The sequence below is a fragment of the Janthinobacterium leeuwenhoeki genome, from assembly GCF_051380795.1.
In the GTDB taxonomy this organism is placed as follows: domain Bacteria; phylum Pseudomonadota; class Gammaproteobacteria; order Burkholderiales; family Burkholderiaceae_D; genus Janthinobacterium.
Map to the genome: position 1 here is coordinate 1 of NZ_JBNYXT010000011.1, position 115343 is coordinate 115343.

Below are 115343 nucleotides of genomic sequence, written 5' to 3' on the forward strand. Positions count from 1 at the left end.
AGAGCAAGCTCCGTGCTGCCGTTCGACTTGCATGTGTAAGGCATGCCGCCAGCGTTCAATCTGAGCCAGGATCAAACTCTTCAGTTTAATCTCTGTTACTTTGCCCTTTTACAGGCACCGTCATTGCTGACGGGTCGCTCACTCAAAAAACTGACAGGCCACTACTTGCGTAGCGCCTATTTCATTATTTCTTGTGAACATTTGATATTTTAAGTTTTACAGCGACCCTAAGATCACTGCTGCACTTACATCAAATGCCCACACTTATCGACTGTTAATTGTTAAAGAACTGCTATCGGTACTGCTTTCGCGCTATCGACAAAGCGTTGTGTTTGTCAGCTGCGAAGAAGGAAGAGTATGAAGCGTTTGCAGCATTTCGTCAACCTTCTTTTTTTGCCGTTTGCTACTGCATCCGACTCCCTCTGTTTCGCTAAAACTACTGCGTCTCATCGGGGAGGCGAATCATATCAAAGACCGTCGAAGTTTGGCAAGCGCTTTTCCAGGAAAGCGTGCATGCCTTCTTTTTGTGCAGGCGTGCCGAAGGCGGCCTGGAACAAACGGCGCTCGTAAGCGACACCATCGGTCAAGGTGGTTTCAAAGGCGCGGTTGACGCAATCCTTGATCATCATGGCCACCGAGATCGGCATGGCGGCGATGGTCTTGGCGGCGGCCAAGGTTTCTTCCAGCAATTTATCGGCCGGCACCACGCGCGACACCAGGCCGATGCGTTCCGCCTCGGCAGCGTCGATGGTGCGTGCCGTCAGCAGCAAATCCATGGCTTTGGCCTTGCCGATGGCGCGCGGCAGACGCTGCGTGCCGCCCGCGCCCGGCGTGACGCCGACCTTGATTTCCGGCTGGCCGAATTTGGCGCTGTCGGCAGCGATCAGGAAATCGCACATCATGGCCAGTTCGCAACCGCCACCGAGTGCGTAGCCCGCCACCGCACCCACCACAGGTTTGCGCACGCGCAAGATATGCTCCCAGTTACGGCTGATATAACCCTGGGTAAAGGTATCGGGATAAGTGTAATCGGCCATGGCGGCGATATCGGCGCCGGCGGCAAACGCTTTTTCGCTGCCCGTGAGCACGATGCAGCCGATATTCTCGTCGGCGTCAAACTTCAGCAGGGCGTCGCCCAGCTCATTCATCATGTTGTCGTTCAAGGCGTTCAAGGCCTTCGGGCGGTTCAGGCGGATGATTGCCACTTTGTCCTGGATATCGATGATCAAGTCTTCGTATTGCATATAGTCTCCTCTGGATGAACACGGTGACAACGATTGTAGCGGCTAACGGCAGCTGCGCGGCAGGTGCGCTGCTATTATTGTGAGCCCGATCATTTTTATCGAGCAGCGTATTTTCTCCTCCTTCTTTCAGTACTGCAGCCACTACCTGCGCGGCGACGGCAGCGCCGCCAGCGTCAATTTCCGCCGCCTATGGTTCAGCAATGGCCTCAATTGCTTCGGTGCCCAGATTACCTCGCTGGCCCTGCCCCTGTGCGCGGTACTGTTGCTGCATGCCACGCCGGAGCAGATGGGCGTGCTGGTCGCCTTGCAGGCGCTGCCGTTTGCGCTCTTCGGCTTGCCCGTCGGCGTGCTGCTGGACCGGCGCAGCAAGCACCCGATCATGTTGTTCAGCGAAAGCATGTCCGGCCTGGCCCTGGCCAGCGTGGCGATTGCTTACTGGTGCGGCGTGCTGTCGATGCCGTGGTTATATATAGTGGGGTTCATCATCGGCACGGGCTTCGTCGTCGGTGGCGGCGCCGAACAGGTGTTTCTGACTTTCCTGGTGGGCCGCGACGGCTTGATCGATGCGCAATCAAAATTTGCTGCCACCGAATCGGCTTCGCGCCTGATCGGCCCCGGCCTGGCCGGCGTGCTGGTGCAAGTCCTGTCGGCGCCCGTCGCTATCCTGTGCACGGCTTGCGGCTACTTGATTTCCGTCTTCAATCTGCGCGCCATGAGCGTACGCGATCCGCGTCCCGCACCATCCGACAAACACGCCTTGCGCGACATCGCCGACGGCTTGCTGTTTGTCTGGCGCGAACCACTGCTGCGCGCGCTGGCCTGGGGCGCCGGCATCTGGCACTTCCTGTTTTACGCCAGCATGGCCTTGACGGTGCTGTTCGCCACGCGCGACCTGGGCATGAGTCCTGGCGTGCTGGGCATGACGCAGATGCTGGGCGGCGCCGGCGTCTTGCTCAGCGCCTTCATCGTCAAACCGCTGACGCACCGCTATGGCGCCGGCCGCACGATCCTGATCGGCCTGGCATCGACCTCGCTCTGCTTTGCCCTGACGCCAACGATTCCCGCCGCGCTATTTGGCAGCGCGGCAGCCAGCGCCGTCGCTTATGCCGTGCTGATGTTCTTTTTCGATTGCGGCGTGATGCTGTTTTTTATTCCCTACCTGGGCCTGCGTCAGAAAGTCACGCCCGACCCCATGCTGGGCCGCATGACCTCGACCATGCGCTTCCTGACGGTAGCGACGGCGCCGCTGGGTGCGCTGGCCGCCGGTTGGGTGGCGGAACACTTTGGCGTGCGCAATGGCCTGGCCTGCATCGCGGCAGGCAGCATCCTGTTGACGGTCGCCATGGTGTGGGGCACGCCGCTGCGTAGCGTGCGCACCTGAAGCGATGAACGGGCATACACTGCTAAAAGATTGCCTTGGCGACACGATTTATGCCAAAGCCTGGAAGGTTTGATTTATATCAAGGTTTTAATTGATGTAAATCCATAAGCTGTCTTACATCACTTGAGGAGCACGCTATGTTTAACACCATCTTATTTCCCACCGACGGCTCGCCCTTGTCCGACAAAGCCGCCGAAACCGCCCTCGCCTTCGCCCAATTGAACAAAGCCAAGCTGGTCGCCATCAGCGTGGTGCAGCCCTTCCCGTTCTCGCCGATGGCCGACGGCGGCATCGTGCTCGACGCCAGCCTGTATGAACAGCAGATGCAGGAAGCCTCGCAACGCGCCATCGACAAGATCAGCGCAGCGGCGCGCGCCGTCGGCGTGCCCTTCGAAGGCGTGGTGGCCGTGTCACCCAGCCCGCACGACGAAATCGTCAATGCGGCACAGACCTACCATTGCGACATCATCCTGATGGCCTCGCACGGCCGCAAGGGCTTGAACAAGCTGTTCGTGGGCAGCGAAACGCAAAAAGTGCTGGCGCATACCCATCTGCCAGTGATGGTCTTGCGCTAAGCCAAACCACGGACCGCCCGGCGCAGCTCGCGCTCCCTAGCGCGCCGGCGCCTGCTTCGGCAGCAACACCCACACGGCGCCGCTCTGCTTCATGCGGCCCGCATTCTCGGCCGCTTCCGCGCCAAAGCCAAAGAAGTAATCGACACGGATGGGCCCGCGTATGGCGCCGCCCGTATCCTGCGCCATCACCAGGCGCTGCATGGGAATGTCGCTATTGGCTTGCGTGGTGGACAGGAACACGGGCGCGCCCAGCGGCAGGAAGCGCGAATCGATGGCCACCGAGCGCTGCGGCGTCAACGGCACGCCCAGCGCGCCCTTTGGCCCCACTTTCGGGTCGGGCAGACGCTCTTCCTTGAAGAAGACATAGCTGGGATTGGCGTTGAACAATTCATCCTTGCGCGTGGGGTGGCCGGCGATCCACGCCTTGATGCCCTGCGCGGACGCCTGGCTCAGGGTCAGCTCACCCTTGTCGACCAGGTAGCGGCCGATCGATTTATACGGATGGCCGTTCTGATCCGCATACGCCACGCGCACGGTTTCCTGCGTATCGGTCAGCTGCACGCGCCCGGAACCCTGCACTTGCAGGAAGAACGCCTCGACTTCGTCATCCACCCACAGCAATTCCTTGCCCGTCACAGACGTGGCGCGCTCGATGTCGGCGCGGGTCGCGTACGGTATCACCTTCTTGCCGACCAGCTTGCCGCGCAAGCGCATGTTTTTCAATTCCGGATACACGCCGGACAAGTCCACCGAGACGAGGTCGTCGGGCACCTTGTACAGCGGTGTCTGGTATGGACCGCCGCGCTTGCGCGCGCCATGCAGCAAAGGTTCGTAATAACCCGTCACCAAACCGGTACTGGCGCCATCGGCCGTGATGACTTGATTGGGCACAAAGAAAGTCTCGAAGAACAGGCGGATGGCCTTGTCGCTGTCGGCATTGACCTGGCGCGCAATCGTGCACGATTCCTTCCAGTCCGGACGTTTCACCAGCACGCCGCACGAAGCCATGAACGCTGGCCAGGCGGCGCGCATGTCGTCGCGGGCCCAGCCAGGCAAGGCGGCGAACTTGGCGGGTACGAAAGTGGGCGCCGCCGCGTCAATCGTATCCTTGGCGTCGGCCGGCTTGGCCGGCACTGGCTTGACGACGGTGGGAGCGATGGCCGGCGCCTTGCCAGTCGCGGTGACCGGCTCTGCCGGCGGCGTGGTACAGGCGGAAAGCGCAAGCGCGACGGCGCCGATTGAAACGGGTAGACTACCGCGTGTCAACAGACGACGGGTAAATATTAAGCTGCGGGTAAATAACATAGGGGTGCGTATGTGGATCTTGATGATAGAGGCGCTGGTGGCGTTCTTCTTGCTGGCATTTATAGTCTGGTGGACCATGTATTCGGGTAAAAAACCCGCACCGCCGGCGCGCAAGCAGCTCAGTGAAGAACAGGACGCCACCGAAAAACTGAAATAGGGGCGCACGCCCCCGGCGTCTCCTTAATGCAGGGTACGCGGCACCGACAGCACGAACTCGGGAATCGGTGCTTCGAACTGATGGCCATCTTCGGCCACGCAAAAGTATTCGCCGTGCATCGAGCCTTGCGGCGTGCCCAGCATGGTGCCGCTGGTATATTCGAACTGCTCGCCCGGCTGCAGCAGTGGCTGGTGGCCGACGGCGCCCAGGCCGCGCACTTCTTCCACCTTGTTGTTGGCATCCGTGATGACCCAGTGGCGCGAAATCAGCTGCGCGCCAGCCGTGCCCGTGTTGACGACGCGGATCGTGTAGCTGAACACGTGCCGCCCCTGGTCCGGTGCCGATTGCTCGGGCAGATATTGCGTCTTGACCGTTACCGTAAATTCATAAGTCGCCATCGTCATTCCTATTCAGACATTGCCAGTCGTATTGTGTGTCGCGCGCGACGCATTGGCCATCGCGCGATGCGTATTCTGTGTTTCACTGTACTTCCATGAGGCATGGTAACGGCGTCAGGCGTAAAATAGCGCAAATCGCATTTTCTATCCTTTGGCTACTTCACCATGACAACATTCCGTATCGCTCCCAGCATCCTGTCCGCCGACTTTGCCCGCCTGGGCGAGGAAGTGCGCAACGTCGTTACCGCCGGCGCCGACATCATCCACTTCGACGTGATGGATAACCATTACGTGCCGAACCTGACCATCGGCCCCCTGGTGTGCGAAGCGATCCGCCCGCACGTGCAAGTTCCCATCGATGTGCATCTGATGGTCAAGCCTGTCGATCGCATTATCCCGGATTTCGCCAAGGCTGGCGCGAACATCATCACCTTTCATCCGGAAGCGTCAGATCACGTGGACCGTTCATTGCAGCTGATCCGCGACAATGGCTGCAAATCGGGCCTGGTATTCAACCCGGGCACGCCACTGCACTACCTGGAACACGTGATGGACAAGATCGACATCATCCTGATCATGTCCGTCAACCCGGGCTTCGGCGGCCAGTCCTTCATTCCGCAAGCGCTGAAGAAAATCGCCGAAGCGCGCCGCATGATCGACGAATCGGGCCGTGACATCATGCTCGAAGTCGATGGCGGCATCAAGATCGACAACATCGCCGCTGCCGCTGCCGCCGGCGCCGACACTTTTGTCGCCGGTTCGGCCATCTTCGGCAAGCCGGACTACAAGGCCGTCATCGACGCCATGCGCGCCGAGCTCGCAGCTGTAAAGGGCGCCTGATGCAAGCGGGCACGGTGAAAGACCACGTACTGGCCGGCGTGCGCGCCGCCATCATCGACCTCGATGGCACGATGCTCGACACCGTGCCCGATTTTCATGTCGCCATCAATGGCATGCGCGCCGAACTCGACCTGGCGCCCATCAGCGCCGAGGCCATCAAACTGATGGTGGGCAAGGGCTCGGAAAACCTGATACGCACCGTGCTGGCGCTCGACTTCGATGCAGCCGGCGTGGAGCAGCGTTTCGAGCAGGCGATAGAGGCTTACCAGCGCCACTACCTGGCCATCAATGGCCAGTTCAGCACCCTGTACCCGGAGGTGGAAGCGGGGTTGGCGGCAATGAAGGCGGCAGGCTTGCGCCTGGCCTGCGTCACCAACAAGCCGATCGCCTTCGCCCTGCCCCTGCTGAAACTGAAAAACCTGGATCAGTACTTCGAGATCGTCTACGGCGGCGATTCGCTGCCGAAGAAAAAACCGCACCCCATGCCGCTGCTGCAAGTGTGTGCGGACTTCGACTTGCCGCCCGCCAAAGTGGTGGCCATCGGCGACTCGTCGAATGACGCGCAAGCGGCACGGGCTGCGGGCTGCCCCGTCTTGACGGTACCGTATGGTTACAACCACGGACACTCTATACACGACACCGATTCCGATGGTATAGTAAATACGCTGCTCGCAGCGACCCATTTTATTAGCATGCACAACAGACCAGCATACTGACCCACACCACATCGTGAACACGTTTCTCATCAAAAAACACAATGTCACCCAAACCGGCTCGATTGAGGCCTGGCTTTGGCGACGCTGGCAATCCTGGCAGGCCTAAGGGCCGAGCCGTGTAAGATTGCTGTCGGCTGCAGGCGCGCATGTGCGTGCTGTCTGCACCGGCAGGTTTTTTGATAACCCACCGCAGGGTCTGTGCTTTGACAGCACCACGCACACGCGTACCCTGGCGGCATGGAGAGACACATGACCGAACTCGAATTCAAATCGCTGGCCCAGCAAGGCTACAACCGCGTCCCCCTGATCGCGGAAGCCTTCGCCGACCTGGAAACCCCGCTCACGCTGTACCTGAAACTGGCGCAAACCCAGCAAGGCGGCAAGAACACGTTCTTGCTCGAATCCGTCGTCGGCGGCGAACGCTTCGGCCGCTATTCCTTCATCGGCTTGCCCGCCACCACCGTGTTGCGCAGCTATGGCAACCGCACCGAGATCGTCAAGAACGGTGCCGTGATCGAAGAGCACGAAGGCAATCCGCTCGACTTCATCGAACAGTACCAGTCTCGCTTCAAGGTGGCCCTGCGCCCTGGCATGCCGCGTTTCTGCGGTGGCCTGGCCGGCTACTTCGGCTACGACACCGTGCGCCACATCGAGAAAAAACTGGCGGGGGGCGCGCCGAAAGACGATTTGAACCTGCCCGACATCCAGCTGATGGTGACGGAGGAACTGGCCGTCATCGACAACCTGTCCGGCAAGCTGTACCTGATCGTCTACGCCGACACGGCGCAGCCCGAATCGTTCTCAAAAGCGCGCCAGCGCCTGAAAGACTTGCGCATGATGCTGCGCCGCGGCGTCGATGCACCCGTCACCAGCGCTTCCGTGCGCACGGAAACCATCCGCGATTTTTCCAAGGAAGACTATCTGAAGGCGGTGGCCAAGGCGCACGAATACGTGATGGCCGGCGACTTGATGCAGGTGCAGATCGGCCAGCGCATCCGCAAGCCATATGTCGATTCGCCGCTGACCCTGTACCGCGCCCTGCGGTCGCTCAATCCGTCGCCGTATATGTACTTCTATAATTTCGGCGACATGCAGATCATCGGCGCCTCGCCCGAGATTTTGGTGCGCAACGAGAAGCTGGCGGACGGCGGCAAGAAAGTCACCTTGCGCCCCATCGCCGGCACCCGTCCGCGCGGCGCCACGCCAGAGCGCGACGCCGAGCTGTCGGCCGAATTGCTGGCCGATCCGAAAGAGATCGCCGAGCACGTGATGCTGATCGACCTGGCGCGCAACGACATCGGACGCATCGCCGAAACGGGCAGCGTGCACGTCACCGACCGCATGGTTATCGAAAAATACTCGCACGTGCAGCACATCGTCTCGAACGTGGAAGGCACTTTGAAGGAAGGTTTGTCGAACCTGGACGTGCTGCGCGCCACCTTCCCGGCCGGCACCCTGACGGGCGCGCCGAAAGTGCGCGCCATGGAAGTGATCGACGAGCTGGAAATCACCAAGCGCGGCATCTATGGCGGCGCCTGCGGCTACCTGTCGTTTGGTGGCGAAATGGACGTGGCGATCGCCATCCGCACGGGCGTGATCAAGGACGGCATGCTGTACGTACAGGCTGCGGCCGGCATCGTGGCCGACTCCATCCCCGAAATGGAATGGCAGGAAACCGAAAACAAGGCGCGCGCCGTATTGCGCGCCGCCGAACAAGTACAAGATGGCCTGGATGGGGAGTTTTAAGATGCTGCTGATGATCGACAACTATGACTCCTTCACCTACAACATCGTGCAGTATTTCGGTGAGCTGGGCGAAGACGTGCGGGTGTACCGTAACGATGAAATCACGATCGAACAGATCGAGGCGCTGAACCCGGACCGCATCTGCATCTCGCCCGGCCCGAAAGCGCCGGCACAGGCGGGCATTTCGGTGGAAGTGCTCAAGCACTTCGCCGGCAAGAAGCCGATATTGGGCGTATGCCTGGGCCACCAGGCCATCGGCGAGGCGTTTGGCGGCAAGGTCATCCGCGCCAAGCAAGTCATGCATGGCAAGACTTCCCTCATCGCGCATACGGGCGTGGGCGTTTTCAAAGGCTTGCCCAGCCCCTTCACAGTGATCCGCTATCACTCTTTGGCGATCGAACGCGCCTCGCTACCTTCCTGCCTGGAAGTGACAGCGTGGACGGACGACGGCGAAATCATGGGCGTGCGCCACCGGGAATACGATATCGAGGGCGTGCAGTTCCACCCCGAATCGATCCTTTCGGAGCACGGCCATGCCCTGCTGAAGAATTTTCTCGAGCGCTGATCCCATGCGCACGCCACGGCGTGCCATCAGTGTCGTCCTGCGCCATCATTGAAGAAGGAAGCATCATGCCGATCACACCACAAGAAGCCCTGCTGCGCTGCATCGAACACCGCGAAATCTTTCACGACGAAATGCTGTACCTGTTCCGCCAGATCATGTCCGGCGACATGTCGCCCACCATGATCGCAGCCCTCACCATGGGCCTGCGCGTGAAAAAGGAAACCATCGGCGAAATCGCCGCCGCCGCGCAAGTGATGCGCGAGTTTTCCACCAAGGTGCCCATGGCCGACACCACCAACCTGCTCGACATCGTCGGCACGGGCGGCGATGGCGCGCACACATTCAACATTTCTACCGCCTCGATGTTCGTGGCGGCCGCCGCCGGCGCGCGCGTCGCCAAGCATGGCGGGCGCAGCGTCTCGTCCTCGTCCGGCAGCGCCGACGTGCTGGACTCCCTGGGCGTCAACATCAACCTGCAGCCCGAGCAGATCGCCCAGTCGATCGCGCAAACGGGCATCGGCTTCATGTATGCACCGAATCACCATGCGGCCATGAAGCATGCGGCGCCCGTGCGCAAGGAGCTGGGCGTGCGCACGATTTTCAACATCCTCGGTCCGCTGACGAATCCGGCCGGCGCACCGAATATTCTGATGGGCGTGTTCCACGCCGACCTGGTCGGCATCCAGGTGCGCGTGCTGCAGCGCCTGGGCGCGCAGCATGCCATCGTCGTATATGGCCGCGACAATATGGATGAAGTGTCGCTAGGTGCCGCTACCATGGTGGGCGAACTGATCAACGGCGAAATCCGTGAATATGAAATCCATCCCGAAGACTTCGGCATGTCGATGATCGCCAGCCGCAACCTGAAGGTGGCCGATGCCGTCGAATCGAAAGCCAAGATGATGGAAGCGCTGCGCGGTGAGCCCGGTGCGGCCGCCGACATCGTCGCCCTGAACGCGGGTACGGCGCTGTATGCAGCCGGCGTTGCCAGTTCGATCGAAGATGGCCTGGCGAGTGCGCGCAGGGCCGTCAGCTCGGGCGCCGCCCTGGCGAAACTGGAACAATTCGTGCAGGTGACGCAGCAGCTGGGCACCCCGGTGCAAGCGTAAGCTTGCGCCCTCCTTTATAGAATAGCGACCATCATGTCCGACATACTCGATAAAATCCTGGCCGTGAAGGCCGATGAAGTGGCCAAGGCCAAAGCCCACCGCAGCCTGGCCAGCCTGCGCGGCGACGTGGAAAGCGATCACGCCCTGCGCGCCGGCCTGCGCGGCTTTGAAGCAAGCCTGCGCCAGCACATCGCCGCCGGCAAGCCTGGCATCATCGCCGAAGTCAAAAAAGCGTCGCCATCGAAAGGTATCATTCGCGCCGACTTCCGCCCGTTTGATATCGCCGCCAGCTATGCGGCGCATGGCGCGGCTTGCCTGTCCGTGCTGACGGACGAACAGTTCTTCCAGGGATCCGTGGAGTATCTGCAGCAGGCGCGCGCCGCCTGCGCCATCCCCGTGCTGCGCAAGGATTTCATGGTCGACATGTACCAGATCTATGAAGCGCGCGCCATGGGCGCCGACTGCATCCTGCTGATCGTCGCGGCGCTCGACCATGGCCTGATGGCCGAAATGGAAGCATGTGCCCACGAACTGGGCATGGGCGTGCTGATCGAAAGCCACGACGGCGAAGAACTGACGGCGGCGCTCAAGCTCAAGAGCGCGCTGATCGGCATCAACAACCGCAACCTGCGCACCTTCGAAACGTCGCTCGACACGACCATCAATCTCTTGCCGCGCATCCCGCAAGACAAATTGATCATCACCGAATCGGGCATCCACAGCACGGCCGACGTGCAACGCATGCGCGACGCGCACATCCACAGCTTCCTCGTGGGCGAAGCGTTCATGCGCGCGCCAGACCCCGGCGTGGAGCTGGAACGCCTGTTCAGTTAAACCATGCCAGGCTGGCAGCCATGAGACACGCGATCACCATCCTTGCCGCCGCGGTCCTGCTATCGGCCTGCCAGAATGCGCCCCCGACAGCGGCGCGCACGCCCGCAGCTACGCCCCCTCGTACGCCGGCCGCGATACAACTCGCGGCCAGCATCGACGCCTACAAGGCGCTGGTGGCGCAGCAGATCATGGCGGCCAACGGTGCATACACGTTCAGCGGGCGCCTGCCGCCCATGCTGCCGGCCATCGTCGTGCTCGACCTGAGCGTGGGACCGGACGGCGAGCTGAAAAGCGTGCATGTCCACCGTTCGCGCGACAGCGTAGCATCGGCCGCGGCGCTGGCTGCCGTGCGGCGCGTGCCAGCGCTCTTTCCGCCGGCGGGACACCTGATGCGCCGCCACGCACGGACCTTCGATTTCTCCGAAACCTTCCTGTTCAACGACCAGTACCGATTCCAGCTGCGGACCTTGTCCGGTCCTCAGTAAACGCGCAAGCATCGAGTTCGATGCGGTCGCGTCCCCGCTCCTTGGCCAGGTACAGGGCCGCATCGGCGCGCGACAACAACTGTTCCAGCCCTTCCACCACCGATGCCTGGCAAGCGACGCCTATGCTGACCGTACACGCTGGCAGTCCCGCATGGCTGGACTCGCGCAGCAAGGTGCGAATGCGTTCAGCCACGCCCAACGCATTATTTACAGGCATATCAGGCATCAGCACGACGAACTCCTCGCCGCCGAAACGCGCCACGCAATCCGATTCGCGCAAGGCGCCACCGATGACGCTGGCCACATGCGCCAGCACCTGGTCACCCACGGCGTGGCCGTAGCGGTCATTGATCGATTTGAAGTAATCGAGGTCGATGCTGAGCAGTGTCAGCGGTAAACGGCGGCGGCGCTGATTGCCAATTTCTCGCGCATAGGCATCGCCGAAGCCGCGCCGGTTCAGCACCTGCGTGAGCGGATCGTGGGTCGAGCGGCGCTCCAGTATCTGCTGCAGGCGGCGCGTCGCCACCGTCATGAAGCCCACCGTCAGCAGCAGCGCCATGAAATTGGCGACCGCCAGATAAATGCCGGCCGGCGTGCCGGCCACCGTCAGGTTCACGCTGGAGCCGCCATGCAGCAAGGCAGACACGCCGCGTGCCAGCACCACGATGGCTTGCAGCAGCATCAACGCGCCAAGGAAAAAACTCGAGAAATGGCGCTCGCCATGGCGCCATACCAGCAGCACCTGGCGCGCGTAAAACAGGAAGACCAGCAGCGAGAAGACCGCCACGCGCGCCGAGAAATCAGGGCGTACCAGCAGCCACCAGCTATTGCCGGCGATGGCCAGGACCAGTATCAGCAGATAGGCGCGGCGGCTGGGCGCCAGGCCAAAGAATTTCTCCGTGCCCAGCATCGACAGACCGATGCCGGCCACCAGCGCCGCATTGGCCGCGATTATGGACAATGCTGGCGGCAGCACTTCGCGGGTGCCAAACAGCAGCGACGCACACACAAGCAGCAGCAAGCCGGCCGCCCAATGTCCGAGGCCATGCACCTCGCGCCGGAAACTGCGATACACCGAAAACATGACGATGCTCATTGCCCCACACATCAGGGTCGTCATCAGCATGATCGTTCGAGGATCGAGGGTTTGCACGTTGGGCGCAATCTAAAAGAGACAATTCGGCAATTTTAGTTTAGTTAAAGAAAAATTAGTTCATTTACAGTAAATATGATGCTACCGGGCCGCATCGGCTGCTTAGTTGCATTTGAGGAAATGTATTCTGAGCGAAAAAACCGGCCAGTAAAGGCCGGTTCTCTGTCTTACTGTACGACAAACAGCATCATGCGGCACTAGGACGCTTCGGCCCCGTGGCTTTCTTTGGCGCCGGCAGCAATGCCAGGCTGACACCGGGAACTCGGTCGCCTTGCAAGACGGCCGCGAACGTCATCAGTTCGTCGCGGCGGAAGGCGTGGATCGCCACCTTGGCGCCGACGGCGTAACGGCCCAGCAAGGTGTCCAGGTTGGCCGGGTTACCCGTCACGCGCAAGCCATCGACGGCCACCAGCACGTCGCCCGCCGAGAGGCCGGCCAGGTGGGCGGCGCCGCCCTGGTGCACCTGCGCCAGCCTGGCGTCGATGCCGTCGCGGCCCAGGTTGACGTCCAGGCTGGCTTTTTCCGCCTTGCGCGCGTCGCTGTATTTCACGCCGAACGGCGCCAGCAGGCGCGCCAGCGGCACGTCGTCCGTGCCGCGGATGTAGCGTTCGAAGAAGGGTTTCATGCGCGTGCCGGAGATCTCATCGAACAGGGCTTCGACTTCGGCCGGCGTCACGCCACGCGCTTTGCCCTTGTAGAAATCGCGGCCATAGCGCTGCCACAAAGCCTGCATCACGTCGTCCAGCGACTTTTCGCCATTCGTCTTGGCGCGGATCGTCAGGTCGAAGGCCAGCGCGATCAGCGAACCCTTGGTGTAGTAGCTGACGATGGCGTTCGGCGCGTTTTCATCCTGGCGGTAGTACTTTCCCCAGGCGTCGAAGCTGGAATCGGCCACGCTTTGCTTGCTGCGGCCGCTGCCGCGCAAGACGCTGTTGACGGTCTTGCCCAGCAATTTGAAATAGGCCGCCTCGTCGATCAGACCCGCGCGCACCAGCATCAAGTCATCGTAATAGCTGGTGAAGCCTTCGAATAGCCACAGCAGCGGCGAGTAGCTTTCCGCCTGCAGGTTGTACGGCGCGAAGGCGGCCGGCTTGATGCGCTTGACGTTCCAGGTGTGGAAATACTCGTGGCTGCACAGCCCCAGGAATTTCAGGTAGCCGTCGCCGATCTCGGTGCTGTTTGAAGCCGTCGTCGGCAAGTCCGCGCGCGCGCAGATCAGCGCCGTCGAGGCACGGTGCTCCAGGCCGCCATAGCCATCGCCAACGGCCATGGTCATGAACACATAGCGGTCCATCGGTGCTTTTTTCGTTTTTGGCTCGAAGAAGGCGATCTGCGTTTCGCAGATGGCTTTCAGGTCGCGGCACAGACGGTCCAGGTCCAGGTTCGGCACCTTGCCGGTGACGACGACATCGTGCGGCACGCCGCAAGCAGTGAAGGTGGCCAGCGCGAAGTCGCCCATCTCCACCGGGTGATCGATCAGCTCATCGTAGTTCGCTGCCTGGTAGCTGCCGAAGCCATAGCGCTTCGCTTTGAGTTCCGGCAGGGTCGTGGCGACTCTCCAGGTCTTGCAGGCGGCATCCTTCGGCTGCACGATGTGCACCTCGTGCGCATCGGACTCCTGGCCCAGCACGCGCAGGAACACGCTGGTGCCGTTGAAGAAGCCGTGGTTCTGGTCCAGGTGCGCGGCGCGCACGGACAAATCCCAGGCATACACGTCGTATTCGACCGTCAATGGGCCCTGGCAAGGGGCAGCTTGCCACGAATGCTTGTCCAGTTTGGTCAGCGCCACGGCCTTGCCCTCGGACTCGGCGCGGATGCTGACGATATTGCGCGAAAATTCGCGGATCATGTAGCTGCCCGGAATCCACGCCGGCAAGGACAAGACCTGGCCGATGGCGGCCGGCGACTTGACGGTCAACGTCACTTTGAACATGTGGCCAGCCAAATCGGCTGCGGCGATGCTGTAGAGGATGCCGGCGGCCGGTGTGGTTTTCACTGCGGTTTTCGCCGCGGCTTTGCTTGTGGCTTTACCGCTTGCCTTGGCTCCCGCCTTGGCGGTGATTTTTTGAATCGGTGCTTTCTTCATGTTTTCCTCGTGTCTGGCTTGTCTTCCCGGGAGCGCCACTGCCCCGCCTTACAAATCGTCAGGTGTATCAATATCGCGCAAGATACCGCTGTCGTCCACTCTCACTTCGCATACGGCATGGCTGTTGACGATGCTGCGCGCGCCCTGGTCGCCATCGAGCGCCAGCAGCAGCGGCAAGTGGAAGGCACTGAAGGCGACAGGGTTGCCGCGCCGTCCCTGGAACACGGGCACGGCGATGTGCGCGCCATCGGCAATGGCTTGCGACAAGGCGGCGATTGTAGCCGCTTCCACACCAGGCATGTCGCCCAGGGCGATCAGCCAGCCCGGCGCACCGCGCACGCAATCGATGGCGCAGGTGAGCGAGGCGGCCATGCCCGTGTCGGCATCATGGCAGACGCGCACCTCGCAGCCCAGCGCGCCGAGCACGCGCGCCACCTGCGTGTCGTCGGCACGCACCACGGCCAGCACGCGCGGCAAGGCCGCCAGCATGGCTTTTGCGGCCGCCACCACCACCGGCAAGCCCGCATGCGGGCCTTCGGCCAGTGGTTGCATCAATTTGTTCCGTACGCCGGAAGGGTCAAACCTGCGTCCCCTTCCGGCTGCCAGCAAGATGCCGACCGTACTCAAAACACCACTGCCGTCATGCGGCCGCCAGGTCGAATGGCAGCTTGCGCAGACGCTTGCCCGTCAGGGAAAACAGCGCATTGGCAAAAGCGGGCGCCAATGGCGGCACGCCCGGCTCGCCCATGCCCGTCGGCGCGTCGCCCGACGGCACCAGATGCACCTCGATCACCGGCATGTCGGGCATGCGCGGCACCGGGTAGTCGCCGAAGTTCTGCTGCTCCACCACGCCATCCTTGAGCGTGATGGCCGCGCCGGGGATGGTCATGCCCAGCGCCATCAGCGCGGCGCCCTGTACTTGCGCCTCGATCGTCAAGGGGTTGACGGCCAGATTGCAATGCACGCCCGCCCATACCTGGTGCAGCCTGGGCGCGCCTTCCACCACCGATGCCGTCACCACGTAGGCGACCACGGAATTGAACGATTCATGCATGGCCACGCCCCAGGCCTGCCCCTTCGGCAGCTTCTTCCTGCCATAGCCGGACTTGGCCACGGCCAGGTCCAGCGCGGCGATGTGGCGCGTATGCCTGGCGTCGATCAGCTGCTTGCGGTAGGCGACGGGATCCATCTTCGCCACGTGCGCCGCTTCGTCGATCAGGGTTTCCATGACGAAGGCCGTGTGCGTCGAGCCGACGGAGCGCCACCACAGCACGGGCACGTTCGCCTTGGCCGTGTGCACGGACAGCTTCATCGGCAGGGTGTACGGCTCGCCCATGCCTTCGACCATGGTGCCGTCGACGCCATTTTTCACCATGAAGGCTTCGAACGGCGTGCCGGCCATGATGGACTGGCCCACGATGGTGTGGTCCCAGGCGAGAATTTTCCCTTTGGCGTCGAGGCCGATCTGCGCGCGGTGTACATGCGACGGCCGGTAGTAGCCACCCTTGATATCATCCTCGCGGCTCCACATCAGCTTCAATGCGCCGCGCTTGCCCGCCGCGCGGTATGCCTTGGCGACGTTGACGGCTTCGACCACGTAGTCGGAACTAGGCACGGCGCGCCGGCCGAAACCGCCGCCGGCCATCATCGTGTGCAGAATCACCTGCTCCGGTTTCAGGCCGGAGGTGGCGGCAATCGCTGCCTGGTCGCCCGTCTGGAATTGCGAGCCGACCCACATCGTACATTTGTCGGCCTGCAGGTCGACGACGCAGTTGAGCGGTTCCATCGGCGCGTGCGCCAGATAGGGGAACTCGTACACGGCTTCGATCTTTTTCGGCGCCTTGGCCAGCTTGCCCATGTCGGCAGGTTTGGCGACAGTGCCCGGCGTTTTCGCCAGCGCCTTGAAGGCGGCCAGCTGCTTGTCGCTGCTGACTTTTTCCACGCCGCTCGTATCCCATTCGATCGCCAGCGCGTCGCGTCCCTGCTTGGCGGGCCAGTAACCGTCGGCGATGACGGCCACACCGCTGCCGCCGCGGTCGGTCTTCACTTCCAGCACGTCCAGCACGCCCTTGATGGCCTTGGCCTTGCTGGCGTCGAATTTCGCCACCCTGGCGCCAAACACAGGCGGGCGCGCCACCATGGCCACTTTCGCGCCAGGCGGCTTGAAGTCGATGCCGAACTGCTGTTTTCCCGTGGACTTGGCGGCTGCGTCCAGGCGTTTCACGGGTTTGCCGATGATGGCAAAGTCGCGCGGGTCTTTCAGCTTGACGCTGGCGGGCACGGGTTGGCGCATGGCCGCGTCGGCAAGTTCGCCGTAAGTCGCCTTTTGTCCGCCGGGGCCGTACAGCACGCCCTTGGCGGCGCGTACCTGCTCGGGATTGACTTTCCACTGCGCGGCGGCGGCGCCTACCAGCATGGCGCGCGCCTTGGCGCCGATCTCGCGGTACTGCGTGAACGAATGGGCGATGCTGCCGGAGCCTCCCGTCATCTGCATGCCGTAGGCGGCATCCTTGTACTGCTCGCCAGCCGGCGCCAATGCGCCATGCACCAGGCGCCAGTCGGCGTCGAGTTCCTCGGCGATCAGCATGGGCAAGCTCGTTTGCACGCCCTGGCCAAATTCCAGCCGGTTCACCTGTACCGTCACCGTGTTATCGGGGGCGATGTGCAAAAAGGCGTTCGGTGCATACACGGGCTTGGCGGGCGCGGCATCGGCCGCCTGCGCCAGCTTGCCGGCGCCCGGCAGGAAAAAGCCCAGCATCAAGCCGCCGCCCGCCACCGCGCCGGCCTGCATGAAAGCGCGCCGCGACACGCCATCGGCAAGCGCCACCGGCGCCGATGCCAGCGCCGCGCCCAGGGTCACTCCGCCATGCTGCAATGCTTCCTGATTCAACCATTCGATACGCATGTCGCTCTCCTCAGGCCAGGGTCTTGGCCGCGTCCTTGATGGCCGCGCGGATCCGTTGGTAGGTGCCGCAGCGGCAGATATTGCCGCTCATGGCGCCGTCGATGTCGGCATCGCTGGGCGCCTTGTTGGTGCGCAGCAGCGCCGTGGCGCTCATCACCTGGCCGCTTTGACAGTAGCCGCATTGCGGCACGTCGTGGCGCACCCACGCCGCCTGCACCGCCTTGCCCACCTGGTCGTTTTCCATCGCTTCGATGGTGGTGATCTTTTGCACGCCGACCGAGGAAATCGGCGTGATGCACGAGCGGATAGGCTGGCCGTCGAGGTGCACCGTGCAGGCGCCGCACAGGGCCGCGCCGCAACCGAATTTGGTGCCCGTCATGTTCAGGTTATCGCGCAATGCCCACAAGATGGGCGTGGAAGGATCGGCGTCGACCTGCGTGTCGCGACCGTTGATATTCAAGGTAATCATCTGCTGCTTCCCCTTTTTTGGATTGTTATGGCGTCTACAAACAACACTTGATGATACGACAGCGGAAAAAGTGCAAAAAAAAGCGCGCCTTGCGAGGGCGCGCCGTCCAACCTTCCTGGCGACAGCCCGGATTACTTAATGGTCGAGAATTTCTGTTCCAGCGTTTTCGCATCGACTGCGCCCGGAATGCGGCTGCCGTCGGCAAAGAAGATGGCAGGCGTACCCGAGACGCGCAATTGCTGGCCCAGGGCCAGGATTTTTTCGTGCGGGTTGGCGCAAGTGGCGGCGACCGTGGCTGGCGCCTTGCCGTTCAACATCCAGTCATCCCAAGCCTTGTTGCGGTCCGGCGCGCACCACACATTGCGCGACTTGACGATGGAATCGGGCGACAGGATGTTGTACATGAAGGTGTAGACGGTGACGTTGTCGATTTCCTTCAGCGCATTCTGGCGGAAGCGCTTGCAATAGCCGCAATTCGGATCTTCGAATACGGCGATCACGCGCTTGCCATTGCCCTTGACGGTCTTCATGGCGGAATCGAGCGGCAGGTCGGAGAACTTGATGCGATTGACTTCGTCCAGGCGCACCTTGGTCAGGTCTTGCGAAGTCTTGGCGTCAAAAACGTGACCGACGAACAGGTATTGCGCGGCTTTGTCCGTGTACAGGATATCGCCGCCCGTGCGCACTTCGTACAGGCCACCGTAGGGGGTTTCCTTGACCGAGTCGACCTTGGCGCCTTCGCCCAGGCGCGGTTCGATCAGCTTTTTGATGTTCGCTTCCGTCGGCGTTTCCGCGCCGGCGCACGACATCATCAGGCCCGAGGCCAGCACCAATGCGATTCTGCTCATTTTTATCACTATCACTTCTCCACTTGAAACGCCTGGCGGAACTGGCATCTGGCCCGGCGTCGTTATCTCTTTGATAAAACGATCGCCGCAGACCAGCTGCGGCGACCTTGAATTTTCACACCTGCCATTATCCAGCGATATCTTAAGATTCGCTGATATTTACTGATGTCCCAATGCGTGCGCAATCATTTTTCGCTTCAGGGCCGGTAATTTATCCAGCAAGTTTAATCCCAAATTGCGAACCACGCGCAACGGTTCCAGATCGGCGCCGAATAATCGCGCCAGGCCATCGGTGGCCAGCTGCATCAGCAGCACGTCTTCCTTGCGCGCGCGCGCATAGCGGGCCAGCACGCGCTCGTCGCCGATACCGCGGTGCGCTTCGCGTTCGCTGATCGTCTTGACCAGTTGCGCCACGTCGGCAAAGCCCAGGTTCATGCCGTGGCCGGCCATCGGATGGACCACGTGAGCGGCGTCGCCGACCAGGGCCACGCGCGGCGCCACCATGGCGTGCGGGCGCATCAGGGTCAGCGGAAACGCGCGCACCAGTTCCGGCTGCAGCGGCGTGAGTGTACCCAGTTTGTCGTGGCAGTACACGGCCAGGCGCGCAGCCAGGGCGTCGGCCGATTCGGCCATCAAGGTGTCGGCCAGCGCATCAGGCGCCGACCAGACCAGCGAGACGCGGTCGCCCGGCAACGGCAGCAGCGCGACGATGCCTTCGCTGCCCGTAAACCACTGGTGGGCCGCGCCATGGTGCGGCTTTTCGCAGGCGAAGTTGCTGACCACGCCGCGCTGGCCATACGAGCGGTAATCGAGGCCGATGTCGCACTGGCCCCGCACCCACGATTGGGCGCCGTCCGCACCCACCACCAGCGCGCAGGTGATGGTGTCGCCGCCATCGAGGTGCACGATGGCCGAGTCGTTCGTCCATTCCAGGCGGCTGGCGCGGCCCTGCAGCACGCTGACGTTCGGCGCGAATTTCAGGGCGGCGTCCAGCGCCTGGCCCAAGTTGCGGTCTTCGATGATCCACGCCAGCGTGCCCACATGGGCGCCGTAGGCGTCGAAACCGAGTCCGCCCGCCTGCGCACCGTCGCCATTGACCAGCATGGCATCGATGGGCGCCACCCTGTCGGCCTCCAGGGCGCCCCACACCTTCAGCGACGACAGCAGCTGGTGCGCCGTGTGATTGAGCGCATACACGCGCACATCCCAGCTGGCGTCAACCGGCTTGGCGGCCGAAGCGGATGTGGGTGCGGGCGGGCTCGCAGGAGATAACAGGGTGACGCTTTGTCCTGCCTGGGCAAACGCCAGCGCCGTGGTTTTCGCGATGGCGCCGTCACCGACGATACAAACGTCGCTGTGGCTCTGCATGAAGCGCCGCATGGTGGGGGAGGAGGGACTGTTCATGCACCCATTATAGCGTTTGCCCCAATCTTTTCAGATAGTCCGGAAGTACAGGACGCGTGCCTCAGATCAAGCGGCTCCATGAAATTCAGGCAGCACGTGGTCCGCGATCTCCTGCAGGGTCTCGGCCAGCGGGCGACGGTTCTGCCGCAGTTGCAGGGCCCTGAAACCCAGGCGGTCGGCCAGCTGCGCCATCTCGTCCGGCGACAGGGTAATGCGCTGGAAATGCAGGTTCGCTTCCAGGTTGGCGCGCCTGGTCGACGACGGAATCGATGACGATCTGACCCTGCAGTCGGAAAGTGCCCAGGCCGATTTCAGGAATGGCAGTGTGTCGGGTAGTCGTATTCATGCGGCAGTCCTCTCAAGTAAATCTCGATGACCACACTATGCGCCCAAGCTTTGTTGAGAAAAATATCGCTTATATCAAATCATATTTGATTCACAGGCAAGTAAAATGGTGACTATCCAGGAAATGCGGGAAAAGTCACAGCCGGCTCTTGCATTCCCGTTTTGGTCTGCTATAATTCGCCACCTTGGCCTGGTAGCTCAGTCGGTAGAGCAGAGGATTGAAAATCCTTGTGTCGGTGGTTCGATTCCGCCCCGGGCCACCAAAAATTCGTTCACGCAACGCCCACTCATGCTAGTGGGCGTTGTCGTTTCTGGGGTGCGCAGTCCTTGGCGCGGGTTCATTTCCGGCGCAAGCGCTGCACCCCGTTGACATCCCTCACTTCAACTCGTCCTGCGCCGTACCTTGCGTCGCCCAGAGGCGCCGATAGGCCCCGTCTGGATCATGGTCACGCATTTGCTTTTGCAGGTTGAACCGTCGCCCATTGCGCGGGTCGGTCCCTCGGCCGGCAACGTACAGCCAGTTACCCTGATTGCTGTAGACGTCGTAGTCGATCAGTTGCGCTTCAAACCAGGCAGCGCCGGCGCGCCAATCGCAGCCCAGATCGTGCACCAGGTAACTGGCAACAATTTGACGCAGCCGGTTGGAGAGATAACCGGTGGCACTGAGCTCGGCCATGCCCGCATTGACAAGCGGTTCACTGGTGCGGGCTTGGCACCATGCTTCGAATCGATGCGCATCGTGACTGGGCTGGCCAAGGCTGCTCAAGCCTTGCGCCCGGTACAGCGCGACCCCATGCTGCAGGTGCAGAAAGCGAAAATAGTCGCGCCACATCAACTCAAACCAGATCCAGTAAGTGCTGTCGTTGGCGCCGTGCACTGCTTCAAACTGCCTGAGCGCGGCACATACCATGCGCGCGGATAGCGCGCCGCAGGCGAGCCATGGCGAAAACTTGGTGGAATAGTCCACGCCGGTCAAGCCATTGCGTGAGAGCTTGTAGGTGTGCGCCAGCTCACCACCGAAATACTGGCGCAGATGTTCAGCGGCGGCACTCGGGCCACCGTAAAAAGCCGGTAGCGCGTACGGGAACGACGACCGTGCGGTGGCAAGATGCGCGTCCTGGAGCACCTCCGGCACCACTGTCCAGGTTTCAGCGAGTGCTGCGAAGGCCGGCGGCAAGGGCGGAATCGTCGTCGGCCGCGCCAGCGGGGCCGACGGCGCCACCTGCTCTCGCTCTACAAGGATGCGGAAGTTGGTGAATACCTCAGGCAAGGCAGCGCACGGAAACGGCAGCGCGGCCGGATCGAGCAAGCTCGATTGCCACAGCGCTTCTACTGTCAGGCCAACAGCACGCAGTGCGGCAAGGTCGCCCTGCTCTTCTGGCGCGGCAATCTCCTCGCAATGGATGGTCGTCGCGCCGATGGAATGCGCCAGTGCCAGCAACACCTGGGCGGGGTCGCCCTCGACCTCCAGCAACTGACTACCGTACGACGCCAGCTGCGTCGCCAAGTCCGCCAGGCCCGACCGGAGAAAATGCTGGCGATGCGGGCTGGTGCGCGGCACATTCCAGCGCGTCGCGAGCGAGGCGCTGCGATGGCAATACACAAACAGCAGATGGCCGGCGCGTTGGCAGGCCTGGCGCAAAGCCGGATTATCCTCGAGCCGCAAATCATTACGGAACCAGTAAATATGCGTTTGTGCCGACCTTGCGACGGGGTCGGTATTCATGGCTGACGCTTGCTATCCTGGCGACAGCGATCTGAACAGTATTTCACCTCGTCCCAAACCTTTTCCCATTTTTTACGCCATGCAAACGGCAACTGGCATTGCTGACAGCGTTTGGTTGGAAGGTCAGATTTTTTTCGCATACGCATGTTGATCACTCTGGCTAACGTCGGACGCAGGGTGTCGCGGGAGGCAGCAAAAGCAGGCCGCAACTGGGCAACCTGACGACGCGCTCGATCGAGTATGCCCTATTTGAGCGGCGCCACAACCGGCCCGCTCGCTACCCTCATCCGACGCACCTGGCGCCGGGCAATCCCCCTCTTACCACATCAAATCATCGGGAATCTGGAACGCCGCATACGGATCGTCCTCATCCACTTCGGTGCTGGCCTGTTTCACGCGCACGACGATGGCCGGATCGCGTTCGGCGATCTTGTCGGCGATGATGCGCGGCACCAGTTCCACGGCGCCGCCCAGGCAGACGATCACCAGACGGCCCGCCACCAGATGGGCCTGCACGGCGGCCGTCACATAGATGCGCTCGATCTTGTTGTTGAACGTGAAGTTATACGGCAGGTCGCCGTTGTTGCCCTTGCTTTGGCGGTTCTTTTGCACCATTTGCGCAATCTGCGCCACGATGGCCTTCTGGTTGGCGGCCGCGTCGCGCTGGGCGTTCAGTTCGCGCGCGCGTTCCGCGTTCTTGCGCTGGGTCTCCAAGGCAGCCAGGCGCACCTCGTCGACGCTTTGCGTGCCGCTCTTGCGCTCGTCCTTTTTTTGCTTGCTCTTGTCCTGGTTGGCCAGTTTGACCTTCTTCTTGTCGACCAGGCCGGCCTTTAAAAACTGCTCTTGCAACGAGACCATAACTACTCCGTATTGAGGGTGCGCCGGCCGAGGCTGCGGCATCGGCCGGTGGAAAGACGCTAGCATAGCAAAAAACAGGGGCCCTGCCGCCGCAACATGGCTGCCCGGGCCAGCTGGCGAGCGCCTGGCGCCTGACGGTAACAAAAAGACACACTCGTGTGGAAATTTTGTTGATAAATGTCATATAGTTAGTTACGTTCTGCATATCGGCTTCGCTGCCGGTTGCATGCCCCCTTCCACTGACTGCGTCTACAAGGATTTGCCATGAAACAATTAATCGCCCTCTGCATCGCCGCCGCGTTTGCCAGTACCGCCTTTGCCGCCGCACCGGAAGCGGCCCCCGTCGCCAAGACGGCGCAACAGTCAAAAATGACCACCTGCAATGCGGACGCCGCCGGCAAGAAGGGCGATGAGCGCAAGGCTTTCATGAAGGAATGCCTGAGCGCCAAGCCGGCACCGGCCATGACGCAGCAAAACAAGATGAAAGCCTGCAATGTCGACGCCAAGGACATGAAGGGCGACGCGCGCAAGGCATTCATGAAAGAATGCCTGAGCGCACCAAAAAAATAAGCGCCGGTTCGAAGCGCCAGTGGGCGCTTCACCCCACAGCGCCAGCCGACAGGCTGGCTTTTTTTTGTTCCCACCGCCTGGAGTTCCCTCTTGCCCTATTGCCTGCCCCCTTCCACTGCCAGCCTGAAACGCTGGATGGCAAGCCCGTCGACAGCAAGGTGATCATGCCTTAGCAATGGATCAATGCATCCGTCGACAAGGCTGAACGCTGAACGCAGGCAATCATGCTTAATGATCAAGATGACATGGAGAAAGATAACGCGTAGTATTTAATCAACCTACTGCTCAGTACGGTTACACGGCATTCTGGAGAAAGGACGGCAGCGTGGCGGCGTCGAACGATCTCGCGCACTGGCGCGGCCAGGTCTTTAGCCGCCTGCTGCAGGTGGTGCTGCTGCTTGGCTTCGTGACGGCCATTCCCAGCGCCCTGTTGGCCGCCAGCGAAGCCATCTGGTCCATTGTCGCCCTCGACTTGCTGGCCATCGGCTGGGTCGGCTTCATCTGGCATTGGCGCGCCATGCCCTACCGCTGGCGCGTGTGGCAATTCCTCATCGTCGCCTACCTGGTGGGCGTGGGCCTGTTGCTGAAAATCGGCCCCATCAGCCAGATCTACATGATGCTCATGCCCGTACTGGCGGCCTTGCTGCTTGGAATGCGGCCAGCCTTGTCAACCCTGATCCTGACCTCGCTGACCATCTTTTTTCTCGGCCTGCATCCCAACGTCGCCCTGCAAATGCCGGGCACGCCCGATTCTCCCGTGCTGCGCTCGCTGATCGTGGCCCTGAACTTCTTGTTCATCGCCGCCGTGCTGACCCTGTCCTGCGCCTTCCTGCTGCGCCACCTGGAGCGCAGCAGCCAGGCCCTGTCACAGCTGAACGCCGAGCTGCGCCTGACGGCCACGGCGCTGGCCCGCCTGAACGACATGGTGATGATCGCGGAAGTGGCGGAGAATCCTTCCGCTACGCACGTCGCACCGGCCACGCGCATCATCTTCGTCAACGACGCCTTCGAGCGCAGCAGCGGCTATGCGCGCGCCGAGGTGCTGGGTCGCAGCCTGCTGTTCCAGCACGGTCCTGCCACCGATGCGGGCGAACTGGCGCGCATTGCCGCCGCCATGGCCAGCGCCCAGCCGGCACGCGCGGAATTGCTGAACTACAACAAGGCCGGCAAGGCGTACTGGGTCGAAGCGGAACTGGTGCCGTTCACGGATACAGACGGCAAGCAGACGCACTGGGTGGCCGTCGAGCGCGAAATCGACGAGCGCAAGAAATCGGAGGCGGACATCCACCGCCTGGCCTTCTACGACGTGCTGACGGGCTTGCCCAACCGGCGCCTGCTGATGGAGCGCATCGCCTATTTGCTGGCCGCAGCGCCACGCGAGCATAAAATCAGCGCGCTGATGTTCATCGACCTCGACCACTTCAAGCACATCAACGACGCGCGCGGACATGCCACCGGCGACGCGCTGCTGCGCCTGGCCGGCGAACGGCTGGCGCAACTGATGCGCAAGGCCGACACGGTGGCGCGCCTGGGTGGCGACGAATTCGTCGTGCTGCTGGCGCACCTGGCCAATGACCTGGACAACGCCGCCCGCGCGGCGGCCCAGGTGGCCGAGAAAATCCGCGCCGCCATCGCGCGCGACTTCGATATCGAGGGGCAGTCCTATCATTGCAGCGCCAGCATCGGCGTGACCCTGCTGCCGAAAACGGGCCAGCAGGCGCACGACCTGCTGCGCGAAGCGGACATCGCCATGTACCGCGCCAAGGCCGAAGGGCGCAACGGCATCGCCTTCTTTGAAGCGGCCATGCAGGCGGGCGTGGAGCGCCGCCTGACCCTGGAACGGGCGCTGGCGCGCGCCCTCGATGCCAACGAATTATGCATGCACGTGCAGCCGCAGGTCGACCGTCACGGCCGGGTGACGGGGGCCGAATTGCTGATGCGCTGGCCACAGGCGGACGGCAGCCAAATCACGCCCGGCATCTTCATCCCCATCGCCGAGGAATCGGGGCTGATCGTCAGGCTGGGCCACTGGGCCCTGCGCGAAGCGTGCCGCGCCGCCAGCCTGCTGGCGCAGGCTGGATCGCCCGTGGCGCTGTCGGTGAACGTCAGTCCGGCCCAATTCCGCCAGCCCGATTTCACCGCCCGCGTGCAGGCGGCGCTGGCCGAACACGGCACGCCGGCCGGCGCACTGATCCTGGAGTTGACGGAGGGCCTGTTAATCGACCAGCGCGACGCCTCGCTGGCGCGCATGCGCGAGCTGGCGGCACTGGGCATCCGCTTTTCCATCGACGATTTCGGCACCGGCTATTCCAGCCTCGCCTACCTGACCTCGATGCCACTGTACGAACTGAAAATCGACAAGCGCTTCATCGACGACACGCCGCACGATGCGCGCGACACGGCCATCGTGCAAGCGATACTGGCCATGGCGCGCCACCTGGGCTTGCGCGTCGTGGCCGAAGGCGTGGAAACGCAGGAGCAGGCCGACTTCCTCGTCGCCCACGATTGCGACGGTTTGCAAGGCTACCTGTATGCGCGGCCCATGCCGCACGATGACTTTGTTGCCTGGCTGGCCCGGCGTCAAGCTTAGCTTTCCGACATTTCCTGCACGAAACTCCTCCGCTAGAATACCGGCCTCATAGCCTGTACCTTCACCATCCCCTTTGATTAAAGTGATCCCCGATGCGTCTGGTTCTTCCCCTGCTGCCGCTCCTGCTGCTATCTCTGCTGCCCGCCGCCCATGCGGCCTCCTCCACCGCCGCCCCCACGCCGATCACGCTGGACCAGGCCATGGCCGATCCCGACTGGATCGGCACGCCCGTCGAAGCGGCATGGTGGGGCTGGAATGGCCAGCTCTACTACAAGCAAAAACGCCTCGGCTCGCCCCTGCGCGACACCTATCAATTGCCGGGCGCGAACGCCAGGCTCAATAGCGGCAAGCAGGTCGACGATGCGCAGCTGGCCAACCTCGACGGCCAGCAGATGGTCGTCAACCGGGCCGGCACGCGCGCCATCCTGCTGCGCAACGGCGACTTGTTCGAACGCGACCTGAAAAGCGGCGCCTTGATCCAGATCACGCGCGGCATCCCGGCCATCAGCGACCCGCAATATTCCGCCGACGGCGGTGCCGTGCAATACCGCAGCGGCACTGACTGGTTCAGCTGGAACCGGGTTGACCGTCTGAGCGCCCCCGTCGCCCTGTTGCGCGCGGCCAAGGATCCGGACGCCAAGCCGGAAGCGGACGCCCTGCGCGAGCTGCAGCTGCGCCTGATCGTCAACCTGGCGCGCCAGAAGGAAGACCGCGATGCGAACCGCGAACGCCGCCAGGAAGAGCGCCGCCGGGACAGCACGCGCGCGCCGGAACCGATCTACCTGGGCGATAAAGTCACGATTTCCGGCAGCGCCCTGTCGCCGGATGGCCGCTGGCTGCTGTTTGTCACGCAAGACAAGGCCGCCGAGAAGGGCAAGCTGGGCAAACTGGCCCGCTACGTCACGGAAACGGGCTACCCGGACGTGGATGACGAACGCACGCGCGTGGGCCGCAACATGCCGATTTCCCAAAGCCTGAAACTGGCGGACCTGCGCACGGGCCAGGTGCGCGAGATCGGTTTCGACGGCCTGCCCGGCATCGCCACCGACCCGCTGGCCAGTCTGCGCGCCGAACAGAAGCTGCCGCCGCTGAAGGGCAAGCGTGCCGTGCGCGTCGATGCCCAGCGCGACGGCATCGCCTGGACCGATGACGGTTCGCGCGTGGCCGTGCGCGTGCGCGCCATCGACAACAAGGACCGCTGGATCGCCAACGTCGACCTGGCCAACGCGGCCCTCGTGCCCGTGCACCGCATCAGCGATGCGGCCTGGGTCAACCGCCGCGCCGACGAATTCGGCTGGCTGCCCGACAACGCCACCCTGTGGTATTTGTCCGAGGAAAGCGGTTACGCCCACCTGTACACGAAAACCGGCGCCGCGCCCGCACGCGCCTTGACCAGCGGCCAGTGGGAAGTAAGCGCCGTCGAATGGAGCCGCGACGGCAAGAATGCCTATTTTATGTGCAACCGGCAGGCGCCCGGCACGTATGAAGTGTGCGCCAGCACGGCCAAAGATGGCGGCGCGCGCGAAATCACGCATTTGAAAGGCGTGGAAAACTTCGGCCTGTCGCCGGATAACGGCAAGCTGCTGCTGCGCTATTCGACCAGCTATATGCCGGCCCAACTGGCGACCATTCCAGTCTCCGGCGGCAAGGCGACTATCCTGACGGATACGCGCAGCGACGCCTTCAAGGCACGCAACTGGATCATGCCTGAATTGGTGCAAGTGCCGTCCACGCATGGCGCGGCGCCCATCTGGGCCAAGCTGTATCGCCCGGCGCAGTTGCAAACAGGCAAGCGCTACCCCATCGTCATGTTCGCGCACGGCGCCGGCTATCTGCAAAACGTGACGCAGCGCTATCCCGCCTACTTCCGCGAACAGATGTTCCACAATCTGCTGGTGGAGCAGGGTTACATCGTGCTCGACGTCGACTACCGCGCCTCGCTCGGCTACGGCAGCGCCTGGCGCACGGCCATCTACCGCCAGATGGGCCACCCGGAACTGGAAGATTTCATCGACGGCGCCAATTGGCTGGCGCAGCAACACCAGGGCGACATCCAGAACGTGGGCATCTATGGCGGCAGCTATGGCGGCTTCATGAGCCTGATGGCCCTGATGCGCGCGCCGGAAATCTTCAAGTCCGGCGCCGCCCTGCGCCCCGTAACGGACTGGACCACCTACAACCACGAGTACACGGCGAATATCCTGAACACACCCGACGTCGATCCGCAAGCGTACAAAATTTCGTCGCCGATCGAATACGCCGACAAACTGACGGGCAACCTCCTGATCGCCCACGGCATGATCGACGACAACGTGTTTTACCAGGATTCCGTGCGCCTGTCGCAGCGCCTGATCGAGCTCAAAAAGGATAACTGGGAAATGGCCAGCTACCCCATGGAGCGCCACGGCTTCGTGCAGCCGGAAGCGTGGTATGACGAGTACCGCCGCATCTATCAGTTGTTCCAGCGCACGTTGAAATAAACCTCCAATGCCCGCTTTCACGCGGGCATTTTTCATGCACGGCAGCTTGCCTTGCCGCCAGTCAATATGGAAAATGAGCAATTCCAAGGCGCTAGCCAAGGGTGAATCGGGCTTGCCATTTCCGCTGGCGTGGCCCATGATAAAGGCATGCAAACCTCAAACTATTCCACCCTTTCGCCACTGCTGCGCGCCGCCTGCGCCAGCCTTCTGCTGCTGGCCGCCAGCGCCTGCGGCAGCGCCCCCACCCAAGATGATGCGCCACCCGCCCCCGGCAATGCCGGCTTGCTGGCGCAAATCCAGGCGGAAGTGGGCGCCGCCGCCTGCGATTCCACCCAGCAATGCCAGACCATCGCCATCGGCGCCAAGGCGTGCGGCGGACCCGAGCGCTACCTGGCCTGGTCCAGCAAGGACAATGACGGCAAGAAACTCAAGGCACTGGCCCAGGCGCAAGCCGAAGCGAGCCGCAAGCAGCAGCAGGCGGACGGCATGATGTCGACTTGCTCCATCGTCACGGACCCGGGCGCCACCTGCGAAGCGGGACGCTGCGTGCTGCAAAAGAGCGGCCTGGGCGGCAGTTCAGCCATGTAATCGAGTGATACTGCAACGCGTCAGGACTGCAATTGCAAGGTCTTGACGATCTTGCTGTCCACCTTCTCGCCCGCGCCCGACATGGCACTCCGGCTTTCCTTGCGCAGCAACAATAAATGGTCACCGCTGACGCCATACTGGCGCGTCTCGTCCATCTTTTGCGTAAAACTGACGACGACAAAGGCGCGTCCGCTCACATCCACGTGGAAATGGCTGGCCAGCGGCGTACCGTCCGCAGCGATCCACACCTCGAGGCCGCCTTCGAACTTCTTCACATACTTGCGGTCTTTCTCAGGCACCTTGTCGAGCGACAAGGTAAAGCTGAGCAGGCGCGCCGGCTTGCCCTTGTAGCTATCCATTTTTTCGCCACTGAACACGGCTTCCTCGATCTCGCGCGACAGGGCGTCCGCTGCCGACACCATGGAGCGCAGCTCCGTCGCCTTCATTTCCCCCAACGCAAAGCCGATAGACGTCTTGACCTTCGGATCTTTCACCCTGGCGCGCTGCTCGGCTTCCACTTTCGCCAGCATCTCCTTACTGTAGAGCACTTGCAAGCCCGCCGGCCCGCCCTCGACAGTGACCGTGGCCTGGCCGCTATCGTCTTCCGCCGCCTTGCCCTCGCCCTCGCGGCGCCAGGTTTTCGACTCGACCTGCGCCTTGATGGGCATCTGCCCCTGCAAGCGCGCCAGCGCCGCATTCAGATCGGCCAGCCCGTCGGCCCGCGCCGTGCCGCACAACAAACTGAACAAGCCCGCCACGGCCAGGCCTTGCACTCCAATACGTCGCTGCATCGCCACATCCCTTCAGGTCATACAAAGATGCCAAAACACCATGTTTTGGCCATCTGTTGCATTTGAACACAGTCAGCTCTGGTCAGGTGGAAAGTCTTTCTGCTATAATTTGCCGCCTTGGCCTGGTAGCTCAGTCGGTAGAGCAGAGGATTGAAAATCCTTGTGTCGGTGGTTCGATTCCGCCCCGGGCCACCAAGAATTCAGTAGCACATAACAAAAAGCCAACCTTCGGGTTGGCTTTTTTGTTTCCTTTCCACAAAACCCCCGCCCCACCCCGCCACTGTGTACGCAAACGTACGGACTGCAGCCGTCCAAGAGCTCATGCTGCAAGCAGACCATATACCCATCCCGCCGCCAGCGCCCTGCGCGATACGGCAGACGGGTCCCCTGGTCATCTCTCCCTGCCATGCGAAACTCGCGCCCGACGCCGTCGAGCCGTTCCGTACATAACGGCACACTGCCAAAGGATGCATCATGAAACCTACCCTGATATTGCTCGCGCTCGCCTCTACCCTCGCCCTGACCGCTTGCCAGCGCGAAGCGCCACCCGCACCGACCGTCGTGCAAGTCGTTCCCGGCCCTGCCGGTGCGCCTGGTCCTGCCGGCGCTACGGGTGCCACGGGCGCTGAAGCCCCTGCCGGCGCGACCGGTGCCACCGGCGCCACGGGCCAGACCGGCGACAGCGGTGCTGCCGGATATGATGGTGCCAAGGGCGCCACTGGTGCACAAGGCAATGAAGGCGCCAAGGGTGACGATGGCGCCAAGGGCAAAACGGGCGACACAGGCGACACGGTGATTGTCGTTCCACAACGCTAATACCGTTAGCGCCGTGATTCACCGGGAACCTTGTTCCCCCGCAACGCCAACCCATGCGGTTGGCGTTGCGCGTATGCGCTGTACCGCACAGTAATATCGGCCATATCGGCCTACCCTGTTCTTATTACACAGGGAGATATCGCATGCTGACGATCATACTGATGCTGGCCCTGCTGGGCCTGCTTGCACTGTTTGCGCCCGGCCCCGTGCGCCGCGCCCTGCTCACGCCGCACTTGCTGGCCTTGTTCAAGCGCATCTTGCCGAGCATGTCCGACACGGAACGCGACGCGCTTGAGGCGGGCACCACGTGGTGGGATGCGGATCTGTTTTCCGGCCGGCCCGACTGGACAAAATTGCTGGCGTATGGCCGCGCCACGCTCACGGCCGAGGAACGCCATTTTCTGGAGCACGACGTCGAGCGGCTGTGCGAACTGGTCAACGACTGGGAAACGCAGCAGCAACTCGACTTGCCAGCGCAAGCGTGGGCCTACATGAAAAGCCAGGGTTTCCTCGGCATGATCATCCCGAAACAATACGGCGGCAAGCAGTTCTCCGCCTACATGCATTCGCAAGTGGTCATGAAATTGTCGAGCCGCTGCTCGGCGCTGGCGGTGAGCGTGATGGTGCCCAATTCGCTGGGGCCGGCCGAACTGCTGCTGCATTACGGCACCAACGAGCAGAAAGATTACTATCTGCCGCGATTGGCTTCCGGCACCGAGATTCCCTGCTTTGCGCTGACCAGCCCGTATGCGGGTTCCGACGCGGCCGCCATTCCCGACCTGGGCGTGGTGTGCATGGGCATGCATGAGGGGCGCGCCACTGTGGGTTTCCGCCTCAGCTGGAACAAGCGCTACATCACCCTAGCGCCCGTGGCGACCTTGCTGGGCCTGGCATTCCAGACCAGCGACCCCGAGCATCTGCTGTCCGAGCATGAAACTCCGGGCATCACTTGCGCCCTGATCCCCGCCAGCCACGACGGCGTGGTAATCGGACGCCGTCACCATCCCTTGAACGCCGCGTTCCAGAACGGCCCCACTTCCGGTGACGATGTCTTCATCCCCATCGACTGGGTCATCGGCGGCCAGGCGCAAGTGGGTAAAGGCTGGCGCATGCTGATGGAATGCCTGGCTGCCGGGCGCGCCATTTCGCTGCCCTCGTCCAGCGTCGGCATGGGCAAGATGGCCGTGCGTGGCACCGGCGCGTATGCGGCCGTGCGGCGCCAGTTCAACATGACTATCGGTAAATTTGAGGGGGTGCAGGAAGCGCTGGCCCGCATGGGCGCCAACCTGTACCTGATGGACGCGGCCCGCACCCTGGCTGCGCACGCCGTCGACCTGGGCGAGAAGCCGGCCGTCATTTCCGCCATCGTCAAATACCACGTCACGGAACGGGGACGCGCGCTCGTCAATGACGGCATGGACATTCTCGGCGGCAAGGGCATCTGCGTGGGCCCCAACAATTTCCTCGCCAGCGCCTACCAGCAAATCCCCATCGCCATCACGGTCGAAGGCGCCAACATTCTCACGCGCAGCCTGATCATCTTCGGCCAGGGCGCCATTCGCGCGCATCCGTATGTACTCAGGGAAATGGCCGCCGTCAGCGAAAGCGATGGCCGCAAAGCCCTGCGGGATTTTGACTCTGCCTTCTTTGGCCACGTGGGCTTTGTGCTGGGCAACCTGGTCAGGGGATTGTGGTACGGGCTGGGCGGCGCGCGCCTGGCGGCCGTGCCCGACGCCAGCGCACCCGCACTGGCGCCCTACTACCGCGCCCTGACGCGGCTGTCGACGGCCTTCGCCGTCATGACGGATATGTCGATGTTCGTGCTCGGTGGCGAGCTCAAGCGCCGCGAACGGCTGTCTGCCCGGCTGGGCGATGTGCTGGCGCAGCTGTACCTGGCTTCGTCCGTGCTGAAACGCTACGAAGACGATAGCCGCCCCGAAGCCGACCTGCCCTACGTGCACTGGTCGCTGCAAGATGCGCTGGTCAAGGCGCAACAGGGCTTGACGGGCGTGCTCGATAATTTCCCCGCACGCGTGCTGGCCGTGCTGCTGCGCACCTTGCTGTTCCCCTTCGGCCTGCCCCATCATCCGCCTTCCGACGAACTGGGCAGCGAGGTGGCGCAGGCCCTGCAAACGCCAGGCGCCGACCGCGAACGGCTGCTGGCCGACGGCCATGTCGCCAGCGAGGGCAGCCACGGCGGCGACCCCGTGGCCTGCGCCGAACGGGCGCTGGTCTTGCTGCCCGACGTGCTGCACATCGAAAAACGCCTGAAAGACACGCCCGCTGGCGCGTCCCTGCGGCACCTGCCGCAAAGCCTGTCCGCCATGCAGCAGTGGCTGGCAACGGCGAAGGCCGCAGGCTCGGTCAGTTGCCAGGAGCACAATACCTTGCTCGAATATGCGCGCCTGGTTGACGGCTTGATCCAGGTCGACGATTTTCCCGCCGATGCGGCGCATCAGGCTCAAGGCGGCGGCGCCGTGCACCGTCTTGATGACGAATCCGCTGGCGAGAGCCGCGCGGCCTAGGCGAGGCTGCTTTGCGGCCTATACTGAATTGAGCGGGTGCTGTGCCCGCTCTTTCCAGAAAGGAGTCGATCATGACGCGCAAATACATCGATTGCAGGGAATTCCCAAGCGACACGCATTGCTCGGTAGCCATCTCGGCCGACAGCGAGGAAGAGCTGTTGGGCATTGCTGTGGAACACGCAGTCTCGGTACACCAGCACCACGATACCCCGGAGCTGCGCCAGCAACTACGCCAGTTGTTCAAGGACGGCACGCCGCCCGAACATCTGCCCATGACCGGGCAGGCCGGCAGCAGCGCCAGCGGCGCCTCGCACACGCATTAAGTCCATGCCGCTCACGCCGGATTGACAGTTCAGGACGCCAGCTTGGCGGCGGGCGTCCTGATGTCCAGGCCCACCACGAGCGGCACGAGCGCAGCGTACACGACGATCACCGACAGCCAGACCGCACCGGGCCAGTACGCCCTCACGCCAAAGTAAATGCTGGAAAAAATCAATGGGCACAGCACGGACGCCAGGCTCACTGACGAGGCCAGCACGCCCTGGAACTGGCCTTGCCGGTCGTCGGCAACTTGACGGGTGGCCAGCGACTGCAGGGCCGGCGCGCCGATGCCGCCCAGGGCGAACACGGGCATGATGGCGAAGATCATCCAGCTGCGGGTGGCAAAAGCCATGACGACCAGCGCCAGGCAGGCGCAGGCCACCCCGGTCAGGATGGTGGCGCGCTCGCCCAGCAGTTTCACGGCCGGGCCGGGTAGAAAAGCCTGGGCCAGCGCCTGGCACACGCCAAAGGCGCCCAGCGACAGGCCGATCCACAGGCCGTTCCACTCGAACGCATCGTGTCCCCACAAGGCCCAGCACACGCCATACACTTCACCGGCCGCGCTGAAGGTAAAGAAAATGACGGTGATCGGCAGCAAGCTTTTCTCCGCGAAAACCCAACGCAGCGGGCGCAAGGGATTCAATGCCGCCAGGTCGATTTTCGCGCGCATGGGCGGGCGAGATTCGGGCAGCATAAACAACGCCAGCAGCAGGTTGCCCATATTCAGTACGGCGGCCGCAATGAACGGCAGGCGCAGCCCGTAGTCGCCCAGTGCGCCGCCCAGCACGGGACCGATGATGAAGCCGGCGCCAAACATGGCGTTCAGCAAACCGAAACGGCGCGCCCGCATCGCCTCGGGAGAAATATCAGTGATGTAAGCGGTGGCCACGGACACGTTGGCGCTCGTCAGCCCCGCGATGGCGCGCCCCAGCAACAGCATCCACAGGCTCGGTGCAAAGGCGAGAAACAGATAATTGACGGCGGCGCCAGCCAGCGACACCAGCAGGACGGGGCGCCGGCCCAGGCGGTCGCTCAGCGCTCCCAGCACGGGCGCAAAGATGAACTGCATCAGCGCGTACAAGGCCGTCATGATGCCGATATACGGTGCCACGTTGGCCGCATGCGTAACGTCCCGCAGCAGCGCCGGCAGGATGGGGAAGATCAGGCCGATGCCGACGGCGTCCAGCACGACCGTGGCAAAGATGACAGGCAGCGCTGCCACAGGAACGGATTCTTTCATATACTCAATCTAAATATGTACTCAGTATATAAATAGTACGCCCTGCCTTGCTGCGTCATCAAGCCTTATCTGTACTCAGTACGCCTGGTGTATGATCGTGGCAACATGACGATTCCTTCCGACCTCCGCTCCCGCAAACGCCTTGCCACCCGACAAGCCATTTCGAATGCCGCCACGCGTTTGTTTTTCGTGCGCGGCTTCGAGCAGGTGACGGTGGATGAAATCGCGGCGGCCGCCAGCGTGGGACGCATGACGGTGTTCAACCATTTCCCGCGCAAGGAAGACATGTTCTTCGACCGCGAGGAAGAAGGACGCGAACTGCTGCGCGCCGCCTTGCGCCAGCGCGAGCCCGCCATCCTGCCCATCGAAACCCTGCGCCTGCTGGCGCACCGGCTGGTACTGGAAGACAGTCCCTACATCACATTTTCCGCCGCCGGCCAGGGTTTCATTGCCACCATCGAGGCCAGCGACACCCTCAAAGCACGGGCGCGGGCGATACGCGACGAGCTGGCGCAAGTGGTGGCGCAAGCGCTGACCGAGTGCACGGGGCGCGCTGCAAACGATCCCCTCGCCCACCTGGCGGCCAGCCTGCTGCTGGCTACCTGGAGCACCGCCCTCATCGAAGCGCACCGCGCCTTCGCGCGGCATGGCGACGCGCGGCAGGCCAAGGCCGGCTTTCTCGCCCTGGTGGACCAGGGACATATTGGCTTGAACGCGGCCATGGCGGGCACGCCTTACGCCTGAAGTTGCCTGGCAGCGGCCTGGCACCGGCGCTGGTACCACATGTCAATCCCTTGACCCAAGGCAAGGCAATCTGGCGCCAGCCCGCCTACAATCGCCGGCTTTGCCCCTCCTCCATGCGCCACGCTCCCGAACTCCTCCTGCCTGCCGGCTCCCTGGCCAAGATGCACGCCGCCTTCGACTATGGCGCCGACGCCGTCTATGCGGGCCAGCCGCGCTATAGTTTGCGCGTGCGCAATAACGATTTTTCGACCTTGCAAGCCTTGCAGGAGGGAATTGATGGCGCGCATGCGCGCGGCAAGCAATTCTTTGTCGCCAGCAACATCTTCGCCCACAACGCCAAGCTGAAAACGTATTTGCGCGACATGGAACCGGTGATCGCCATGCGTCCCGACGCGCTGATCATGGCCGACCCGGGCCTGATCATGATGGTGCGCGACAAGTGGCCGGACATCCCCGTGCATCTGTCGGTGCAGGCGAATGCCGTCAACTGGGCCGACGTGAAGTTCTGGCACCGCATGGGTTTGACGCGCGTGATTTTGTCGCGCGAACTGTCACTCGACGAGATCGAGGAAATCCGCCAGCGCTGCCCGGAAATGGAACTCGAAGTGTTCGTCCACGGCGCCCTGTGCATCGCCTATTCGGGCCGCTGTTTGCTGTCCGGCTATTTCAACCACCGCGACCCGAACCAGGGCACGTGCACGAATTCCTGCCGCTGGGATTACAAGGTAAAAAATGCCGCGGAAGACGCCAGCGGCGACCTGGGCGGCATGCAGGTGGTGCCGCTGGAATTCCACCAGGCGCTGGCCAAGGCCGACAACAACGCGTTTTCCGCTCTGCACCAGCAGCCGCGCCACCCGCTGGCCGACCAGCCCTATTTCATTGAAGAAGCCCAGCGCCCGGGCCAGCTGCTGCCGATACTCGAAGACGAGCACGGTACCTACATCATGAACTCGAAAGACTTGCGCGCCGTCGAGCACATCGAGCGCCTGGTGAAAATCGGCGTCGACTCGCTGAAGGTCGAGGGCCGCACCAAGTCGCTGTACTACGCGGCGCGCACGGCGCAAGTCTACCGCCAGGCCATCGATGACGCCGTGGCGGGCCGCCCCTTCGACATCGGCCTGCTGGGCCAGTTGCAAGGCCTCGCCAACCGTGGCTACACGGACGGTTTCTATCAACGTCATCATACCCAGGCGCACCAGAACTACATGCGCGGCGCGTCCGAGGCGGACCGCAGCCAGTACGTGGGCGACGTGCTGGGCGTGACGGACGGCTGGGCACGGGTAGACGTCAAAAACCGCTTTGCCGTGGGCGACCGCATCGAGGCCGTGCATCCGGGCGGCAACCGCGACTTCACCATTACTCGCATGCTCAGCGATGACGGCAACGACATCCAGGTGGCGCCCGGCAGCGGTCACTTCGTGCGTATCGAACTCGACGCAGCCCTCGACAAGGCCTTGCTGGCGCGCTATTTGTAAGCGCCAGTCTGGCGGCGGCATCGGCGAACCCGTCCACAAGTGTTTGATTTGACAAGTAAGAATCTGCGCATCACCGCCTAAATAATTTGTTTAGGCTTCAACATTGCTATACGATACGGCCACCCTGCGCCCGGGGGCCTTATCGGCATCCCGTGCGTCCCTGACATGTTCACCGGAATCCCCGATGCCACCTGCCACTACCGCCCTGATCACCAATGATGCCGTCGTCCTCGGCCTGCTTGCCATGACCCTGGGGGCCGTCTTCTGGACTGCCTCCCGCGCTGACGGCTTCTGGAAAAAGTTCTATACATATATTCCTTCCTTGCTGATGTGCTACCTGATCCCGGCACTGCTCAACACCTTCGGCATCATCGACGGCAATGCCTCCGGCCTGTACGCCGTGGCGCGCGACTATCTGCTGCCCAGCGCGCTGGTCCTGCTGTGCGTAGCCATCGATTTCGGCGGCATCATCCGCCTCGGCCCCAAGGCCATCATCATGTTTCTCACCGGCACGCTGGGCGTGATGCTGGGCGCCCTCGTTTCGTTCGAAGCCCTGCGTCTGATCCACCCGGAAACGGTGGCGGGCGACACCTGGCGCGGCATGACGACTGTCGCCGGCTCGTGGATAGGCGGCGGCGCCAACCAGGCGGCCATGAAGGAAGTGTTTGAAGTGGACGCCACCCTGTTTGGCCAGTTCGTCGCCGTCGACGTGCTGGTGGCCAACGTCTGGACGGCCGTGCTGCTGTTCCTGGCAGGCCGCGCGGGCGCCTTCGACCGCTGGACAGGTGCTGATTTGACCGCCATCAATGCGCTCAAGGACAGCATCGAAAGCTACCGCACGCAGCACGCGCGCATCGCCACCCTGACCGACATCATGATCATCCTCGGCGTGGGCCTGGGCGTGACGGGCCTGTCGCACTTCCTGGCCGGCCCCATCATCAGCTGGATCAACACCCTGCCGGCCGCATGGCGCTTGCAGGATTACAGCCTGACATCGAATTTCTTCTGGATCGTCGTACTCGCCACCACCTTCGGCTTGCTGCTCAGCTTTACCCGCGCGCGCAGCCTGGAAGGCGCGGGCGCCTCGACCATCGGCTCGGCCATGCTGTACGTGCTGGTGGCCACCATCGGCATGCACATGGACCTCGGTGCCCTGCTCGACAAGCCTTTCCTGTTCCTGCTCGGCCTGATCTGGATCGCCGTGCATGGCGGCCTGATGCTGCTCGTCGCCAAGCTGATACGCGCGCCCCTGTTCTTCATGGCCGTGGGCTCGCAAGCGAACATCGGCGGCGCCGCCTCGGCCCCCGTCATCGCCAGCGCCTTCCACCCGGCCCTGGCACCCGTCGGCGTGCTGCTGGCCGTGCTCGGCTATGCGCTGGGCACCTATGGCGCCTACATCACGGGGTTGATTCTGCGCAGCATGGCGGGGTGATGCCTGTCCTGGTTTGACCAGGCGAGCCGCAACGACAACGCCAGCCTTCGGGCTGGCGTTGTCGTTTACCACGCGCATCGGCGGCAGAGTCCTCAAAAATCCCCACCATGTAGCAGAAACCCCTCAAAACCAAATTTCCGCACCATTTTTGTGCGAAATCTGCGATGATAGTTGCCCAAATAACCGATTACCTCCATGGAATTCTGATGAAATACGCATCTGCTCACGAGTATGTCCAGCATGTCGCCGCACGCAATCCAGGTCAACCCGAGTTTCTGCAAGCCGTCACCGAAGTCATGGAGAGCTTGTGGCCATTCCTGGAACAGCACCCGAAATACGCGGAACAAGGCTTGCTGGAACGCTTGATCGAGCCGGAGCGCGTGGTGATGTTCCGCGTGTCGTGGGTCGATGACCATGGGCAAGTCCAAGTCAATCGCGGCTATCGCATCCAGCACAGCATGGCCATCGGACCGTACAAGGGCGGCATCCGCTTCCACCCTTCCGTCACCTTGTCCGTGCTGAAATTCCTCGCCTTCGAACAAACGTTCAAGAATGCCCTGACCACGTTACCGATGGGCGGCGGCAAGGGCGGCGCCGATTTCGATCCGAAGGGCAAGAGCCCGGGCGAAGTGATGCGCTTCTGCCAGGCGTTTGTCGGCGAACTGTTCCGCCACGTGGGTTCGGACACGGACGTGCCGGCCGGCGACATCGGTGTGGGCGGCCGCGAAGTGGGCTATATGGCCGGCATGATGAAAAAACTCAGCAACCGCGCCGACTGCGTGTTTACCGGCAAGGGCGCCAGCTTCGGCGGCTCGCTGATGCGTCCGGAAGCGACGGGCTACGGCACCGTGTATTTTGCCGAGGAAATGCTGAAAACGCGGGGCCGCTCGTTCGAAGGCATGCGCGTCTCCGTTTCCGGCTCGGGCAACGTGGCGCAATACGCGGTGGAAAAAGCCATGGCCATGGGCGCGAAAGTCATCACCGTCTCCGATTCCAGCGGCACCGTCATCGACGAGGATGGCTTTACGCCGGAAAAGCTGGCCATCTTGATGGAGGTCAAGAACCATCTGTACGGCAGGGTCAGCGACTACGCCGAACGCACGGGCGTGCGCTTCGAAGCGGGCGTGTCGCCATGGCATGTGCCGGTCGACATCGCCCTGCCCTGCGCCACGCAAAATGAATTGAACATCGACGATGCGCGCACCTTGATCGCCAATGGCGTGCAATGCGTGGCCGAAGGGGCCAACATGCCCACCACCATCGAGGCAGCCAAGGCCTTCGAGGCGGCCGGCGTGCTGTATGCGCCGGGCAAGGCCAGCAATGCGGGCGGCGTGGCGACTTCCGGCCTGGAAATGAGCCAGAATGCGGCCCGAATTTCCTGGCCGCGCGAAGAAGTCGATGCGCGTTTGCTGCAGATCATGCAAGGCATCCACGCCGCATGCAAGCAATACGGCACGCGCGCCGATGGCACCGTCAGCTACGTGGATGGCGCCAATATCGCCGGTTTTGTCAAAGTGGCCGATGCGATGCTGGCGCAGGGGGTGATTTAATCATCGGCCAACGATGTTGTCGGATTACGGTTCTTCGAACCTAATCCGACCTACGACATTTCAGGTTTCATCAAGCTCTTGCGGCTGATGGTACGGCCCGACACCATGAACTCGCCATTCCCCCGGTAGTGCAGGGTTTCGGGCAGCTTGGGCGAGGTGGCCACGTGGGCTTTCACGCATTCGAAGATGAAGAAGCCGCCTTTCGGATTGCCCGACACCTGGGCCAGCTTGCATTCGAAGTTGGCGTAGCACTCGGCGATCAGGGGCGCGCCCACCAGCTCGGCCCGCTGCGGCGTCAGGCCGAAGGCCGTGAACTTGTCCGTGTCTTCGCCGCTGCAATTGCCGATGGCCACCACCTGGTCGACCATGTCGGCCGTGGGCAGGTTGATCACGCATTCCATGCTGCGCTTGATCATTTCATAGCTGTGGTTCGCGTCGGAAATAAAGCAGCCCAGCAAGGATGGCGACAACTCCATCAACATGTGCCAGGCCATGGTCATGACGTCGCTTTCCCCTTCCCACGTTGAACTGACGAGCACCACCGGCCCCGGTTCGAGGAAGCGCCGGATATCGGCGACGGGATAATCTTCTTTGTGGTAATTTTTCATGCAGTCTCCAGGACGCGGTATGCCATAGCATAGCCCAACGGCGCCTTGCCGGGCGCGCGGCTGCCCGATGGCAGCGGTCATCCGCGCCGTGATTTGTGCAGTTCGTCGCAAATTTCTCGCCTATGGAGATGTTGCACAATAGAATACACTGATCAACTACTCAAGGAAACCGCCATGCGCCCTCTGTTCCTGTTGTCAGCCCTGTCTCTCGCCTGCCTCTCCACCCTCGCGCATGCCGACGAGCAAAGCCGCACGGTCGGCGCCTTCAACGCCATCGACATCCGCGGCCCCATCAGCATCGAGGTGGAATCGGGCAAGGAGCAAAGCCTGCTGCTGCGCGGCGACCAGAAATTCCTCAGCGGCGTCATCACGGAAGTGGTCGATGGCGAGCTGAAAATTTCCATGAAGGATAAAGAGATCAAGAAAACGGAGGGCGACCCGCGCATCATCATCACCATGCCCACCTTGCGCAAGCTGATCGCGGAAGGCGCGGGCGAGAAGATATTGACCAAGCTCAATGGCCCACGGGTCGACATCAGCTACAAGGGCGCGGGCCGCCTGGCTGCCGATGGCCAGGTCGACTGGCTGCGCCTGAAGGCGCAAGGCGTGGGCGAAGTCGATACGAAAGCCTTGCTGGCGAAAAATGTCGACGTCAATTTCGAAGGCATCGGCTCCGTCAAGGTGTATTCCTCGGGCGAACTGAATGCCGTGGTGCGCGGCATGGGCGAACTGACGTATTACGGCAAGCCGAAGATCGTGCACAAGTCGGTCGCCGGCATCGGCAGCGTGAACGCCGCCAAATAAGACTTCCTAAAACAACAAGGCCATCAGGCCACTGGAGACCGCATGAGCGCAACACCCGAGACCCAAGATACCGAAGCACCGCTGGTGCTGCGCGAGGATGAGGGTGGCCTCGTCACCCTGCGCCTGAACCGTCCGCTGCAATTCAATGCCCTGTCGGTAGCCATGCTGGCGGCGCTGCAAGAGGCCTTCGATGCCATCGCGCAAGAACCGCAGGTGCGCTGCGTGGTGCTGGCCGCCGAAGGCAAGGCTTTTTGCGCGGGCCACGATTTGCGCCAGATGCAAGCCACGCGCCAGCTTGCGTATTATCAAACCCTGTTCGCGCAATGCTCGCGCGTGATGCAAGCCATCCAGGCCTTGCCCGTGCCCGTGATTGCCCGCGTGCATGGCATCGCCACGGCAGCCGGTTGCCAGCTGGTGGCCAGCTGCGACCTGGCCGTGGCGGGCGCCTCCGCGCGCTTTGCCGTGTCCGGCATCAACGTGGGCCTGTTCTGCGCCACGCCCTCCGTGGCCCTGTCGCGCAATGTGTCGCCCAAGCGGGCCTTCGACATGCTGGTGACGGGCCGCTTCATCGATGCCGACACGGCCGCCGACTGGGGCTTGATCAACGAAACGGTGGCCGACGCGGCGCTCGACGAGGCCGTGGCGCGCCTGGCGCAGCAGATCATGGCGAAAAGCCCGACGGCCATCCGCTACGGCAAAGCCATGTTCTACCGGCAGCGCCAGCTGCCGCTGGACGATGCCTATGCTTATGCGGGCGACGTGATGGCGCGTAACATGATGGAAGAGGATGCGGACGAAGGCGTGAGCGCCTTCCTGGAGAAACGGCCGCCCAGCTGGGCGCGGCCGTAAAGTAGTTTAACGCTCTTGCTTCATCTGCTGCTGCACGGACAGACTCAAGCTACCCAGGTCTTCCTTGCCCAGCAGCGGCAATTGCGCCAGCAGCTGCATCAGGGTGGAACTGCCCGTCACATCGAGCTCGGACGACTGCACCAGCACCGTGCCGGCGCCCGTGAAGTCGATCTGCTTTTCCTCGCCAGATAAACTGAAACCCGTCAGCGCGCCGGCGGCCGAGGCCCAGCCCTGCACGTGGGCGTAATCGTAGTGATACGAAGGGCTGGGGCAATCGGCCCAGCCCAGCACGGCCTGCTCGTCGACGCGGCATGGCAATTCCAGGAAATGCACGGGGCCGTTCGACGAGGCGATGACCTTGCCCGTGCCTATCATCGTCAGGTAGCCGGGCAAGGTCGATTCCTGGCAAATCACGTCCTTCGTAAAACCCAGCAGGTTTTTCGCGCGGATGGTCATGTTGGCGTTGTCCAGGTCGTAGCACGCCAGGTCGTTGCCGTTGTCGCCCAAGATCAATTGGCCTTGCCCTTGCGCCACGACAAAGTGGTGGATGTATTTCGGCGCATTGAAGGCATTGCGCACGATCAAGTCGAGCACGCTGCTACCCATGGCTTCAAAGCGCAGCTCGCCATAGAAGGCGATCATCTTGCCCTTGCGAACGAAGATCTGTTCCTTGACGTCGATGACATACGAAAAACGGTTCAGGTTATCGTTCTTCGGCAAGGTATCGGGAGTGTAAATCGTCATGGCTTACCTTTCGCTCGCTTGGATGTAGACCGTGCCCTGGCCCGTAAACTTCACCTGGTACGATTCGCCGGAGGCCTGGCCGACAAAGGTTTTCCAGTTCAGGTCCGTGACGATGGTCGAGCTCAGCTGCCCCGTGTGGCCGATATACGCTTGCGGATCGACAAACACGGGCACGTCCGGCGTGACGGGCAAGCCGATGGCATTGCCGTCAGACAAAATTGCCACTTCGCCCGTGCCTTGCAAGGTGGTGGTAAACAGACCCTGGCCCGAGGCCATGCCGCGCACCACGCCCTGCACGCCGCCCTGGTTGCCGAGGAACATGGTGCCAGCCGTCAGGCGCGCATCGAAGGCCAGCAGGGAATCGCTTTCCACATAGAACGTTTCGCCGCGCACGGGGACGATGCTGACGAACAGGCCGCCCTGCGCATAAAACACGCTGCCCGTGCCACGCGCCGACATCATGGCGTAGCCTTCGTTCGTGACGGCGCGCATGGCCAGGCTTTGCACGCCCTGGCCGGCCAGGAAGGAGCGGCTGAACGCCACGTCGCCCTGGTACGACACCATGGCGCCCTTGCGCGCGAATACTTCTTCATTGCCGAGTTTGACCTCAAGCATCTTTTCATTGATTTGCTGATAGACAGGCATCGCGGATCCTCGCTGACTTAACGTTCGGCGGGCTGGATGAACACCACGCCCTGGCCTGTGAATTTGTGCTGGTACGATTCGCCCGAGCTCTGGCCGATCATGGTGCGCCAGTTGACATCAAAAACGAATTCCTGGCGGATATCGCCCTTGAAGCCGACGAAGGCGTCCGGGTCCACGCGCAGCGGATGCGCCGGCGTCACTTCCAGCATGATCAGGTTGCCGCGCGAAATGACGGCCAGGTTGCCATTGCCTTCGACGGTAGTGGAAAACAGGCCCTGGCCCGAGCTGGCGCCGCGCAGGCCCGCAAAGCTGGTGCCCGTCTTCAGGCTCGTATCGTAGGCCAGCAGGCTGCTGCTTTCGATGGTCAGCTTTTCGCCGGCCAGCGCCATGACGGTGATCTCGGCCGCATTCTGCGCGAAAAACACCGTGCCGCTGCCTGAAGCCTGCATCACTTGCATGCCTTCGTTCGTCACCTTGCGCTTGAGCGCGCCGAAGATGCCCTCGCCACCGAGCAGGGACTTTTCAAATTTGATGGCGCCCGTATAGGCGACCATGGCGCCGGCAATCGCCAGCACTTTTTCATCCTGCAGGCGCACTTCCAGCAGGCGGTCGGTATTGGTGCGGAAACTGGTCACGCGCGACTCCCCAAGAATGCCAGGGCACAAAGCCATGGCTATGCGACAAGATACCGGGGGCGTTACCGCCATGCAAGTGCTATTCCTCCCGAACGGGGGTGAATAAATAAAAAAAAGGCGTGCCCGGAGGCACGCCTTGCGTTCACACAATGAACGGTTTAGTCAGCCAGCACCGGCCTGGCGCCGCGCGCGTTCTGGAACAGCGGCACGGGATCATTGGTATTGACCTCGACCACCGTCACGCCCTGCAGCACGCCGCCCACCTGGTAGCCGACGGCACCCAGGTGACGCTTGCCTTCGGCCAGGTTGGACCAGCTCAGCGAGACAGTCGCGGTGCCACCCGTGTAGGCCGTGCCCGGCATGAGCGCCTTGAAGCTGCCATTGTTCAAGCCCGGCGCCAGCACCCACGACGACAAGGTGTAGTCGGCCTGGCCGTTTTGCGGCGCATAACCGATCACGCACACCTTGTAGGTGCCAGCGGCAGGCAGACGCAGTTCCACTTGCTCATTGGAACTTTCATTGCCGCTGCTGCCGACCAGCACATTGGCGGCGTTGTAGACCTCCATGTCCATGTCGGTATTCGCGCCGCCCGTCGTTTCCGCATCGTAGGTGGCAAAGCGCGCCGCCAGGGTGCCGGCCGGGATCACCACGTTGTGCACGTTCACGCCCGTCGCGCCACCGGCCTTGCAGGCAGCCGATGCGGCAGCGCCCGTCGCTGCCTGACCAATCGTGCGCGCCTGGCGCACGGCTTCCACGAGACCCGACTTGACGCCTACCAGCGCGCCCGTGAAGCCCGTGCCCAGGGTCAGCACCTTGCTGCCCGTGGCCGCTTCGCTGCTGACCAGCGGAATGGCGGCCAGCGAGGTGCCGCGCGCCGTCAGCGGGCTGCGCACCGTATGCGTGCCATCCGTCCAGCTCAGGGCGCCGTAGGTCCAGGTATTGGCCGGCGCCGTGGTGCGCGTCAGCTTGACCTGGTACTGGCCCTTGGCGCCCGGTGCCAGACTCAGGCTCGTTGGCATCACCGCCACCGTATAGCCGGGCAGGCTGGCCGAGACGTTGTAGACGGCGCTGCTGGCGCCCACGTTGGTTACCGTGCGCGTCAGCGTTTGCGTGCCCAGCACATTGGCCGCCGTCAGCGACGCCAGGTTCAGGTTATAGGCCGGGATGGTGCCGATGGCCTGGCAGGTGGCGGCGCTGTAGACCTTCAGGTTCAGGCCGCACAGGAAGCGCGCATAGTCGATTTCCGACATGTCGTACACGAGGCCGGGATCGGCCGCGCTGTTCGGCGCGATATGGCCGGCGCCCTGGCCCCATGGCAGCTGGCCCGAGTTCTTCGCCGTGGCATCCCACGATACGGAACCGTTCAAGCCATCCGAATAGGTGCTGAAGGCCGTCGTCATCAATGCCGACTTGATGGCCGCGGGCGACCAGTCCGGGTGCTGCTGCTTGAGCAGTGCCGCCACGCCGGCCACGTGCGGGCTGGCCATCGAGGTGCCGGAATAGAAATCCCACTCGGCCGCTGGCGCCACGCCGCCTGCCGCCACGGCATCGCGCTGCGCCTGCGTCAGGTCGGCCGTCACGCCGGCCAGCACGTTGGTGCCGGGCGCCGACAGGTCCGGTTTCAGGATGTTCGCGTTGGCCACGTTCGGCCCGCGCGAGGAACGGTCGCTGACAATCGGCGCCTGCACCGTGGTGTCGGCGATGGTATGGATTTCGCCCAATGCGGCCGTGCCGTCCGGATTGGACGCCATGAAAGCCTTCAGCGCGTCGCCCTGCGCCTGCGCCAGGTGCACGGTCGACAGCGCGTGCGCCTGGTTGATGACGGTGTTGGCGCCGCCTGCCACGTTGGCGATGACCACGCCCGCCGCGCCGGCCGTCTTCGCATTCGCGCTCTTGTTGACCAGCACGTTGCCGCCACGGTCGCACACGAGTACCTTGCCCGCCACTTTCGCCGGATCCAGATAAGCCGAGGTGACATCGGCAGCGCCGAAGCAGCGCAGCAAATTGACGTCCGTCGGCAGCACGCCGGCCAGGCCCGCGTCGCGCGAGCGGATCAGCGGCAGCGCCGGCGTCTTCGCATTGCTCGATGCGCCTTCCAGCTTGCTGCCGTTGCTGAGGATGACATTGCCCGCGTACAAGCGGTTGTGGGTGGAATTGGCTACCGTTGCCAGCCACGGGCTGATGTGCGACACGGGCGCCGGCACGTCGGGTGCGGGCGTGGCCGGGCCGGAATTGCCGCCCGACGTGGCGACAAACACGCCCGCCGCCGCCGCGCCGAGGAAGGCGACTTCCGTCGGCTCGTCGAAGGCGCCGCCGCCCGCGTTCGGGCCGATGGAGAAGTTGATGACGTTCACGCCATCCTTGACCGCCTGGTCGATGGCGGCCACGCTGTCGGCCGTGGCGCAACCGTTACGGCCCGTCGAGGCAGCCGTCCAGCACACTTTATAAGCGGCGATGCGGGCGCGTGGCGCCATGCCCGAGGCCTTGCCCAGCGATACGCCGTTCGAGGTGGCGATGGCGCCATTGTTGCCGCCGGCCGTGGAGGCCGTATGCGTGCCATGGCCGCCGTGTCCCGTCAGGCCGGCGACGGAATCGCGCGGCGACAAGAATTCCGTCCAGTGCAGCGCCGAGGTGGCGGCGCGGTAGTAGCGCGCACCGATCAGCTTGTTGTTGCAATTCTCGGCGGAAAATCCCTCACCCGTCTGGCAAGCGCCTTGCCAGCTGGCCGGTGGCGCGCCGTACACGACGTTGTTGCCGCTGTGGCTGGGCACGCCGTTCTCGTCGAGGCGGTCGGCAAAGGCCGTATTCTCCGGCCAGATGCCGCTGTCGACGATGCCGATGATGATGTCTTCACCGGCGTGCGCCTTGCCGCCCAGCTGCTCCCAGATGCCGCCCGGCTTGTCCAGGCCCAGGAAGCTGGGCGTGTAGCTGGTGTCGAGCTGCAGGATGGAATCGGCGCTGATGCTGGCCACGCCGCTGTTTTTCTTCAGGGCCCGCACTTCATCGTCCGTCAGCAAGGCGGAAAAGCCGTTAAAGACGACGCTGTACTGGTGCGTGATTTCCGCCGCGCTGACGGTGCCGGCCACGGCGGCCTGCTTGGTGTCGAGGTAGCTCAGGTAAGCCTGCACATCGGCGGCGCCCACGTTGATGCGCGCGCCCGGGGCCGGCTTGGTGGCCGCCAGACCGTCGACCTGGCCCGTGTAGGTGGCGGCCGGCTTGTCGACCAGCTGCACGATGTAAGAGCGGCGTTCCTGCGCCTGTGCCGCTTGCGCCAGGCTGGCGGCCAGCAGGAGGATAGCGAGTGAAACGGGACGTAATTTCATCTCACGCTCCTTGCACGGTGGAAGCTGCGAACTTGCCGCTGCGGCGGCGCGACAGCATGCCGATGGCGCCCAGGCCGGCCAGCATCAGCATATAGGTCGACGGTTCCGGCACGGCGCTGATGTTGATATTGTCGAGCGCAAACTGGCCCTGGTTAAAGGCGGGGAAATCGAGGGAATTGCTGCAGGCGCCAGTGTCATTGAAAATGCAGGCGTTGAAGGTCAGGCCCGTAAACGCATAGTTGCTGAAGCCGCCCAGCAGGGAAGCGCTCTGGAAATGGTAATTGCCATCGCTGCCCTGGCCGGGAAACGCCAGCGAGGTGCTGACCACCTGGCCGTTGCTGAGGGTGCCGCTCAGCTGCAGTTCGCCCCACTGCATGTTGGGCAAGCCGGAGACGGGGGCGATGAAGGAATAGTCGAAACCGGCCAGGCTGAACGCCTGGCGGTCGGCACGCGCGAAATTCACGCCGCCATCATTGAGGATGGCCAGATAATTGCCGCTGGCGCCCTGCGGGCAGGCAGCGATATCGCACGAGGAACCCACGCGGCCATCGAGGATGGCGCCAACGCCGCTGACGCCGCCGCCGGCAGCCGTGGTCGGGTCGGCCAGGAACAGCAGGTTATAGCTCGACGTATTGAGTGTCTGGCCGCTTTCATACACATCGGGGCGCAAGTTGTCGAAGCTCAGGACACCGGCCAGGGCCGGGGCCGAGGCCAGCACGGACAAGGTGGCCAGCGTGGCCAGGATGGTGGTGCGACCGCGGGTAGCGGATGGAGTGGCGGTGGCGGGCGATACCCGCGCATGTGATGAACGATTCATTCTATTCCCTTGATTGTTGTGGATAGATAGGTCGGCAGGTCTGACGCCCGCTTTCAGCTTTTTCACAAAAGTGTCAACAAATATAGCAAATCGCATAAAACAAATATCATATTTTTAATATCATTTATTTATTTTTTATCTAACTCCACGAAACTTTGTTTTGTTTTATCTATGAAACTTTGAGGAATCTCAACGTTACATTTGGACAACAATGCATCACACTACAGACGTGTGCGCCAGCACGCCGGTCCGACTTCAGATAAGCTCGAAAACCGCGCCTGCCGCCTTGTCATCGCCCGTCACATCGCGGTACACCTGTTCCATCCTGGAACAGTTATCCACCCACACCGCCCCGCATGACGCGCCCTGTGCCCCCTGCGCCTATGGCATGAAGCTTGCACAACAAGGACATCGACCGTGCTCAGGGAGCAGCATCATGCAACACCATCAACCTGGCGCCCAGGCAAGCGCGCACACCCGGCCGCGCCGGACCATCCTGCTGTGCTGCGCGCTGGCGCTGGCTTTTTTCCTGCTGGCCGCCAGGCTGGATATGGCGGAACGGCTGACGCACGCGCTCTGGCGCCAGGAACACTGGCAACTCGATGAACTGGCCCTGAGCCTGCTGCTGCTGGTACTGGCGCTGGCCGGCTATGCCGTGCGGCGCGGACGCCAGGTGGCGCTGCTGCTGGCGCAAAACCGCGCCCTCACGCAGCGCCTGCTGCGCGCCCAGGAAGAGGAGCGCTGCGCGCTGGCGCGCGAGCTGCACGATGAAGTGGGGCAAGACTGCACGGCCATCCGCGCCGCCGCCAGCTATATCCTGCGCGCGCGCGATGGCGACCAGGCGAACGTGCAGGCGTGCGCCGCCAGCATCGCCCGCTCGTCGGAAGCGCTGCACGCGATGGTGCGCAGCATGCTGCGCCGGCTGCGTCCGCCCGTGCTCGACAGCCTGGGCCTGGAAGCGGCCCTGCAGGCGCTATGCGACAGTTGGGCCCAGCAGCACGGCATCGTTTGCCATTTCGCGCCGCACGCCATTCCCGCCGACCTCGACGACAGCACCGCCACCGCCATCTATCGCCTGGTGCAGGAAAGCTTGACGAACGTGGCGCGCCACGCGGGCGCCAACCGGGCCACGGTGGAATTGCGCGCCGATGCGCACGGCTTGCTGCACCTGGCCATCGAAGACAATGGCCAGGGTTTGCGCCCGGACAAAACGCCAGCAGATGGTTTCGGCATGCTGGGCATGCGCGAGCGCGTGGCCGGCTTGCGCGGCCATATCCGCTGGATCAGCGCGCTGGGCAAGGGCTTGCGCATCGAAGTGGCCCTGGCGGCACGGTGCGCGCCATGAACGCCATGAGCGTAATGAGTGGCAATATGCAGCCGATCCGCGTGATGCTGGTGGATGACCACCCGGTGGTGCGCACGGGCTACCGCCGCCTGCTGGAACAGGGCGGCGACATCGCCGTCGTGGCCGAGGCGGGCAATGGCGAGACGGCGTATGCCTTGCATCTGCAACACGCGCCCGACGTCTGCGTGACGGATTTGTCCATGCCCGGCATCGGTGGCCTGGAATTGCTGCGCAAGCTGCTCGCCCGCGACGCCAGCGCCCGCGTGTTGGTCTTCAGCATGCACGACACGCCGCAGCTGATCGCGCGCGCCCTCGACGGCGGCGCCTGTGGCTTCATCAGCAAGCAAGCCGACCCGGAACACCTGGTCGATGCCGTGCGCGCCGCCCACGCGGGCCGGCGCTACCTGGACCCGCACAGCGCACCGGGCGTGCTGCAAGGCACGGCCCGCATGGAAGCGCAGCGCTTGAGCAGCCTGAGCCAGCGCGAATTCGAAATCTTCCGCCTGCTGGCGGAGGGCCGCAGCGCCGCCGACTGCGCACGCCTGCTGCACGTGAGCAGCAAGACAGTGGCCAACCACCAGACCTGCATCAAGGAAAAGCTCGACGTGCCCGGCCCCGCCGCTTTGGTGCACCTGGCCTTGCGCAATGGCGTCATCGAACACGTTCAGCCGAATGCCTGACCAAACCTACTGCGCGGCGCGCTTTGCGGCCTGCGATGCTCACCGTACTAGAGTACGGTTGCGCTTCTTAGCCACAAATCCCATCCGCTCGCGACGGTTTTGTCAAGCATCTTGAGTGTCAAGAAAACCTAATTAAATACATAGCGCAAGCCCGCATTCACGCTGCGCGGCGCGCCGGCCGCATAAAACGTCGCATTGACCATCGGATACGCGCCGTTCACGGCGGGCAGCGGCCGGGCAATGAAATTGCCGTTGGCATCAAAACCCGTCGCGCCCAGCTGGGCCGCCGTCGCATATTTGCGGTCGAACAGATTATTCACCTGGGCAAATACGCTCAGCTGCGGCGTCAGCTGGACTTTGCCATTCAGTTCAAAGACCGCGTAGCCGCCGCTCTTGCCCGCGCCCAGGTACGACGCCCCGCCCGCCTGGTGCTGGTTGTTTTCATTGCCGCGCGCATACGCGCTCGACACGGCCGTCATGGCCAGGCCCACCGTCCAGTCGCGTCCGCCCTGATAGTCCAGGTGCGCCTTGAAGATATGGCTGGGCGTCAGCGGAATACGGTTGCCCGGCGTAATGACGATATTGCCTTCCAGGCCGGGCGCGTCCGCATCGCTGCTGCTGTTGGCGCTGCCATTGACGGTTTCCCGGCTTTGATACGTCGCCTGCAGCCACGTGTAGTTGACGCCGAAGTCCAGCGCGCCCGCCTTGCCGTCCGCCGCCAGCTCCACGCCCTGGTGGCGCGTCTTGCCGAAATTCTTGAAATAACCAAAACCGGCCTGGTTGTCGGCCACGAACAGGATATCGTCGTGGTTTTCCGCGCGGAACACGCCTGCGCTCCAGCTGGCCACGTTGGCGAACTTGCCACGCATGCCCGTTTCCCACGTCTTCGTCACCACCTGTTTCAAGGGCGGGTCGCCGGCCATGGCGTTGGGCAGGCGGCAGGGGTTTTCCGGGTCGGCGCAGCCGAGTTCGATGGCCGTCGGCGTGCGGCTGCCTTCGTTGTAGCCGAGATAGGCGCTCATGCCCGCAGCCGGGGCATAGGCCAGGCCGATGGCGGGATTGAAGCGGCTGAAACGGTGGTCGCCGTCGAGCGAACCGCTGCCGCCACCGGGCGTGATGGCGTCGCGGTTGCGCACCGTGCTGCGGTTGTAGCGGCCGGAGAGGGTCAAGGTCAATGCTTGATTGAGCGCAATACTGTCGCTCGCATATACGCTCCAGGTGCGCATGCGCCCGCTCAAGTCGACCCGGTTGTCGACCGGCGTGCCATCGTCGTCGATCTGCGTGCCGTCGGCAAAGAATGCGACGGGCGTGATGCTGCGGTCGGCGTTCAGGTAGCCGAACTGGCTGGTCTGGCGGAAGGTGGCGTGGCTGGCATCGAAGGCCGCGCCGGCCGTGACGGCATGGCGCGCGCCCGCCACGTCGGCCAGCACGGTGAACTGGCCCGAAAAACCATAGTTTTCCTGCTCAGTATGGCTGCGGTTGATCATGCCGTTGCACTTTTCGGCCGGCTCATCGCTCAGCAGCACGTTGCCGATACAGCGCCACTTCGGAAACGGCGTATTCGACGCATTTGCCCCGCTGGCGGGAAAGCCCGAGTAGCCGGCCGCCGCCAACGCCGCCCGCTCGGCCGCGCCGGGCTGGTAGACGGCCTGGTCGAGCGACTCGTCGTTCAGGTCGCCGTTAAACGTGTGCGTGTCAATCTTGCGGTAGTACACATTGCCGGACAAGAGCAAGGCCGCGCCGGCCTGGTGCTTGGCCGTCAGGTTCAGCAGGGTCGACTTGTTTTGCGTCAAGTCCGGCTTGGTGTAGACGCTGCGGTAATCGCGCGCCAGCAGGCGCTGTTCCTGCAAGCCATTGCCCGTCAGCGCGTTGTCCGCGTGGGCCATGCTAGCGGCTATGTCCGTGCGCGCATCGCTCCAGCCCAGCTTGCCAAACTCCTGACGCACGTCGGACGGTGACTCGTCGCGCCAGCCATCCTCCTTGAAGCGGTTGCCCGTCACATACCAGTGCCAGCCCTGCGCATTGCTGCCGCCATGCTCAACTTCGACGGCGCGTCGCTGGTGCGAACCCAGGCGCGCCTCGATGGCGGTGCCGGGACTGCTCCTGCCATCCTTCGTTTGCAGGGCCAGCGCGCCGCCCAGGGTGTTCAAGCCAAACAGCGGATTCGAGCCGGGCATCAGGGTCAGCGAGGCTATGGCCATGCGCGGGATCAGGTCCCAGCTGACGACGTCGCCAAACGGCTGGTTCAACCGCATGCCATCGAGATACACGGACAGTCCTTGCGGCGTGCCCAGCAGGGGCGAAGCCGTGTAGCCACGGTAGCTGACGTCGGGCTGGAAGGGGTTGTTCTGCACCTCGTTTACGACCACGCTACCCAGGTTGCGGCGCAGAAAGGCGGAGAGATCGAGCGCGCCGCTGCGGGCGATCTGCTGCGCGCTGGCCGTCTGCACGGGCGCGGCGAACGTGTCGCGCGGCTGCTCCACGCTGGGCAAGGGCATGCTGCCCGTGATGATGACGGTGGGCAAATCGCCCGCTGCGGCCAAGTTCGCGGCCAGGCTGGCGACAGCCGGCTCGGCAGCCTGCGCCTGGCACAGTGCCATGGCAGCGGCGGCGAATAGAGTCAGTCTCATGCGTATCCCCGATTTATAGTGGTTTTTATTACTGGCCAGTATCGGACAGCCACCTGGGATGAACTAGGGAAAAACTCCCGCCGTGCGGGGAAGGGGTAGCAAAGTCAGCGCTGCAGCGGCAAGTAACTCTGTTTGAGCTGGCGCAAGACAAAGCTCGATTTGCTGTGGCGGATGCCGGGAATCTTATACAGGCGCTCGCGCAGCAGGCGCTCGTAGTCGCGCGTGTCGCTGACGGCGATGCGCAGGTAGTAATCGTAGTCGCCGGAGACGAGAAACGCTTCCAGCACTTCCGGGATCATGGCCAGCGCGTGGCCGAATTCGAACAGGGCCTGGTCGGAATGGTCGTCCAGGGTGACTTGCACGATGACGGTGTCGGCCAGCCCCACCTTGGCCGCGTTGACATTCACCGTGTAGCCTTCGATGACGCCATCGTCTTCCATGCGCTTGATGCGCGCCCAGCACGGCGACGAGGTCAGGCCCACCTTGGCGCTCAGCTCGTGCAGGCTGATGCGGGCATCCTGCTGCAAGGCCGTCAGGATGGCGAGGTCGAATTTATCCAGCTTCATTCTGTCATATCCTTATTTCACAGCAAATTTTACTGAATATCGCATTCTATACGAGAAAACCAGCAGCCTTTTCTGCCAGGGCAAGCAGAAAATAGAGCCATGAAACCCGATCCCGCTCCCCTCCTCGCTCCCGCCCACGATCTTGCGCCGCGCAACGGTGCCAGCACCCTTATCGACGCCCTGCTGGCCCTGGGCGTCGACACCGTCTTCGGCTACCCGGGCGGCGCCGTGCTGCCCCTGTACGACGCGCTGCACGCCCAGCCCCGCTTGCGCCACGTGCTGGTGCGCCACGAACAGGCAGCCGTGCACGCGGCCGAGGGTTACGCGCGCAGCACGGGCCGGCCCGGCGTCGTCTTCGTCACGTCCGGCCCCGGCATGAGCAACACCACCACGGGCTTGCTCGACGCCCTGTGCGATTCGATTCCCCTCATCTGCATCAGCGGCCAGGTGGCCAGCACCAGCATCGGCACGAACGCCTTCCAGGAATGCGATGCGCTGGGCATCTCGCGCCCCGTCACCAAGTGGAACCGGCAAATCCGCACGGCCGACGAGACGGCGGCCGTGGTGCAGGAAGCTTACGCGCAGGCCACGCAAGGCCGGCCCGGCCCCGTGCTGATCGATTTTCCCAAGGATATGCAGCTGGCGCAGGTCGCGGCAAGCACGCCGCTGCTGCCCGCAGCAGCAGCAGCAGCAGCAGCAGCGGCCGCGCCCCTGCCCGACAGCCCTGACCTGGAACGGGCCGCCAGCCTGATCGCCAGCGCGCGCCAGCCCGTATTCTATGGCGGCGGCGGACTCATCAATTCCGGCCTGGATGCCTGCGCGACCTTTCAGCAATTGGTGAAGCTGGCAGCCGCGCCGTGTACCTTGACCCTGCTGGGCCTGGGCGCCTTTCCCGCCTCGCATCCGGCCTTCCTCGGCATGCTGGGCATGCACGGCACCCTGGAAGCGAACCTGGCCATGCACCACGCGGACCTGATCGTCTGCGTCGGCGCCCGCTTCGACGACCGGGTCACGGGCCGGCTGGATGCCTTTTGTCCTGGCGCAAAGATCATCCACATCGATATCGACCCGGCCTCCATCGGCAAGGTGGTGCGCGCCGACGTGGCTTTGCGCGGTGATTGCGCGCCCGTGCTCGCCGCCCTGCTGGCGCAGCTGCGCGGACGCTTGCTGGCGGACCGCCAGCCGTGGTGGCAGCGCATCGATGGCTGGCGCGCGCAGGACTGCCTGGCATTCGACGACACGCCGGAGGTGATCGCGCCGCAGGCGCTGATGCAGCGGCTGCAGGCAGCCTTGGACGGACAGGACGCCATCGTGTCCACCGACGTGGGCCAGCACCAGATGTGGGCGGCGCAGCATGTGCGCTTCGAGCAGCCGCGCCGCTGGCTGACCTCGGGCGGCGCCGGCACCATGGGCTATGGACTGCCAGCCGCCATCGGCGCGCAGATCGCCCATCCCGAGAAATGCGTGGTGTGCGTCAGCGGCGACGCCTCGATATTGATGAATATCCAGGAACTGGCCACGGCCGTGCAGCACCGCCTGCCCGTCAAAGTGGTATTGTCGAACAATGGCGCCATGGGCATGGTGCGCCAGTGGCAGGAACTGCACCACGGCGAGCGCTACAGCCACAGCTACACGGAAGCGCTGCCCGATTTCGTCGCCCTGGCGCGGGCGTTCGGCTGGCAAGCGCACACGGTGAGCCGGCGCGAGGAACTCGACGCAGCGCTGGCCGCCTGCCTGACATCCGAAGGCCCCTACTTCCTCGACGTGCGCGTGCACGGCGCAGAAAACTGCTTCCCCATGCTGGCCCCCGGCGCGGGCCACCATGAAGTCACGCTATCCAAGGGAAAAGTGTACAGCGAACGGTAGGTCGGATTAGCGGCAACGCCGCGTAATCCGACACCACCACCGGCCTCGCCAACGACGTTGTCGGATGACGGTCCTTCGGACCTAATCCGACTTACGTCCAAATTCGGTAGACCCAGTAACTTTCATCCTCGCGGCTGGCGCGCGCCAGCTCCGTGGGGCTCAAGCCCGTGATGGCGCGCACCTCGCGGCACAGGTGGGCCTGGTCGGCGTAACCGCCCTCGGCAGCGATATCGCTCCATGAGGCATTGCCTTGCAGCATGGCCTCGCGCGCGTCGAGAAACGACTGTTCCGCGCGGCGCATGCGGCGCAGGGTGCGCATGGGCTGGCCGGCCCAGGCCTTGATGCGGCGCTCGATATTGCGCGCGCCACTGGCCAGGCCCGTCGATGCCGCCTGCACGCCAAGGCGGCGCACCCAGTCCTGCACGGCGCCGGCAGGATGGTCGCCGCTCTTGCGCGCCGCCTGCCAGCGCGGCGCGAGAAAATCCTCCACCAGCCTGACGCGGGCCGCGTCGTCGGGTGCCGCCAGCACGGCATCGGACAGCGCCAGCCAGGCGGCATCGAACAGCGCGTCGAGCGGGCGAAACTGGTCCAGCAAGGCATCCATCGACACGCCCGTCAACGCATGCAGGGCGGCTGGATAAAACATCACGATAAACGAATGCACGGGACCGGGGTTGTAGCTGACCAGCGGATACGAACGGGGCCCGCCGAACAGCGCGGGCGGCATGCGCACGTCCGGCAGCGACAGGCCCGGTGCGGCCGCTTCCACGTCGCCGGCGACGGTCCAGATGATGCTGCACATGGGCGCAGCGGGAAAACGGTTCAGGCGCTGCGCCGGCGGCAACGGCACGCAACGCGTGGTGTCGCGCACGAGGAAGGCGCGCACACAGGAAGCGAGCGCGGTGCGCGGCGCGATCAGGCGGGTCAGGGGCGTCGGGGCGGCAGGCATGGTGCCGATTGTACCGGCAATTTCTGGCTGCGCGCGATGTCGTATTCGTTCAAGACGCGGGCGCGCAAGCGCGCTACAGTGATGTCATTGTCGCCATCCACCAGGAGTACGCCATGCCCCCGCTCGACCACGCCGCCGCGCCCGCCGCTATCCCACCTGTTGCACGGCCGCTGCGCCAGATCCGCCGCTTGCCGGGGCCATTCGCCCTGCCCATCGTCGGCAACAGCCTGCAGATCAAGCTCACGCGCATCCACCGCGACGTGGAACAGTGGGTGCAGCGCTACGGCCCCTACATGCGCGCCTGGTTTGGCCGCACCCTGGTGCTGGTGGTGGCCGACAGCGAGGCCGTGGCCGCCGTGCTGCGCGACCGGCCCGACGGTTTCCGCCGCCCCCTGAGCAGCTCCATCGTCTCCGAGGAAATGGGTGGCATCCCCGGCCTGTTCCTGGCCGAGGGCACGGAATGGCGCAATCAGCGCCGCATGGTCATGGCCGGCATGGCGCCCGGCGCCATCAAGGCTTATTTCCCCGCGCTGGTGACGGTGGCGCAGCGCCTGCAGCGGCGCTGGCATCTTGCCGCCACGCAAGGCCAGGCGATCGATCTGGACGGCGACCTGAAACGCTACACGGTCGACATCATCGCCGGCCTGGCCTTCGGCACGGAAGTCAACACGCTTGAATCGGGTGAAGACGTAATCCAGCGCCACATGGATGACATCCTGCCCGCCGTGGCGCGGCGCAGCCTGTCCATGTTCCCGTACTGGCGCTATGTCAAGCTGCCCGTCGACCGCCGGCTGGATCGCGACGTGGCAGCCCTTTCCGCCGCCGTGGCCGACCTGGTGCAGCAGGCGCGCACGCGCATGGCGCGCGACCCGGCGCGCCGCGAACGTCCGCCCAACTTGCTCGAAGCCATGATCGCCGCCGCCGACCTGGAAGGCAGCGGCGTGACCGACCGCAACGTGGCCGGCAATGTGCTGACCATGCTGCTGGCCGGTGAAGACACGACGGCCAACACGGTGTCCTGGATGATTTACTTGCTGCAATGCCATCCGCACACCCTGGCGCGGGCACGCGAGGAAGTGCGGCGCCTGGCGCCCGACGTGGCCCATTTCACGATCGAGCAGATGGAGTGCCTCGACTACCTGGGCGCCTGCGCCAGCGAAGCCATGCGCTTGAAGCCGGTGGCGCCCTTCCTGCCCGTCGAGGCGCTGCGCGACACGGTCATCGGCGACATCGCCGTGCCGGCCGGCACCCTCGTGTGGTGCGTGATGCGCCACGACACGGTGTCCGATGCGCACTTTCCCGACCCGCAAGCCTTCCAGCCCGAGCGCTGGCTGGCCGAAGGCGGCGAGGCGAACAACAAGCGCGCCGCCATGCCCTTCGGCGCCGGCGTGCGCACGTGCCCCGGCCGCTACCTGGCCTTGCTGGAAATCAAGATCGCCATGGCCATGCTGCTGGGCAGCTTCGACATCGCCGGCGTCGACACGCCGGACGGCGGCGAGGCGCAGGAACTGATGGGTTTTGTGATGTCGCCCATCGGCCTGACCATGCGCCTGGCGCGGCCGCAGTGATACCATGGGGGCAATCTCAGTCAACGTGCGTTCCCCCATGCAAATTCACCTGGAATCGCCGCAGCAAGCCGACGTGCAAACCCTGATCGCCGAGCTTGATGCCTATCAACAGACGCTGTATCCGGCCGAGTGCGTGTATGCGCTCGACCTGGCATCGTTGCCGCCGGACACCCTGCTATTTGCCGTCGCCCGCGATGCGGCCGGCACGGCGCGCGCCTGCGGCGCCATCGTCGTCACGCCCGATTTCGGCGAGCTCAAGCGCATGTACGTGCACCCGGACAGCCGTGGCCTGGGCCTGGCCAGACGCTTGCTGGCCCTGCTGGAAGAGCAGGCGCTGGCGCGCGGCTGCCGCTTGCTGACGCTGGAGACGGGCATCCACCAGCCCGCAGCCATCGCCCTGTACGCGCGCCACGGCTACCAGCGGCGCGGGCCGTACGGCGACTATCCCGACGACCCATTCAGTGTCTTCATGGAAAAACCGCTGCAGGTGGCGGCATGAGCGCGCCCGCCGACAGCCTGACGGACATCCGCGCGCGCCTGCGCGCCTTTGCCGACGAGCGCGACTGGGACCAGTTCCACACGCCAAAGAACCTGGCCATGGCCCTGTCCGTGGAAGTGGCGGAACTGGTGGAACACTATCAGTGGCTGCCCACGGGCGCGGACGCCGAGCTGGACGATGCCAAGCGCACGGGGATCCGTCACGAACTGGCCGACGTGCTGATGTACCTGGTACGCCTGGCCGACAAGAGCGGCGTCGACCTGCATGGGGCCGTGCTGGAAAAGATGGAACTCAATGCGCAAAAGTACCCGGCGCAGCAGGTGCGCGGCGATGCGCGCAAATATAGCGAGTACTGAGACACCCACCCGTGCGTGGCTGCCGCGCAAAAAGGCGTAGCATCAAGCCATGCGCACTGACCACCCTCTTCTGCTGACTCTGCTGACGCTGCTGCTCCACGGCCCTATTGCGCTGGCGCAAAATGCGCCCGTGCCGCAAGTCAAAGTCGATGCCACGCGCGACCCCGTGGATAAATCCTACCGCAAGATGCTGCAGGGCATGGACCGCTTCGAACGCGACCATGCACTGGCGCCGCATGCGGTGCTGCGCTTTCGCTTGCTGCCGCGCCAGCCCGGCGTGGACATGACGGGCGTGCAGCTGCGCATCGCCGGCGACAGCGTCAGCATCCCCTTGCCCTTGGCCGAAGACAACAGCTTTGCCCCCGTGCGCAACGCACAAGCGGCGCGCGAGGACGCCGTGCTGATCGCCAACCGCAAGGCCACCAGCATGAGCTGGCGCGCGCAAGTCATCACGCCCGGCTTGCCGCCCGGCACGCGGCGACTGGGCGACTTGCGTCTGGAATGCCGCGCCGGCATGGATTCCGGGCTGATCTCGAACGACCCGCAAATCATCGCCTGGCTGTCCAGCATGCTCTACAGCACCGACAAGGTGTGCTCCGAGCCGGACGGCAATTACTTGTTTTTCACGGAGCGTCCCCTGTTCGGCGTGGCCCTCGTGCATGGCGAACGCAGGGTGCCGCTACCGTTCACCATGCTGTACGCGGGCGGCGAGCAGACGTCCGCCTCGCTGCCCTATTGCGATTGCCAGGTCTTGCTTGACCGCACGTATTACGCACCCCTGTGGGATGCCAGCTGGCCCGACGATACTTTGCTGGAATTTACTTATATGGACGAGGTGGCGCCATGAAGTGGCTGGTATTTCCCGTGCTGGCATTGCTGGCCGCCTGCTCCGGCACGCGCGCCTTGCAGGCAAGCAAGAATGTCCCGTACGTCACCCTGGAGCAGACGGTGCAGCCGGGCAGCAGCACGCGCGAACAGCTGCGCGCGGCGCTGGGAGACAGCACGGCCATCCGTTTCGACAGCGGCAATGAAGTGTGGATGTACAGCTACCCGGCCGCTGCTGGCGCGCAGGGCGAGTATGTCATTTTGTTTGGCGGGGATGGGGTGGTGAAGAAGGTACGCAGCGGCCAGGTGTACCAAGTGCGCAAATGACCCCCGCCAGCGTTGCGCTGGCGGGGGTGGCATGCTTATCTTGCCTTCAGCAAGGCACGCGAGGCCATGCCCGCGCCCACGCTGGGGCTGCGGCCTACGCCGGCAACCTTGCGCTTGGGCGACGTCTTCAATTTAAAGATGCCGATCGACTGGGCCACGCTGTCGGTGCGCTGCGCCAGGTTGGTGGCGGCAGCCGCCGCCTGCTCCACCAGCGCCGCATTTTGCTGCGTGATGCCATCCATCTGAATGACAGCCTGGTTGACTTGCCCGATGCCCTGGTTCTGCTCGCGCGTGGTGGAAGAAATCTCGTCCATCACTTCCGTCACGCGGGCTACCGAGGCGATCACTTCCGTCATGGTGGCGCCCGCATTGCTGGTCAGCACGCTGCCCGCATTCACCGTGGCGATCGAATGGTCGATCAGATTCTTGACTTCCTTGGCCGCCGTCGCCGAGCGCTGCGCCAGGCTGCGTACTTCACTGGCCACGACGGCGAAGCCGCGGCCATGCTCGCCCGCGCGCGCCGCTTCCACAGCCGCGTTCAAGGCGAGAATATTCGTCTGGAAGGCGATGCCGTCAATCAAGCCGATGATGTCGAGAATCTTGCGCGACGAGGTGCTGATTTCATTCATCGTGGTGACCACTTCGCTGACGATGGTGCCACCCTTGGCCGCGACAGTGGACGCCTGCGCCGCCAGGTCGTTGGCCGTGGCCACGTGGTCGGCGCTGTTTTGCACCGTGGACGTCAGTTCTTCCATGCTGGCCGCCGTCTGCTCGAGGCTGGAGGCCTGCGATTCCGTACGGCTGGACAGGTCCATATTCCCGGTGGCAATTTCCGCCGTGGTGATGCGGATATCCTCGAAATTGGCGCGCACGTCGCCGATGATGCTGTGCAAATTGATATTCGTCTGGCGCAAGGCCGCCATCAATTGGCCCATGTCGTCGTCGCGAACCTTGTCGATAACGCCCGTCAAGTCGCCACCGGCCATCTTGCGTGCCACGCTGATGGCGTCGCCCAACGGTGCGACGAGGGAATTGTGCAGATGGGCCCAGAAATACAGCATCAGCGCGACGGCCGCGGCGGCAGCGCCGCTGAGCCAGCTGCGCGTGGCCGTGCTCGTGTCGCCGTCGATATTCCACACGGCGCAGCCGAGGATGGCCAGCACCACGCCGAAGACGATGCAATGCAGGGCCAGATCTTGCGACAGGGTCAGCTTGCGCCACTCGGCCAGCTTGGCGGCCCAGCCCTGGCGCACGACGCGGCCATTGCGGATCGCCAGCTTGGCAGAATTTCCATCTTTGAAACTTTTATACAGGGCTGCCGCTTCGTTGATCTGCTCGCGCGTGGGCTTGGTGCGCACGGACATGTAGCCGATCGGGCGGCCGTTTTCGATGACGGGCGTGATATTCGCAAAGACCCAGTAAAAATCGCCATTCTTGCAGCGGTTCTTGACCATGCCGGTCCATGGCATACCCGTCTTGATGGTATTCCACAGGTCGGCAAACGCTTCGGCCGGCATATCGGGATGGCGCAGGATATTCTGTGGCGCACCCAGCAATTCCATTTCTGAAAAACCGCTGACTTCAATGAAATACTGATTGGCGTAATTGATGTTCCCCTGTAAATCCGTAGTGGAAACAATCGTCATGCCTTCATTTAATACGTATTCATTTTGCGTGATAGGCGTATTGACCCGCATCGTCGCTCCTCTATTTTTTTCAACTAGCATAACAAAAAGATAAAAACAATATACCACATCAAGCACCCATGATATATCGCCCCGGAGACAATGACATGCGTCAAAAAATTTAATAAAAGCCAATTTACTTATATTTTAGAATTTACTTTAATTTAACTTGATTGATTTTATTGAATGCAAAATTCAAAATGCGCGCGGACACAATAATTAATAAAAAATTATGTATCGATGCGACAGGCAATAAAGACGGTGTTTACGCCGATAAAAAGGCACGGAGGGGCGGCGATAATGGCCGGCACATGGCGGCACCTGCCACCGGCCATAAGGCGGCAAGCATATTCATTTCTTGACAGGAAATAAAAACTGGCGCGAGTGCGCCAGTGGGGGATGTGTCTCCAATCCGCTACACAGGCGCCGGGGAGGCGCCTGTGTAGCGGTGGTTTACTTGAACGTTTTGCGCGGCGACTTCGGACGCGGTGGCGCAGGTTTACGCTCCGTCGTGCCGTCATCGAGGCTGATGCGCAGCTTCTGGCCCGAAACCACGACCGATTTCAGGTGGTCGAGGATTTCCGGCGGCATGCCTTCCGGCAGGTCCAGCACGCTGTAGTTGTCAAAGATATCGATGCGGCCGATATGCTTGGCTTCCAGGTTCGCTTCGTTAGCGATGGCGCCAACGATGTTGCTTGGCGTCACGGCGTGTTCACGGCCCACTTCGATGCGGTAAGCCGTCACGCCCGGGCGTGGACGTTCCTTCTTCGGCGCGCGCGGCGCTGGTGCTGCGTCGCCCGCGTCCGCCGGCGCATCCTTGAACGCTGGCGCGGACTTGGCGGCAAACGGCTTGCGTGGCGCGGCTGGCGGCGCCAGGTCCGGTGCATCGCCGTCACGGCTGATGCGCAGCTGCTGGCCGGCTACCCACACGGTTTTCAGCTGGTCCAGCAATTCTTTGGGCATGCTGTCTGGCAAGTCCAGGACGCTGTAGTCGTCATAGATTTCGATGCGGCCGATGTTTTTCGAATCGATGCCCGCTTCGTTGGCGATGGCGCCCACGATATTGCCCGGTTTCACGCCATGCTGATGACCTACCTCAATACGGAAAGTTTGCATGCCGGCGTCGGCTGGACGTTGAATGCGTTCCTTTTTCGGGAAGGCCGGGCGTTCGCTGCGCTCGTTACGTTCGAAGCGGTCGCCCCGTTCCGGACGGTCATTGCGCTCAAAACGGTCTTGGCGCACAGGACGGTCGTCTTGCCACGTGGCTTGCTCGCGCGCCTTGTTCTTGTCCAGCAGCAGCGGCGTATTGCCACGCGCCATCTTCGCCAGGGCGGCGGCGATTTCGATGGCGGGAATGTTTTGCTCGCGTTCGAAATCTTCGATCAGCGACTGGAACTGCTCCAGTTCGCCCAGAGCCAGGGTTTCGCTGATCTGTTCCTTGAACTTGGCGATACGCACGTCGTTGACAGCCTGTATCGTTGGCAGTTCCAGCATGCCGATCGGCTGGCGGGTCGAGCGTTCGATGGCTTTGAGCAAGTTCTTTTCACGCGGGGTGATGAACAGGATCGCCTCGCCGCTGCGGCCGGCACGGCCCGTGCGGCCGATGCGGTGGGTATAGCTTTCCGGATCGTGCGGCACGTCGTAGTTGACGACGTGGCTGATGCGTTCGACGTCCAGGCCACGAGCGGCCACGTCGGTTGCCACGAGGATGTCGATCTTGCCGTCTTTCAACTGCTGGATCGTGCGCTCGCGCTGCGCTTGCTGGATATCGCCGTTGATGGCGGCAGCCGAGAAGCCACGGGCTTGCAGCTTGCCGGCCAGCTCTTCCGTGCCCAGCTTGGTGCGGGCAAAGATGATCATGCCGTCAAACACTTCCGCTTCCAGGATGCGGGTCAATGCGTCCAGCTTGTGCATGCCCGACACCAGCCAATAGCGCTGGCGAATGTTGTCGGCCGTGCCCGTCTTGGCGGCGACCGTCACTTCGGCTGGATTGACCAGGTAGGTGGTGGCGATGCGCTTGATGACGGAAGGCATGGTGGCCGAGAACAGGGCCGTTTGATGGCCATCCGGCGTTTCTTTCAAGATGCGTTCGACATCATCGATAAAGCCCATGCGCAGCATTTCATCGGCTTCGTCCAGCACCAGCGTCTTCAGCTTGGACAGGTCGAGCGAACCCTTGTCCAGGTGATCGATGACGCGGCCAGGGGTGCCGACGATGACATGCACGCCGCGACGCAGGGCCGACAGCTGCGGGCCGTAGCTTTGGCCGCCGTAAATCGGCAGCACGTGGAAGCCGGGGATGTGCGCGGCGTACACCTGGAACGCTTCGGCGACCTGGATGGCCAGTTCGCGTGTCGGTGCCAGGACCAGGGCTTGGGGTGAGCTTTGTTTCAGATCAATGCGCGACAGGATAGGCAAGGCGAAGGCGGCGGTCTTACCCGTGCCTGTTTGCGCCTGGCCCAGCACGTCGCGGTTAGCGAGCAATAATGGAATCGTGGCCGCCTGGATAGGCGACGGTGTTTCGTAACCGACATCCTTGAGCGCGCGAATCAGCGGCTCGCTCAGGTTAAGGTCGGAAAATAAGGAAATTGGTGTATCAGACATGAAATCACTCACAAGTTCGCTCGAATCGCCCAATGCGAAAGAGTGTATCTGCTAGTTTACTCTTTACTGGACCTTACCGGGTGGCTGCATGCCGCAGAACGCCGTTTTTTGCGGCATATCTACCGAAAAAAGGCAGAGAAATCGGTGATCCGCGCGCAATTGGCGCGTGATTTTGCCAACATTAAACGATACACAACAATCTGCCGACTGCGCCTGTTCCATGCGGCAACAGCAACGGCGGGCGCCTCGATTCGATGGCGCCCGCCCCCTTTCAGGTGCGCAAGAACTCCAGCAAGTCCTCGTTCAAGCGGTCCTTGTGCGTCGTCGCCAGGCCGTGCGGCGCGCCCGCATATACGAGCAGCTTGCTGCCGATGATGAGCTCAGCCGTGCGCCGCGCCGAGGCGGCAATCGGCACGATCTGGTCGTCGTCGCCATGGATCACCAGGGTCGGCACGTCGAATTTGGCCAGGTCGCTGGTGAAATCCGTCTCGGAAAATTGCTTGATGCACAAATAGGATGCCGGCATGCCCGCCTGCATGCCTTGACGCCAGAAGCTGTCGCGCACGCCCTGCGATGGCTTCGCATCGGGCCGGTTGTAGCCATAGAAGGCTACGCTCAAGTCGCGGAAGAAGGCGCTGCGGTCCGCCTGCACGCCGGCGCGGATGGCATCAAAGGCGGACAGCGGCAAGCCCAGCGGATTGTCCGGCGTCTGCAGCATCAGCGGCGGCACGGCGCCCACCAGCACGGCGCCGGCCAGGCGAGCCGTGCCATGGCGGCCGATATAGCGCGCCACCTCGCCACCACCCGTCGAATGGCCCACCAGGGTGGCGCCCGTCAAGTCCAGCGCGGCGATCAGGGCGGCCAGGTCGTCGGCATAGGTATCCATGTCATTGCCGTCGAAGGGCTGGCTGGAGCGGCCATGGCCGCGCCGGTCGTGCGCGATGACGCGGTAGCCGTGCGAGGCCAGATAAAACATCTGGTCTTCCCAGGCGTCGGATGACAATGGCCAGCCGTGGCTGAAGACGACGGGCGGGCCGCTGCCCCAGTCCTTGTAGTAGATCAGGGTGCCGTCGGCGGTACGCAGGGTATTGCTCGATTGCAAGTCAGTGGCAGTCATGGAACGCTCCTTGTCGGTGGACCAGAAGCCATTGTGGCCGCAATGGCGCGCGCACGCCGCGCGCTACGCCAGAGCATTGCGATAGAGTAAGATTGCCGCTGCTTTGCTTTCCCGTATTCACTTTTGGAGTTGTCATGCGTTTTCCCATCGTCCTCGCCGCCAGCCTGTTCAGCACCGCTACCCTCGCCCAACCGCTCGTTGCCGAAGCGCCCCTGCGCGCCCACCTGTCCTTCCTGGCCGATGATTTGCTCGAAGGTCGCGGCACGGGCCAGCGCGGCGGCGACCTGGCCGTGCGCTACCTGGAAACGCAGGCGGCCGTGGCCGGCTTGCAACCACTGAAAGATGGCACGTACCGCCAGGCGCTGACCATCGTCGGCAGCAAGGCCTTGCCATCGAGCACAGTGACCTTCAGCGCGGGCGGCAAGACCTTGTCTCCCGCCTTCGGCCAGGACATCGTCTTCGGCGCGGCCAATGGTCAGCAGAAAGTAGCGTTCGACGCGCCCGTCGTGTTTGCCGGCTACGGCATCCGCGCCCCGGAAGAAAACTGGGACGATTTCAAGGGCGTTGACCTGAAGGGCAAGCTGGTGATCATGATGGTCAACGATCCGCAACCGAGCGCCGCCGAACCAAACCGCTTTGCCGGCAAGTCCCTCACGTATTACGGCCGCTGGGTCTACAAGTACGAGGAAGCGCTGCGCCAGGGCGCGGCCGGCGTCTTGCTGATCCACACGACGGCATCGGCTTCGTATCCGTGGTCGGTGCCGGCCAACGGCTTCGGCCATGAGCGCTTCAACCTGGCTGGCGCGGGCAATGCGATGGAGGGCTGGCTGCAGGAAGACATGGCGCGCACACTGTTCCAGGCCGGCGGACAAGACCTGGACGCCTTGCGCGCGCAAGCCGAAACGCGCGCGTTCCGCCCCGTGGCCCTGAACGCGACGGTCAAGGTGGCACTGAATAGCCAGATCCGCAGCATCGAGCAATTCAACGTGGCCGGCATCGTGCCGGGCACGGACCCGAAGTTGAAGGACGAAGCCGTAATCTATTCGGCCCACTGGGACCACCTGGGCAAGGATGACGCAGGCAGCCAACGCGCCGGGCAAAGCGACCATATCTACAACGGCGCCATCGACAACGCCTCGGGCGCTGCAGCCCTGCTGGCCATGGCGCAAGTGGCCGTGAAACAGCCGGCGCGGCGCACGCAGATCTTCCTGTGGCCGGCCGGCGAAGAAACGGGCATGCTGGGCAGCACCGCCTACACGCGCAAGCCCTTATGGCCGCTGGCCAAGACGGCCGCCGACCTGAACCTCGACAGCATGAATTTCGTCGGCAAGACGCGCGACATCGGCGTGGCCGGCGCCGAGCGCAGCAGCCTGTATGCGAGCGCCGCCAAGGTCGCCAAGCGCATGGGCCTGCGTTTGGCGCCGACGATCCCCGACCTGTCCGGCGCCTTTTACCGGGCCGACCATTTTGCCTTCGCCAAGGCTGGCGTGCCCGCCTTCAACGTAGGCTCGGCCGTGTTTTCCGGCGACGGTTCATTCGACTTCGTCCAGGAGCCGAAAGCCTCAGGCGAGCGCCTGGTCGCGTTTAAAAAGGATTACCATCAGGTAACAGATGAATACCACCCGTCGTGGGACTTGTCGGGCATGGTGCAGCAGGCGCAGTTCACCCTGAACCTCGGCTACGAAGTGGCAAACGACAAGAACTTGCCTACATGGAACAAGGGCGAGGCGTTTGGCAAGGTAAAACGGTAAGCAGATAGCGGGGGAATTAACCCGCAAAGCAAAAAGGCTGGGGTCAGACCCTCAGGGTCTGACCCCAGTATTTGCCGTTGGGCCTGGTAAATCAAATTGCCATGATGCGTTTCAGGTCGACAAACGCCGTTTCGTACAGGTGCTGAAACGCCCCCACCATGACCTCTTCCACGCCTTCGGCCGCGTCGAACTCGCTCGACCATTCCGCCACGCAAGAGGCGGCGCCCGGTTCGCCCGTGACGCGCAGGGTGGAACGGTAATTCTTGACGGGGATCGGGCCCGAGACGATGGTGTAGCTGTAGCTCTTGTCCGCTTCGCTGTAGCTTTGCAGGCGTTCGGCGATGATGGCGCCGTCCGTGGTTTTCAGGCGGCGCACGCGGCCGCCGTGTTCGGACAAGCTGGTCTTGATGGAGCTCGACCATTCAGCCAGCGACTGGAAGCCGCCGATAAAATCCCACACGCGTTCGGCGCTTGCCGCCAATGTTACAGAAACAATTACTTGGGCCATCTTTAACTCGGTTCCTCATCCAGGTTTGCCGGGCATCGCGCCCGGCCGGCCGGAGTTGCCCGGCACAGCCGCTATTTTAGCGCCCACGGGGCTTTGCTGCCGAGTCGATAGCGCTTGCCGCTCTCCCGCTTACAAGTTTTCCGCCAGGAAAATCAGGGAATTGCCATGCGCGTGGGCGGCCGCGCGCTGCTGGTAGCTGTCGCGGTGGGTGCAATTGAAACCGTGCTCGGCGCCCGGGTAGATATGGATTTCCACGTTTTGCCGGTCTTCGAAACGCTCGGCGATCTCTTGCACGGCTTGCGGCGGGATATGGCTGTCCTGGCCGCCGAAATGCATGAGCAACGGCACCTGGATCCGGTCAGCCAGGTCCAGCTTGTTCTGGATGCCGCCGCCGTAATAGGCGATGGCCGCGTCGACCAGGCCGGCCGCAGCCGCTTGATACGACAGCCGGCCGCCGAAGCAGTAGCCGACCGAAGCCAGCTTGCCCGTCACTTCCGGACGCGCGCGCAGGACGGCGACGGTGGCGGCGATATCGGCGTCGGCATGCGGATTGTCGGTCGCCTGCATCAGTTCCACGGCGCGCTTCCAGCCTGCTTCGTCATAGCCCAGCTCGATGTGCGCGCCGGCGCGCCAAAACAGGTCGGGCACTAGCACCACGTAACCATCGGCCGCATACTGGTCGGCCACGGCGCGGATGTGCTCGTTGACGCCGAAAATTTCCTGCAACAGGACGATGGCGGGGCCCTTGCCCACATGCGGCACGGCCAGGTAAGCCTGGAAGCTGCCGTCCGGGCCGGCGATATCGATCCACTGCGAAGTTGTGCTCATAGAAACTCCAGTCTGAGGTTGGGGGGAATGCCACAGCCAGGCATGTTACTGGTTTTTCGCCCTGCCTGCGTCCGCCTGCCTTTACCCTGGCTCAATACATCTCGCGCAGATAAATGACGGGGCCCGATTTCAAGACGCCAAAGACGACGATGCCAACCGTGCTGCCCAGGTAGGGATGGCTGCCCACGGAAACGTCCACGCTGCCGGTATTGCCGGCGCCGGGCGCCAGCAATGTCAGGCGATTGGACTGCGGCAATGCGCCTTGCACGACGGTATACGTCCGGTCATCTGCGGCCAGCTTGGCGCAGTCCAGGGTTTTCTTGCAATTGGCCAGCACCACATCCGGCTTCTTGATCGCACTGATGCTGTCGAGCAGATTCGTGACCCATTTCTTGCCATTCCAGTACTGCACTTGCAGCGGCAGCTTGACGGGCAGCAACTCGGAGCCGTAGCCATGGGCTACCTGCCATTGCCCCGACAGCACAGTCATCCGTGCCTCGTTCTGTACCAATGCCGAACTTGAGCTGACGATGCTACCGCCGGGATACGTGCTGCTGGCGCGCAGCAGCACGTCGGTAGGCGCCACCGGCACGCCGGCCTTGCCCGGAAAACGGTAGGCGACCATCGGCGAGGCGACGCCGAGGGTGAATTTCGCGGGCGCCACGCCGGTGACGGTGTTTTGTTCCTTCTTGCCGTCGGTAAGGCGGCTGCTGCCATCAGAAGTGCTCGGCGGAAAGGAAATCGTGCCCGTGGCCGCATCCAGGCCTTCGAGCCGCACGGGTGCCATGGCGCTCGGGTTGAGGTCATCATAATTGACCGTCGTCGCCCCCCCCAGGGCGCGCGCCGTCACGCGCACGCCTACCGCTTGCCCCGAATACGCGTAGCGGCCTTTTTCCCCATCGTTGGCGCAGGTGAGCGGCGCGGCGCATGGCGTGGCGATGCCGTTGGTAGCGGCCGGCTTGTCAACGTCGTCCTTTTTGATCAGCTCCGTGATGAAGTGGTGCGGGATGAACTGCACCTCCTTGCTCACGCGCGAGGGCTTGGGCAAGTCCGCCACAGCAAGGTTGGCATCCAGGTAGCCGTTGCGATTGGCCAATTTGAAGGCAATGGTGATCGTTCCCACTTCCGGCCAGTGCATGGCGCTGCTGGCAACGCTACCATTCTTGAAAACCACGCCACCCTGAATGTCCGGCTTGGCTGGCTCGCTAATCTCGATCGTCGTCGGCCTGACCAGGCTGGCCAGCGTAGGCAGCGCCGTCTCTGCTGGATTTTCATTGCCGAAGTTCGGCGTCACGGCGCCCGCGCTATTGAGCGCGCTCATGCTGACCGCCACTGGTGCACCCGCGCGCTGGGGGCTGGCTATGATAGGGACGCTGAACGCTGCCGGCACGACGACGACATCGGCGTTGCCCGTCATGCTCAAGCCGCTGTCGCCGCTGCTGCTCGACCCCGTATAAGTGGCCTTCAAATTCACCTTCCCCACATCCGCGTAGGACATGGTGGCCTTGGCGACGCCCTTGGCATCGAACGCCAGGTTGACAGTCTTCCCCAAGACACTGCAAGCACTGCTGTTATCCGGGGCCAAGGCGATGAAGGCGCCCGTGCCTTTGATGAAGACGGGCAAAGTACCGCTGGCGGGATTGCTGTAGCCGCAAGCGAGCGTCAAATCCTTGTTCTTGTTGGCAAACAGCGGCACGCATGCTTGCTGGTTCGGACTGGCCTGCACCGCACTGATGTCAAACGACGGCTGCGTGGCCGAGACGTGGTTGTCGGGAGTGACAATCAAGCCTGATTCCGCGAAATTCATAACGCAACTGGCGCTCTTGTCCGAAGCGCGATTGCACACGAGCGCGTCCGTGGCGCCAGGCACGCTGGTCAGGCTCAAGGTGGCCGTGCCGACGGTGTACTGGCGCACGCTGGCCGTTGCCACGCCGCTGCTGCCTATCTGCGTCGCCGTGCCGCCAGGGCTGACAGTGACATTCACACCGTTCGTGTACTTGGCGCTGCAGGCGGCATCCGCGCACGCCGTCACCGTCACCGTCTGCGGCGCGCATGTCAGGGCCGTGCCTGGATGGTCGATCTGGAAATGATGGGGCCCCGCCTGCCTGCCAGGGCCGCATTTCGGCCCCTGCGGCTCACTGAAAGTCCAGCCGCTGTTATTCGTCACGCAACTGCAGGGGTTGGACGGCGTGTAGGCCTTGCAGGTGATGATCTGCTGCACCCGGCCTTTCGATTCCAGCGTAATGTGATCGACCAAGGCCTTGCCCGTGATATACGCATTGGCTGCCTCCAGGGTAACATTACCGCCTTCTACATTGCCATTAATGCCATTCCCAGAAGAAACGATCAGCGTCTTCGACGCCTTCACATCGCCCGTGACGAGCAAGTTCGATGCCTTCAGGTCGATGCTGGGTGATGTCAGGTTGCCCGTCACCTGGCTGCCGGAGCCGACTGTGAGCGTAGTGCTGGCGGTAATGTTGCCCCGCACCTCGCTCTTGGCGGGATCGATACTGACGACAGGCGCCGTCGTGTTGCCCTTCAGATTGCTGCCTGAGCCCAGGCTGAACGATTTACTGGCCGTCACATCGCCCGTAATCGCCACATTCGAATTGGTCGTCACGGTGGCGCCGCTGACGGGGCCGGAAATGACGGAATCCGAACCGATGCTCAGCGTATCGCTGGCCTTGATGGAACCCGTGATACTGACCTTGGAATTGGTCGTCACCGTGGCGCCGCTGATGGCGCCGTTCAAGGTCGAGCCGGCGGAAATGTCGATGCCGCCCGTGGCCGTGATATTGCCGGTGATCCTGACAGGCGTGCCCCCCAGATTGACGGACGCGGCAGAGATGTCGGCCACAATGGCCTGGCCATTTTGCGAACCGAGTTGGAAAACGCCGCCCTTGGCGGTGATGCTGCCGCCCGTGACCTTGAGGTTCGGCGTATTAATATTGCTGAAATCAATATTGCCATTCACCGTCAGCGATGCCGTGCCACTCATGGAAAATGACTGGTTATAGTCCAGCTTGACACTGCTGCTGACCGTCACGCCATAACCACTGGCAATGGTTATGACATCGGTCGAACCGAAGGCGGCACAGGTATACAGCTTGTCCGCGCGGGGGCAGTCGGTCACGTTGCCGCCATTGAAATTAAGGGTGGCCGCCTGGGCCATGCTGGCCGATAACAAGAAGAACAAACCAAGGAAAAAAATGTGTATGCGCACGATGTTCAGAAATCGGATAAAGGGGAATTGGCCCGCGGCATATTAACTATCTCATGCTAAGCTACACCATCGAAGGTGTTGCATTATGGCACTATCTCACTTATCTCATTCGTTGCATGATCAAGCAAAGCCCCAAAGAATTCCCCCTGCGCACCGTCGACATCATCGTCTATCCCGGTTTCAAGGCGCTCGAAGCGATAGGCGCCATGAAAGTGTTTGATTACGCCAACACCCATTTGCGCCTGCGCAATCTGCCCGGCGGCTACGACGTGCGCATCGTCTCGACGGCCATCGGCCCCGTCGAGTCGGACACCCTGATGTCGCTGCACGCCAGCAAGGCGCTCGATGCCAGCCGCCTGCCCGACCTGGCCGTCATCGTCGGCTGCCACCATGTCGAGCAAGTCTTGCAGGATATCCCCGCCCTCGCCGCCTGGGTGGCCGAGGCGGCGCCGCGCATCGCTACCCTGGCGGCCCTGTGCACCGGCTGCTTCTTCCTGGCAGAGGCCGGTGTGCTCGACGGCAAGAGTGCCGCCACGCACTGGAGCGCCGTGGACAGTTTGCGCCAGCGCTATCCATTGATACAGGTGAATGCCGATGCGATTTTCGTGCGGGAAGGAAAATTCTGGACGTCGGCTGGCGTGACGGCCGGCATCGATTTGGCGCTGGCCCTGGTGGAAGACGATTTCAGCCGCGATATCGCGCTGGAAGTGGCGCGCGATCTGGTGGTGTATTTGAAGCGGCCGGGTGGCCAGTCGCAGTTTTCCGTGCATCTGTCGAGCCAGATGACGACGCATCCGACCATTCGCCAGTTACAGGGCTGGATCATGGAGCATCTTGCCGAAGAGCTCACGGTGCCGCTGCTGGCGGCCAGGCTGGCCATGAGCGAGCGCAATTTTACGCGCGTATTCCAGCGCGAAACGGGCACCAGCCCCACGGAATTCATCGACACGGCCCGCTTTGAAGTGGCGCGCCGCTTGCTGGAAGACAATGTGTCCTCCTTAAAACAGGTGGCCGTGCAGGCGGGCTTGCATAGCGAGGAGAGGCTGCGCCGCCTGTTCCAAAAGAAACTTGCCATCACGCCGCGCGACTACCGCGAGCGATTTTCCAGCACGGCGCGCTAGGCGCAGCGAGAATCAGCGAAAATCAGCGCGACTTGTTGGTGCGCACGTGGCGCGTGGCCATCTGCTGGCGGTGCCAGGCCAGCGGCGTAAACATCAGCGCGCACAGCAAATACGTGGCCAGCAGCGCCAGCCAGATGGCGGGCGTGGCGAGGCTGGCGGCATTGCTCCACCACAAAGCCAGCAGGGAAGACAGGGCCGCGCCGAGAAAGACGGGCAGCATGCGGCGCAAGGTCGCGAGGTAGGCAGTGGCAAACATGAACGGCTCCCAAAGCAAGGCGGATGTCTTCACACTAGCAGGGGCAGGCGGCGAAGTACAGGCTGCCGCCCTGCCCCGTCCGTCAAGTGTTGCGCAATGCGTACACTCGGGTCAGTACAGCACCACGGAACGGATCGATTCGCCGCTCTTCATCAGGTCGAAGCCCTGGTTGATGTCTTCCAGCTTCAGGCGGTGCGTGATCAGGTCGTCAATGTTGAGCTTGCCTTCCATATACCAGTCGACGATTTTCGGCACGTCCGTGCGGCCCCGCGCGCCGCCGAAGGCCGAACCGCGCCATTCGCGCCCCGTCACCAGCTGGAACGGACGCGTGGAAATTTCCTGGCCCGCCGCCGCCACGCCGATGATGAAGGACTTGCCCCAGCCCTTGTGCGTGCACTCGAGCGCCTGGCGCATCAGCGTCGTGTTGCCGACGCATTCAAACGAATAATCGGCGCCGCCGTCCGTCAGCTGCACGATGGCGTCGACGACGTTTTCCACCTCGTTCGGGTTGATGAAGTGCGTCATGCCGAACTTGCGCGCGATGGCCTGGCGCGCCGGGTTGATATCGATGCCGATGATTTTATCGGCGCCGACCATCTTCGCCGCCTGGATCACGTTCAGGCCGATACCGCCCAGGCCGAACACGGCCACATTCGCGCCCGCTTCCACCTTGGCCGAGAACAACACCGCGCCCACGCCCGTCGTCACGCCACAGCCGATGTAGCAAACCTTGTCGAAGGGAGCATCTTCGCGGATCTTCGCCAGGGCGATCTCCGGCACCACGATGTAATTCGAAAAGGTGGACGTGCCCATGTAGTGGAACAGCGGCTGGCCGTTCAGCGAGAAGCGGCTGGAGGCGTCCGGCATCAGGCCGCGGCCCTGCGTGGAGCGGATGGCCTGGCACAGGTTGGTCTTTTGCGACAGGCAGAACTTGCACTGGCGGCATTCCGGCGTGTACAGGGGGATGACGTGATCGTCCTTTTTCAGGGTCGTCACGCCCGGGCCCACGTCGACGACGACGCCGGCGCCTTCGTGGCCCAGGATGGCCGGGAAGATGCCTTCCGGATCGGCGCCGGACAGGGTGTAGTAATCGGTATGGCAAATGCCCGTGGCTTTCAGCTCGACCAGCACTTCGCCGGCGCGCGGGCCGGCCAGGTCGACTTCTTCGATGGTCAGCGGGGCGCCCGCCTTCCAGGCAATCGCGGCTTTGGTTTTCATGGGATGTCTTCCTGCTCGGTTTCAGATGCGCCATTATCGGGCGGCAGCCCGCGTGGCGGGGCAAGCGCAAGCGCGCTTGTCTGAAAACGCGGCGCATTTGTCCGATGCCGCCGTACCGTGCAGCAGCGCACGGAAGCGTGAGCCATGTGAGGCGTACGCTTGCGCAAGCTCAATCTTGCCAGCACAAAAACGCGCATTCTTGGTGCAAGTCCCCCCCTATTGAGCAGCCGTTGCTTCCTTCCCCCAGGAGACTGACATGCGCCATTTGTTTTCCCGACATCCGACTACCTGGCTGGCCCTGTTGCTGGCATGCTGCCTGACCCTGCTGGCCGCCTGTGGTGGCGGCCACGACGACGACCCGCCCGGCACGACCGCCGGCAGCCTGGCAGTCAGCATAGTCGGCTTGCCGGCCGGCGTGGCGGGCGCCATCACGGTCACTGGGCCCGCATCCTACAGCAAGCTGCTGACGGCGAGCACCGCGCTCACGGATCTGGTGCCCGGCGCCTACACGCTCAGCGCCGCCAGCGTGGCGCAAGGCACAGGAACGCTGACACCCACGCCCGTCACGCAGCAGGTGCAAGTCCATGCGGGGGCGACGGCCAGCGCCAGCGTCCTGTATGCGGCAGCCACGCCGCTGGCCCTGCGCCTGCAAGAAGTGGCCAGCGGCTTGAGTGCGCCCATCTTCCTCACGGCGCCGCCCGGCGACAGCCGTTTGTTCATTCTCGAACGCCCCGGCCGCATCCGCGTGGTGCAGAACGGCAACTTGCTGGCCACGCCCTTCCTCGACATCAGTACCCTGACCACCACCAGCGGTGAACGGGGCTTGTTGTCGCTGGCCTTCCATCCGCAATACGCCAGCAATGGCTATTTCTTCATGTATTACACCAACCTGGCCGGCGATATCGTCATCGAGCGGCGGCAAGTGTCGGCGGGCAACGCCAACGTGGCCGATCCCCTGTCCGCCCTGGCCATCCTCACGATTGCCCACCCCACGTTCAGCAACCACTATGGCGGCTTGCTCAGCTTTGGCCCGGATGGCTATCTGTATGCGGGCACGGGCGACGGCGGCAGCGCGGGCGATCCGCCCGGCAATGCGCAAAACACGCATGTGCTACTGGGCAAGCTGCTGCGCCTGGACGTCAACGCCAGCACGGTGGCCCAGCCGTACGCCATTCCGCCGGGCAACCCATTTGCCACGGCAGGCGGACGCCCTGAAATCTGGGCCTTCGGCTTGCGCAACCCGTGGCGTTACGCCTTCGACGTGCCGACCCAGCTGCTGTACCTCGCCGACGTGGGCCAGGCCAATGGGGAAGAAGTCAATGTGCGTCCCGTGGGCCAGGCGGGCAACAACTATGGCTGGAATATCATGGAAGGCACGCAGTGCTACAACAGCGCCAGTTGCAAGCAGGCGGGGCTGGTCCTGCCCGCCATCGAATACGGCCACGATGCGGCCGGTGGCTGTTCGATCACGGGCGGCTATGTGTACCGGGGCACGGCCCTGCCGGAACTGGCGGGGCACTACCTGTATTCCGACTACTGCAGCGGCTGGCTGAAAAGTTTCAGCTACAGCAATGGCACAGCCTCCGCCGTGACGGACTGGAACATCATCAACGTGGGTAATATCCTGTCGTTTGGCCAGGATGCGCAAAACGAGCTGTACATGCTGAGCGGCACGGGCAAGGTGTACCAGATTGTACGTAAATGAGCGTACGCCAATCAGCGTGCGCGAGCAGTCATGGCGGAACACGCCTGAGGCGGCGTTTTTCGACGGGGCGCGGGGAACCGGCTAGAATGGGTTTTTCCCGTCGCGCCCCGCGCACCAGCCCAAGAGAACACCATGGCCCGTTTGAAACTTGAATTTCCCGAAGACCAGTACTGCTATTCCTCGCAACTGACGGTACGCACGACGGACATCAATGCCGGCAACCATCTCGGCAACGATTCCATGATTTCCATGATTTCCGAGGCGCGCGCCCGCTTCCTGTTTGAATTCGGCGTGCGCGACATTGAAGCGGACGGCACCGGCATCATCGTCACCGACCTGGCCACCACTTACCGCGCCGAAGCCCATGCGCGCGACCAACTGCTGTTCGAAGTGGGCGTCATGGATTTTAATAAATATGGCGGCGACATCACCTTCCGCATCACGCGCCCGCGCGACAACACCCTGATCGCCATGGCCAAGTCCGGCTTTGTCTTCTTCAACTACAAGCGCAGCCAGGTCGTGCCCATGCCGGACGAGTTCGGCAGCAAGTTCCCACAGGTGAACTGGATCGATTGAGGAATCGATTACCCGGTCGCCATGCCGCCATGCTGTATGCTTATCAGGAAGACATTGAATCTGGAGCGGCATGCAATCAGCAATAACGGCAAGACTATGCCTGGCCCTGGCCCTGCTGGGTATCTTGCGGCCCGCCCTGGCCGCGCCGCAAACCGTCATCCTGTACGGCGACGACGACTATGCGCCGTACAGCTATGTGGAAAACGGCGTCTTCAAGGGCATGTATATCGATATCCTACGCCAGGCGGCCGCTTCGATGCCCGGCTACAAGCTGGAACTGCAGCCGCGCCCGTGGAAACGGGGGCTAGATGCGTTGGAAAAAGGCAATGTTTTCGGCCTGTTTCCACCTGGGCGCAGGAAGGAACGGCCGTACGTAAAACCGTATTCGGCCATGCTGCACCGCGAATCGGTGGTGCTGTTTTGCCATGCCGCCGTGATGCGCACGCCGCGCACGCGGTTTCCCGCCGACTTTGCCGGCCTGAGCATTGGCGTCAACACGGGTTTTTTGCTCTCGGAAAAATTGATGGCGCCGGCCCGCCAGGGGCTGCTGCGCCTGGAAGCGGCCAAGGGCAATGAAGCCAATCTGAAAAAACTGGCCTTGCGGCGCATCGATTGCTACGCCAGCGACCGCGGCGCGGCGCGCCACACGGCACGCCAACTGCAAGGAGAACTAAGCAGCTACGGCTTTCGATTACACGAAGTGCTGGAACTGTCGTCCGAAGCCACGTATATCGCCTACAGCGCGCGTAACACGCCCGCTTACAAGGCCGATTTCATCGACAAGATGAATGCAGCCTTGCTTGCCATGCGGCAAAACGGCCAGCTGGCACGCATCGAAGCTGCGTACCTGCGCTGACATAGCGATGCAATCGCTCGCTTAATTGCGCGCCTGGCGCTTCACCTTGATGCCGAAAGTATCGGCATACCAGTCATCGATCATCAGCTTTTCATAGCGCAGCTTTTCATTGCTGAAATAGTGATTGATGCGGCTCAGGTACGACATGTCGGACAGGGCTGCATCGCCACTGCGAATGACCTTGCCATCCTGCTCCAGCACATAGTGCAGGCGCATGCGCGGCCAGTCGACCCGGCCATTCATGACGCGGATATCCTGGCCGGCACGCAGAGACGGATTTTCACGTCCCGCCAGGTCCACATCCGTGACGTCGATTTTCAAAGTCTGTCCGGACGGCAGGGATGCGCCCAGTTTTTCGAAATGCCGGCTCAGTTCCTTCAACACGTCTTCCCGTTCCTGCGGGTTGAACGGGACATCCGTGTATTGATCCGGTTTGCTGAAATGCACTTCAGTTCCTGCCCAGGCCGCACTACTGGCCAGCAAGGCCAGGCCGGCGACCAGGGCGCGCGTCGTTTGTTTTTGCATGATTGACCCTTTCAGGAAATGTGGGTGGCATGGGGCCACTTCTTATGCCTGTCCAATATAGCGCGCTGCATGCCATTCTGGTGCGGAATTCATACCTTGTTACTTTTCTGATTTCCCACCAGAAAAGCAAGGCGCCGACTTTTTTTGCAGATTCATTGGCAATATTAATTAAAACAAAGTATTGTCTTGAAAATATAGTTGCCTAAGCGATAAAGCATACATCGTGTCGCCCACGTGGATTTACAGTGCTTTTTTTGACAGGTATGTTGCATGTTATTAGTCAATTATTCTTGCTTGTTGTTAATACTTGGCCGTCAGTCTACAATCGATAAAATGCGCCCGAAAAACGCGCAACGCCAGTAGTGGCGCACAGGCAAGCCTGGCGCGGGCGTCTCAGCATTGCGTCAGTTATGCCTTTTAGCGGAACTCGCCCTTATGTCATTTTTGTCTTCAGCCTCACCCAAGTTACCGCCCTGGAAAGTCCTGCTCGTCGATGATGAACCCGACATCCACGACATCACCAAACTGACGCTGAGCCGTTTTCGCCTCGAGGGCCGCGCCCTGAGCTTCGTGCATGCGTACAGCGGCGCCGAAGCCAAGCAGGTGCTGGCGCGCGAAGAAGGCATCGCGCTGGTATTTCTCGACGTGGTGATGGAGCGCGAAGACAGCGGCCTGGAAGTGGCGCGCTGGATGCGCGAAGACCTGGGCAACCAGTTTACGCGCATCGTGCTGCGCACGGGACAGCCGGGACAGGCGCCGGAAGAGCGGGTGATCGTCAACTACGACATCAACGACTACAAGGAAAAGACGGAACTGGACCGCACCAAGCTGTTCACCACCACTTTTGCCGCCCTGCGCGCCTACCGCGACATCATGAAGGTGGAAGAGGCACGCCTGGCCCAGCTGCACTACCGCGAAGGCCTGGAAAGAGTCATCGCCGCCTCGGCGCACATTTTCAAACAGCGCAACCTGCGCGACTTCGCCAGCGGCCTGTTGCAGCAAGTCGTCGCCCTGTTGCGCCTGGAAACGAGCATGCTGCTGCGCCTGCGCGGCGCCAGTGCCATCACGGGCGAGCAGGATTATGAAATCCTTGCGCAGATCGGCGACCATGAAGCCGATGACGGCATCCTCAGCCCGTCCCTGCTGTCGCAGCTGGACGACGCCAAGAGCAACAGGATCTCGCGCCTGCACGGCGACACCTATGTCGGCTATTTCCCCAACAGCAGCGGCAAGGCGTCGCTACTGGTCTTGAAAGGCGTGGAGGAAATTTCCGACCTCGATGCACAGTTGCTGGAAGTATTTTGTTCCGGCGTGGCGATCGCCTTCGACAACATCCTGCTGACGCAGGAAATCACCGATACCCAGGCCGAGCTGATCCTGCGCCTGGGCGACGTGGTCGAATCGCGCTCGCACGAAGGCGGCAACCACGTGCGCCGCATGGCCGAAGTGTGCCAGCTGCTGGCGCAAGCGTCCGGCATGTCGGAAGAGGAAACCATGGTGCTGCGCCACGCGGCGCCCATGCATGACATCGGCAAGATTTCCACGCCCGACGCCGTGCTGCTCAAACCGGGCAAGCTCGATGCGGCCGAATGGGAAATCATGAAGCAGCATCCGACGGTGGGCATGTCCATCCTCGACGGCTCGCAGCGTCCGCTCTTGAAGGCGGCCGCCGTGATCGCCCACCAGCACCATGAAAAATACGACGGCAGCGGCTACCCGCAAGGCCTGGTCGGCGAAAACATCCACAAATACGCGCGCATCGCCGCCGTCGCCGACGTCTTCGACGCCCTCATGCACAAGCGCTGCTACAAGGACGCCTGGCCCCTGGAGTGCGTGGTCAGCTATTTGCGCGAAGTGAGCGGCAGCCACCTCGATCCGCAGTATGTGGAGTTGTTGATTGCGAATCTCGACGAAGCGCTTGCCTTGAACCAGCGCTTCCCTGATTAAAAGGCGTAGGTCGGATTAGCGCGGCAACGCCGCGCGTAATCCGACAACATCGTTGGCGCCGCTGGTAGCGTCGGATTACGCGGCCTTGCCGCTAATCCGACCTACGTGGCTCCAGCGGGAAACGGATCTTGTAATGCAGCCCCATCCCCGGCGCGCTGACCACCTTCACCGTGCCGCCCAGCGGCCCCGTCACCAGGTTATACAGGATATGCGCACCCAGGCCGCTGCCGCCCGAACCCCGCTTTGTCGTGAAAAAAGGATCGAACAGCTGGCCCAGGGTGGCGCTGTCCATGCCCATGCCGTCGTCGCTGTAATCGAGTTCCAGCATCTCGCCGGCCGTCCGCACGCTGATCCTGATCTTGCCCGGCTCGCCTTCGACAAAGCCGTGCACCAGTGAATTGACCACCATATTCGTGACGATCTGCGAGACGGCGCCCGGATAGCTGCGCAGCTGCACCTCGGACGGGCAATCGATGTCCACCTTGATCGGCTTGCCCTTCAGCTTGGGCTGCAAGGACAACAGGATTTCATCGAGGTATTTGCGCAAGTTAAAGCTGCGCAATTCGTCCGACGACTGGTCTACGGCCACCTGCTTGAAGCTGCGCACCAGCGCCGCGGCGCGCTGCGTGTTCGTCGTCATGATGCGCAGGGTCTGGTCGATGATGTCGAAAAATTGCAGCAAGCCGCCTTCATCGAGCTGACCGCCTTCCAGGTCTTCGCGCGTGAGTTTCAATTCCTGTACCAGGTGGCTGGTGGCCGTCACGCAAATGCCCAGCGGCGTATTGATTTCATGCGCCACGCCCGCCACCAGGCGCCCCAGCGAGGCCAGTTTTTCCTGGCGCACCAGTTCCGACTGCGCTTCCTGCAAGGCGCTCAGGGCGCTGTTCAGGGCCGCGTTCTGCTCTTCCAGCGCTTCCTTGGCCTGGCGCATGGCGTTGTCGGCCTGGATGCGGGCCATCGCCACGGCCACGTGGCTGGCCATGAAGGCCAGCACGTCCAGTTCCGCCTGGCCATACACGACGGATTCGTCGTAGCTTTGCACGATGATCACGCCATACTTGCGTTCGCCCAGCAACATGGGCGCGCCCATCCAACTGGCGATGCCGACATTGCCCAGCGGCTCGTCCATCTCGCCGCTGGCCACCAGCGCCGCATAGCTGCTGGCATCGAGCAGGCAAGCCTGGCGCCGCGCCAGCACGTACGAGCTCATGCCGATGCCGTAGTGAAAGCGTTTTACGGGCGCTTGCGCATCCTTTTCATCGACGAAATACGGGATCGTGATGTCCTTGTTGTCCGGGTGATACAGGGCGATGAGAAAATTCTTCGCCGTCACCAGCTCGCTGATGATGGCGTGCAGGCGCGCATACAGGGTCGTCGCGTCGGCCGCCTGCGCCGACAGGTTGGCGATTTCATACAGCGCATGCTGCAGGTTTTCCGCGCGGCGCCGTTCGGCCACCTCGTGCGCCAGCAGGGCTGTGCGCTCTTGCACCGCCTTTTCCAGGCGGTCCATGCTTTGCATGCCTTGCAGGGCGCTCGACACGTGCGTGGCGATCAGCGCGAACAGGGCCTGGTCTTCCAGGCTGAAGTGGTGCTGCGCGTCATAGCTCTGGATGACGATGGCGCCCAGCACCTGGTGCTGCTGGTCTTGCAGCGGACAGCCGATCCAGTGCTCGGCCGCCGTGCCGCCGCCCCAGGCGCCGCCATCGATGGCGCGCATGGCGTCATCATCGGCCGTCATCACCAGTTGCTTGCGGTTGACGATGACCCATGCCGTGGGCGACTGCGCGGCGCTGGCCAGGCGCACGCCCTCGTCCGGATCGGGCGCGGCGTCGAATTCGTCGACAAAATACGGAAAGCGCACCAGGCCATCGTCGCGGTCGCTCAGGGCCACATAAAAATTGGCCGCATACATGATGCGCCCCAGCGCCGCATGCACCGCCTGCAGAAATTCGCTGATATCGCTGCAGGTGCTCGAGCGCTGCCCGATTTCCAGCAACACGGTTTGAACGGCTTCCAGGCGGCTGAGACGGCTTTCCATGGGTAACTGTGTGCCTTGTGTAAGAATATGTTCTGAAAATCAATATTATCAGTTCAGCCCACCCTTGGCACGGCATAAAACGCAGAATCTTGCCTTGAGGCAGAGCAACACACGCCACGCGCGCATTTGCCACGATGGCAATACAGTGGCAGACTAGGCCCCTTCCTACAGACCAGACCGTCATCATGACTGCCACGCTACGCGCCGCGCTTCGCCCCTACACCCTCGCCGGCCTGCTGGCCTTTGCCGCGCTGGGCATGCCGCCGCTGTGCGCCGCGCCTGCCAAGGCGCCGGCGGCGGAAACGGCCGATGGCGGACGCTATTTCGGCCCCCTCGTCGCGGGCAAGATGCACGGCCAGGGCCGGCTCGAATACGCGAGCGGCGCGTTTTACGAAGGGGGCTTCGCGCGCGGCGTGTTTTCCGGCCAGGGCAAGCTGCGCCAGGCTTCCGGCGTCGAATACACGGGCGCCTTCCGCCAGGGCGCCTTCGATGGCATCGGCCGCTACACTTCGCCCAAGGGCGAGATGTATGCGGGCAGCTTCGTCAAGGGTAGCTTCGAGGGACAAGGCCGCTTCCAGGGCGCCGATGGCGCCACCTTCGAAGGCCACTTCAAGCACTGGCGCCCGCATGGCACCGGCAAGCTGACCGACACGGATGGCAGCATTTTTGAAGGCGAATTCGTCCAGGGCCAGCTGCAGGGCAAGGCCACCGTCACCACCAGCGACGGCATCCACTATGAAGGCGAGTTGAAAGACTGGAAATTCGAGGGTGCAGGCGTGCTGCGCACGGCCGACGGCGATGAATACCGGGGCAGTTTCAAGAATGGCCAGTTCGACGGCAAGGGCGTGCTGCGCTACGCCGTGGCGCAGGCGGACGGCCGGCGCGAAGACAGCGGCCACTGGACGGAAGGCCAGCTGGACGACCCGGCCGCAGATAAGCTCACGCGCGACAATATCGAACTGGCCCTGTACAACCAGCAATCCTTGCTGGAACGCAGCCTGGCCGGTGTACTGCCGCGCGACGCGGCGAAAAAGATCAATCTGTACCTGCTGGGCGTGGCCGGCGATGGCGCACAGGAAGTGTTTCACCGCGAAACGGCCTTCGTGCAGCGCCAGTTCGACCGCGATTACGGTACCGTGGGCCGTTCCTTGATACTGGTCAATAGCCGCAACACGGTGGCGCAGCAGCCGATGGCCACGCGCACCAGCATAGCCGCCAGCCTCGATGCCCTGGGCACCAAGATGGACAAGCAGAACGACATCCTGTTTCTGTTCCTCACCAGCCACGGCTCGCCCGAGCACGAACTGGCGCTGGCGCAAAACGGCATGGACTTGCACAGCCTGCCCGCGCAGGAACTGGCGTCCATGCTCAAGCACAGCGGCATCCGCTGGAAAATCATCGTGATCTCGGCCTGCTATGCGGGCGGATTCATTGCACCATTAAAAGATGACAACACCCTCATCATCACGGCCGCGCGCAGCGACCGCACCTCGTTCGGCTGCGACGACCAGAACGATTTCACGTACTTCAGCGAAGCGTATTTCAAGGAAGCATTGCCGAAGAGCGCCAGCTTCACGGAAGCATTCGACCAGGCCAAAGTCCTGGTGCAGGCCCGCGAGGCGGCCGACTTCCGCGAAGGCGGCATGGAAGCGGAAGAGCATTCCGAGCCGCAACTGTTCCAGGGCAAGGCCATCGCCGCGCAGCTGAAGGCGTGGCGCGCCCAGCCACGCTAAGCGCTTCTTTCTGTACAATAGCCATCACCATGCGCCGATTCTTCCTCATTTTGCTGCTGTTCGTGCTTCCGCTCCAGATGTCCTGGGCCGCGGCGAGCGCGTATTGCCTGCACGAGGAAGGCAAGGCGGCGCAGCACCTGGGCCACCATAGCCACCAGCACAAGGCGGATGCTGACAAGAAACCCGTGGCTGACAAAGCTGAACAGCAGAAAAAAGGCCAGCCGCACAGCGATTGCAACGTCTGCCACGGCATCGGCCATGCATGGCTGCCGGCCGGCTCCAGCCTGCCCGTCGGCGACACGGCGTCCGTGAACGCGGACACCTCCCCCTTCTTTTACGCTTCCCACATCCCGGACGCTCCCAAGCGCCCTGACTGGTCGTCGGCCGCCTAGGCCGACGGGACATTTCATTGCACTGATCGCAATACACGCGCCTGATTGACCCGGGCGCCAGCCTGCGCGTCCCGTCGAATTCTTTTCCATGCTTTTGGAGAATTCGATGTACCGTTCCATCTATCTGTTATTGCTCTCCGCCGGTCTGCTGACCGGCAATCTTGCCCATGCGCAAGCTCCACAGGAGCCTGCCACTCCATTGACCTTGCCCGCCGCGCTACTGCTGGCCGAAGGCGGCAACGCCACCCTGTCCGCTGCCCGCCATGAACTGGCGGCGCAAGGCGGCGCCCTGCAGCAGGCGCGCGCCCTGCCCAACCCTGAACTGCAAACCGTGCTGGAAGACACGCGGCGCGCCACGCGCAGCACCACCGTGCAACTCAATCAGCTGATAGAACTGGGCGGCAAGCGGGGCGCGCGCGCCGCCGTCGCCCGGCGCGGCGAAGACCTGGCGCAGGCCGGCCTGTCCCTGCAGCAAGCCGACACGCGTGCCGCCGTGACTTCCGCCTTTGTCGACGTCCTGGCGGCGCAGGAAGGCTTGCGCCTGGCCGACAGCGCACAGGCCCTGGCCGCCCGCGCCAGCGACATCACGGCGCGCCGGGTGACGGCCGGCAAGGCCTCGCCTGTCGAGCAAACCCGCGCCAGGGTCGCCGAAGCCAGCGTGCGGCTGGAACTGAACCTGGCCCGCAGCACCCTGGCCAGTGCGCGCAAGCGCCTGGCCGCCCTGTGGGGCAACGCCGCGCCACGCTTTACCCTCGCCGAGGGACGCCTGGAAACCTTGCCGGAGCTGCCCCCGGCAAGCGAACTGACGGCGCGCCTGGCCCAGGCCCCGGCCGTGCGCCAGGCGCAAAGCGCGCTGGCCCAGCGGCAAGCCATGCTGGACGTGGAACAGCGGCGCGCCACGCCCGACGTCACCGTGAGTATCGGCATGAAGCGCTCGGAAGAGCTGGGCCGCAACCAGGCCATCATCGGCCTGGCCCTGCCACTCCCCCTGTTCGACCGCAATGCGGGCAATAAACTCGACGCCTTGCGCCGCAGCGACAAGGCCAGCGACGAGCTGGCCGCCGCCCGCATCGCCGTGCAAACGGCCGTGGCCGCCGCCACCGAACGCCTGGCCACGGCCCGGCTCGACGTGGAAAGCTTGCGCCAGGACATCTTGCCTGGCGCGCAGAGCGCCTACGACGCGGCCAGCAAGGGTTTTGAGTTCGGCAAGTTCGCCTTTCTCGACGTGCTCGATGCCCAGCGCACCTTGCTGCAAGCCAAAAACCAATACCTGCGCGCGCTGACGGAAGCGCAGCACGCCGCCGCCGACATCGAGCGCCTGCTTGGCGCCCCCGCTCCCCTGTAAGGAAGACCCGACTATGAACATCAAACTCGACAAGAAACAAGCGATCGCCATCGGCGCCATCGCGGCCGCCGGCATCGTGCTGGCCGTTCTCATCCTCGGCACGGGCAAGTCCGACGCCCCACCTGCCCCTGCCGTCAAGGCGGAAGCCCATGCTGAAAAGAAAGACGAACACGGCCACGAGGAAGTGGAAGGCCGGCTGGAACTGACGGCGGCGCAAAGCCGTGCGGCCGGCGTCGTCATTGCCACGGCCGCGCCCGGCCGCATCAAGACGACAGTCGCCCTGCCCGGCGAAATCCGTTTTAACGAAGACCGCACGGCCCACGTCGTGCCGCGCCTGGCCGGCGTGGTGGAAGCCGTACACGCCGACCTGGGCCGGCTGGTGAAAAAGGGGCAAGTGCTGGCCGTCATCGCCAGCACGGAGCTGTCGGAACAGCGCAGCGCACTGCTGTCCGCGCAGCGGCGCTTGTCGCTGGCCCGCTCCACGTATGAACGCGAAGAAAAACTGTGGCGCGAGAAAATTTCGGCCGAACAGGACTACCTGCAGGCGCAGCAAACGTGGCGCGAGGCGGAAATCGCCGTGCAGAACGCGCAGCAAAAGCTCAGTGCGCTGGGCGCCAGTGGTTCCAGCAAGGGCCCGTTGAACCGCTATGACATCCGCGCGCCATTTGACGGCATGGTGCTGGAAAAACATATCACCCTGGGCGAAGCCGTCAAGGAAGACGCGAACATCTTCATCATTTCCGACCTGTCGACCGTGTGGGCGGAAATCGCCGTGCCGGCGAAAGACCTGGCCACCGTGCGCATGGGAGGCAAGGCGGAAGTCAAAGCCAGCGCGTTTGATGCCAGCGCGCAAGGCACGATCACCTACGTGGGCGCGCTGCTGGGCGAGCAGACGCGCACGGCCAAGGCACGCATCAGCTTGCTGAACCCCGACATGGCCTGGCGCCCGGGCCTGTTCGTCACGGTGGAAGTGGTGTCCGGTGAAGCGGACGCGCCCGTCACCGTGCAAAGCACGGCCATCCAGACGGTGGAAGACAAGCCCGTCGTCTTCGTGCAGCTCAAGGATGGCTACCAGGCCACGCCCGTGGTGCTGGGGCGCAGCGACGGCACCTTGACGCACATCAAACAGGGCCTGGCCGCCGGCACGCCGTACGCGGCGCAAGGCAGCTTCGTGCTGAAGTCCGAGCTGGGCAAGGATGCTGCCGGCCACGAACATTGATCACGTCAAAGCTAAGGAAACCATCATGTTTGAACGCTTGATCCGCTTCGCCATCGACCAGCGCTGGCTGGTGATGCTGGCCGTGGCCGCCATGGCAGGCCTGGGCATCTACAGCTATCAAAAGCTGCCCATCGACGCCGTGCCCGACATCACCAATGTGCAGGTGCAAATCAATACCCAGTCCGCCGGCTATTCGCCGCTGGAAACCGAGCAGCGTGTCACCTTCCCCATCGAGACGGCCATGGCCGGCTTGCCGAACCTGGAACAGACGCGCTCGCTGTCGCGCTATGGCCTGTCGCAAGTGACCGTGATCTTCAAGGATGGCACGGACATTTATTTTGCGCGCCAGATGATCAACGAGCGCTTGCAGGAAGCCAAGGAAAGCTTGCCGGCTGGCATCACGCCAAAGATGGGTCCCGTCTCCACGGGTCTCGGTGAAATCTACCTGTGGACGGTGGAAGCGCAGGACGGCGCGAAGAAGCCCGATGGCACGCCGTACACGCCGACGGACTTGCGCGAAATCCAGGACTGGATCATCAAGCCGCAGTTGCGCAATGTCACGGGCGTGACGGAAATCAATGCCATCGGCGGCTACGCCAAGCAATACCAGGTGGCGCCCTACCCTGAAAAACTGGCCGCCTACGGCATCAGCCTGCAAGACGTGGTGACGGCGCTCGAGCGCAACAACAGCAACGTGGGCGCCGGCTATATCGAACGGCAGGGCGAGCAGCTGCTGATACGCGCGCCGGGCCAGGTGGCCTCAAAAAGCGACATTGGCAACATCGTCGTCGCCAACGTGCAGGGCGTGGCCATTCGCATCCGCGACGTGGCCGACGTGGTGCTGGGGCGCGAGCTGCGCACAGGCGCGGCCACGGAAAACGGCCGCGAAGTGGTGCTCGGTACCGTTTTCATGCTGATCGGACAGAACAGCCGCGCCGTCTCGCAAGCCGTCGATAAAAAAATGCTGGAGATCAACCGCAGCCTGCCGAAAGGCGTGCACGCCGTCACCGTGTATGACCGCACGGTGCTGGTCGACAAGGCCATCAATACGGTGAAGAAAAACCTGCTCGAAGGCGCGGTATTGGTGATCGCCATCCTGTTCCTGTTCCTCGGCAATATCCGCGCGGCCATCATCACGGCCATGGTGATTCCGCTGGCCATGCTGTTCACGTTCACGGGCATGGTGCAATACCATGTGAGCGCCAACCTGATGAGTCTGGGGGCGCTGGACTTCGGCATCATCATCGATGGCGCCGTGGTGATCGTGGAAAACTGCGTGCGCCGCCTGGCCCATGCGCAGCAAAAACTGGGACGGCCGTTGACCTTGCAGGAGCGCTTTGATGAAGTGTTTGCGGCATCGCAAGAAGCGCGCCGTCCCTTGCTGTATGGTCAGCTGATCATCATGGTCGTGTACCTGCCCATCTTCGCGCTGACGGGCGTGGAAGGGCGCATGTTTACGCCGATGGCCCTGACGGTGGTGATCGCCCTGCTGGGCGCCATGCTGCTGTCGATCACCTTCATCCCCGCCGCCGTGGCGCTGTTTATCGGCGACAAGGTAGCGGAGAAGGAAAACGCCATCATGCGCGCCGCCAAGCGCTGGTATGCGCCGCTGCTGGACAAGGTGATGCGCAACACGCCCGTCGTGCTGACGGGCGCAGCAGTAGCGGTAGTGCTGTCGGGTTTGCTGGCCACGCGCATGGGCAGCGAATTCGTGCCCAGCCTGAACGAGGGCGACATCGCCATCCAGGCCTTGCGCATCCCCGGCACCAGCTTGAGCCAGTCGCTGGCCATGCAGCAGCAGCTGGAAAGCAAGCTGATGGCAAACCACAAGGAAATCGCGCGCGTATTTGCCCGCACGGGTACGGCCGAGATCGCCTCTGACCCCATGCCGCCGAATATATCCGACGGCTACATCATGCTCAAGCCCCGCGATGCATGGCCGGAACCGGGAAAATCGCGCGAGCAATTGCTGGCAGAGATCGAAGCGACGGCCACCAGCTTGCCCGGCAACAACTACGAGTTTTCGCAACCGATCCAGCTGCGCTTCAATGAACTGATTTCCGGCGTGCGCAGCGACGTGGCCGTGAAACTGTTCGGCGACGACATGGCCGTGCTCGACAGCACGGCAGCGAAGATCGCCGGCGTGCTGGGCAAAATCCCGGGCGCGACGGAAGTGAAAGTGGAACAAACGACGGGCTTGCCCATGCTGACGGTGCAGATCGACCGCGAGCAGACGGCCCGCTATGGCCTCAACATTGCCGACGTGCAAGCGGCGATTGCCACGGCCATCGGCGGGCAGGAGGCGGGCACCCTGTTCCAGGGCGACCGCCGCTTCGACATCGTCGTGCGCCTGCCCGACAGCCTGCGCAGCGACCTGGAGCAGCTCAAACGCCTGCCCATCGCCCTGCCCCTGGGCGCGGCGGCGGAAGGCCGCGCGCGCTTCATCCCGCTCGGCGAAGTGGCCAGCCTGCAAGTGGCGCCGGGGCCGAACCAGATCAGCCGCGAAGATGGCAAGCGCCGCATCGTCGTCAGCGCGAATGTGCGCGGACGCGATATCGGCTCCTTCGTGGCCGACGCCACGCAACAGTTGCAGGCGCAGGTGACCATTCCCCCTGCTTACTGGACCAGCTGGGGCGGCCAGTTCGAGCAATTGCAATCGGCCACGAAACGCCTGGAGCTGGTGGTGCCGGTGGCGCTGGCCCTCGTGTTTGTGTTGCTGTTTGCCATGTTCGGCAACGTGAAGGATGGCTTATTGGTGTTCAGCGGCATCCCGTTCGCCTTGACGGGCGGCATCGTCGCCCTGTGGCTGCGCGACATTCCCATGTCGATCTCGGCGGCGGTCGGCTTTATCGCCCTGTCCGGCGTGGCCGTGCTGAACGGCCTGGTGATGATCGCCTACATCCGCCAGCTGCGCGAACAGGGCATGCCCTTGCAGGACGCCATCCGCGTAGGAGCGATCACGCGTTTGCGGCCCGTGCTGATGACGGCGCTGGTGGCCTCGCTGGGTTTCGTGCCGATGGCCATTGCCACGGGCACGGGCGCCGAAGTACAGCGTCCGCTGGCCACCGTGGTGATCGGCGGCATCCTGTCGTCGACGGCATTGACCTTGCTGGTGCTGCCGCTGCTGTACCGGCTGGCGTATCGCCGGCAAGAGGAGGTGGAGAAGGAAGAGGAGGTAGGTCGGATTAGATCCGAAGGAGCGTAATCCGACACCACCACTGGCGCCAACAATAGGTCGGATTACGCGGGGCCTTGCCCCGCTAATCCGACCTACGCCTGTTATGGGCGGCGGTAGCCGCCCTCGATCCAGTTGGCGGCAGACGTGGCGTTGAACTTGAACGCAGCCGAGGTACGCACCTTGGCGATCTGTTCGCCGTCGGCGTCGTAGGCGCTCAGTTCCGCGTACGGATGGTCTTCGTCGGGGACGATGTCGAACATCACCTTGATTTGCCCCTCGTCGGTGGCGACAAACAGGTTCTTGTGCAATTGTGCATGCAGCTGCTGCTCGTGGCGGCGCAGCACTTCCGACGCCGTCTTCACCAGCGTGTTGAACGCGTTGACGTCGAGCGGCTTCGGATTTTTCTTGTCGCGGCCCATGGTCCATGGGCCCACCAGGGCCGGCTCCGGTTCGCCATCCTTGATCATGGCCACGGCCCAGCCTTCATCTTCCTCGTTCTTGATCACCCTCGCCGTCCAGCCATTGCCTACCCACAGGCGCGGCTCCTGGATCGGGGCGTCATTATCCTGCTCGGCTGCTTCATCGGAAAAATCAGGGAAATCGGTACTCATGGCGGTGCTCGTGATGGAAGGTCGGGGCTAGCATGATAGTCGAAAACGCCCGCCCGTGCCGCCTTGCCGGCGGCATGGGTGAACGTTCAATGCTTCCGTCCGGCACCTTCCCAGGCAGTTGTCAGCACATGGACATGGCTGGCCGGTTGGGCCAGATCAGCGGCGGACCGGGCGGTATCCAGCGCGGGTCGATGGCCGGCAGCGGCGTATGGTAATTGAACGGCGTAATGATGATCGGCGGTATCGCCGATGGCGCGCCGACGGGCTCGGCGCAGGACTGCGGGGCGCTACGCTGGCGCGTGATTCGATGGTCAGGGGGGGATAGCGATTGATCCCCGGTATCTGCAAACAAAAGCATGTTGCCCTCCTTGCGAGACTGAGGTATTCAGTATAGGACGGCTTGCACACATTACAAGAAAAGAAATCTTGTTCCAGATCAGCGTTTTCTGCCCGTCAGCGCCTTCCATACCGTGAAAATGACGGCCTGTCGCACGCCGCTGGCGGCCTGCCGGTCGCGCCCCTACAGTGTAACCATGCAAGACCCCATCACCTACACACTGAGGCTCACCATGAAAAAACTGCTCACCTTCGTCCTCATCGTCATGCTCGCCTGCCTGTTCCTCGACAAGATAAGCGGCAGCGACATGCACATGCAGTTCAACGGCGACGATGTCGACGGTCCGCTGGAGTGGTTGTTCGGCCTGGTGTTTGCCGGCGGCGGCTTGCTGATCGCCGCCATTGCGCTGGTGTGCGCCGCCGTCGTCACAGGCATAGTACTGGCCGGCGTGGGCGTGGTGCTGATCGCCGTGGTGGCCTTGTGCGTGGTACTTGCACTGGCATTGAGCACGCCCGTGCTGCTGCCGCTGCTGATTCCCATCGCCATCGTCTGGCTGATCGTCAGCCGCAAGCACAAGCAGGCGCAAGCGCGTCAGCACAGCCTGTAATCACTGCGCCATAAACTTGCTGAGCACGCCGTCGCTGCCGCCGTCATTCTGCTCGATGCGGTTGCGCCCGCCCCGCTTGGCCCGGTACAGCGCCTCGTCGGCGCGCGCCAGCACGGCGTCGCAATCGGCATCGGTGCCGGCCATGGCTGCCATGCCGATGCTCACCGTGATGGTAATCACAATGCCGCCATCGATGGTCAGCGAACTTTCCGCCACGCGCCGGCGCAGCCGTTCGGCAAACACGGCCGCCGCCGCCAGGTCCGTGCCCGGCAGCAAGATGGCAAATTCTTCGCCCCCCACGCGGCCCGGCACATCGACCTTGCGCAGCGCCTGGCACATCAGCGCACCCAGGTGGCGCAGCACGGTATCGCCCACGGCATGGCTATGCTCGTCGTTGACCCGCTTGAAGTGATCGATGTCGAGCATCAGCACGCTGGCGAAACTGGCCAGTTCGCGCTGCAAGCGGGCGTGCTCGTTTTCCAGCGCCGCCATGAAGTGGCGCCGGTTCGGCAAGCCGGTGAGGAAATCGGTGGTGGCCAGCTGCAGCAGTTCCGCGTTCATGCGCTTGCGCTCGGTGATATCGAGCGTGGACACCATGACGAAATCGAGGCTGTCCGCATGGCCGGGCATCACCAGCAAGCTCAATTCATTTTGCCGCGCCGCGCCATCGAGGCGCACGAAGCTGCTCTCGCATTCGTACAGGTGGGCGCCGCCAGCCAGCGCCAGCAGCGCGTCGCCGAAACGGGGCAAGGCGCTGTCGTCGAAATTCTGCGCCAGGCCCAGCGCGCCGCGGCGCTGATCGTCTTCGTTGGCGCGCACTTGCGCCAGGGCGGCGCCGTTCGCATCGATGATGCGCACCAGCCCCGCCAGTTGCTGCAGCGCGTCCGGATTGGCCTGGAAGTGGGCGCCCAGGTCGCGCACGCCCGCTTGCTCAAGAGCATCGAGCGCGGCGCGCACGGCCGACCAGTCCTGTTCCCACAGGGCCACGGGTGCATGGTCGTACAGGCTGCGGAAACGCGCTTCGCCGGCGCGCAGGGCCAGCGCCACTTGCGCCTGCTCGATGGCCATGCCGGCCAGGTGCGCCGCCTCGCTCAGCCGCGCCAGATGCGTCGCGCCCGGTAACGTGGGCTGGCGGTGATACGCCATCAGCACGCCGAGCAGCTTGCCCGAGCCGCCACGCACGGGCTCGGCCCAGCACGATTGCAGCTGGGCCCGCCACGCCAGTTCCATCGCGTCCTGCACATCGGCATGCAGGTCGCCGACGATCACGCGCTGGCCGTCGCGCACAGCTTGCGCGGCAATACCATGCACGCCCTGCAGGGTGTCGAGGTCATGGCCATGGCTGGCCAGGTTGAAGAACGCGGGCAAGCCCGGCGCCGCGCCCAGCACCAGGCGGTGGCGGCTTTCATCGAGCAGCAAGATGCTGCACAACATGGCAGGATGATCCGCTTGCACGCTCAGCACCACGCTTTCCAGCACCCGTTCCAGCGGCGCGCCCGTGGCCAGCATTTCCAGCACCTGCCGCCGCGTGTGCTCGCGCCGCTCCATCTGGCTGCGCTCGCTGATATCGCGGAAGGTCCACAAGCGCGCCTGTTCATTGCCCAGTTGCATGCTGCGCACATATTGCTCGACCACCCGTCCATCGCACAGGTGCAGCACGTCGCGCCGCTCGCGGTGGCCGTGCGGCGCGTGCACGCGTGCCCCAAGGAAAGGCGCCGCCTGCTCCAGCTGGCTTTCCACATGGCGCACCAGCGCCGCGCCATCGGCTTGCCAGTCGAGCGCGTCGGGCACTTGCCACAGGTCGCGGAAGCGCCGGTTCGACGTGAAGATGTGGCCATCGGTATTGTCGACCAGAATGCCGTCGATGGTCGAATCGAGGATGCTGCGCAGCATGGCCTGGCTGCGCTGCGCCGCTTCAGCCATCGCCAGCACGCTCGCCTGCCCCTGCTCCAGCTGGCCCGTCAGCTCGCTCGAACGCACCAGCGCCGCCTGGGCGCGGACGCGGCCCGCCGCCAGCAGCCAGGCCGCCAGCGCCAGCACGATGCTGGCCAGCAAGCCGGTCCAGGCCACCAGGCGGGGCCGCGCCAGCAGTTCGCCATCAAAGCCCGGCATGGCGCGCACGCGCAAGGTCCAGGCATGGCCGGCGATGGTGATCACTTGCTGCGACAGCAGGCTGTCCGAAGCGGCAGACGACAAGGCGCCCGGCAAGCTGTCATACATCAGGGCCGCCTCGGCGAGTTGCGCGCCATCATAGATTTCCAGGTCCAGCTGGCGCGCACTCTCGCCGCCCACGCCCGCCATCAGGTCGCCCATGCGGAACGGGGCAAAGACCCAGGCGCGCAAGGCGGCGCGCCGCTGCGCCACGCTGGCGTGCGGCAAAGCATTGTCATACACGGGCAGCACGACCAGGAAGCCATGCGCCTGGGCGCTGCCGCCATCTTGCACCAGGTGGATCTTGCCCGTCATGGCGGCCTGGCCCGTGTCGCGCGCCTGCTCCAGCGCGGCGCGGCGCACGGGTTCGTACCCGATGTCGTAGCCGACGGCCAGCAGGTTGCTCTCGCTCAAAGGTTCCAGATAGGTGATGGGCGCATGCCAGGCGCGCTGGCCATGCGGACGCACGGCATAGCCGGGATAGCCGTCCGCGCGCACGCCGGCCTCATGCCGCGCCAGGGCAGCGCCGGACAACAACGGCAGGTAACCGATGCCATGGATGCCGGGAAAGTGGCGGTCCACCTGTTGTACCACCAGATAGGTATGGAATTCGCGGCGCGTGACTTCCTGCGAACTGGCATACAGGCCCTGCACCCCGTGCAGCACCTGGATGTAGGTCTGCATGCGGCCGACGATGTTGTTCACCAGTTCGCGCACGCGGAAATCGAAATCGGCCTGCACCTGCTGTTCGCTGGCGTCGTCGGCATTGCGCCAGGCGCCATACGTCAATCCCAGGCACAGCGCCAGCACCAGCGCGGCCAACGCGCGCGCGCCCGCCCAGTGCGACACTGATCTGGCAAACCACGATGTAGACGCGCGTGTAGGCATGACAGGCGGAAAAGCAGAACGGATATCAAACCGCTACACGGCCAGCAGCATGGCTGGCAGCGGGCTGCACGATTACCATCGGTAGTCGATGAGAATGATAGTACGTTACAGCGGGCGCCCTTGCAATGCTGAATATTGTATTAAAAAGATCACATATTTCACCAATGCAATGATGCGTACTCCGGGAAAATTCGATGCCGTGAAAACCATCCTCGACGGCATCATCCACACGGCGCGGCATTTGCTGGCCGGCAGCCTGCGCCCGCATGCCATCGTGGCCGCGCCGCTTGAAGAAACGGCGCAACTTGCTTACAACTGCTTACTTCAGGGCTTTTCTCGCCGCGTATTGCTGGTAGCCGTTGGCGCGCAGGGCGCAGGCGGGGCAGGTGCCGCAGCCATAGCCCCAGTCGTGCAGCTCGCCCCGCTCGCCCAGATAGCAGGTGTGCGTGCCACTGCGGATCAGGTCGACCAGCGGCTGGCCGCCCAGGTCTTCCGCCAGATCCCAGCTTTGCGCCTTGTCCAGCCACATCAGCGGCGTTTCCAGCTTCAAGCGCGTGTTCATGCCCAGGTTCAGGGCCACTTGCAGGGCCTTCATCGTATCGTCGCGGCAATCCGGGTAGCCGGAAAAATCCGTCTCGCACATGCCGCCCACCAGCACCGTCAAGCCGCGGCGATACGCCACGGTGGCGGCCACCGTCATGAACAGCAAGTTACGTCCAGGCACGAAGGTGTTCGGCAAGCCGTTTTCCTGCATGACGATCTCGACGTTCTGCGTCATGGCCGTATCGGAAATGGCGGAAATCAGGGACAGGTCTATCATGTGATCCTGGCCCAGGCGGCTGTCCCATTCGGGCGACTGCTGGCGCATCTGTTCCAGTACGCCGGGACGCACGGTCAGTTCGATCGCATGGCGCTGGCCGTAGTCAAAGCCGATGGTTTCCACGCGGCTATAGTGTTTCAAGGCCCAGGCCAGGCAGGTGGTGGAATCTTGTCCACCGCTAAAGAGCACCAGTGCGGAGTCCGTTGCTAGCATAAATTTTCTTTCTATGTTTTTATCTGTTGCAATAGTGCGCAGGGAAACATGATTCCCGGTGCAAAAAATACTTATTCGTCCGCCATCAGTTTACCTATTCCGGTAACATGCAGTCAGCATTTACTCATCTGGAGCACCATGTTTTCTGCACGACCCATACGGCATACGGCTGCCGGCAAGGCGATACGACCACGAATTTTGGCACAAGTAGTGACAAAAGTAATGGGGCAACTGACACTGGCGGCCGCCGGCAGTGTCATCCTGGTATGCCCGGCCGTCCAGGCCCGCGGGCAGGAGGGAACGCAAGAGCGCCCGCAAGACGGCATCGCCGACAGCCCCGTCACGGAAGCGGCGCCCGCCCCGCTGCAGTACGAGGTCAAGGTCAACGCGCCCGGCGACCTCGATGAGTTGCTCGAAAAAAACCTGGATCTGGAACGCTTCCGCGGCAACCCGCGCATGGACCGCGAGCAATTGCAGCGCCTCGTGCGCGATACGCCCGAGCAAGCCAAAAACCTCGTCGCCACGGCCGGCTATTACACGCCCGTCGTCACGGTGCGCGTCGACACGACGGGGGCAAAACCCGTCGTCATCGTCGACCTTGATCCGGGCCAGCCCGTGACCATCGACAAGGTCGAGCTGGAATTGCGCGGCTTCGACCCCACGCCGCCGCTGGCCGCGTCCGAACCCTACGATACGGAAGCGCTGAAGCGCAGCTGGTCGTTGAAAACAGGCAGCGTGTTTCGCCAATCCGACTGGGAATCGGCCAAGCGCGCCCTGCTGCGCGAAGTGGTGCAGACGCGCTACCCGCGCGCCCAGCTGGTCGACACACAAGCCGTGGTCGACCCGGAAACGCACACGGTCTCCCTGCTGGTGGTGCTCGACAGCGGCCCCGAGCTGCGCTTCGGCGAACTGCGCATCGAAGGCTTGAAACGCTACGATGCCAGCATCATCCGCAACCTCGACAAGATACGTCCGGGCGAGTACTACAGCGAATCGGCGCTGCAATCGCTCCAGGCGCGCCTGCAGGACACGGGCTATTTTGCCAGCGTAGAAGTGAGCGCCGACATGAGCAGCATCCTCAGCGAGCAAATCGAAGCGGGCCAGGAAAGCCAGCAAGCCGAGGCCGAAGGTGGTAGCGCCGGCGCCGCCCCCGAAGCCAAGCCCCTCAAGCCCGTCAACCGCGGCCCCGCACCGCTGCTGCCGCTGGTGGTGCGCGTGACGGAAAACAAGCAGCAGAACGTCAGCGCCGGCCTGGGTTTCAGTACCAACACGGGCAATCGCGCACAGCTCAACTATGACAACCTGAACGTGTGGGGCACGCGCTTCAAGAGCGCGATCACCATGGAAACGAAGAAACAGGCGGCGCACGCCAATTTTTACTTTCCAACGACCGAGCGCGGCTACAACGACAGCGCGGGCGCCTCGTTCGAGCGCAGCGACATTTCCAACGAAATCACGGCCGTCACCACCATCTCGGCCAAGCGCAACTGGGGCGGTACCAACCTTGAGCGCAGCCTGACGTTCGAGTTCCTCAGCGAAGACAAGACTGTCGTCGGCCTGGAACAGACGCGCAGCAAGAGCTTGCCGCTGACCTATGCCATCACCAAGCGCAGCCTCGACAGCCTGCTATTCCCCACCAAGGGCTATGTCATCAATGCCCAGGTGGGCGGCGCCCTGCTGCCCGTGCTGACGGACGAGCGCTTCGTGCGCGTGGCCGGCAAGGCCGTGTATTACCGCCCGCTGGGTGAAAAAGGCGAGCTGATCGTGCGCGGCGAAATGGGCGCGCTGGGTTCGAAGGAAAAACGCGGCGTGCCGGCCGTCTACCTGTTCCGCGCGGGCGGCGACCAGTCGGTGCGCGGCTATGCCTACCAGGAACTGGGCGTGAAGGAAGGCGACGCCACCGTCGGCGGGCGCTACATGGCCACCGCCAGCGCAGAATACCAGTACTGGTTCAAGCCGAAATGGGCCGTCGCCGCCTTCTACGACGCCGGCAACGCGGCCGATACCGTGAAAGCGGCCATGACGCCGAAATCGGGCTACGGCCTGGGCGGGCGCTACAAGAGCCCCGTCGGCCCCATCAATGTCGACGTGGCGTATGGCCACGCCGTCCACGCCTACCGTTTGCACTTCTCTCTGGGATTCACTTTCTGATGTCCGACATGATTACCGAGGCGCCCGACGCCGTCCCTCCACCGCCGGCGCCGCGCCGCTGGTTGCGCTACGTACTGATCGCCGTCGTCAGCCTGGCCGTGCTGCTGGGCGGCGCCTTCTGGTTCCTGGGCCGCGAATCGACCTTGCAGATGCTGGTGCAAAAAGTGGCCAGTGCCAGCGGCGGCGAAATCGAAGTGTCGGGCGTGTCCGGCTCGCTGTACAACCGCATGCACCTGGGCCACGTCAGCTACCGCAGCAAGACGCAGCACATCACGGCCGACAACATCGACATCAACTGGTCGCCGCTCCAGTTCTTTTCGGAAGGCATCGCCATCAGCGAACTGCACGTGGCCAGCCTGTCCGTGGAAAGCACGGCGCCCTCCGAGGAACCGTCGACGATGCCGGCCAGCCTGGCTTCACCCTTCAAGATCGGCATCAGCGACGCGCGCCTGGACAAGGTGACCCTGGTGAGCGCGGGCGGCAACACGGTATTTGAAAAGATCCACTTCACCTTGTCGGGCGACAAGACGCAATGGCAGCTGGAAGACGCCTCGGCCCTGACGCCATTCGGCCAGGCCACGGCCAGCGCGACGATTGCTGCCACGCAACCGTTCAAACTGTCAGGCAAAGCCGGCTTGACGCAGCTCAACCCCGCGGCCGGTGAAAAACCCGCCGCCCTCGCTTTGCAACTGGCCGGCGACTTGAATGTGCTGAACGTGACGGCCAAGGGCAGCGCAGGCGCGGCCACGGCCGACGCCCAGCTGGCGCTGGCGCCGTTCGACCCCGTCATCATCCTGCGCTCGGCCAGCATCCGTGGCCGCAACATCAATCCGGGCAAGTTCGACGCCACCTTGCCGCAGGCGGACCTGAGCCTGGAACTCGATGCCGCCATCGATACCCGCCCCAGCGCGCAAAGCGTGTCGGGCAAGCTGGCCATCCTCAACCACGCCACGCCTGGCCCCATCGACCAGCAAAAGCTGCCGCTGCGCCAGTTCGAGGCGCGCCTGGGCGGCACCCTGACGGCCACCACGCTGGAATCGGCCATCATCGATTTCGGCAACGCGGGCAAATTCACGGGTAGCGGCAAGCTCAACCGCGACGCCGTCGATGCGCCCATCGGCAATGCGCAGTTAACCTTGCACACCGACAAGATCGACTTGCAGCACATTTACAGCAGCATCAACAGCACCAAGATCGTCGGCGATATCGTGCTCGACAGCGACGGCAAGACGCAGACCCTGCGCGCCAAGCTGGGCGAAGCCAAGCTGCGCCTGGACGTGGAAGCCACCCTGGCCGATTCTCTCGTGCAATTGCGCAAGGCGACCTTGCAAGCGGGCAAAAGCAGCGTCAACGCGACGGGCCAGATCAGCCTGAAGGATGAGCAACCCTTCAAGGCCGTGGCCAGCACCAGCCGTCTCAATCCCGCCGACTTCGGCGCCTTCCCCGTGGCCGACCTGAACCTCGACGTGCGCGCCAACGGCCACGTGGCCCCCCAGTGGCTGGCGAATGCGGACTTCACCGTGCGCCCCAGCAAGCTGCTCGACCAGCCCCTGTCCGGCAAGGGCAAGCTGACGGCCGATGCGGCCCATTTCAGCGGCATCGACGTGCAATTGGCGCTGGGCAAGAACAACGTGACGGCCAAGGGCAACTTTGGCGGCGCCGGCGAAAAACTCTACTGGAACGTCGATGCACGGCAACTTTCTGCCCTGCAGGGCGACTTGCTGGGCACGGTGCTGGCCAGCGGCGTGGTGCAAGGCACGCTGCAGCAGCCACGCACGAGCTTTGTTGCCGATGCGAAGGGACTGGGCCTCACCAGCGGCAAACGCCCGGCGCCGGACAGCGCCATCCACGCCAGCGGCGACGTGGGCTTGACGGGGCCGAAGCAGGAAGCGGAATTGAAAATGACGGGTTCTTTGCAAAAGATCAACCCGGCCGCCTTCGGTGCGACATTACCCAACGGCAACGTCAATGCGGATTTCAACGGCAACGGCCGCCTGAGCGGCGACTGGCAACTGGCCCTCAACCTGGCCCTGCGCGAATCGACCTTGCAAAACGCCCCGCTGGCTGGCTACGCCAAGCTGTCGGCCAACGCGAAACGGGTCGACAGCGTGGATGCGGAACTGCGCCTGGGGCCGAACAGCCTGCTGGCCAAGGGCGCGCTGGGCGGCGCCACCGACAAGCTGACATGGAAACTTGATGCGCCGCAACTGTCGACCCTGGGCCCCCGCTTTGCCGGCGTGCTGCAGGCAGCCGGCTCCGTCTCCGGCAAGATGGACGCGCCGGCCGCGCAACTGACGCTCGACGGCCGTGACCTGACCTTCTTTGGCGACCAGCAATTGAAATCCATCAAAGGCAGCGCCAGCGTGGGCGCCGGCCAGGGCGCGCTCGACCCCATGGTCAGCAGCCTGGACATCACGGGCTACAGCACGCCCACCTTCAAGCTGGCCAGCGCCCGCCTGGGCACGACGGGCACGCGCGGCAGCCATACTGTCAGTTTGACGGCGCGCAATGACGATTTCGATGCCACCGTACAAATCCGCGGCAGCCAGAGCGGCGCCAGCTGGACGGGCAGCATCGACAGCCTGCAAAACAAGGGCCGCTATGCGCTGGTGCTGCAAGCGCCCGTGCCCGTGAAAGTGGCCGGTCCCGCCGGCAGCGGCGTGGCGGGCCTGGGCCAGCCGGAACAGATCAGCGTGGGCAACACCGTCATCAAGTTACCGGCAGGCAGCATCACCATGCAAAGTCTGGCCAAGAACGGCTCCCGCTGGACCAGTTCCGGCCAGGCGGCCGGCGTGGCGCTGACCTACCTGGCGCAAGTGATCCCCGCGCTGCAAGCCAATGCGCGCAGCGACCTGACCCTGGGCGCGCAATGGTCGCTCGACATGCAGGTGCCGACGGCCAAGCAAAAAGACCCGTCATTGGCCGGCATGCTGCACATTTACCGCGAAAAAGGCGATGTGACGGTGGGCGTGGAACAGCCGCTGGCGCTGGGCTTGCGCACCCTCGATGCGCGCATCGACGTGGCCAACCAGCAACTGCGCCTGGCCTTCAAACTCGATGGCGCACGCGCGGGCCAGAGCGATATCAATGCCACCGTGCAAATGTTGGGTGGACGCATCAGCAACGACAGCGCCCTCTCCCTGACGGGCACCACCAACGTCGATACACTGGCATGGCTGGCGCCGCTGACGGGCCAGCCGGGCCTGGAACTGGGCGGCGCCCTGAAAATCGCGCTGGCCGGCAGCGGCACCATCGGCGCGCCGCAATTGAATGGCGACATCAACGGCAGCAAGCTGCTGGTGAACTGGGCCGACCAGGGCTTGAAGTTGCGCAATGGCGTGCTGCAAGCCAAGCTGGCCGGCGATCAATTGCAATTGCAGCGCCTGAGCTTTGACGGCGGCGATGGCAAGGTGCAGGCAGATGGCTGGGTACGCTTTGCGAACGGCGAAGCGAGCCTGGAACTGAAACTGCTGGCCGACCGCCTGCAGGCGCTGTCGCGTCCCGACCGTACCTTGATTCTGTCAGGCAACAGCACCCTGGTACGCAACGACAAGCGTTTCAGCTTCGAGGGCAAGTTCAAGGCCAACCGCGCGCTGATCGAGCTGGCGCCGCAGGATACCCCGACGCAAAGCAGCGACGTGGTGGTACTGGGCAAGGAAGTCAAGGGCGGCAAGGAAGCGCCATCCTTGCCCCTGAATATAGACCTCGAATTCGACCTGGGCAATGCCTTCCACCTGCGCGGCATGGGCATCGATGCGGACCTGGCGGGCAATGTGCGCGCCAGAGTCATCAACCGCGCCGCGCCGCGCGTGACGGGCAGCATCCGGGTCGTCAACGGCCTGTATGCGGCGTATGGGCAAAAACTGGCCATCGAGCGGGGCCTGATCGCCTTCACGGGCGCCTACGACAACCCATCCCTGAACATCCTCGCCGTGCGCAAGCGTCCCGAGGGCGAAGCGCTGTCGGAAACGAATGTGGAAGCGGGCGTGGAAGTGCGCGGCACGGCCCAGGCGCCGACAGCCAAACTGGTCTCCACGCCGAGCGTGTCGGATAGCGACAAGCTGGCCTGGCTGATCCTCGGCCACGGCGCGGAAACGGCGGCCGGCGATGAAATGGCCCTCTTGACGACGGCCGCAGGCGCCCTCTTCGGTGGCTCCGGCGGCGGCTTGCAGGGCAAGCTGGCCAGTTCGCTGGGACTCGATGAAGTGGGCCTGTCGCAGGCGAAAGGGCTGGAAAGTACGGTCGTCACCGTCGGCAAGCGCCTGTCCTCGCGCGCCTACCTGACGTTCGAGCAAGGCACGAGCACGGCGACGAGCCTGGTCAAGCTGCGCTACAAACTGAACCGTCGCATCACCCTGCAATTCCAGACGGGTACCAACAATGCGCTGGACGTTTTATACACCTGGGCATTTGATTAGAGTGGCGGCCAACAATGTTGTCGGATTACGTGCATGTGCGTAGGTCGGATTAGCGGCGCAGCCGCGTAATCCGACACCACCAGAAACAACAAAGGGCGCCTCGGCGCCCTTTTCTTTGCTCTGCCGCAAATAGCTTACTCGGCCACGTCGAGCCCCCGCTCGATCATGCCTTCGACATACGCGCGCAAATATTGCTCCAGCGCGGGGCCGGACAGCACGTTGGCCGTCAGCGCGCCGTGCGGCGAGCCTTTCAGCACGCCGTCGTGATACACGCGCGCAATCCAGGCCACGTCTGCGCCCTGGGTGTAATCGAGTTCATAGTCGAACGATTCTCCGCTGACTTTGCGTGTGTAGACTTCCTTGACAATTGCCATCTAAAACAGCCTTTCTTGAGGAGATTAACTGGGGTGCGGATCGGGTACGGGATCTTCCTGCGGCACCGGATGCTCGGGCCCCGGGTGGTGCCCGGGCGCTTCTTGCGGCTCCGGCGCCGGCATGGGGTCATCGACAGGCGCCGGGTCGGGCGCGCGGTGGACATGGATGACGGACATGGCTGGTCTCCCTGCAGACAAAAGAAGACCATACCACGAGATGCGCGCCGCTGCCCTTATTTGCCTGCCGGCTTGATGTCGGCGGCTGGCGGCGCCGCGTTCTTCACATATTTCTCCAGCCAGTTATTACTTTCATACAGCATCTGCATGATCGATTCGCGCGCGCGGTAGCCGTGGCTTTCGTTTGGCAACATCACCAGGCGCGCCGTGCCGCCCAGTCCCTTGACGGCCTGAAACATGCGCTCACTCTGGATGGGGAAGGTGCCCGAGTTGTTGTCCTGCTCGCCATGGATCATCAGCAGCGCATCCTTGATCTTGTCCGCATAATTAAATGGCGACATGGCCTGGTAGACGGCCGGCGCCTGCCAGAACGGGCGCTCTTCCGCCTGGAAGCCGAACGGCGTCAGCGTGCGGTTGTAGGCGCCGCTGCGGGCGATGCCGGCGCGGAACAGCCGCGTGTGCGCCAGCAAATTGCCCGTCATGAAGGCGCCGTACGAGTGGCCGCCGATGGCGATGCGGTTGCGGTCGGACACGCCACGGCGCACCACCTCGTCGACGGCCGCCTCGGCGTCGGCCACCAGCTGCGGCAGATACGTGTCGTTCGGTTCCTGCTCGCCGTTGCCGACGATGGGAAACGATGGATTGTCGAGCACGGCGTAGCCCATCGACAGGAAGGCGGCCGGGCCCCAGTAGCTGACGGCATTGAATTTATACGGCGAACCCTTGGTCTGGCTGGCGGCGCTGGCCGTCTTGAATTCCTGCGGATACGCCCACATCAGGGTTGGCAGCGGGCCGTCGCGTTTCACGTCGTAGTTCGGCGGCAACATCAATGTCGCCGTCAAGTCCACGCCATCGGCGCGCTTGTAGCGGATCAGCTCTTTCTGCACCTCCTTCAATTGCGGCAAGGGATGGGGAAAGTGCGTAAGGGGCGTCAATTGCGCGGCGCCCTGCTGTTTCAGGTTGCGCACAAAGTAGTTTGGCTGCTCGGTAGGCGATTCGCGCGTCGACAGCAAACGGCTGCCATCCTCGTCCAGCACGGCCACCACGTTTTCATAGTAGGGTGCGGCGCTCTGGAACAGGCGTTCCTTCTGCTTCGTCACCAGGTTCAGGCGGTCGATGAAGGGGCGGTCGCCATCCTTCGAGGCGCCCTGGCCATCAAGCAGGATGGAATTATCAAGAGCGATCAGCAGACGCGGCAAGCCGGCAGCATCTGCGCGCATGACGGGCTGGCCCGGATCGTTGTAGCGGTCTTCGAAGGAACCGGCGTACACCAGGTCGGCCGGCGTGGCCGGCTGATCCGGTGCGATTTTCCACTGCTTGACGGCGCGCGTCTTGTACCACGCTTCGCTGAGCAGGGCCAGGTCGCCACGGCCCCAGGCCACGCCCGCATAGCGCGAAGCCAGCCTGGCCAGCACGGCCGGCTTGTTGGTGAAAGGCGCCGCCTGCGTGTAGACGATGTCGCGGATCTCGGCGGCCTTGGCCGGATCACCGCCGTCCTGCGCTTCGGCCCACACCAGGGTGGCGGGCGCATCGACGCGCCAGCTGACGGAGCGCACGCCCGCGGACACGGCATCATTGCCTGGCGGCAGCCCTTCTTCCAGCGGCAGGGCCGCCAGCGCATGTACCACCTTGCCATTCAGGTCGCGCACGTCGATCTTGTGGCCGAAGTCATGCGCCGGCACGATATACGAATACGGACGCACGATACTGGTCGTGAGCAGGTGCTTGCCGTCGGGCGAGGCCGACACGCGCGAGAACTGGCCCGGCTGGCCCACCAGACGCTGCTTGCCCGCCACGTCCAGCAAGGCCAGCTGCACGGTGATGTAGTGTTCGAACAACCGCGCATCCTGTTCGTTTTTCAGCAAGTCGGGATAGGTGCGCAATTGCTTGACGCCGCCGCCCGGCACGCTGTCCTGGATGGACGGGCCCGTCGGGATGCCGCTCTGCACGGGCGCTGGGCCCAGCTTGGCCGGTTTCAGCTGCACCAGCAAGGTCTTGCTGTCCGGCATCCAGGAAAAGCCGCGGCCGTAGACGGTCGACAAGGATTGATTGCCCAGCTTGCGCGCCGCTTTCGTCTGCACGTCGAGCAGCCACAGTTCCACGCCGGACTCTTTCACGCCCCTGGCGGGATCGGCATAGGCGATGTGCGTAAACGCCAGGTAGCGCTGGTCGGGCGACCAGGCCAGGTCGGCGAGGCGGGCAAGCCGCTAACCTTGATTTCCTTCTGCGTATCGATGTCGAGCAAGCCCAGTCCCGTGTGGAAACTGAAACGGCTGGCCGAATACGTGCGCGGATTGATGCGCAAGCCCGCCAACTTCAATTCCGGTTGCGCCACTTCGCTAATGCCGGGCAAGGCTGGCGTGGGCAGCACGGCCGCCAGATTGCGTTTCGGGCTCAGGCTCAGGGTCGGCGCGCGCGGCGCATCGACGATGGCTTGCAGGGGCGCCGGTGGCATTTGATAGCCGCCATCTTGCGCCATGGCCAGGGAAGACGAGGCCATCAGGCCAACAGTGATGGGCAGCAAAGGCAAACGAGTAGACATGGAACTCCAGTGTATGAAGGTGGCGACAACAAGCGAGTGCACCGCACCGCTCATGGCGGCGCATTGTGACAGGGCATAGTGCGTTCATGCCATGTAAATGTCAACATGCAACTTTTACCGTTTGACAAGCATCGCCGCCCGTCCCCATCTGGCTTACAATCGCTGTTTTACCCGCACCCGATTGCCTACATGGAAACCACCACCCTTGCCCTGCTGTTCCTGGTCCCGCTGCTGGTCTGGCGCATTTATTCGCGCCTGAAGAAACTGGTGGCGCGCCAGAAATCGCAGCTGTGGCGGCACTGGAGCGTGGCAATCGCCTTGCCCGCGCTGCTGCTGTTCCTGGCGACGACGACGAAATTCGACGTCCTGCCCCTGTCCAGCCTGGGCGCGGCTGCGCTGGCCGGTGGCTGGCTGGGCGTGCTGGGCTTGAAGCTGACGCGCTTCGAACAGGTCGGCAAGGATTTCTTCTTTACCCAGCACCGCTACCTGGGCCTGACGATCACGATGCTGTTCATCGCCCGCTTGCTGTACCGCGGCATGGAAATCTACCTGAACACGCGCCTGGACGTGCCCGTGCCGCCGCCACCGTTCGGCCAAAGCCCGCTGACCATGGCTGCCTACGGCCTCGTCATCGGCTACTACGCCGTGTATGCGTGGGGCCTGCTGCGCTGGCGCCAGCGCAACAAACCCTTGGAAGCCGCCGAGTAAGCCAGGTCAGTAGTACTGGCACAGGCCTACACAGGTCGTCACCGCCAGCGCCTGGCGTATCGTCGCCAGCGCCGGCGCCAGGGCGGGATCGAGGTCCTTGTCCGCATCAGCCAGGCTGGTCAGCAGGCGCTCTCGCAACGGTGGCGCCATCAGATTGGCATTCGCCGTGGCGTGCTGCGCCGCCGCTTCCAGCATCCGCTTCTTTTGTGCCACGTTCCAGAAGGGCACCTGCACGAACTGCACCACGCCGGAGTAAGCCGTGGTCGAGCCCTTGCTGAAGGCGCGCGCGCGCATGCGCTCGGCACCGCTCACGTCCTGCGCCGGCTGCGTGCTGAACTCGGCTTCCATCAAGCCGATCAAGTGCGCATGGCAATGCACGCCAAAGGCAAACAGGGCGGCCATTTCATCACCATAATTGGCCAGGTTCTGCGTCACCTGCTCCCGGCGCGCCTGCTGCAGCTCGGCGCCGGACAGCGGCAGTGGCCGTTGCAAGCCAAACGTGTAATACGCCTTGCCCAGATTGGTCGCCCGCTCGCACACGGCCACGCTCTGGTTCATGTCTTGCAGCGCCGCGACGGGTGCCTGGAACAGGCGCGGGCCATCGGCGGCCTGGGCAAGCAGTGCCGCCACGCCAGGGTCGCCCAGGCGCGGCAAGCCCTTCTCTGGCGTGGACGCGGCCACCATCGCTTCCAGGCGCGCGCTCGCTTGCTGGAAATCAGTATAGCTGTCGGCCCAGGCAGCGGGCGCGGCAAGCAGCGCGCCCAAGAGCAGGCTACGCAGACGGCGGGGGAGAATCGGAGTGGGCATGGCGCTGTCTTTCTATTTCTTCAGCAAATAAGGGGTGCGCAGCGCAGGCGCTTCGCCCGTATTCTCGCTGCCATTCTCGACATTGCCGAAATACACGTTCAGATCCTGCTGCGGACGGAAGTTGCGCAACTTGACTTGCAAGGTGGTGGGATTGATCTTGGTAAACGTGCCGGGGAAGCACAGGCTGATCAGCTCATCCGGCTTGCCCTTGACCAGGTTCAAGGTAAAGTCTTCGATGCCGTTCTTCCAGGTGTTGCCAGTCTTCAGGATGTACGAGACCCACTTGGCATTGACGAAACCGCTCTCGCCCTGTTTTTTCGCCAGCCGGTTCCAGCTCGCATAAAAGGCCTTGTCGCCGCAATATTTTTGTTCGAACTCCTTGCCTTCGCCCAGGTAGGAGGCACCAGGGCCGGCGGCCACGAAGGGGGCATATTGATGGCGCACGCGCACCGTTTTGCCGGCCGGGAATGTCTGTCGCCACTGGTAGACCACCGTCACTGACCAGGCCGGCACCCATTCGTCGTCTTCGGACAGCTTGGCCAGCAAGCCTTCGGCCACCATGGCTTTTTTCTGCGCGGCGCTCAAGGGCGCCACCTTTTTTTCGAACGGGCTGAATGACGGGAAATAAGCGACTTGTGCGTCCGACAGGCCCAGCTGCGCCAGGCGCGCCGTCACGTCACGGCCGTCGAGTTTGGCGAGCAGCACGGTCTGGTAATCCTTGCGCTTGCCGTCGACCTCGATCGAGAACTGCTGCGGCTGGCCATAGTACGTGGGCGACTGGTGGTAGCCGGCCTCGTAGGTGGGTAGCGGGAAGATGATGGTCTCTTCCACATCGTTTGTCGATTCGTTGAGGAACTCGTACTCGACCTTGATCAAGTCCGTGCTGACCGTCAGCACTTCCTTTTTCATGGCCACGGCGTCGGTCTTGCCGACGATAATGCCGCCGGCACTGACCGAACCGATGCCGTCATTGGCCATCGCTGGCCCCGAGAACGCCAGCGCCAGCGCGGCCGACAGCAGCAAACGGCGCATCACGCCACCTTGACCGCTACGGGGTCAATGCGCCGCTGCAGCACGAAAATCGGTTGCGCCCATTGGCTATCCTTTTTCTTCTTGCTTGTAATCAAAGTCAGCTCCGACGGATCGTAGACATCCGTGTTGTGCGTCAACGGCGTCGTCATCAGGTATTGCGCTTCCGTATTTTTCAGGAACTCGCCAACCAATTGAATGTTGCGGATGTCGAGGTGGGCAAACGGTTCGTCGATGAAGACGAAGCCGCCGGAACCGTCTTCCGATTTCAGCAAGCCGATCAACAGCACCAGCGACTTCATCACCTGCTGGCCGCCCGACGCTTCGCCATCGTTCATGCCGATGACGCCCTTGCCGTCGAACTTGAAGCGTACATGCAAGCCCGCCTGCGACAGCTGCACATCGTCGTTTTCCAGGCGCACGGGGTCGGCATGCACTTCGATGCCGGCCAGTTCGCCCAGCTCCTTGATGTTCTTGCTGTAAGTCTTGATGGTGTAGCGCAAGCGTTCCATGTAGGCGCCGCGCGCATTGCCCGTCGCTTCGATGGCGCGGTTGTTCTGGTAGCGGCGCTCGTCCGTCTCCGACTGGCGGCCATGCAGCTGGTCCGACAGGCGGTGGTGCTGGTCGATGACGGTGGCGTCGAGTTCCCAGTCGTCACGCGCCAGGCTGTTTTGCAGGCTGGCCACGCGCAGATCGACCTGGTGCGCATTCTGGTGTTCGGCCACCAGGGCCGCGCGGCGTGCGGGACGGCGCCAGCTTTTCGGCAAGTGGCGCCACGCATGGCGCAAGGCCAGCAAGGCGCGCGCGTGCTCGGCGCGCTGTTCAATTTGTTTCTTGTAACCGAGGCGCGCTCCCGCTTCCGCTTCAGACAAAGCCAGGCGCGCGTTTTGCCACACCGTATCGGCACGCGTGCGCGCCACGGTGGCGTTCTTGGTGAGGTTTTGCAGCTCGCCCAGGCGGCCGCCCACTTCCAGGCGCTCTTCCTTGAGCGGCTTCGAATTGCGCAGCGCTTCGGCGAATTCTTCCTGGCGGGCACTGAGTTCCTTGGCCGCGTCGACGCCGGCGATGCGCGCTTTTAACGCGCCCACTTCGGCCGCCAGTTTCGAGATCGCCAGGGTGAGCGTGTCTTCCTGCCCTTCCAGGCCCGGCAGCGAGCGCAACAGCGCTTCCAGACGGCCGCTGCGGCCAGCCTGGCCGAAGCGGTAGCGCGACGCTTCCACGAACAGCGAGCGGCCGCCGCGGCGTTCGCGGTGATACGCCTCGGGCGTAATCCACTCTTCGTGGTTGCCCAGCTTGAAGCCCGCTTCGACGGAATCGACGCGCGCAATGCGCGACAGCTGCTCGATCAGCCAGCTGGGCACGGGCGCGGAAAATTTCACCACGGCCAGCAAGCTCTCGTCTTTCGCCACTGGCGCCGTGACCAGCTCGGGCACGATGAAGTGGCGATAGCGTTCCTTCTCGGCCAAACGGTAGGCAGCCGCCGCATCCTTGGCCTTGTCCAGCAAGACGACCGAAGCGTAACCGCCCAGCACGCCTTCGACGGCGCCCTGCCAGCGGCTGTCCGTCACTTCGACGATGTCCGACAGCATCGCGTGGGCAATGCCCGCATCGCGCAGCGCGCGGCGCATGCCGCGCACATTGTCCGGCTCCGGCATGGCCGTCTTGCCTTGTAGCGCGGCAATGGTGGCCTGCTCGCCCGCGATGCGGGCCGACAAGGCGTCGCGCTGCTGGCGCTGGCGCAGCAGCTCCGCTTCCTTCTGTTCCAGCTGGGCCGCCACTGCGGCGATATCGCTGCCCGAGTCCGCTGCCAGCTTGTGCAAGCGGTCCTTCTGCTCCAGCAGGCTGTCCAGCGGTTTCAGCTTGGCATTGATCAAGGACAAACGGCTCTGCAGACCAATGGATTCCTGCTCCAGCAAGGTTTCGTTCATCTGCGCGTCGGACAGGGCTTTCGCCTGCGCGGCCAGCGCATTGCGCTTGTCCGTCAGCTGCTGGTCCGCCTGCGCCATCGGTTTGCGCGCCTCGCGCAACTGCCGGCTGGCCGTGGCCGCCTTCTCGCGCGCCTCGTGGTATTGCAGGCTGGGCAGCACTTCTTCCAGCAGGTTGCGGCGCTCTTTGTGCAGGCTTTCCCACTGGTGGTAATTGGCCACGCGCAGGCGCAAGCCTTCCAGGTTGGTCTTCGACGCTTCCAGTTCCGTCTCGAAGCGCTTCAGCTCCACTTCCGTATCGCGCTGGTGGCGCTTGGCTTCATCGTAGGCGTCCAGCACTTCCTTGTCGCCAAAGACCTGGAACACCAGGTCGAGCAGCTGGCGCGGCGCGTATTCGCACAATTTGTCCGTCTCACCCTGCTCCAGCGCCAGCACTTTCGACATGGCGGGCGACAGGCCCGCATTGGCCAGGCGCTTGCGGTAGTTTTCCACGCCCAGCCAGTCGTTGGCGTCCGTGATGTCTTCGATCTGCACATTGCCCGGACGCATCAGATACTGGCGCTTCCAGTCGCCACCGTTCTTCTGTATCTGGCAAAACAGGGTCACTTCATCGTCGCTGAAGAAGCCGGAACTGCGGAATGGGCGGTTCGACAGCTGCTTGCCCACATTCTTGTTGTCGACCACGGCGCGCAGCCAGGCCGTCTGCTGGCCCGAGTGGCGCGCATAGTGCTTGTAGGTGCGGCCCATGGAACAGTCGAGGCCAAACAGGGTGCGCAAGGCGTCGAGCAAGGTGGTCTTGCCCGAACCGTTCTGGCCCGCAATGGTGATGATCTTCGCGTCGAGCGGAATATTCTTGATGCGCTGCCAGTAATCCCAGTGCACCAGTTCAAGTGATTTGATATGAAACATGGGCGCTTTCAGTGAGGGAGGTCGGACGCAGGCTCGTCGCCCGCATCTGGCAAGTCGCCGATCTCGGCGGACAGGTCGTCTGCCAGGTCGGCATCGGGGTCGACGGCCACCAGGCGCGCCGGCGCCCGCTTGAACACGTCAGCCAGGGCGCCATTGATGATGCGCTCCTTGAGCACGTCGGTGTCCATCATCAGGTCCAGCAGCGGGCCTTCCAGGATGAAATCGCCGCGCCGTTCGATGAAGCCCAGCTTGGCCAGGGTACCCAGATTCATGTCCATGCGCGTTTTCTTGCCCAGCTTGTCGCCGAAGTCCGACAGCAGCGCCTTGTAGGAAATGCCGATCGATGCGTCTTCCGCGCGCGGCAGGGGCTTTTCCGTGCCAAACATATCGTTTTGGTCGTCGTCCGCGTGCTGGTGCGTTTCCTGGCGTTCGCGCTTGGGCAGGATGATCTGCGCCCACAGCACCACCAGCAAGGCCACGCCATCGCGCGCCAGGCCGAAATTGTTGTTTTGCCAGACGTCGCGCGCGCCGAAAATCTTCGGCTCGATGGTGCGCGTCAGGGCCAGCGTGACATGGTCGGCATACACGTTGTCGAGCAATTTCAAGCCACAGGCCAGCAGGCGCGCATCGATCTCGGCGCGGAACAGCTCGTCGGACAGCACGCGCTTGACGAGCTTGTCGTCGCGGCGCAGGGTTTGATGCGTGAGCAGGCGCGCAATCAGGATTTGGGAATCGTCATTCATCGGCTGTGCCGCTATCTAAATCAAGTGAAACATTCAGTGAAAGCGAGGCGATCGACATGGCCGCCACGTGGGGGTCGGTCAGTTGGACCATCTCGTCGGTCGGTGTAAAGGTGATCGGCAGACGGGCCAGTTCGGCCGTCGAGCCTTGCAAGCTCGCCTCGGACACGTCACCCAGCAGCGGCAGCATCGAGGCGCGGTAGGACGCCACGGCGAAGCTGGCCGGCAGCAAGGAATCCTGCACCGGTACGGACTTCGGCCCCTCTTCGCCTATGCTGGGGAAATTGCCCAGGCTGGCGAAGTTCGACAGGCGTTCGAGCAAGTCATCGAGTTCGAGTTGCATGGCGGGACCGTCGCTGATGGTGGTGGGCGCATCCTCGCCGCTAGGCAGGCCCGTGTTGATGACACCTGCCGCCCGTTCGGACAGCAGTTCCGTTTCGGCCACGTCGATCATCTCGGCAGGCGTGGAGAACAGGGGTACGACGGGCTGGTCAATGGCGCCTTCGGCCAGGCTGGCCAGGTCGTCGTGCAGCAAGAGCCAGCGCTTGATGTCGGTGGTCGACAGGCCCGACTGGCCCAGGTGCACGCGCTGGCGCTCGATCTGGTTCAGCGCGCGCGAAAACATGCCTTGCATGTTGAGCAACTTGCTTTGCGCGCGGCCGATGGCCTGCGCCGCCTTGTGCGTGGCGCTGTCCGCGTTTTCATCGGAAGTAATCGCCACCAGAATCTCGGAACCCTTCTCGACCCAGTCGCACGCCATGTTCCACTTCGCTTGCGCCGTGCGCAAACGGAATTCGGAACCGGAGGCGATGGCGTCGGAGAATTCCTCCGTCAAGTCCACCAGGCGGCCCAGCAAATGCTGAAGTTGCTCGACCGACACGCCGCCCACGGCTTGCGCGCCCGCCACCTGCGACAGCAAAAAGCCCATTTCCGCTTCATCTTCCGTCTGGCCCAGGCCCAGCAGGCTGTCGATGGCGGACAGCACATTGCGCGCCATGGGCGTGACGCGGTACACGCCCTGCTGCGCATCCCAGGCCAGCAACTGGTTCGAGCGCAGGCGCAGCAAGACCGTTTCCAGGCTTTCCGGCAACAGGTACGCCAGTTTCGTATTGATATCGGCGCGCGTATAGGCGGACGTGGCCGCATCGGACGCCAGCTCGCGCAACACCAACAGACGCACCAGCACGCCATCGAAACCGCCGTGGAACAGGGCCGTAAACACTTGCAGCAAGGGCTGCGCCCGCTTCAAGTGAAATACCTGTTCGATCTCGTCGGCCGAAATATTGGGCTGGAAATGCGCCTGCAAGGAATCGTGATGCTCTTGCTCTGTCTGATTTGCATCCGTAGCCACGGCTGCACTTGCCATTATATCAATCATTCTTTTCCGGATGAGTGTTCAGCGGGCGGCGCAGCGGGCTAACGCGGCGCTGCGGGGCGGGGGCGTCAGTATATCAGTTCTGACATGCAATTTAGCGTGCGGGAGGGGGCGAACGGGCCGTCAGTCTGCCGAGTGTTGCATTGAGGGAAACCCCAACGGCGAAGAAAGGTCGGTTCCTTCGGAATCGGATGCACCCACTGGGTGCATTCCCCTGCCGGGTCCGGCCCCAGTTTCTGCATCCGGGTTGGTAATCTGAGGCAAAACCGCGCAGCAAGCACTTACTTTTTTACGATCTTTTGCAAGGTTTGCTCGACGTAATCGCCATCTTCATCGGCGAACGTCACCTTCACGGGATACCATTCCAGCGACGGCGCCAGCCACAGGTCTACTTGCTGGCCCTTCTTGTCCGGCGGCGGCGCCTTGATCAGGTGCACAGCCTCCACCAAACCCTGGCCGGTGGCGACGGTCTCCTGCTTGACGACCTTGAAGGTCCACGGTTCGGCGTCGTGGCGGCCGGCAACGAAGAAGCTCCATTCCGAACCGGGCGTGAATTTCTCAGGCGCGGCGCGCGCCACGCTGACCAGTTGCCAGACGGTGCTGTTGCGGTCCTGCTCGCCGCCTTTCAGCGGATAGCTGTCATCGCCTTCGCTGAAGACGATGGTCTTGCTGTCGCGCTTGAACGTGGTCGTGGCTGCTTCCTTGCGGAAGCGTTTTTCCACGAACTGCGCCGGCGCCAGGCCGTAATCATCGACCGTGCCTTCGCTGCGCTGCTCGAGGATCTTGCCGAACAGGGCGGCCTTGGTCTCGGCCAGCAGCGAATACTTGCCGTCGCCGGCGCGCCAATTGCTGACCGATTCGCCGGACAGCGCAATGCCGCGCTGTTTCGCCTTGATCGAATAGACGAGGTCTGCCGATGGCGCCAGCTTGTACGGGCGCTTGATGACGGGATGGTCCACGGGCTCGTCCGCCGCCATGGCGGGCGTCAGGGTGGCAGCCAGCAGGCTGGCAGCCAGGACGCGTTTCAAAGTAGTCAAAGTAGTCATTTATTTCCCTGTTGAATCATTTACGGAGATCTTGGTCACGGTTTGCGTCGTCAGCGCCCCGTTCGCTTCAGTATTGCGTATTTGTACTGGATACCACTGCATGGACGGCGCCAGCCAGATATCGAGCTGCGACGAATACGTGCCGGGCTTCGGTGGCCGGCGCAAATGCCAGGTCACCAGACGGCCCATTGTGGTGTCGAGTTCTTCCTCGCCCACGAGGTGGAAGCGAAACACGGTCGCTTCCTTTTCCTCGCCGACGAGAATGTCGATATTGCCCACCAACTGGTTGACGTCGGCGCGGCCGATGGCGGCCAGCTGGAACGGCACGGTGGCCTTGTCTTGCGCCCCGTCTTGCCATGGCGCCGTGGCCGTCGTGGCTGAAAAGGTGATGGCCTTGGCGTCGCGGTTGAAATGCGTGGCCGTTTGCGCGCGGCCCTTGCGTTTCTCCGTGGCCTTGACGGGCACGATGCCGCTGCCATCGAGCACGCCTTCGCTGGTCAGCACCAGCAGGTTGATGCGCGTGATCAGCATGCTCAAGCCCACTTCCAGCTTCAGCTGATACGTGTCGCCCCGGTTTTCCCACGCCATCGCGGCCACGCCCTGCCACTTGGTGCCGTCGGCATCGCGCCGGTCCACGTGCAAGTCGAACTGGGCCGAGGCGGGGGCATTCGTCTTGTAGCGCCGCGCCTGCTCGACGGGCGGTGGCGGCGGCGCGCTGGCCGGCGCGGACGCGGCTGCCACGGCGGGCGCCGGGGCCGTAATGGCCGGGGCAGCCATCGCGGCCGGCGCGGTCGTGGCCGGGCCTTCCGGCACCTCGCTGGCAGGTGCCGTCCACTGGGGCGTTTCGCTCGACGCCAGCTCCGTCAGCGGCGGTGGTGGTGGCGGCCTGGGCTTGGGCACGGGCGGCAATTCGGGCGGTGGAGGCGGCGCTACCACGGGCAGTGGCCTGGGCGGCTCGGCGATCAAGGCCATGCTGACCATCTGCGCATGATCCTGCCCCAGCGGCACCATGCTGGCACGCGAGGTGAGCCATTCCAGCGCCCCGTAATGCAGTGCACCGATGACCGCAACAAAAATGACGGTACGGCGGCGCGGGTGCGAAAAGAAGGAGTCAGGCATCATAGGCCGTAGTGTAACGCTTCCGCCCTGCTTCCCGCTTCTTGCCCGTGCTCAACTCCTGCTGTTTTATGTAAGAAAATGTTGGCGGCTTTGCGTCAGTTGCAAGCTGATATCTGCTACGCTAGGAACATCCACCTACCAGGAGATTTCGCATGGCAAACCCGCAAATGCCCCAAATGCCGGGCGCAGCAGTTGTGACCGATACGCTCGACTTCGTCAAAAACCTGTGGGGCAGCATGAGCGTGCCCGGCATGGGCGTGCCTG

Annotated in this window: 96 protein-coding genes, 2 tRNA genes and 1 rRNA gene (1 of these 99 running past the window's edge); 49 read left to right on the forward strand and 50 right to left on the reverse strand. The window is 63.2% G+C overall.

Going from position 1 to position 115343, the window contains the following annotated elements; genetic code table 11:
• Window positions 1–87, reverse strand: a 16S ribosomal RNA gene (locus ACQ4WS_RS11340); the annotation flags it as partial.
• A gap of 380 nt (window positions 88–467) precedes the next feature.
• Complete coding sequence (locus tag ACQ4WS_RS11345; RefSeq protein ID WP_436476272.1) at window positions 468–1244, reverse strand: enoyl-CoA hydratase; 777 nt, start codon at window positions 1242–1244, stop codon at window positions 468–470.
• A gap of 79 nt (window positions 1245–1323) precedes the next feature.
• Between ACQ4WS_RS11345 and ACQ4WS_RS11350 the strand changes: the two genes are divergently transcribed.
• Both ACQ4WS_RS11350 and ACQ4WS_RS11355 read left to right on the forward strand, forming a co-directional pair.
• Complete coding sequence (locus ACQ4WS_RS11350) at window positions 1324–2625, forward strand: MFS transporter (RefSeq protein WP_436476274.1); 1302 nt, start codon at window positions 1324–1326, stop codon at window positions 2623–2625.
• 137 nt (window positions 2626–2762) lie between these two features.
• Window positions 2763–3200 carry a universal stress protein gene (locus ACQ4WS_RS11355; RefSeq protein WP_436476276.1) on the forward strand — a complete coding sequence of 146 codons (438 nt, stop codon included), beginning with the start codon at window positions 2763–2765 and terminating at the stop codon, window positions 3198–3200.
• Window positions 3201–3236: 36 nt separating this feature from the next.
• Here ACQ4WS_RS11355 and mltA read toward each other — a convergent pair whose 3' ends face one another.
• On the reverse strand, window positions 3237–4505 hold the full coding sequence (gene mltA / locus ACQ4WS_RS11360; protein ID WP_495542690.1) for a murein transglycosylase A: 1269 nt from the start codon (window positions 4503–4505) through the stop codon (window positions 3237–3239).
• A 10-nt stretch (window positions 4506–4515) separates the two neighbouring features.
• On the opposite strand from mltA, the gene ACQ4WS_RS11365 reads away from it, so the two are divergent.
• The gene (locus ACQ4WS_RS11365) at window positions 4516–4662 is read left to right on the forward strand and encodes a hypothetical protein (protein ID WP_167468630.1); all 147 of its coding nucleotides are present in this window, start codon (window positions 4516–4518) and stop codon (window positions 4660–4662) included.
• Between the two features lie 23 nt (window positions 4663–4685).
• On the opposite strand, the gene apaG is transcribed toward ACQ4WS_RS11365, so the two are convergent.
• Complete coding sequence (gene apaG / locus ACQ4WS_RS11370) at window positions 4686–5060, reverse strand: Co2+/Mg2+ efflux facilitator ApaG/CorD (protein ID WP_034753698.1); 375 nt, start codon at window positions 5058–5060, stop codon at window positions 4686–4688.
• A 165-nt stretch (window positions 5061–5225) separates the two neighbouring features.
• Here apaG and rpe point away from each other — a divergent pair, with 165 nt between their 5' ends.
• The 7 genes from rpe (at window position 5226) to ACQ4WS_RS11405 (ending at window position 11355) form a co-directional block, all read left to right on the forward strand.
• Window positions 5226–5900, forward strand: a complete 675-nt coding sequence (rpe, locus tag ACQ4WS_RS11375) for a ribulose-phosphate 3-epimerase (protein WP_034753544.1) — start codon at window positions 5226–5228, stop codon at window positions 5898–5900.
• A complete protein-coding gene (locus tag ACQ4WS_RS11380; protein WP_436476281.1) occupies window positions 5900–6616 on the forward strand; it encodes a phosphoglycolate phosphatase in 717 nt (238 codons plus the stop codon). Before rpe ends, ACQ4WS_RS11380 begins: the two co-directional genes overlap by 1 nt.
• Before the next feature lie 249 nt (window positions 6617–6865).
• Window positions 6866–8362: an anthranilate synthase component I gene (gene trpE / locus ACQ4WS_RS11385; RefSeq protein ID WP_436476283.1), complete on the forward strand. Its 1497-nt coding sequence runs from the start codon at window positions 6866–6868 to the stop codon at window positions 8360–8362.
• 1 nt (window position 8363) lies between these two features.
• Window positions 8364–8927 carry an aminodeoxychorismate/anthranilate synthase component II gene (locus ACQ4WS_RS11390; protein WP_092719017.1) on the forward strand — a complete coding sequence of 188 codons (564 nt, stop codon included), beginning with the start codon at window positions 8364–8366 and terminating at the stop codon, window positions 8925–8927.
• Between the two features lie 65 nt (window positions 8928–8992).
• The gene (gene trpD / locus ACQ4WS_RS11395) at window positions 8993–10036 is read left to right on the forward strand and encodes an anthranilate phosphoribosyltransferase (RefSeq protein ID WP_436476285.1); all 1044 of its coding nucleotides are present in this window, start codon (window positions 8993–8995) and stop codon (window positions 10034–10036) included.
• Between the two features lie 33 nt (window positions 10037–10069).
• Entirely contained in the window at window positions 10070–10870 is an 801-nt protein-coding gene (trpC, locus tag ACQ4WS_RS11400) for an indole-3-glycerol phosphate synthase TrpC (protein ID WP_436476287.1), read from the forward strand.
• Between the two features lie 20 nt (window positions 10871–10890).
• On the forward strand, window positions 10891–11355 hold the full coding sequence (locus tag ACQ4WS_RS11405; RefSeq protein WP_436476289.1) for a hypothetical protein: 465 nt from the start codon (window positions 10891–10893) through the stop codon (window positions 11353–11355).
• Here ACQ4WS_RS11405 and ACQ4WS_RS11410 read toward each other — a convergent pair.
• The 7 genes from ACQ4WS_RS11410 to ACQ4WS_RS11440 all read right to left on the reverse strand — a co-directional run bounded on the left by ACQ4WS_RS11410 (window position 11306) and on the right by ACQ4WS_RS11440 (window position 20220).
• Entirely contained in the window at window positions 11306–12481 is a 1176-nt protein-coding gene (locus tag ACQ4WS_RS11410; RefSeq protein WP_436476291.1) for a GGDEF domain-containing protein, read from the reverse strand. The genes ACQ4WS_RS11405 and ACQ4WS_RS11410 overlap by 50 nt on opposite strands.
• A gap of 214 nt (window positions 12482–12695) precedes the next feature.
• Window positions 12696–14594, reverse strand: a complete 1899-nt coding sequence (locus tag ACQ4WS_RS11415) for a M61 family metallopeptidase (RefSeq protein ID WP_436476293.1) — start codon at window positions 14592–14594, stop codon at window positions 12696–12698.
• A 48-nt stretch (window positions 14595–14642) separates the two neighbouring features.
• Window positions 14643–15221 carry a nucleotidyltransferase family protein gene (locus ACQ4WS_RS11420; RefSeq protein WP_436476295.1) on the reverse strand — a complete coding sequence of 193 codons (579 nt, stop codon included), beginning with the start codon at window positions 15219–15221 and terminating at the stop codon, window positions 14643–14645.
• Between the two features lie 13 nt (window positions 15222–15234).
• A complete protein-coding gene (locus ACQ4WS_RS11425) occupies window positions 15235–17499 on the reverse strand; it encodes a xanthine dehydrogenase family protein molybdopterin-binding subunit (protein ID WP_436476297.1) in 2265 nt (754 codons plus the stop codon).
• Between the two features lie 10 nt (window positions 17500–17509).
• Entirely contained in the window at window positions 17510–17968 is a 459-nt protein-coding gene (locus ACQ4WS_RS11430; protein WP_436476299.1) for a (2Fe-2S)-binding protein, read from the reverse strand.
• Between the two features lie 131 nt (window positions 17969–18099).
• A complete protein-coding gene (locus tag ACQ4WS_RS11435) occupies window positions 18100–18816 on the reverse strand; it encodes a DsbC family protein (protein ID WP_034785648.1) in 717 nt (238 codons plus the stop codon).
• A 159-nt stretch (window positions 18817–18975) separates the two neighbouring features.
• Window positions 18976–20220 carry an FAD-dependent monooxygenase gene (locus ACQ4WS_RS11440; RefSeq protein WP_436476301.1) on the reverse strand — a complete coding sequence of 415 codons (1245 nt, stop codon included), beginning with the start codon at window positions 20218–20220 and terminating at the stop codon, window positions 18976–18978.
• A 532-nt stretch (window positions 20221–20752) separates the two neighbouring features.
• Here ACQ4WS_RS11440 and ACQ4WS_RS11445 point away from each other — a divergent pair.
• Window positions 20753–20828 (forward strand) — tRNA-Phe (locus ACQ4WS_RS11445).
• Window positions 20829–20941: 113 nt separating this feature from the next.
• Here ACQ4WS_RS11445 and ACQ4WS_RS11450 read toward each other — a convergent pair.
• The 3 genes from ACQ4WS_RS11450 to ACQ4WS_RS11460 form a co-directional block, all read right to left on the reverse strand.
• The gene (locus tag ACQ4WS_RS11450) at window positions 20942–22291 is read right to left on the reverse strand and encodes a DASH family cryptochrome (RefSeq protein ID WP_436476303.1); all 1350 of its coding nucleotides are present in this window, start codon (window positions 22289–22291) and stop codon (window positions 20942–20944) included.
• Window positions 22288–22437 carry a DUF2256 domain-containing protein gene (locus tag ACQ4WS_RS11455; RefSeq protein ID WP_436476305.1) on the reverse strand — a complete coding sequence of 50 codons (150 nt, stop codon included), beginning with the start codon at window positions 22435–22437 and terminating at the stop codon, window positions 22288–22290. Before ACQ4WS_RS11455 ends, ACQ4WS_RS11450 begins: the two co-directional genes overlap by 4 nt.
• Before the next feature lie 172 nt (window positions 22438–22609).
• Entirely contained in the window at window positions 22610–23149 is a 540-nt protein-coding gene (locus ACQ4WS_RS11460) for a DUF2058 domain-containing protein (RefSeq protein ID WP_436476307.1), read from the reverse strand.
• Between the two features lie 264 nt (window positions 23150–23413).
• On the opposite strand from ACQ4WS_RS11460, the gene ACQ4WS_RS11465 reads away from it, so the two are divergent.
• The 4 genes from ACQ4WS_RS11465 to ACQ4WS_RS11480 all read left to right on the forward strand — a co-directional run bounded on the left by ACQ4WS_RS11465 (window position 23414) and on the right by ACQ4WS_RS11480 (window position 29377).
• Window positions 23414–23719 (forward strand): PsiF family protein, encoded by a 306-nt coding sequence (locus tag ACQ4WS_RS11465; RefSeq protein ID WP_099378608.1) that lies wholly within the window; start codon window positions 23414–23416, stop codon window positions 23717–23719.
• A 325-nt stretch (window positions 23720–24044) separates the two neighbouring features.
• Entirely contained in the window at window positions 24045–26309 is a 2265-nt protein-coding gene (locus ACQ4WS_RS11470) for a putative bifunctional diguanylate cyclase/phosphodiesterase (protein ID WP_436476309.1), read from the forward strand.
• Window positions 26310–26401: 92 nt separating this feature from the next.
• A complete protein-coding gene (locus ACQ4WS_RS11475; protein ID WP_436476311.1) occupies window positions 26402–28789 on the forward strand; it encodes a S9 family peptidase in 2388 nt (795 codons plus the stop codon).
• Window positions 28790–28936: 147 nt separating this feature from the next.
• The gene (locus tag ACQ4WS_RS11480; protein WP_436476313.1) at window positions 28937–29377 is read left to right on the forward strand and encodes a hypothetical protein; all 441 of its coding nucleotides are present in this window, start codon (window positions 28937–28939) and stop codon (window positions 29375–29377) included.
• Between the two features lie 20 nt (window positions 29378–29397).
• On the opposite strand, the gene ACQ4WS_RS11485 is transcribed toward ACQ4WS_RS11480, so the two are convergent.
• A complete protein-coding gene (locus ACQ4WS_RS11485; protein ID WP_436476315.1) occupies window positions 29398–30168 on the reverse strand; it encodes a hypothetical protein in 771 nt (256 codons plus the stop codon).
• A gap of 119 nt (window positions 30169–30287) precedes the next feature.
• On the opposite strand from ACQ4WS_RS11485, the gene ACQ4WS_RS11490 reads away from it, so the two are divergent.
• The 4 genes from ACQ4WS_RS11490 (at window position 30288) to ACQ4WS_RS11505 (ending at window position 33832) form a co-directional block, all read left to right on the forward strand.
• Window positions 30288–30363 (forward strand) — tRNA-Phe (locus ACQ4WS_RS11490).
• Between the two features lie 279 nt (window positions 30364–30642).
• A complete protein-coding gene (locus tag ACQ4WS_RS11495) occupies window positions 30643–30984 on the forward strand; it encodes a collagen-like protein (protein ID WP_436476317.1) in 342 nt (113 codons plus the stop codon).
• A gap of 143 nt (window positions 30985–31127) precedes the next feature.
• Window positions 31128–33509: an acyl-CoA dehydrogenase gene (locus ACQ4WS_RS11500; protein WP_436476319.1), complete on the forward strand. Its 2382-nt coding sequence runs from the start codon at window positions 31128–31130 to the stop codon at window positions 33507–33509.
• A gap of 71 nt (window positions 33510–33580) precedes the next feature.
• Window positions 33581–33832, forward strand: coding sequence for a DUF1059 domain-containing protein (locus tag ACQ4WS_RS11505; protein ID WP_436476321.1), 252 nt, complete (start codon window positions 33581–33583; stop codon window positions 33830–33832).
• Window positions 33833–33861: 29 nt separating this feature from the next.
• On the opposite strand, the gene ACQ4WS_RS11510 is transcribed toward ACQ4WS_RS11505, so the two are convergent.
• Window positions 33862–35070 (reverse strand): TCR/Tet family MFS transporter, encoded by a 1209-nt coding sequence (locus ACQ4WS_RS11510; protein WP_436476323.1) that lies wholly within the window; start codon window positions 35068–35070, stop codon window positions 33862–33864.
• A gap of 105 nt (window positions 35071–35175) precedes the next feature.
• Here ACQ4WS_RS11510 and ACQ4WS_RS11515 point away from each other — a divergent pair, with 105 nt between their 5' ends.
• The 4 genes from ACQ4WS_RS11515 to gdhA all read left to right on the forward strand — a co-directional run bounded on the left by ACQ4WS_RS11515 (window position 35176) and on the right by gdhA (window position 40271).
• Window positions 35176–35814 carry a TetR/AcrR family transcriptional regulator gene (locus ACQ4WS_RS11515; protein ID WP_436476325.1) on the forward strand — a complete coding sequence of 213 codons (639 nt, stop codon included), beginning with the start codon at window positions 35176–35178 and terminating at the stop codon, window positions 35812–35814.
• 113 nt (window positions 35815–35927) lie between these two features.
• Window positions 35928–37289 (forward strand): prephenate-dependent tRNA uridine(34) hydroxylase TrhP, encoded by a 1362-nt coding sequence (gene trhP, locus ACQ4WS_RS11520; RefSeq protein ID WP_436476327.1) that lies wholly within the window; start codon window positions 35928–35930, stop codon window positions 37287–37289.
• 184 nt (window positions 37290–37473) lie between these two features.
• Window positions 37474–38721, forward strand: coding sequence for a DUF819 family protein (locus ACQ4WS_RS11525; protein ID WP_436476329.1), 1248 nt, complete (start codon window positions 37474–37476; stop codon window positions 38719–38721).
• A 206-nt stretch (window positions 38722–38927) separates the two neighbouring features.
• Window positions 38928–40271, forward strand: coding sequence for an NADP-specific glutamate dehydrogenase (gdhA, locus tag ACQ4WS_RS11530; RefSeq protein ID WP_436476331.1), 1344 nt, complete (start codon window positions 38928–38930; stop codon window positions 40269–40271).
• Window positions 40272–40321: 50 nt separating this feature from the next.
• Here gdhA and ACQ4WS_RS11535 read toward each other — a convergent pair whose 3' ends face one another.
• A complete protein-coding gene (locus ACQ4WS_RS11535; protein WP_436476333.1) occupies window positions 40322–40879 on the reverse strand; it encodes a flavin reductase family protein in 558 nt (185 codons plus the stop codon).
• Between the two features lie 174 nt (window positions 40880–41053).
• Between ACQ4WS_RS11535 and ACQ4WS_RS11540 the strand changes: the two genes are divergently transcribed.
• The gene (locus ACQ4WS_RS11540; protein ID WP_436476335.1) at window positions 41054–41683 is read left to right on the forward strand and encodes a head GIN domain-containing protein; all 630 of its coding nucleotides are present in this window, start codon (window positions 41054–41056) and stop codon (window positions 41681–41683) included.
• A gap of 42 nt (window positions 41684–41725) precedes the next feature.
• Window positions 41726–42532, forward strand: a complete 807-nt coding sequence (locus ACQ4WS_RS11545; protein ID WP_436476337.1) for an enoyl-CoA hydratase — start codon at window positions 41726–41728, stop codon at window positions 42530–42532.
• 6 nt (window positions 42533–42538) lie between these two features.
• Here ACQ4WS_RS11545 and ACQ4WS_RS11550 read toward each other — a convergent pair whose 3' ends face one another.
• From ACQ4WS_RS11550 to ACQ4WS_RS11570, 5 genes are all read right to left on the reverse strand, one after another.
• Window positions 42539–43276: an AIM24 family protein gene (locus tag ACQ4WS_RS11550; RefSeq protein ID WP_436476339.1), complete on the reverse strand. Its 738-nt coding sequence runs from the start codon at window positions 43274–43276 to the stop codon at window positions 42539–42541.
• 3 nt (window positions 43277–43279) lie between these two features.
• Window positions 43280–43921, reverse strand: a complete 642-nt coding sequence (locus ACQ4WS_RS11555) for an AIM24 family protein (protein ID WP_353659006.1) — start codon at window positions 43919–43921, stop codon at window positions 43280–43282.
• A 17-nt stretch (window positions 43922–43938) separates the two neighbouring features.
• The gene (locus tag ACQ4WS_RS11560) at window positions 43939–44556 is read right to left on the reverse strand and encodes an AIM24 family protein (protein ID WP_436476341.1); all 618 of its coding nucleotides are present in this window, start codon (window positions 44554–44556) and stop codon (window positions 43939–43941) included.
• Window positions 44557–44714: 158 nt separating this feature from the next.
• A complete protein-coding gene (locus ACQ4WS_RS11565; RefSeq protein ID WP_436476343.1) occupies window positions 44715–47879 on the reverse strand; it encodes a S8 family serine peptidase in 3165 nt (1054 codons plus the stop codon).
• A gap of 1 nt (window position 47880) precedes the next feature.
• A complete protein-coding gene (locus ACQ4WS_RS11570; RefSeq protein WP_436476345.1) occupies window positions 47881–48696 on the reverse strand; it encodes an NF038120 family PEP-CTERM protein in 816 nt (271 codons plus the stop codon).
• Between the two features lie 436 nt (window positions 48697–49132).
• Between ACQ4WS_RS11570 and ACQ4WS_RS11575 the strand changes: the two genes are divergently transcribed.
• Together ACQ4WS_RS11575 and ACQ4WS_RS11580 are read left to right on the forward strand one after the other, a co-directional pair.
• Complete coding sequence (locus tag ACQ4WS_RS11575) at window positions 49133–50041, forward strand: histidine kinase (RefSeq protein ID WP_436476347.1); 909 nt, start codon at window positions 49133–49135, stop codon at window positions 50039–50041.
• 5 nt (window positions 50042–50046) lie between these two features.
• Entirely contained in the window at window positions 50047–50721 is a 675-nt protein-coding gene (locus ACQ4WS_RS11580; RefSeq protein ID WP_436476349.1) for a response regulator, read from the forward strand.
• Window positions 50722–50849: 128 nt separating this feature from the next.
• Here ACQ4WS_RS11580 and ACQ4WS_RS11585 read toward each other — a convergent pair whose 3' ends face one another.
• Together ACQ4WS_RS11585 and ACQ4WS_RS11590 are read right to left on the reverse strand one after the other, a co-directional pair.
• On the reverse strand, window positions 50850–53351 hold the full coding sequence (locus ACQ4WS_RS11585) for a TonB-dependent receptor (protein WP_436476351.1): 2502 nt from the start codon (window positions 53349–53351) through the stop codon (window positions 50850–50852).
• Window positions 53352–53455: 104 nt separating this feature from the next.
• Window positions 53456–53917: an Lrp/AsnC family transcriptional regulator gene (locus tag ACQ4WS_RS11590; protein WP_034784295.1), complete on the reverse strand. Its 462-nt coding sequence runs from the start codon at window positions 53915–53917 to the stop codon at window positions 53456–53458.
• Between the two features lie 99 nt (window positions 53918–54016).
• Here ACQ4WS_RS11590 and ilvB point away from each other — a divergent pair, with 99 nt between their 5' ends.
• A complete protein-coding gene (gene ilvB, locus ACQ4WS_RS11595) occupies window positions 54017–55783 on the forward strand; it encodes a biosynthetic-type acetolactate synthase large subunit (protein WP_436476354.1) in 1767 nt (588 codons plus the stop codon).
• 91 nt (window positions 55784–55874) lie between these two features.
• Here ilvB and ACQ4WS_RS11600 read toward each other — a convergent pair whose 3' ends face one another.
• Entirely contained in the window at window positions 55875–56732 is an 858-nt protein-coding gene (locus tag ACQ4WS_RS11600; protein WP_436476356.1) for a helix-turn-helix domain-containing protein, read from the reverse strand.
• A gap of 113 nt (window positions 56733–56845) precedes the next feature.
• Between ACQ4WS_RS11600 and ACQ4WS_RS11605 the strand changes: the two genes are divergently transcribed.
• The 5 genes from ACQ4WS_RS11605 to ACQ4WS_RS11625 are packed head-to-tail and all read left to right on the forward strand — an operon-like array spanning window position 56846 to window position 60307.
• On the forward strand, window positions 56846–58300 hold the full coding sequence (locus ACQ4WS_RS11605) for a cytochrome P450 (protein WP_436476358.1): 1455 nt from the start codon (window positions 56846–56848) through the stop codon (window positions 58298–58300).
• A gap of 4 nt (window positions 58301–58304) precedes the next feature.
• Window positions 58305–58799 (forward strand): GNAT family N-acetyltransferase, encoded by a 495-nt coding sequence (locus ACQ4WS_RS11610; RefSeq protein ID WP_436476360.1) that lies wholly within the window; start codon window positions 58305–58307, stop codon window positions 58797–58799.
• Window positions 58796–59155: a nucleotide pyrophosphohydrolase gene (locus ACQ4WS_RS11615; protein ID WP_436476362.1), complete on the forward strand. Its 360-nt coding sequence runs from the start codon at window positions 58796–58798 to the stop codon at window positions 59153–59155. Before ACQ4WS_RS11610 ends, ACQ4WS_RS11615 begins: the two co-directional genes overlap by 4 nt.
• A gap of 49 nt (window positions 59156–59204) precedes the next feature.
• A complete protein-coding gene (locus ACQ4WS_RS11620) occupies window positions 59205–60002 on the forward strand; it encodes a hypothetical protein (RefSeq protein ID WP_436476364.1) in 798 nt (265 codons plus the stop codon).
• Complete coding sequence (locus ACQ4WS_RS11625; protein WP_436476366.1) at window positions 59999–60307, forward strand: hypothetical protein; 309 nt, start codon at window positions 59999–60001, stop codon at window positions 60305–60307. Before ACQ4WS_RS11620 ends, ACQ4WS_RS11625 begins: the two co-directional genes overlap by 4 nt.
• 35 nt (window positions 60308–60342) lie before the next feature.
• Here the strand turns inward: ACQ4WS_RS11625 and ACQ4WS_RS11630 are convergent, their stop codons facing one another.
• The 3 genes from ACQ4WS_RS11630 to ACQ4WS_RS11640 all read right to left on the reverse strand — a co-directional run bounded on the left by ACQ4WS_RS11630 (window position 60343) and on the right by ACQ4WS_RS11640 (window position 65713).
• Entirely contained in the window at window positions 60343–62004 is a 1662-nt protein-coding gene (locus ACQ4WS_RS11630; protein WP_436476367.1) for a methyl-accepting chemotaxis protein, read from the reverse strand.
• A gap of 441 nt (window positions 62005–62445) precedes the next feature.
• A complete protein-coding gene (locus ACQ4WS_RS11635; protein ID WP_436476369.1) occupies window positions 62446–64596 on the reverse strand; it encodes a DEAD/DEAH box helicase in 2151 nt (716 codons plus the stop codon).
• 271 nt (window positions 64597–64867) lie between these two features.
• The gene (locus ACQ4WS_RS11640) at window positions 64868–65713 is read right to left on the reverse strand and encodes an alpha/beta fold hydrolase (protein ID WP_436476371.1); all 846 of its coding nucleotides are present in this window, start codon (window positions 65711–65713) and stop codon (window positions 64868–64870) included.
• Between the two features lie 134 nt (window positions 65714–65847).
• Here ACQ4WS_RS11640 and ACQ4WS_RS11645 point away from each other — a divergent pair, with 134 nt between their 5' ends.
• Window positions 65848–67464: a M28 family peptidase gene (locus ACQ4WS_RS11645; protein WP_436476373.1), complete on the forward strand. Its 1617-nt coding sequence runs from the start codon at window positions 65848–65850 to the stop codon at window positions 67462–67464.
• 91 nt (window positions 67465–67555) lie between these two features.
• Here ACQ4WS_RS11645 and ACQ4WS_RS11650 read toward each other — a convergent pair whose 3' ends face one another.
• The 3 genes from ACQ4WS_RS11650 to ACQ4WS_RS11660 all read right to left on the reverse strand — a co-directional run bounded on the left by ACQ4WS_RS11650 (window position 67556) and on the right by ACQ4WS_RS11660 (window position 72023).
• Window positions 67556–67972 carry an SRPBCC family protein gene (locus ACQ4WS_RS11650; protein WP_070217725.1) on the reverse strand — a complete coding sequence of 139 codons (417 nt, stop codon included), beginning with the start codon at window positions 67970–67972 and terminating at the stop codon, window positions 67556–67558.
• 129 nt (window positions 67973–68101) lie between these two features.
• Entirely contained in the window at window positions 68102–68800 is a 699-nt protein-coding gene (locus ACQ4WS_RS11655) for a dienelactone hydrolase family protein (protein WP_436476375.1), read from the reverse strand.
• A gap of 91 nt (window positions 68801–68891) precedes the next feature.
• On the reverse strand, window positions 68892–72023 hold the full coding sequence (locus ACQ4WS_RS11660) for a DUF6701 domain-containing protein (protein WP_436476377.1): 3132 nt from the start codon (window positions 72021–72023) through the stop codon (window positions 68892–68894).
• Between the two features lie 116 nt (window positions 72024–72139).
• On the opposite strand from ACQ4WS_RS11660, the gene ACQ4WS_RS11665 reads away from it, so the two are divergent.
• The gene (locus ACQ4WS_RS11665) at window positions 72140–73144 is read left to right on the forward strand and encodes a GlxA family transcriptional regulator (protein ID WP_436476379.1); all 1005 of its coding nucleotides are present in this window, start codon (window positions 72140–72142) and stop codon (window positions 73142–73144) included.
• Window positions 73145–73166: 22 nt separating this feature from the next.
• Here the strand turns inward: ACQ4WS_RS11665 and ACQ4WS_RS11670 are convergent, their stop codons facing one another.
• Window positions 73167–73400, reverse strand: a complete 234-nt coding sequence (locus tag ACQ4WS_RS11670; RefSeq protein ID WP_436476381.1) for a hypothetical protein — start codon at window positions 73398–73400, stop codon at window positions 73167–73169.
• Window positions 73401–73511: 111 nt separating this feature from the next.
• Window positions 73512–74618 carry an S-(hydroxymethyl)glutathione dehydrogenase/class III alcohol dehydrogenase gene (locus ACQ4WS_RS11675; protein ID WP_436476383.1) on the reverse strand — a complete coding sequence of 369 codons (1107 nt, stop codon included), beginning with the start codon at window positions 74616–74618 and terminating at the stop codon, window positions 73512–73514.
• Between the two features lie 256 nt (window positions 74619–74874).
• Between ACQ4WS_RS11675 and ACQ4WS_RS11680 the strand changes: the two genes are divergently transcribed.
• From ACQ4WS_RS11680 to ACQ4WS_RS11690, 3 genes are all read left to right on the forward strand, one after another.
• Complete coding sequence (locus tag ACQ4WS_RS11680) at window positions 74875–76323, forward strand: PQQ-dependent sugar dehydrogenase (RefSeq protein WP_436476385.1); 1449 nt, start codon at window positions 74875–74877, stop codon at window positions 76321–76323.
• Window positions 76324–76455: 132 nt separating this feature from the next.
• Window positions 76456–76899 (forward strand): thioesterase family protein, encoded by a 444-nt coding sequence (locus tag ACQ4WS_RS11685; RefSeq protein WP_436476387.1) that lies wholly within the window; start codon window positions 76456–76458, stop codon window positions 76897–76899.
• Window positions 76900–76969: 70 nt separating this feature from the next.
• Window positions 76970–77755 carry a substrate-binding periplasmic protein gene (locus ACQ4WS_RS11690; protein WP_436476389.1) on the forward strand — a complete coding sequence of 262 codons (786 nt, stop codon included), beginning with the start codon at window positions 76970–76972 and terminating at the stop codon, window positions 77753–77755.
• Window positions 77756–77776: 21 nt separating this feature from the next.
• Here ACQ4WS_RS11690 and ACQ4WS_RS11695 read toward each other — a convergent pair whose 3' ends face one another.
• Window positions 77777–78280, reverse strand: coding sequence for a DUF3016 domain-containing protein (locus ACQ4WS_RS11695; protein WP_436476391.1), 504 nt, complete (start codon window positions 78278–78280; stop codon window positions 77777–77779).
• Window positions 78281–78715: 435 nt separating this feature from the next.
• On the opposite strand from ACQ4WS_RS11695, the gene ACQ4WS_RS11700 reads away from it, so the two are divergent.
• Window positions 78716–80227, forward strand: a complete 1512-nt coding sequence (locus tag ACQ4WS_RS11700; protein WP_436476393.1) for a DUF3369 domain-containing protein — start codon at window positions 78716–78718, stop codon at window positions 80225–80227.
• Window positions 80228–80318: 91 nt separating this feature from the next.
• Here the strand turns inward: ACQ4WS_RS11700 and ACQ4WS_RS11705 are convergent, their stop codons facing one another.
• Window positions 80319–82265, reverse strand: a complete 1947-nt coding sequence (locus ACQ4WS_RS11705; RefSeq protein ID WP_436476395.1) for a GAF domain-containing sensor histidine kinase — start codon at window positions 82263–82265, stop codon at window positions 80319–80321.
• Window positions 82266–82450: 185 nt separating this feature from the next.
• On the opposite strand from ACQ4WS_RS11705, the gene ACQ4WS_RS11710 reads away from it, so the two are divergent.
• The 5 genes from ACQ4WS_RS11710 to ACQ4WS_RS11730 all read left to right on the forward strand — a co-directional run bounded on the left by ACQ4WS_RS11710 (window position 82451) and on the right by ACQ4WS_RS11730 (window position 90159).
• Window positions 82451–83998: a C13 family peptidase gene (locus tag ACQ4WS_RS11710; RefSeq protein WP_436476397.1), complete on the forward strand. Its 1548-nt coding sequence runs from the start codon at window positions 82451–82453 to the stop codon at window positions 83996–83998.
• A gap of 29 nt (window positions 83999–84027) precedes the next feature.
• On the forward strand, window positions 84028–84390 hold the full coding sequence (czcI, locus tag ACQ4WS_RS11715) for a cation efflux protein, CzcI family (protein WP_436476399.1): 363 nt from the start codon (window positions 84028–84030) through the stop codon (window positions 84388–84390).
• 106 nt (window positions 84391–84496) lie between these two features.
• Entirely contained in the window at window positions 84497–85735 is a 1239-nt protein-coding gene (locus tag ACQ4WS_RS11720) for a TolC family protein (protein WP_436476401.1), read from the forward strand.
• A gap of 13 nt (window positions 85736–85748) precedes the next feature.
• A complete protein-coding gene (locus ACQ4WS_RS11725; protein WP_436476403.1) occupies window positions 85749–86954 on the forward strand; it encodes an efflux RND transporter periplasmic adaptor subunit in 1206 nt (401 codons plus the stop codon).
• A 25-nt stretch (window positions 86955–86979) separates the two neighbouring features.
• On the forward strand, window positions 86980–90159 hold the full coding sequence (locus tag ACQ4WS_RS11730; protein WP_436476405.1) for an efflux RND transporter permease subunit: 3180 nt from the start codon (window positions 86980–86982) through the stop codon (window positions 90157–90159).
• Between the two features lie 74 nt (window positions 90160–90233).
• Here ACQ4WS_RS11730 and ACQ4WS_RS11735 read toward each other — a convergent pair whose 3' ends face one another.
• Both ACQ4WS_RS11735 and ACQ4WS_RS11740 read right to left on the reverse strand, forming a co-directional pair.
• Complete coding sequence (locus ACQ4WS_RS11735; RefSeq protein WP_077399117.1) at window positions 90234–90743, reverse strand: hypothetical protein; 510 nt, start codon at window positions 90741–90743, stop codon at window positions 90234–90236.
• A gap of 121 nt (window positions 90744–90864) precedes the next feature.
• Complete coding sequence (locus ACQ4WS_RS11740) at window positions 90865–91101, reverse strand: hypothetical protein (protein ID WP_436476408.1); 237 nt, start codon at window positions 91099–91101, stop codon at window positions 90865–90867.
• A gap of 211 nt (window positions 91102–91312) precedes the next feature.
• Here ACQ4WS_RS11740 and ACQ4WS_RS11745 point away from each other — a divergent pair, with 211 nt between their 5' ends.
• Window positions 91313–91687, forward strand: a complete 375-nt coding sequence (locus ACQ4WS_RS11745; RefSeq protein WP_436476410.1) for a hypothetical protein — start codon at window positions 91313–91315, stop codon at window positions 91685–91687.
• Here ACQ4WS_RS11745 and ACQ4WS_RS11750 read toward each other — a convergent pair whose 3' ends face one another.
• On the reverse strand, window positions 91688–94687 hold the full coding sequence (locus tag ACQ4WS_RS11750) for a sensor domain-containing diguanylate cyclase (protein WP_436476412.1): 3000 nt from the start codon (window positions 94685–94687) through the stop codon (window positions 91688–91690).
• A gap of 358 nt (window positions 94688–95045) precedes the next feature.
• Window positions 95046–95759, reverse strand: coding sequence for a 7-cyano-7-deazaguanine synthase QueC (queC, locus tag ACQ4WS_RS11755; protein WP_101483693.1), 714 nt, complete (start codon window positions 95757–95759; stop codon window positions 95046–95048).
• 222 nt (window positions 95760–95981) lie between these two features.
• On the opposite strand from queC, the gene ACQ4WS_RS11760 reads away from it, so the two are divergent.
• Window positions 95982–97910, forward strand: a complete 1929-nt coding sequence (locus ACQ4WS_RS11760; RefSeq protein ID WP_436476415.1) for an autotransporter assembly complex protein TamA — start codon at window positions 95982–95984, stop codon at window positions 97908–97910.
• Entirely contained in the window at window positions 97910–102328 is a 4419-nt protein-coding gene (locus ACQ4WS_RS11765; RefSeq protein WP_436476417.1) for a translocation/assembly module TamB domain-containing protein, read from the forward strand. Before ACQ4WS_RS11760 ends, ACQ4WS_RS11765 begins: the two co-directional genes overlap by 1 nt.
• A 134-nt stretch (window positions 102329–102462) precedes the next feature.
• Here ACQ4WS_RS11765 and ACQ4WS_RS11770 read toward each other — a convergent pair whose 3' ends face one another.
• Genes ACQ4WS_RS11770 through ACQ4WS_RS11785 form a run of 4 tightly spaced genes read right to left on the reverse strand, consistent with a single transcriptional unit; the run spans window position 102463 to window position 105421 of the window.
• Window positions 102463–102702: a hypothetical protein gene (locus ACQ4WS_RS11770; RefSeq protein ID WP_034753464.1), complete on the reverse strand. Its 240-nt coding sequence runs from the start codon at window positions 102700–102702 to the stop codon at window positions 102463–102465.
• Window positions 102703–102726: 24 nt separating this feature from the next.
• Window positions 102727–102879: a hypothetical protein gene (locus ACQ4WS_RS11775; protein ID WP_436476419.1), complete on the reverse strand. Its 153-nt coding sequence runs from the start codon at window positions 102877–102879 to the stop codon at window positions 102727–102729.
• 56 nt (window positions 102880–102935) lie between these two features.
• Complete coding sequence (locus ACQ4WS_RS11780; RefSeq protein WP_436476421.1) at window positions 102936–104996, reverse strand: alpha/beta hydrolase family protein; 2061 nt, start codon at window positions 104994–104996, stop codon at window positions 102936–102938.
• Window positions 104993–105421, reverse strand: a complete 429-nt coding sequence (locus ACQ4WS_RS11785) for a hypothetical protein (protein ID WP_436476423.1) — start codon at window positions 105419–105421, stop codon at window positions 104993–104995. Before ACQ4WS_RS11785 ends, ACQ4WS_RS11780 begins: the two co-directional genes overlap by 4 nt.
• Window positions 105422–105610: 189 nt before the next feature.
• On the opposite strand from ACQ4WS_RS11785, the gene ACQ4WS_RS11790 reads away from it, so the two are divergent.
• A complete protein-coding gene (locus ACQ4WS_RS11790; RefSeq protein ID WP_436476425.1) occupies window positions 105611–106129 on the forward strand; it encodes a CcdC protein domain-containing protein in 519 nt (172 codons plus the stop codon).
• Between the two features lie 6 nt (window positions 106130–106135).
• On the opposite strand, the gene ACQ4WS_RS11795 is transcribed toward ACQ4WS_RS11790, so the two are convergent.
• The 7 genes from ACQ4WS_RS11795 to ACQ4WS_RS11825 form a co-directional block, all read right to left on the reverse strand.
• Window positions 106136–106936 carry a hypothetical protein gene (locus ACQ4WS_RS11795; protein WP_436476427.1) on the reverse strand — a complete coding sequence of 267 codons (801 nt, stop codon included), beginning with the start codon at window positions 106934–106936 and terminating at the stop codon, window positions 106136–106138.
• 12 nt (window positions 106937–106948) lie between these two features.
• Entirely contained in the window at window positions 106949–107968 is a 1020-nt protein-coding gene (locus ACQ4WS_RS11800) for a DUF4424 family protein (protein WP_436476429.1), read from the reverse strand.
• The gene (locus tag ACQ4WS_RS11805; RefSeq protein WP_436476431.1) at window positions 107968–110799 is read right to left on the reverse strand and encodes an ATP-binding protein; all 2832 of its coding nucleotides are present in this window, start codon (window positions 110797–110799) and stop codon (window positions 107968–107970) included. Before ACQ4WS_RS11805 ends, ACQ4WS_RS11800 begins: the two co-directional genes overlap by 1 nt.
• Window positions 110800–110807: 8 nt before the next feature.
• Window positions 110808–111542 carry a hypothetical protein gene (locus tag ACQ4WS_RS11810; protein WP_436476433.1) on the reverse strand — a complete coding sequence of 245 codons (735 nt, stop codon included), beginning with the start codon at window positions 111540–111542 and terminating at the stop codon, window positions 110808–110810.
• The gene (locus ACQ4WS_RS11815) at window positions 111535–112905 is read right to left on the reverse strand and encodes a hypothetical protein (protein ID WP_092608970.1); all 1371 of its coding nucleotides are present in this window, start codon (window positions 112903–112905) and stop codon (window positions 111535–111537) included. Before ACQ4WS_RS11815 ends, ACQ4WS_RS11810 begins: the two co-directional genes overlap by 8 nt.
• A 290-nt stretch (window positions 112906–113195) precedes the next feature.
• Entirely contained in the window at window positions 113196–113960 is a 765-nt protein-coding gene (locus ACQ4WS_RS11820; RefSeq protein WP_436476436.1) for a DUF3108 domain-containing protein, read from the reverse strand.
• Window positions 113961–115082: a DUF3108 domain-containing protein gene (locus ACQ4WS_RS11825; protein WP_436476438.1), complete on the reverse strand. Its 1122-nt coding sequence runs from the start codon at window positions 115080–115082 to the stop codon at window positions 113961–113963.
• Between the two features lie 149 nt (window positions 115083–115231).
• On the opposite strand from ACQ4WS_RS11825, the gene ACQ4WS_RS11830 reads away from it, so the two are divergent.
• Window positions 115232–115343, forward strand: partial view of a PhaM family polyhydroxyalkanoate granule multifunctional regulatory protein gene (locus ACQ4WS_RS11830; RefSeq protein ID WP_436476440.1) — the 5' end (the start) only. Its footprint extends 599 nt past the window's final position; the window shows 112 of its 711 coding nt (coding positions 1–112); it begins with the start codon at window positions 115232–115234; its stop codon lies beyond the right edge, outside the window.

Bases quoted from the DNA above. Each gene is read 5' to 3' on its own strand.
- ACQ4WS_RS11695 (WP_436476391.1), bottom strand. From the start codon at position 78,280: ATGCAAAAACAAACGACGCGCGCCCTGGTCGCCGGCCTGGCCTTGCTG.
- ACQ4WS_RS11430 (WP_436476299.1), bottom strand. From the start codon at position 17,968: ATGATTACCTTGAATATCAACGGTCGCGACACGCAGGTCGACGCCGAT.
- ACQ4WS_RS11455 (WP_436476305.1), bottom strand. From the start codon at position 22,437: ATGCGTATGCGAAAAAAATCTGACCTTCCAACCAAACGCTGTCAGCAA.
- ACQ4WS_RS11690 (WP_436476389.1), top strand. From the start codon at position 76,970: ATGCAATCAGCAATAACGGCAAGACTATGCCTGGCCCTGGCCCTGCTG.
- queC (WP_101483693.1), bottom strand. From the start codon at position 95,759: ATGCTAGCAACGGACTCCGCACTGGTGCTCTTTAGCGGTGGACAAGAT.
- ACQ4WS_RS11425 (WP_436476297.1), bottom strand. From the start codon at position 17,499: ATGCGTATCGAATGGTTGAATCAGGAAGCATTGCAGCATGGCGGAGTG.
- ACQ4WS_RS11775 (WP_436476419.1), bottom strand. From the start codon at position 102,879: ATGTCCGTCATCCATGTCCACCGCGCGCCCGACCCGGCGCCTGTCGAT.
- ACQ4WS_RS11650 (WP_070217725.1), bottom strand. From the start codon at position 67,972: ATGGCCCAAGTAATTGTTTCTGTAACATTGGCGGCAAGCGCCGAACGC.
- ACQ4WS_RS11655 (WP_436476375.1), bottom strand. From the start codon at position 68,800: ATGAGCACAACTTCGCAGTGGATCGATATCGCCGGCCCGGACGGCAGC.
- ACQ4WS_RS11600 (WP_436476356.1), bottom strand. From the start codon at position 56,732: ATGCCTGCCGCCCCGACGCCCCTGACCCGCCTGATCGCGCCGCGCACC.
- ACQ4WS_RS11565 (WP_436476343.1), bottom strand. From the start codon at position 47,879: ATGAAATTACGTCCCGTTTCACTCGCTATCCTCCTGCTGGCCGCCAGC.
- ACQ4WS_RS11805 (WP_436476431.1), bottom strand. From the start codon at position 110,799: ATGTTTCATATCAAATCACTTGAACTGGTGCACTGGGATTACTGGCAG.
- mltA (WP_495542690.1), bottom strand. From the start codon at position 4,505: ATGTTATTTACCCGCAGCTTAATATTTACCCGTCGTCTGTTGACACGC.
- ACQ4WS_RS11500 (WP_436476319.1), top strand. From the start codon at position 31,128: ATGCTGACGATCATACTGATGCTGGCCCTGCTGGGCCTGCTTGCACTG.
- ACQ4WS_RS11365 (WP_167468630.1), top strand. From the start codon at position 4,516: ATGTGGATCTTGATGATAGAGGCGCTGGTGGCGTTCTTCTTGCTGGCA.
- ACQ4WS_RS11665 (WP_436476379.1), top strand. From the start codon at position 72,140: ATGATCAAGCAAAGCCCCAAAGAATTCCCCCTGCGCACCGTCGACATC.
- ACQ4WS_RS11555 (WP_353659006.1), bottom strand. From the start codon at position 43,921: ATGCCTGTCTATCAGCAAATCAATGAAAAGATGCTTGAGGTCAAACTC.
- ACQ4WS_RS11410 (WP_436476291.1), bottom strand. From the start codon at position 12,481: ATGCTGATGACGACCCTGATGTGTGGGGCAATGAGCATCGTCATGTTT.
- ACQ4WS_RS11505 (WP_436476321.1), top strand. From the start codon at position 33,581: ATGACGCGCAAATACATCGATTGCAGGGAATTCCCAAGCGACACGCAT.
- ACQ4WS_RS11815 (WP_092608970.1), bottom strand. From the start codon at position 112,905: ATGGCAAGTGCAGCCGTGGCTACGGATGCAAATCAGACAGAGCAAGAG.
- ACQ4WS_RS11545 (WP_436476337.1), top strand. From the start codon at position 41,726: ATGAGCGCAACACCCGAGACCCAAGATACCGAAGCACCGCTGGTGCTG.
- ACQ4WS_RS11405 (WP_436476289.1), top strand. From the start codon at position 10,891: ATGAGACACGCGATCACCATCCTTGCCGCCGCGGTCCTGCTATCGGCC.
- ACQ4WS_RS11380 (WP_436476281.1), top strand. From the start codon at position 5,900: ATGCAAGCGGGCACGGTGAAAGACCACGTACTGGCCGGCGTGCGCGCC.
- ACQ4WS_RS11585 (WP_436476351.1), bottom strand. From the start codon at position 53,351: ATGAGACTGACTCTATTCGCCGCCGCTGCCATGGCACTGTGCCAGGCG.
- ACQ4WS_RS11795 (WP_436476427.1), bottom strand. From the start codon at position 106,936: ATGCCCACTCCGATTCTCCCCCGCCGTCTGCGTAGCCTGCTCTTGGGC.
- ACQ4WS_RS11635 (WP_436476369.1), bottom strand. From the start codon at position 64,596: ATGTCTGATACACCAATTTCCTTATTTTCCGACCTTAACCTGAGCGAG.
- ACQ4WS_RS11730 (WP_436476405.1), top strand. From the start codon at position 86,980: ATGTTTGAACGCTTGATCCGCTTCGCCATCGACCAGCGCTGGCTGGTG.
- ACQ4WS_RS11735 (WP_077399117.1), bottom strand. From the start codon at position 90,743: ATGAGTACCGATTTCCCTGATTTTTCCGATGAAGCAGCCGAGCAGGAT.
- ACQ4WS_RS11705 (WP_436476395.1), bottom strand. From the start codon at position 82,265: ATGGAAAGCCGTCTCAGCCGCCTGGAAGCCGTTCAAACCGTGTTGCTG.
- ACQ4WS_RS11480 (WP_436476313.1), top strand. From the start codon at position 28,937: ATGCAAACCTCAAACTATTCCACCCTTTCGCCACTGCTGCGCGCCGCC.
- gdhA (WP_436476331.1), top strand. From the start codon at position 38,928: ATGAAATACGCATCTGCTCACGAGTATGTCCAGCATGTCGCCGCACGC.
- ACQ4WS_RS11740 (WP_436476408.1), bottom strand. From the start codon at position 91,101: ATGCTTTTGTTTGCAGATACCGGGGATCAATCGCTATCCCCCCCTGAC.
- ACQ4WS_RS11465 (WP_099378608.1), top strand. From the start codon at position 23,414: ATGAAACAATTAATCGCCCTCTGCATCGCCGCCGCGTTTGCCAGTACC.
- ACQ4WS_RS11590 (WP_034784295.1), bottom strand. From the start codon at position 53,917: ATGAAGCTGGATAAATTCGACCTCGCCATCCTGACGGCCTTGCAGCAG.
- ACQ4WS_RS11620 (WP_436476364.1), top strand. From the start codon at position 59,205: ATGCGCACTGACCACCCTCTTCTGCTGACTCTGCTGACGCTGCTGCTC.
- ACQ4WS_RS11615 (WP_436476362.1), top strand. From the start codon at position 58,796: ATGAGCGCGCCCGCCGACAGCCTGACGGACATCCGCGCGCGCCTGCGC.
- ACQ4WS_RS11725 (WP_436476403.1), top strand. From the start codon at position 85,749: ATGAACATCAAACTCGACAAGAAACAAGCGATCGCCATCGGCGCCATC.
- ACQ4WS_RS11540 (WP_436476335.1), top strand. From the start codon at position 41,054: ATGCGCCCTCTGTTCCTGTTGTCAGCCCTGTCTCTCGCCTGCCTCTCC.
- ACQ4WS_RS11625 (WP_436476366.1), top strand. From the start codon at position 59,999: ATGAAGTGGCTGGTATTTCCCGTGCTGGCATTGCTGGCCGCCTGCTCC.
- rpe (WP_034753544.1), top strand. From the start codon at position 5,226: ATGACAACATTCCGTATCGCTCCCAGCATCCTGTCCGCCGACTTTGCC.
- ACQ4WS_RS11440 (WP_436476301.1), bottom strand. From the start codon at position 20,220: ATGAACAGTCCCTCCTCCCCCACCATGCGGCGCTTCATGCAGAGCCAC.
- trpE (WP_436476283.1), top strand. From the start codon at position 6,866: ATGACCGAACTCGAATTCAAATCGCTGGCCCAGCAAGGCTACAACCGC.
- ACQ4WS_RS11630 (WP_436476367.1), bottom strand. From the start codon at position 62,004: ATGCGGGTCAATACGCCTATCACGCAAAATGAATACGTATTAAATGAA.
- ACQ4WS_RS11390 (WP_092719017.1), top strand. From the start codon at position 8,364: ATGCTGCTGATGATCGACAACTATGACTCCTTCACCTACAACATCGTG.
- czcI (WP_436476399.1), top strand. From the start codon at position 84,028: ATGCGCCGATTCTTCCTCATTTTGCTGCTGTTCGTGCTTCCGCTCCAG.
- apaG (WP_034753698.1), bottom strand. From the start codon at position 5,060: ATGGCGACTTATGAATTTACGGTAACGGTCAAGACGCAATATCTGCCC.
- ACQ4WS_RS11770 (WP_034753464.1), bottom strand. From the start codon at position 102,702: ATGGCAATTGTCAAGGAAGTCTACACACGCAAAGTCAGCGGAGAATCG.
- ACQ4WS_RS11475 (WP_436476311.1), top strand. From the start codon at position 26,402: ATGCGTCTGGTTCTTCCCCTGCTGCCGCTCCTGCTGCTATCTCTGCTG.
- ACQ4WS_RS11720 (WP_436476401.1), top strand. From the start codon at position 84,497: ATGTACCGTTCCATCTATCTGTTATTGCTCTCCGCCGGTCTGCTGACC.
- ACQ4WS_RS11570 (WP_436476345.1), bottom strand. From the start codon at position 48,696: ATGAATCGTTCATCACATGCGCGGGTATCGCCCGCCACCGCCACTCCA.
- ACQ4WS_RS11605 (WP_436476358.1), top strand. From the start codon at position 56,846: ATGCCCCCGCTCGACCACGCCGCCGCGCCCGCCGCTATCCCACCTGTT.
- ACQ4WS_RS11345 (WP_436476272.1), bottom strand. From the start codon at position 1,244: ATGCAATACGAAGACTTGATCATCGATATCCAGGACAAAGTGGCAATC.
- ACQ4WS_RS11575 (WP_436476347.1), top strand. From the start codon at position 49,133: ATGCAACACCATCAACCTGGCGCCCAGGCAAGCGCGCACACCCGGCCG.
- ACQ4WS_RS11355 (WP_436476276.1), top strand. From the start codon at position 2,763: ATGTTTAACACCATCTTATTTCCCACCGACGGCTCGCCCTTGTCCGAC.
- ACQ4WS_RS11550 (WP_436476339.1), bottom strand. From the start codon at position 43,276: ATGACGATTTACACTCCCGATACCTTGCCGAAGAACGATAACCTGAAC.
- ACQ4WS_RS11790 (WP_436476425.1), top strand. From the start codon at position 105,611: ATGGAAACCACCACCCTTGCCCTGCTGTTCCTGGTCCCGCTGCTGGTC.
- ACQ4WS_RS11745 (WP_436476410.1), top strand. From the start codon at position 91,313: ATGAAAAAACTGCTCACCTTCGTCCTCATCGTCATGCTCGCCTGCCTG.
- ACQ4WS_RS11820 (WP_436476436.1), bottom strand. From the start codon at position 113,960: ATGACTACTTTGACTACTTTGAAACGCGTCCTGGCTGCCAGCCTGCTG.
- ACQ4WS_RS11765 (WP_436476417.1), top strand. From the start codon at position 97,910: ATGTCCGACATGATTACCGAGGCGCCCGACGCCGTCCCTCCACCGCCG.
- ACQ4WS_RS11525 (WP_436476329.1), top strand. From the start codon at position 37,474: ATGCCACCTGCCACTACCGCCCTGATCACCAATGATGCCGTCGTCCTC.
- ACQ4WS_RS11515 (WP_436476325.1), top strand. From the start codon at position 35,176: ATGACGATTCCTTCCGACCTCCGCTCCCGCAAACGCCTTGCCACCCGA.
- trpC (WP_436476287.1), top strand. From the start codon at position 10,070: ATGTCCGACATACTCGATAAAATCCTGGCCGTGAAGGCCGATGAAGTG.
- ACQ4WS_RS11685 (WP_436476387.1), top strand. From the start codon at position 76,456: ATGGCCCGTTTGAAACTTGAATTTCCCGAAGACCAGTACTGCTATTCC.
- ACQ4WS_RS11510 (WP_436476323.1), bottom strand. From the start codon at position 35,070: ATGAAAGAATCCGTTCCTGTGGCAGCGCTGCCTGTCATCTTTGCCACG.
- ACQ4WS_RS11670 (WP_436476381.1), bottom strand. From the start codon at position 73,400: ATGTTTGCCACTGCCTACCTCGCGACCTTGCGCCGCATGCTGCCCGTC.
- ACQ4WS_RS11680 (WP_436476385.1), top strand. From the start codon at position 74,875: ATGCGCCATTTGTTTTCCCGACATCCGACTACCTGGCTGGCCCTGTTG.
- ACQ4WS_RS11450 (WP_436476303.1), bottom strand. From the start codon at position 22,291: ATGAATACCGACCCCGTCGCAAGGTCGGCACAAACGCATATTTACTGG.
- ilvB (WP_436476354.1), top strand. From the start codon at position 54,017: ATGAAACCCGATCCCGCTCCCCTCCTCGCTCCCGCCCACGATCTTGCG.
- ACQ4WS_RS11760 (WP_436476415.1), top strand. From the start codon at position 95,982: ATGGGGCAACTGACACTGGCGGCCGCCGGCAGTGTCATCCTGGTATGC.
- ACQ4WS_RS11710 (WP_436476397.1), top strand. From the start codon at position 82,451: ATGACTGCCACGCTACGCGCCGCGCTTCGCCCCTACACCCTCGCCGGC.
- ACQ4WS_RS11495 (WP_436476317.1), top strand. From the start codon at position 30,643: ATGAAACCTACCCTGATATTGCTCGCGCTCGCCTCTACCCTCGCCCTG.
- ACQ4WS_RS11645 (WP_436476373.1), top strand. From the start codon at position 65,848: ATGCGTTTTCCCATCGTCCTCGCCGCCAGCCTGTTCAGCACCGCTACC.
- ACQ4WS_RS11580 (WP_436476349.1), top strand. From the start codon at position 50,047: ATGAGCGTAATGAGTGGCAATATGCAGCCGATCCGCGTGATGCTGGTG.
- ACQ4WS_RS11435 (WP_034785648.1), bottom strand. From the start codon at position 18,816: ATGAGCAGAATCGCATTGGTGCTGGCCTCGGGCCTGATGATGTCGTGC.
- ACQ4WS_RS11535 (WP_436476333.1), bottom strand. From the start codon at position 40,879: ATGAAAAATTACCACAAAGAAGATTATCCCGTCGCCGATATCCGGCGC.
- ACQ4WS_RS11825 (WP_436476438.1), bottom strand. From the start codon at position 115,082: ATGATGCCTGACTCCTTCTTTTCGCACCCGCGCCGCCGTACCGTCATT.
- ACQ4WS_RS11700 (WP_436476393.1), top strand. From the start codon at position 78,716: ATGTCATTTTTGTCTTCAGCCTCACCCAAGTTACCGCCCTGGAAAGTC.
- ACQ4WS_RS11810 (WP_436476433.1), bottom strand. From the start codon at position 111,542: ATGAATGACGATTCCCAAATCCTGATTGCGCGCCTGCTCACGCATCAA.
- ACQ4WS_RS11460 (WP_436476307.1), bottom strand. From the start codon at position 23,149: ATGGTCTCGTTGCAAGAGCAGTTTTTAAAGGCCGGCCTGGTCGACAAG.
- ACQ4WS_RS11485 (WP_436476315.1), bottom strand. From the start codon at position 30,168: ATGCAGCGACGTATTGGAGTGCAAGGCCTGGCCGTGGCGGGCTTGTTC.
- ACQ4WS_RS11610 (WP_436476360.1), top strand. From the start codon at position 58,305: ATGGGGGCAATCTCAGTCAACGTGCGTTCCCCCATGCAAATTCACCTG.
- ACQ4WS_RS11640 (WP_436476371.1), bottom strand. From the start codon at position 65,713: ATGACTGCCACTGACTTGCAATCGAGCAATACCCTGCGTACCGCCGAC.
- trhP (WP_436476327.1), top strand. From the start codon at position 35,928: ATGCGCCACGCTCCCGAACTCCTCCTGCCTGCCGGCTCCCTGGCCAAG.
- ACQ4WS_RS11800 (WP_436476429.1), bottom strand. From the start codon at position 107,968: ATGCGCCGTTTGCTGCTGTCGGCCGCGCTGGCGCTGGCGTTCTCGGGG.
- ACQ4WS_RS11675 (WP_436476383.1), bottom strand. From the start codon at position 74,618: ATGAAAACCAAAGCCGCGATTGCCTGGAAGGCGGGCGCCCCGCTGACC.
- ACQ4WS_RS11785 (WP_436476423.1), bottom strand. From the start codon at position 105,421: ATGTCTACTCGTTTGCCTTTGCTGCCCATCACTGTTGGCCTGATGGCC.
- ACQ4WS_RS11415 (WP_436476293.1), bottom strand. From the start codon at position 14,594: ATGAAGAAAGCACCGATTCAAAAAATCACCGCCAAGGCGGGAGCCAAG.
- trpD (WP_436476285.1), top strand. From the start codon at position 8,993: ATGCCGATCACACCACAAGAAGCCCTGCTGCGCTGCATCGAACACCGC.